This window comes from Hydrogenophaga sp. 2FB, assembly GCF_005503365.1.
Taxonomy (GTDB): Bacteria; Pseudomonadota; Gammaproteobacteria; order Burkholderiales; family Burkholderiaceae_C; genus Hydrogenophaga.
The window spans coordinates 1-85959 of record NZ_SCML01000026.1 but is presented as its reverse complement, the minus strand read 5'-3'; the positions used below and the strand labels follow the sequence as shown (position 1 = coordinate 85959).

73 protein-coding genes, 1 tRNA gene and 4 pseudogenes are annotated in these 85959 nt (G+C 66.9%); 38 read left to right on the top strand and 40 right to left on the bottom strand.

From position 1 onward, the window contains the following. Nucleotides 1-136 precede the first annotated feature (136 nt). A pseudogene (locus FFS09_RS16590) lies at nucleotides 137-331 on the top strand (transposase domain-containing protein); the annotation flags it as partial. A 630-nt stretch (nucleotides 332-961) separates the two neighbouring features. Next, nucleotides 962-1231 (top strand): annotated as a pseudogene (locus FFS09_RS16585) (integrase core domain-containing protein); the annotation flags it as partial. 89 nt (nucleotides 1232-1320) lie between these two features. On the opposite strand, the pseudogene FFS09_RS31695 reads toward FFS09_RS16585, so the two are convergent. Next, nucleotides 1321-1517: pseudogene (locus FFS09_RS31695) on the bottom strand (IS3 family transposase); the annotation flags it as partial. A gap of 386 nt (nucleotides 1518-1903) precedes the next feature. On the opposite strand from FFS09_RS31695, the pseudogene FFS09_RS16575 reads away from it, so the two are divergent. Further along, nucleotides 1904-2512, top strand: a pseudogene (locus tag FFS09_RS16575) (glutathione S-transferase); the annotation flags it as partial. Here FFS09_RS16575 and FFS09_RS16570 read toward each other — a convergent pair. Beyond that, nucleotides 2513-4681, bottom strand: a complete 2169-nt coding sequence (locus tag FFS09_RS16570; protein WP_137920004.1) for a TonB-dependent receptor family protein — start codon at nucleotides 4679-4681, stop codon at nucleotides 2513-2515. Continuing rightward, nucleotides 4659-6791 (bottom strand): PQQ-dependent dehydrogenase, methanol/ethanol family, encoded by a 2133-nt coding sequence (locus FFS09_RS16565; RefSeq protein WP_137920003.1) that lies wholly within the window; start codon nucleotides 6789-6791, stop codon nucleotides 4659-4661. Before FFS09_RS16565 ends, FFS09_RS16570 begins: the two co-directional genes overlap by 23 nt. A 228-nt stretch (nucleotides 6792-7019) precedes the next feature. On the opposite strand from FFS09_RS16565, the gene FFS09_RS16560 reads away from it, so the two are divergent. The 5 genes from FFS09_RS16560 (at nucleotide 7020) to FFS09_RS16540 (ending at nucleotide 13064) form a co-directional block, all read left to right on the top strand. Beyond that, entirely contained in the window at nucleotides 7020-8252 is a 1233-nt protein-coding gene (locus FFS09_RS16560; RefSeq protein ID WP_137920002.1) for a helix-turn-helix domain-containing protein, read from the top strand. A 287-nt stretch (nucleotides 8253-8539) separates the two neighbouring features. Further along, entirely contained in the window at nucleotides 8540-10753 is a 2214-nt protein-coding gene (locus FFS09_RS16555) for a TonB-dependent siderophore receptor (protein ID WP_137920001.1), read from the top strand. Then, nucleotides 10750-11052: an iron uptake protein gene (locus tag FFS09_RS16550; RefSeq protein WP_137920000.1), complete on the top strand. Its 303-nt coding sequence runs from the start codon at nucleotides 10750-10752 to the stop codon at nucleotides 11050-11052. Before FFS09_RS16555 ends, FFS09_RS16550 begins: the two co-directional genes overlap by 4 nt. A 10-nt stretch (nucleotides 11053-11062) precedes the next feature. Continuing rightward, nucleotides 11063-12760, top strand: a complete 1698-nt coding sequence (locus tag FFS09_RS16545; protein WP_137919999.1) for a PepSY-associated TM helix domain-containing protein — start codon at nucleotides 11063-11065, stop codon at nucleotides 12758-12760. After that, nucleotides 12753-13064 carry a DUF3325 domain-containing protein gene (locus FFS09_RS16540; RefSeq protein ID WP_252374396.1) on the top strand — a complete coding sequence of 104 codons (312 nt, stop codon included), beginning with the start codon at nucleotides 12753-12755 and terminating at the stop codon, nucleotides 13062-13064. Before FFS09_RS16545 ends, FFS09_RS16540 begins: the two co-directional genes overlap by 8 nt. Here the strand turns inward: FFS09_RS16540 and FFS09_RS16535 are convergent. The 7 genes from FFS09_RS16535 to FFS09_RS16505 form a co-directional block, all read right to left on the bottom strand. Further along, on the bottom strand, nucleotides 13061-13804 hold the full coding sequence (locus FFS09_RS16535) for a lysophospholipid acyltransferase family protein (RefSeq protein WP_137919997.1): 744 nt from the start codon (nucleotides 13802-13804) through the stop codon (nucleotides 13061-13063). The genes FFS09_RS16540 and FFS09_RS16535 overlap by 4 nt on opposite strands. Further along, entirely contained in the window at nucleotides 13801-15132 is a 1332-nt protein-coding gene (locus FFS09_RS16530) for a dihydroorotase (protein WP_137919996.1), read from the bottom strand. The genes FFS09_RS16535 and FFS09_RS16530 overlap by 4 nt, the downstream gene beginning before the upstream one ends. Next, the gene (gene hisC, locus FFS09_RS16525) at nucleotides 15129-16295 is read right to left on the bottom strand and encodes a histidinol-phosphate transaminase (RefSeq protein WP_137919995.1); all 1167 of its coding nucleotides are present in this window, start codon (nucleotides 16293-16295) and stop codon (nucleotides 15129-15131) included. Before hisC ends, FFS09_RS16530 begins: the two co-directional genes overlap by 4 nt. Continuing rightward, nucleotides 16292-17251 (bottom strand): aspartate carbamoyltransferase catalytic subunit, encoded by a 960-nt coding sequence (locus FFS09_RS16520; RefSeq protein WP_137919994.1) that lies wholly within the window; start codon nucleotides 17249-17251, stop codon nucleotides 16292-16294. The genes hisC and FFS09_RS16520 overlap by 4 nt, the downstream gene beginning before the upstream one ends. A 2-nt stretch (nucleotides 17252-17253) precedes the next feature. After that, on the bottom strand, nucleotides 17254-17778 hold the full coding sequence (gene pyrR, locus FFS09_RS16515; protein WP_502703737.1) for a bifunctional pyr operon transcriptional regulator/uracil phosphoribosyltransferase PyrR: 525 nt from the start codon (nucleotides 17776-17778) through the stop codon (nucleotides 17254-17256). Next, nucleotides 17775-18149 (bottom strand): Holliday junction resolvase RuvX, encoded by a 375-nt coding sequence (gene ruvX, locus FFS09_RS16510; RefSeq protein WP_252374402.1) that lies wholly within the window; start codon nucleotides 18147-18149, stop codon nucleotides 17775-17777. The genes pyrR and ruvX overlap by 4 nt, the downstream gene beginning before the upstream one ends. Before the next feature lie 140 nt (nucleotides 18150-18289). Further along, nucleotides 18290-18880 carry a YqgE/AlgH family protein gene (locus tag FFS09_RS16505; protein ID WP_137919992.1) on the bottom strand — a complete coding sequence of 197 codons (591 nt, stop codon included), beginning with the start codon at nucleotides 18878-18880 and terminating at the stop codon, nucleotides 18290-18292. Between the two features lie 63 nt (nucleotides 18881-18943). Between FFS09_RS16505 and FFS09_RS16500 the strand changes: the two genes are divergently transcribed. Next, complete coding sequence (locus FFS09_RS16500; protein ID WP_137919991.1) at nucleotides 18944-20437, top strand: cryptochrome/photolyase family protein; 1494 nt, start codon at nucleotides 18944-18946, stop codon at nucleotides 20435-20437. A gap of 66 nt (nucleotides 20438-20503) precedes the next feature. On the opposite strand, the gene FFS09_RS16495 is transcribed toward FFS09_RS16500, so the two are convergent. From FFS09_RS16495 to FFS09_RS16470, 6 genes are all read right to left on the bottom strand, one after another. Further along, a complete protein-coding gene (locus tag FFS09_RS16495) occupies nucleotides 20504-26545 on the bottom strand; it encodes a hybrid sensor histidine kinase/response regulator (RefSeq protein ID WP_137919990.1) in 6042 nt (2013 codons plus the stop codon). 44 nt (nucleotides 26546-26589) lie between these two features. After that, the gene (locus tag FFS09_RS16490; protein WP_137919989.1) at nucleotides 26590-28842 is read right to left on the bottom strand and encodes a methyl-accepting chemotaxis protein; all 2253 of its coding nucleotides are present in this window, start codon (nucleotides 28840-28842) and stop codon (nucleotides 26590-26592) included. 64 nt (nucleotides 28843-28906) lie between these two features. Then, on the bottom strand, nucleotides 28907-29446 hold the full coding sequence (locus FFS09_RS16485; RefSeq protein ID WP_137919988.1) for a chemotaxis protein CheW: 540 nt from the start codon (nucleotides 29444-29446) through the stop codon (nucleotides 28907-28909). A 29-nt stretch (nucleotides 29447-29475) separates the two neighbouring features. Further along, the gene (locus FFS09_RS16480) at nucleotides 29476-29841 is read right to left on the bottom strand and encodes a response regulator (RefSeq protein WP_137919987.1); all 366 of its coding nucleotides are present in this window, start codon (nucleotides 29839-29841) and stop codon (nucleotides 29476-29478) included. Continuing rightward, nucleotides 29841-30236 (bottom strand): response regulator, encoded by a 396-nt coding sequence (locus FFS09_RS16475; RefSeq protein WP_137919986.1) that lies wholly within the window; start codon nucleotides 30234-30236, stop codon nucleotides 29841-29843. Before FFS09_RS16475 ends, FFS09_RS16480 begins: the two co-directional genes overlap by 1 nt. Before the next feature lie 94 nt (nucleotides 30237-30330). After that, a complete protein-coding gene (locus FFS09_RS16470) occupies nucleotides 30331-30504 on the bottom strand; it encodes a rubredoxin (protein ID WP_137919985.1) in 174 nt (57 codons plus the stop codon). Between the two features lie 163 nt (nucleotides 30505-30667). Between FFS09_RS16470 and thiD the strand changes: the two genes are divergently transcribed. Further along, nucleotides 30668-31609, top strand: coding sequence for a bifunctional hydroxymethylpyrimidine kinase/phosphomethylpyrimidine kinase (gene thiD / locus FFS09_RS16465; RefSeq protein WP_137919984.1), 942 nt, complete (start codon nucleotides 30668-30670; stop codon nucleotides 31607-31609). A 13-nt stretch (nucleotides 31610-31622) separates the two neighbouring features. Beyond that, complete coding sequence (gene hemL, locus FFS09_RS16460; protein WP_137919983.1) at nucleotides 31623-32930, top strand: glutamate-1-semialdehyde 2,1-aminomutase; 1308 nt, start codon at nucleotides 31623-31625, stop codon at nucleotides 32928-32930. A 68-nt stretch (nucleotides 32931-32998) separates the two neighbouring features. Here hemL and purH read toward each other — a convergent pair whose 3' ends face one another. From purH to dusB, 3 genes are read right to left on the bottom strand one after another with little or no spacing between them, the layout of a single operon-like run. Further along, nucleotides 32999-34585: a bifunctional phosphoribosylaminoimidazolecarboxamide formyltransferase/IMP cyclohydrolase gene (gene purH, locus FFS09_RS16455; RefSeq protein WP_137919982.1), complete on the bottom strand. Its 1587-nt coding sequence runs from the start codon at nucleotides 34583-34585 to the stop codon at nucleotides 32999-33001. 26 nt (nucleotides 34586-34611) lie between these two features. Beyond that, entirely contained in the window at nucleotides 34612-34851 is a 240-nt protein-coding gene (locus tag FFS09_RS16450; RefSeq protein WP_137919981.1) for a helix-turn-helix domain-containing protein, read from the bottom strand. Continuing rightward, nucleotides 34848-35885 carry a tRNA dihydrouridine synthase DusB gene (gene dusB / locus FFS09_RS16445; RefSeq protein WP_137919980.1) on the bottom strand — a complete coding sequence of 346 codons (1038 nt, stop codon included), beginning with the start codon at nucleotides 35883-35885 and terminating at the stop codon, nucleotides 34848-34850. Before dusB ends, FFS09_RS16450 begins: the two co-directional genes overlap by 4 nt. Before the next feature lie 174 nt (nucleotides 35886-36059). On the opposite strand from dusB, the gene FFS09_RS16440 reads away from it, so the two are divergent. Both FFS09_RS16440 and FFS09_RS16435 read left to right on the top strand, forming a co-directional pair. Beyond that, nucleotides 36060-36542: a YqaA family protein gene (locus FFS09_RS16440; protein WP_137919979.1), complete on the top strand. Its 483-nt coding sequence runs from the start codon at nucleotides 36060-36062 to the stop codon at nucleotides 36540-36542. Next, the gene (locus FFS09_RS16435) at nucleotides 36539-37717 is read left to right on the top strand and encodes an MFS transporter (protein WP_137919978.1); all 1179 of its coding nucleotides are present in this window, start codon (nucleotides 36539-36541) and stop codon (nucleotides 37715-37717) included. The genes FFS09_RS16440 and FFS09_RS16435 overlap by 4 nt, the downstream gene beginning before the upstream one ends. Here the strand turns inward: FFS09_RS16435 and FFS09_RS16430 are convergent. The 5 genes from FFS09_RS16430 to phnA form a co-directional block, all read right to left on the bottom strand. After that, nucleotides 37690-38463, bottom strand: a complete 774-nt coding sequence (locus FFS09_RS16430; RefSeq protein ID WP_137919977.1) for an RNA pseudouridine synthase — start codon at nucleotides 38461-38463, stop codon at nucleotides 37690-37692. The genes FFS09_RS16435 and FFS09_RS16430 overlap by 28 nt on opposite strands. 4 nt (nucleotides 38464-38467) lie before the next feature. After that, complete coding sequence (gene ychF / locus FFS09_RS16425) at nucleotides 38468-39559, bottom strand: redox-regulated ATPase YchF (protein ID WP_137919976.1); 1092 nt, start codon at nucleotides 39557-39559, stop codon at nucleotides 38468-38470. Between the two features lie 232 nt (nucleotides 39560-39791). Beyond that, nucleotides 39792-41474 (bottom strand): Na/Pi cotransporter family protein, encoded by a 1683-nt coding sequence (locus tag FFS09_RS16420; RefSeq protein ID WP_137919975.1) that lies wholly within the window; start codon nucleotides 41472-41474, stop codon nucleotides 39792-39794. Between the two features lie 19 nt (nucleotides 41475-41493). After that, entirely contained in the window at nucleotides 41494-42414 is a 921-nt protein-coding gene (locus FFS09_RS16415; RefSeq protein WP_252374395.1) for a Bug family tripartite tricarboxylate transporter substrate binding protein, read from the bottom strand. A 93-nt stretch (nucleotides 42415-42507) separates the two neighbouring features. Further along, a complete protein-coding gene (gene phnA, locus FFS09_RS16410; protein ID WP_137919973.1) occupies nucleotides 42508-43731 on the bottom strand; it encodes a phosphonoacetate hydrolase in 1224 nt (407 codons plus the stop codon). 81 nt (nucleotides 43732-43812) lie between these two features. On the opposite strand from phnA, the gene FFS09_RS16405 reads away from it, so the two are divergent. Further along, complete coding sequence (locus tag FFS09_RS16405) at nucleotides 43813-44721, top strand: LysR substrate-binding domain-containing protein (RefSeq protein WP_137919972.1); 909 nt, start codon at nucleotides 43813-43815, stop codon at nucleotides 44719-44721. Here FFS09_RS16405 and FFS09_RS16400 read toward each other — a convergent pair. After that, nucleotides 44718-45446, bottom strand: a complete 729-nt coding sequence (locus tag FFS09_RS16400) for a sulfite exporter TauE/SafE family protein (RefSeq protein WP_137919971.1) — start codon at nucleotides 45444-45446, stop codon at nucleotides 44718-44720. The two genes, FFS09_RS16405 and FFS09_RS16400, sit on opposite strands and share 4 nt — an antisense overlap. Nucleotides 45447-45616: 170 nt before the next feature. Here FFS09_RS16400 and FFS09_RS16395 point away from each other — a divergent pair, with 170 nt between their 5' ends. Genes FFS09_RS16395 through FFS09_RS16385 form a run of 3 tightly spaced genes read left to right on the top strand, consistent with a single transcriptional unit; the run spans nucleotide 45617 to nucleotide 49061 of the window. Next, nucleotides 45617-46087, top strand: a complete 471-nt coding sequence (locus tag FFS09_RS16395; protein ID WP_137919970.1) for a (2Fe-2S)-binding protein — start codon at nucleotides 45617-45619, stop codon at nucleotides 46085-46087. Next, entirely contained in the window at nucleotides 46084-48150 is a 2067-nt protein-coding gene (locus tag FFS09_RS16390; RefSeq protein WP_137919969.1) for a xanthine dehydrogenase family protein molybdopterin-binding subunit, read from the top strand. The genes FFS09_RS16395 and FFS09_RS16390 overlap by 4 nt, the downstream gene beginning before the upstream one ends. Next, nucleotides 48147-49061 (top strand): helix-turn-helix transcriptional regulator, encoded by a 915-nt coding sequence (locus tag FFS09_RS16385; RefSeq protein WP_137919968.1) that lies wholly within the window; start codon nucleotides 48147-48149, stop codon nucleotides 49059-49061. The genes FFS09_RS16390 and FFS09_RS16385 overlap by 4 nt, the downstream gene beginning before the upstream one ends. On the opposite strand, the gene FFS09_RS16380 is transcribed toward FFS09_RS16385, so the two are convergent. Continuing rightward, complete coding sequence (locus FFS09_RS16380) at nucleotides 49058-49960, bottom strand: MOSC domain-containing protein (protein ID WP_137919967.1); 903 nt, start codon at nucleotides 49958-49960, stop codon at nucleotides 49058-49060. The two genes, FFS09_RS16385 and FFS09_RS16380, sit on opposite strands and share 4 nt — an antisense overlap. A 79-nt stretch (nucleotides 49961-50039) precedes the next feature. Between FFS09_RS16380 and FFS09_RS31415 the strand changes: the two genes are divergently transcribed. The 3 genes from FFS09_RS31415 to FFS09_RS16365 are packed head-to-tail and all read left to right on the top strand — an operon-like array spanning nucleotide 50040 to nucleotide 53783. After that, entirely contained in the window at nucleotides 50040-51209 is a 1170-nt protein-coding gene (locus FFS09_RS31415) for an FAD-dependent monooxygenase (protein WP_137919966.1), read from the top strand. A 34-nt stretch (nucleotides 51210-51243) separates the two neighbouring features. Then, complete coding sequence (locus FFS09_RS16370) at nucleotides 51244-51957, top strand: DsbC family protein (RefSeq protein ID WP_137919965.1); 714 nt, start codon at nucleotides 51244-51246, stop codon at nucleotides 51955-51957. Beyond that, nucleotides 51954-53783 (top strand): M61 family metallopeptidase, encoded by a 1830-nt coding sequence (locus FFS09_RS16365; protein WP_502703736.1) that lies wholly within the window; start codon nucleotides 51954-51956, stop codon nucleotides 53781-53783. The genes FFS09_RS16370 and FFS09_RS16365 overlap by 4 nt, the downstream gene beginning before the upstream one ends. A 99-nt stretch (nucleotides 53784-53882) precedes the next feature. On the opposite strand, the gene paaK is transcribed toward FFS09_RS16365, so the two are convergent. Genes paaK through FFS09_RS16350 form a run of 3 tightly spaced genes read right to left on the bottom strand, consistent with a single transcriptional unit; the run spans nucleotide 53883 to nucleotide 56403 of the window. Then, on the bottom strand, nucleotides 53883-55172 hold the full coding sequence (gene paaK / locus FFS09_RS16360) for a phenylacetate--CoA ligase PaaK (protein ID WP_137919964.1): 1290 nt from the start codon (nucleotides 55170-55172) through the stop codon (nucleotides 53883-53885). Further along, the gene (paaI, locus tag FFS09_RS16355) at nucleotides 55169-55609 is read right to left on the bottom strand and encodes a hydroxyphenylacetyl-CoA thioesterase PaaI (protein WP_137919963.1); all 441 of its coding nucleotides are present in this window, start codon (nucleotides 55607-55609) and stop codon (nucleotides 55169-55171) included. The genes paaK and paaI overlap by 4 nt, the downstream gene beginning before the upstream one ends. Further along, nucleotides 55609-56403: an enoyl-CoA hydratase-related protein gene (locus FFS09_RS16350; RefSeq protein ID WP_137919962.1), complete on the bottom strand. Its 795-nt coding sequence runs from the start codon at nucleotides 56401-56403 to the stop codon at nucleotides 55609-55611. The genes paaI and FFS09_RS16350 overlap by 1 nt, the downstream gene beginning before the upstream one ends. A 141-nt stretch (nucleotides 56404-56544) precedes the next feature. On the opposite strand from FFS09_RS16350, the gene FFS09_RS16345 reads away from it, so the two are divergent. From FFS09_RS16345 to mdoH, 11 genes are all read left to right on the top strand, one after another. Continuing rightward, a complete protein-coding gene (locus FFS09_RS16345; RefSeq protein WP_137919961.1) occupies nucleotides 56545-57333 on the top strand; it encodes an enoyl-CoA hydratase in 789 nt (262 codons plus the stop codon). 39 nt (nucleotides 57334-57372) lie between these two features. Further along, nucleotides 57373-57449: transfer RNA gene (locus FFS09_RS16340), tRNA-Met, on the top strand. 59 nt (nucleotides 57450-57508) lie between these two features. Continuing rightward, the gene (locus FFS09_RS16335) at nucleotides 57509-58069 is read left to right on the top strand and encodes a YaeQ family protein (protein ID WP_137919960.1); all 561 of its coding nucleotides are present in this window, start codon (nucleotides 57509-57511) and stop codon (nucleotides 58067-58069) included. 20 nt (nucleotides 58070-58089) lie between these two features. Then, on the top strand, nucleotides 58090-58734 hold the full coding sequence (locus FFS09_RS16330) for a class I SAM-dependent methyltransferase (protein WP_137919959.1): 645 nt from the start codon (nucleotides 58090-58092) through the stop codon (nucleotides 58732-58734). Nucleotides 58735-58798: 64 nt separating this feature from the next. Next, nucleotides 58799-59200, top strand: a complete 402-nt coding sequence (locus FFS09_RS16325) for a hypothetical protein (protein ID WP_212745114.1) — start codon at nucleotides 58799-58801, stop codon at nucleotides 59198-59200. A 93-nt stretch (nucleotides 59201-59293) separates the two neighbouring features. After that, nucleotides 59294-60652 (top strand): tRNA (N6-isopentenyl adenosine(37)-C2)-methylthiotransferase MiaB, encoded by a 1359-nt coding sequence (miaB, locus tag FFS09_RS16320; protein ID WP_137919958.1) that lies wholly within the window; start codon nucleotides 59294-59296, stop codon nucleotides 60650-60652. Between the two features lie 6 nt (nucleotides 60653-60658). Next, the gene (locus tag FFS09_RS16315) at nucleotides 60659-62077 is read left to right on the top strand and encodes a sensor histidine kinase (RefSeq protein WP_137919957.1); all 1419 of its coding nucleotides are present in this window, start codon (nucleotides 60659-60661) and stop codon (nucleotides 62075-62077) included. After that, nucleotides 62067-62735, top strand: a complete 669-nt coding sequence (locus FFS09_RS16310; RefSeq protein ID WP_137919956.1) for a hypothetical protein — start codon at nucleotides 62067-62069, stop codon at nucleotides 62733-62735. The genes FFS09_RS16315 and FFS09_RS16310 overlap by 11 nt, the downstream gene beginning before the upstream one ends. Then, nucleotides 62732-64111 (top strand): sigma 54-interacting transcriptional regulator, encoded by a 1380-nt coding sequence (locus tag FFS09_RS16305; protein WP_137919955.1) that lies wholly within the window; start codon nucleotides 62732-62734, stop codon nucleotides 64109-64111. The genes FFS09_RS16310 and FFS09_RS16305 overlap by 4 nt, the downstream gene beginning before the upstream one ends. Nucleotides 64112-64302: 191 nt before the next feature. Beyond that, nucleotides 64303-65874: a glucan biosynthesis protein G gene (locus FFS09_RS16300; RefSeq protein ID WP_137919954.1), complete on the top strand. Its 1572-nt coding sequence runs from the start codon at nucleotides 64303-64305 to the stop codon at nucleotides 65872-65874. A gap of 59 nt (nucleotides 65875-65933) precedes the next feature. After that, complete coding sequence (mdoH, locus tag FFS09_RS16295; protein ID WP_252374398.1) at nucleotides 65934-67892, top strand: glucans biosynthesis glucosyltransferase MdoH; 1959 nt, start codon at nucleotides 65934-65936, stop codon at nucleotides 67890-67892. An 82-nt stretch (nucleotides 67893-67974) separates the two neighbouring features. Here the strand turns inward: mdoH and FFS09_RS16290 are convergent, their stop codons facing one another. The 6 genes from FFS09_RS16290 to FFS09_RS16265 all read right to left on the bottom strand — a co-directional run bounded on the left by FFS09_RS16290 (nucleotide 67975) and on the right by FFS09_RS16265 (nucleotide 74015). After that, nucleotides 67975-68931: an MBL fold metallo-hydrolase gene (locus tag FFS09_RS16290; RefSeq protein ID WP_137919952.1), complete on the bottom strand. Its 957-nt coding sequence runs from the start codon at nucleotides 68929-68931 to the stop codon at nucleotides 67975-67977. A 62-nt stretch (nucleotides 68932-68993) separates the two neighbouring features. After that, nucleotides 68994-69920, bottom strand: a complete 927-nt coding sequence (locus tag FFS09_RS16285) for an EamA family transporter (protein WP_137919951.1) — start codon at nucleotides 69918-69920, stop codon at nucleotides 68994-68996. Beyond that, nucleotides 69917-70933: an SDR family oxidoreductase gene (locus tag FFS09_RS16280; RefSeq protein WP_137919950.1), complete on the bottom strand. Its 1017-nt coding sequence runs from the start codon at nucleotides 70931-70933 to the stop codon at nucleotides 69917-69919. The genes FFS09_RS16285 and FFS09_RS16280 overlap by 4 nt, the downstream gene beginning before the upstream one ends. Beyond that, a complete protein-coding gene (locus FFS09_RS16275; RefSeq protein WP_137919949.1) occupies nucleotides 70930-71865 on the bottom strand; it encodes a bile acid:sodium symporter family protein in 936 nt (311 codons plus the stop codon). Before FFS09_RS16275 ends, FFS09_RS16280 begins: the two co-directional genes overlap by 4 nt. A gap of 27 nt (nucleotides 71866-71892) precedes the next feature. Then, nucleotides 71893-73206 carry a flavin-containing monooxygenase gene (locus tag FFS09_RS16270; protein WP_137919948.1) on the bottom strand — a complete coding sequence of 438 codons (1314 nt, stop codon included), beginning with the start codon at nucleotides 73204-73206 and terminating at the stop codon, nucleotides 71893-71895. Further along, on the bottom strand, nucleotides 73203-74015 hold the full coding sequence (locus FFS09_RS16265) for an SDR family oxidoreductase (protein WP_137919947.1): 813 nt from the start codon (nucleotides 74013-74015) through the stop codon (nucleotides 73203-73205). The genes FFS09_RS16270 and FFS09_RS16265 overlap by 4 nt, the downstream gene beginning before the upstream one ends. Nucleotides 74016-74106: 91 nt before the next feature. On the opposite strand from FFS09_RS16265, the gene FFS09_RS16260 reads away from it, so the two are divergent. Continuing rightward, entirely contained in the window at nucleotides 74107-74868 is a 762-nt protein-coding gene (locus FFS09_RS16260) for an IclR family transcriptional regulator (RefSeq protein WP_137919946.1), read from the top strand. A 9-nt stretch (nucleotides 74869-74877) separates the two neighbouring features. Here FFS09_RS16260 and FFS09_RS16255 read toward each other — a convergent pair whose 3' ends face one another. From FFS09_RS16255 to FFS09_RS16245, 3 genes are all read right to left on the bottom strand, one after another. Beyond that, nucleotides 74878-75678 (bottom strand): amidohydrolase family protein, encoded by an 801-nt coding sequence (locus FFS09_RS16255; RefSeq protein ID WP_252374394.1) that lies wholly within the window; start codon nucleotides 75676-75678, stop codon nucleotides 74878-74880. A 42-nt stretch (nucleotides 75679-75720) separates the two neighbouring features. Then, nucleotides 75721-76710: a Bug family tripartite tricarboxylate transporter substrate binding protein gene (locus tag FFS09_RS16250; protein WP_171020060.1), complete on the bottom strand. Its 990-nt coding sequence runs from the start codon at nucleotides 76708-76710 to the stop codon at nucleotides 75721-75723. 108 nt (nucleotides 76711-76818) lie between these two features. After that, nucleotides 76819-77724, bottom strand: a complete 906-nt coding sequence (locus FFS09_RS16245; RefSeq protein WP_137919944.1) for a LysR family transcriptional regulator — start codon at nucleotides 77722-77724, stop codon at nucleotides 76819-76821. Between the two features lie 111 nt (nucleotides 77725-77835). On the opposite strand from FFS09_RS16245, the gene FFS09_RS16240 reads away from it, so the two are divergent. Together FFS09_RS16240 and FFS09_RS16235 are read left to right on the top strand one after the other, a co-directional pair. Beyond that, nucleotides 77836-78822 (top strand): tripartite tricarboxylate transporter substrate binding protein, encoded by a 987-nt coding sequence (locus tag FFS09_RS16240; protein ID WP_137919943.1) that lies wholly within the window; start codon nucleotides 77836-77838, stop codon nucleotides 78820-78822. Between the two features lie 11 nt (nucleotides 78823-78833). Beyond that, nucleotides 78834-79715 (top strand): amidohydrolase family protein, encoded by an 882-nt coding sequence (locus FFS09_RS16235; protein WP_137919942.1) that lies wholly within the window; start codon nucleotides 78834-78836, stop codon nucleotides 79713-79715. 7 nt (nucleotides 79716-79722) lie between these two features. Here the strand turns inward: FFS09_RS16235 and FFS09_RS16230 are convergent, their stop codons facing one another. Further along, nucleotides 79723-80340: a pyridoxamine 5'-phosphate oxidase family protein gene (locus FFS09_RS16230; RefSeq protein WP_137919941.1), complete on the bottom strand. Its 618-nt coding sequence runs from the start codon at nucleotides 80338-80340 to the stop codon at nucleotides 79723-79725. Nucleotides 80341-80344: 4 nt separating this feature from the next. Next, nucleotides 80345-81721 carry a signal recognition particle protein gene (ffh, locus tag FFS09_RS16225; protein WP_137919940.1) on the bottom strand — a complete coding sequence of 459 codons (1377 nt, stop codon included), beginning with the start codon at nucleotides 81719-81721 and terminating at the stop codon, nucleotides 80345-80347. 156 nt (nucleotides 81722-81877) lie between these two features. Between ffh and FFS09_RS16220 the strand changes: the two genes are divergently transcribed. From FFS09_RS16220 to FFS09_RS16205, 4 genes are all read left to right on the top strand, one after another. After that, a complete protein-coding gene (locus FFS09_RS16220) occupies nucleotides 81878-82681 on the top strand; it encodes a cytochrome C assembly family protein (protein WP_137919939.1) in 804 nt (267 codons plus the stop codon). Nucleotides 82682-82685: 4 nt separating this feature from the next. Beyond that, entirely contained in the window at nucleotides 82686-82922 is a 237-nt protein-coding gene (locus tag FFS09_RS16215; protein ID WP_137919938.1) for a PP0621 family protein, read from the top strand. Nucleotide 82923: 1 nt separating this feature from the next. Next, nucleotides 82924-84732 (top strand): sensor histidine kinase, encoded by a 1809-nt coding sequence (locus tag FFS09_RS16210; protein ID WP_137919937.1) that lies wholly within the window; start codon nucleotides 82924-82926, stop codon nucleotides 84730-84732. 4 nt (nucleotides 84733-84736) lie between these two features. Next, a partial coding sequence (locus tag FFS09_RS16205; RefSeq protein ID WP_137919936.1) for a sigma-54-dependent transcriptional regulator occupies nucleotides 84737-85959 on the top strand: 1223 nt, incomplete at its 3' end.

The following is an 85959-nucleotide window of genomic DNA, read 5'->3' as shown; positions in this document are numbered from 1 at the left end:
GCAAGCGCTGTGATTATGCGAAGCAGTGTCGGTGCCCTGCGGCGATCCTGCCCAGGGTGCCGATTCCACAGCGTCGTGCCGACTTCGCATAAAAGTGGAGTTCGCCTTATTTCGGTCATGCGAAGCTTCGCATGACCGCAAGGCTTGGCTATTCTGTGGCAGCGAACTGGCCGGCCAGCGGGCCGCCGTCGTGATGAGTCTGGTGCAGTCGGCCAAGTTGCAAGGACACGATCCGTGGGTCTACCTCAAAGACGTGCTGGAGCGCTTGCAAACACATCCCCACCACCGGATTGATGAGCTGCTGCCGCATCGCTGGGTACAGCCTTTCTGACCACTGCGTTGTCTTGCCTCCACCGTCAAGATGGGATCGCTGGACGCTTACGTCTATTGGGCTTGGGCCATACTCATCAGGCAAGAGAGGCGGCGACGCCAGCGGCGATCGGCCACGGTCCAATGACGTCACCATGCTGCATTGAAGCACCTCTGCCGAGGCGGAACGGATCTAGTGATTCAAACTTCAGCGCAAGTCAAGGGTTGTAAGACGCTCACCCTCAATCGTTAGCGTGTGTCGTCGGTACTCCTGCGCGGGTGGGCGTCCTTCTACTATTTACTGGAGTAAACGCATCGAAGCGCCGTGTCCTCGCCACACACTGGCATGCAATGTCTGCAGCACACTCGAGAGCTGCCTCTCAGGTCCTCGCCTTGCGAGGTCCTGAATGACCGCAGCGTGGCAAGGAGCCCGCGAGCATCGCTGTATCCCATCGTCGGCTGTCGCTGCCAAGCCGAAGAAGAGGCTACGCGGGCTGCTTAAGACTGGTTACCTACATACAGCTCTGATTGTTGTATGACCGCTTCTGTCGACACTGGTCATCCAACTGATGGTGGCCAAGAGACCCCTACACGTCCAAGATCTGTACCTTGGTGGAGCAGCCAGAAGGACGACTGAGGTCCATTGGCAATCTACACCAGCGACGACTTCCAACAGTTGCTCAAGGCACAAGGCATCACCTGCAGCATGAGCCGTCGTGGTGAATGCTGGGACAACGCCGCGATGGAGAGCTTCTTCTCATCCATGAAGACCGAGAGGCTCAGCCGCAAGGTCTACCGGACGAGGGAAGAAGCCAGGTCCGATGTGTTCGATTACATCGAGCGCTTCTACAACCCGGTGCGCAAACACTCAAAGCTAGACTTCCTCAGCCCAGTTGACTTTGAGCAAGGCTTAATGGGCTAAGCAAACCGTCCGGGAAACTGGGGGAAGCCCACTTTGACCCGCTAACACTCATGGAACAGTCAGCCTGCATGCAAACTACTCACGTAGCACTTGGCCTCTTCCCTCGTCCGGTAGACCTTGCGGCTGAGCCTACCCGTCTTCAAAAATGAGAAGAAACTCTCCTTGCGGCTAGGTCTCAGCATACACCCCGACGGCTCATGCTGCAGGTGATGCCATGTGCCTTGAGCAACTGCTGGAAGTCGTCGCGGATGTACTGACTTCCCTGGTCTGAGTGATGCTTCAGCGAGCTGGGTTTGCTGGCCTTGAATTCGAGTTGCAGATGGTTGGGCGCGACGTGGTTTTCAAACCTGCTGCCTGCATCGCCAGATAGCCTGCGCCGCTTGTGGCGAGCTTGTAGCTTAGCCAGATCCATCAGCCGGATGATCCGGTTCACCCGCATCTCCCGCCCAGCGCTCGAAGATCGTGTCAGACGCGTGGACTGCCGTAGGTGCGGTCGCGAGCCCGAAGCTCTCTCGTATGGGGGGGGGGTGAGCCGGGCGCCGTCTTCGCTGCGTTGGCTCAGCCAAAAGTATACGAAGTATTCATCTGGGCATACTTACAATTTTCTTCCGAATACCAGATGAAAGAACCTCTATTTTGCAAAGTATTCCCGGATAGGGGGCAAGAGGTGGGTACAACAAGGTCAAGCTCGCGCTGCTGGAAAAAGGCGTGCCGTTCGAGGAAGAACTGGCCTGGATCGGCGAGACCGACAAGGCCTGCAGCCCCCTGGGCAAGGTGCCTTACCTGAAGACGGACACCGGCGCGATGTCGGAATCGACCGTGATCCTGGACTACCTGGAATCGGCCTACCCGCAGCACCCGCTGATTCCGGCCGACCCGTTCGCCGCGGCCAAGGTGCGCGAGCTGGTGCGCTACATCGAGCTGCACCTGGAACTCGTGGCGCGCAACCTCTACCCCGAGGCGTTCTTCGGCGGCAAGGTGAGCGACGCGGCCAAGGAAAAGATCGGCCCACAACTGGAGAAGAACGTGGCCGCGTTCGCGAAGCTGGCGGTGTTCTCGCCCTACCTCGCGGGCGACACCTTCACCCTGGCCGACTGCGCCGGCATCGTGCACCTGCCCATCGTGAGCGGCGCGACCAAGATCATCTACGGCCGCGATTTTCTGGCGGACCTGCCGGTGCGCGACTACCTCAAGAAGATGGGCGAGCGCCCCGCGGTGCAGAAGGTCAATGCCGACCGTAAGTCGAACACCGAAGAAATGCTGAAGCGAACCAAGGCCTGATCAGCGGAACTTGCGCACCAGCTCCACGCCCACCGCCACCGAGCGCCCGGCGCCCGGTTCGAAGAAGCGGTTGTTGCCTTCGTTGACGATCACCGAGCCGGCATAGACGCGGTCGGTGAAGTTGTCCACGCGCACGAACTCGCGCCATGTCCAGTCGCCCCGGTTCTGCTCGAAGCGCACGCCGAGGTTGAACACGGTGCTGGCGGGCGTGAAGTCGGTGTTGCGGTCGTTCACCGCCATGCGGCCGGTGTGCAGCGCTTCGAGCGTGAACACGCTGTTGGCCCAGCCCGGCTCCCACGCCAGTTGCACGTAGGCCTGCTGCCGCGCCAGCCCGGGCAGTCGGCTGCCCGCCGCCACCGGCACATTGGGCACGGCGCAGGGTGTGACGGTGCAGGTGACGAAACCATCGCGGTAGCGCGCGTCCATCCAGGTGAAGGCGGGCGTGAGGGTGAACTTGCCCCACTGCATCAAGCCGGCCAGCTCGAAGCCCTGGCGGCGCGTGCGCCCGGCGTTCTGAAACGTCGAACGCCCACCGGTGTTGGAGAGCACCACGATTTCGTCTTGCGTGCGGGTCTCGAACAGCGTGGCGCTCCAGGTACCCCACGCCTGCTTGCCGCGCAGACCGGTTTCGGCGCTGAGGCTGCGCGACGCGTTCACCGCGGTGTTGAGGCCGGTCAGGCCCGAGGGACGGTAGGCCACCTCGTTGAGCGTGGGCGTCTCAAACCCGCGGCCCACGCTGGCGAAGGCCTGCAGTTGCGGGGTTATCTCGCGCCGGATGCCGAGCACGGGGCTCCAGCCGTCGAACTTCACCGCGCCGCTGTCGTCCGGATTGCCCGCCGCGATGAATCGGTCGCTCGACTTGAAGCGCACGCTGGAGTGCCGCAGGCCCGCCAGCAGCGTGGTGGTGCTCGTGCGCCACTCGGCTTGCAGGTACGGGTCCAGGGTGCTGGCGCGGTTGGTTTCGTCGCGCCGCAGGCGGCCTTGCACGCCCAGCATGGCGCCCACGAAGTTCTCGTAACCCAGGCGGTCTTCGGTCTGCCGGTCGGATGCGAGGCCCGCGGCCACCGTGAGCCGACCACTGTCGTAACTGCGGTCCAGCCTCCAGCGCGCGTTCCAGCCCCAGTAGTCGCGGTCCAGATCGATCACGCCCCCTGCACTGCCGGCGGGGATCTGTGCCCCGGTGGGAATGGCCTGGAACTGGCGCACCGCGCGCTGCCCGCCATAGCCCATCAGTTCGATGCGGTGGCCGTTGCCCAGCGCCTGTTCCCAGGCGAGGCCGATCTGCGTTTGCGAGACGCTCTTGCGCGTGTTGAACTGCGTGGCCGCCGCCGTGGTCTGGCGCGGGTCGGCATCGAACTCGGCGCGCGTGAGGCCCAGCGGGTCCTGTGCCTGGCTGCTTTGGCGGTTGAGCACGAGCACCGTGCGCCCGCCGTCGTGCGCGCGGCTGAGCTTCAGGTTGCCGGTGCTGCGCGAGGCGGCCGACTGCGTGCGTTCACCGTCGGTGGCGAACTTGCCCGCGTCGAGCGTGTACGACCAGCCGGGTTGCTCGGCCGTGCCGGTCTGCCCGCTGAGCTGCGTGGAAAAACGCCACAGGCCGTTCTCACCGGCCACCACACCGGTGCGCCACTCGGTGGGGCGCTGGCCGTCTTGTGTGTAGAGCGCGATCACCCCGCCGGCCGAAGCGCCGTAGAGCGCGGAGAACGGCCCGCGGATGACCTCGATGCGGTCCGCGCTGCCGATCGGGAAGTTCGCCGCCTGGCCCTGCCCGTCGGGCGCGCTGGCGGGAATGCCGTCGACATACAGGCGCACGCCACGCACGCCGAACGGCGCGCGCGCGCCGTAGCCGCGCATGGAGATCTGCAGGTCTTGCGCGTAGTTCTGCCGGTTGCGCACCACCAGCCCGGGCACGCGGCCCAGGCCTTCGGAGAGGTTGATCTGCAACTGGCCGGCGCGCAATTCCTCGCCATCGACCACTTCGACCGAACCCGGCGCGAGCCAGCGGTCCTGCCAGGCCGAGCTGCCGGTGATCACGACCGGCGCGAGCGCGCCCGCCACATCGCGGTCACGCGCCGCGCCCCCCGTCTGGGCAAACCCGGGCACCGCCAGCGCAAGGCTGGCGAGTGCACCAAGGGCAACGCGGGCGTGGCTAGTTCTTCGGCCGAATGGCATCGGCCGTGCCCTGGATGAACGCTTTGATTTTCTGGACATCATCGGGGCTGAGTTTGCCAGTGAAATCGGGCATGCCACGCGCCGAGGCCGGGCCATTGAAGACGAACTTGTCGAGGTTCTCGATGAAGGCCGAATCCATGTAGCCCAGATTGGGAATGTTGCCGCCGCGGTCCACGCCCGGCACGCCGTGGCAGAACACGCAGTTGCTCACGTACAGCGCGGTGCCAGCGGGCACGTGCGCCGGGTCGTACTTCACACCGGCCACGAGCTTGCCGAGCTGGTAGTTCACGAAGGCCGGCGGCTGCGCCTTGCCACCCACGGCGAAGGTGTAGACCGTGCCTGGGCCCTGACGGTCGGTGGCGCGCTGGGCCAGGCCGTACACGCCGCCCCAGCCCACCGCGATCGACACGTACTGCTTGCCGTCGACCAGGTAGGTGGACGGCGCTGCGATCACGCCGGTGCCGGTGGGCGTCTCCCACAACTTCTCGCCGCTGGTGGCGTTGTAGGCGATGAAGCGCCCATCGGCCGTGCCCTGGAACACCAGGTTGCCGGCGGTGGTGAGCGTGCCGCCGTTCCAGGGCGAGATCTGCTCCTGCGTCCACGCGGCTTTCTGCTGCACCGGGTCCCAGGCCACGAGGCGGCCGTACGGCTTGCTGCTGGGCGGCTCCACGTTGGCAAAGGTGGCGAGGTTCCAGCCCATGTTCGAGTGCGGTTCGCCCGGGCGTTCGGCGTTGAACTTCCAGTCCTTGTTGTCCATGAGCGTGAGCGGCACGCCCTGCACCGGCATGTAGACCAGGCCGGTGGCGGGGTTGTACGACATGGAGTGCCAGTTGCGCGCGCCGAACGCGCTGGGGATGATTTCGCGCGGGCGGTCCGCCGTGCGCGCGGCCGGTGTTTCAATGGGGCGGCCGTTCTTGTCATAGCCGGTGGCCCAGTTCACATCCACAAAATTCTTCGCCGAGATGAACTTGCCGTTCTTGCGGTCGATGACGAAGAAGAAGCCGTTCTTCGGCGCGTGCAGGATCACCTTGCGCGGCTGGTTGTTGACCTTGATGTCGGCCAGGATCATCGGCTGCGTGGAAGTGAAGTCCCAGTTGTCGCCGGGCGTTTCCTGGTAGTGCCACACGTACTTGCCGGTGTCGGGGTTGAGCGCGACGATGGACGCGAGGTAGAGGTTGTCACCACCAGCCGGGCTGCGCTTGCTGCGCGCCCAGGGCGAGCCGTTGCCGGTGCCGATGTACATGAGGTTGAGTTCGGGGTCGAAGGCCATGGCGTCCCACGCCGTGCCGCCGCCACCGGCTTCCCACCACTTGCCCGCGGGGTCCCAGGTCTTGGCGGCCTTGGCCATGGAGGCGTCCTCGAACGGCTTGCTCGGGTCGCCCGGCACGGTGAACCAGCGCCACTTCTGGTCGCCGGTGTTCGCGTCATACGCGGTGATATAGCCGCGCACCCCATATTCGGCGCCGCCGTTGCCGATGATCACCTTGCCCTTGAACACGCGCGGCGCGCCGGTGATGGTGTAGCTGAACTTGCGATCGACGATGGTGTCCTTCTCCCACACCTTGTTGCCGGTGGCCGCGTCGAGCGCGATCAGCCGGCCGTCGTAGGCCGCCACGAACACCTTGCCCTCGTGCAGCGCGACGCCGCGGTTGACCACGTCGCAGCAGCCTTTGTAGCCGGCTTCGCGCGCCACCTTGGGGTCGAAGGTCCAGATGCGTTTGCCGGTGCGCACGTCCACCGCGTGCACCACGCTCCAGGAGGCGGTGACGTACATGATGCCGTCGACCACCAGCGGCGTGGACTCGACACCGCGCGAGGATTCGAGGTTGTACGACCAGACCAGGCCGAGGTCTTTCACGTTGGCGGTGGTGATCTGGTTCAGCTTCGAATGGCGCGTCTCGGCGTAGTCCAGGCCATAGCTCGGCCAGTCCGCCGTCTGCTTCTGGTTGCCCTTCATGTACGCGGCGTTGACCTTGCCGACAGCGGCCTTGATGTGTTCCGGCGAGCCCTTGGCCGGCGCCTGCGCGAGCGCGGCGCCGCAGAGCATCAGCGCTGTGAACAGGCCGGCGGCCGCGCGGCGCCTGGCTGAAGCGTGGGGTGACGGTGTCATGTTGTCTCCTTGTGCGGCCTGCGAGGCGCAGGGCTGTGGTGGGGCTGCCGGGCGGGCATGTGCGGCCCAGCGTCGCCATCTTCCGCCTCCCCCTTTTCCGATTCATCCTCGGGATTTCCCTGTGCCCGATGTGTTCCGGCGTGGAACACCTGGCCGCCGGTTCGGGAGAGGGCTTACCCGCATGCCACCCGCGCCGCCGGGTCCGATACTGTTGGAGGAGACCCGCACATGCCCCACGCACAACAACATGGGCAGGCGAACACGCCGCGCCAGCTGTTTTTCCAGACCGCCGAACAGCGCACCGCGCTGGCGCGGCAGTTGTTCTTTGACGAAGGTACGCGCCCCTCGGGCCTGATCGGCGAGGCGGTGATCCAGTCCTGGCTGCGCTGCGCCTCGGCGCACCACCGGCCCAGCGAGGTGGTGGCTTTCGAACAGGTCACGCGCAGCCGCGCCCACGCCAGCCTGAACCGCAACCGGCAGTTGCTGGAGGCGGGCCACCTCGAACTGCACAACATGGAAGCCGCGCTCGCGGGCACCGACTGCCGCGTGCTGCTGACCGACGCGCAGGGCGTGGTGATCCACGCCACCGAACTGCCCCAGGTGAGCCACCAGCCCCTGCTCAAGACCGCGTCGCGCGTGGGCGTGAACATCGCCGAAAGCCACATCGGCACGAACGCGCCCGGCGTCGTGGTGCGCACGGGCGAGGCCTGCACTGTCACCGGCGCCGAACACTTCTTTCAGTGCCTGCAGACCATCCACTGCGCGGCCGCGCCGATCCGCGACATCCACGGCCAGCTGGCGGGCGTGCTGGACGTGTCGATCGAGGCTGGGCGCTTCCAGTTCGACGCCGCATCGGTGGTCGGCATGTACGCCACCACGATCGAAAACCACCTGCTGCAGCTGCAATCGGTCGAGCACCTCGTGCTGCACTTCCAGGCCAGCCCCACCCTGCTCGGCACGCCGATGGAGGCGCTTGCCGGCATCGACAGCCATGGCCGCGTGCTCTGGCTCAATGGCGTGGGCCGCCGCCTCACCGGCTGCCAGATGGAAGGCCGGCCCACCGTGGGCGAGGTGTTCGGCGCACCGCTGGAACACCTTCTGGCCTTGCCGCGCCAGGCGCATGCGCACACGCTGCACTTGCCCAATGGCCTGGGCGTGTGGATGAAGGGCACCCTCACCGCCAGCGATGGCGCGGACTTCAGGCACGCGGTGGCCCTGTCCGTTCCACCACCGACGGTGCCGGTGGTGGAGCCGGCAGCGCCCACGCCCGAACCCGACGTGGAACAGGTCAGCGCGCACGCCACGCTGCTCGACCACAAGCAGCGCCTGATCGAAACCACGCTGGCGGCGTGCGGCGGCAACATCGCCAAGGCCGCCCGGGCCTTGGGGGTGTCGCGCGGCATGCTGTACCGGCGGTTGCAGAAGACCCGGGAGCCAGTGCCTTGCGCCAGCGGCGATTGAAAAATCGGGCGCCGGCCCGCTCGGCGCAAATGAGAATTATTCTTATACAATGCAACGGACTGTCCGCTTGCCGGCAGACCGTCAGCCAGCTGATCGAGCGCGCGCGTTCCTAGCCAGCCACCCCATTCGACAACCCATGTGGCGTGGCTGTTTGCCCCCTTTCGATCGGCGGCTCGCCTTCAATGACGAAGGTGTGCGGTCGGATTCGTGCACGATGGTAGCGATCCATTCCGCAGGGAGGGGGTCGCGCTGACGTGGTCAGGGGCGCATCAAGCGCTCTCGTAACCATGTACCAGCACCAACTCCCGTTCGACCGATCCCGACATTTCCTCCCTTCAGCCCGCCATCTGCGCTCGCCCGCGGCCATCGCCGTGGCCGGTCTGATGCTCTCCATCGCCCCGCTGGCGCTGGCTCAATCCACGCCTCCCGCTGACGCCACCCCCACGCTCGACACGGTGCGCGTGACCGCGCCGCGCGAGGAAGAGCGCGCGTTGGGTCCCGTGCGTGGCTACGTCGCCAAGCGCAGCGCCACCGCCACCAAGACGGACACGGCACTGAACGAGACGCCGCAGTCGATCACCGTGATCACGGCCGAACAGATCCGCGACCAGGGCTCGCCCAACCTGCAGGAAGCGCTGCGTTACGCGGCGGGCGTGCGCAACGAGCTCTACGGCATCGACAACCGCGCCGACTGGTTCTCGCTGCGCGGCAGCGAGGAATCGACCGTGCTCTACAACGGCCTGCGCGAACCGCTCACGGGCTACTACGGCGTGATGCGCGTGGAGCCCTACAACTACGAGCGCATCGAGGTGTTGCGCGGTCCCTCGTCGATCATCGCGGGGCAGAACGACCCGGGCGGCGTGGTCAACCTCGTGCCCAAGCGACCGCTGGCCGAGGCCCAGCGGGAGGTGGGCATTCGCGTGGGCAACGACGCGCTGCGCGAGGTGCACGCCGACCTCACCGGCCCGCTCAACGCCGACGGCTCGCTGCTGTACCGGCTGGTCGCGGTGGAGAAGGACAGCGACACGCAGATCCGTTTCGCCAAGGAGAAGCGCACCTTGTTCGCCCCCTCGCTCACCTGGAAGCCGAACGCGCAGGACAGCTTCACCGTCTACGCCGAGCACCAGAAGGACAACAGCCAGAACACCAACGCGTTCCTGCCGCTGGCCGGCACGCTGCTGCCCGCGCCCAATGGCCCGATCCCGCGCAACCTGTTCGCCGGCGAGCCCGACTGGGACACCTATGGCGGCACGCGCAACCGCGTGGGCTACTCGATGGACATCGCCCTGGGTGACCAGTGGCGCCTGAGCCACCAGCTGCGCCACGACCGCGTGGACGGGCTCATGGAGTCGATGTACATGGACTGGTGGTCCGGCTTCCTCGACGCGGCCGGCAACCCCGACCCGAACGGCCAGTACCTCGGGCGGCCCTGGTACATCTCCAAAGACCGCATGCGCCTGACCACCGGCGAGGTGCTGCTCAAGCGCGACTGGGACCTGGGCGGCGTGAAGCACCGCGTGGTGGCCGGCTTCGACGCCACCGACATGAAGTCCAGCCGGACCGCGGCCGAAGACGCGGGCACGCCGCTCAACGTCTACAACCCGGTCTACGGCAGCTTCCCGCGCCCCTCGCTGGGCAACGCCACGCCGACCGAGACGCACATCAAGCGCCAGGGCTTGTTGCTGCAGGACCAGATCAAGTTCCAGAACGGCCTGAGCGTGCGCCTGGGCGCGCGGCGCGACCAGGTGCGCAACACCGTGGTGGGTGGCGAGACCACACGCGACGCGGCCACCAGCCTCAATGTCGGCGTGGTCTACGAGGTGCTGCCGGGCCTCTCGCCCTACGTGAGCTACTCGGAGTCGTTCACCCCGATCGGAGGCACCGACTTCGCCAACCGCGCCTTCAAGCCCAAGCGCGGCGAGCAGGTCGAGGTGGGCGTGAAGTGGGCGTCCAAACGCCTGCCGGTGCAGGCCACCGCTTCGGTGTTCTCGCTCAAGGAGAAGAACCGTTTGGGCGCGGACCCCGAGCACATCGGCTTCAACAAGCAGATCGGCGATTCGCGCGTGAAGGGCGTGGAGTTGGAAGGCCAGGCCCGCATGGGCGCCTGGCAGTTTCTCGCCAGCACCACCTACACCGACGCGCGCGCCAGCGCCACGGCCTATGGCGGCGCGCTCGATCCCACCCAGCAGCTCGAAGGCATTCCCAAGCACATGAGCTCGGTCTGGGCGGTGCACGACTTCCGCCACTTCGGCCTGCCGGGCCTGTCCATCGGCGCGGGCGCGCGCTACATCGGCCGCATCGGCGACGGCACGGGCTCGGTGTTCGTGCCGTCGGTGACCCTGATGGACGCGATGGCCGCGTACGAAACCGGGCCCTGGCGCTTCGCGCTCAACGTCAACAACCTGGCCGACAAGGACTACATCGCTGTCTGCCTGGCGCGCGGCGATTGCTGGTTCGGGGGCCGACGCAAGGTGGTGCTGACCGCCGACTACCGCTGGTGAACACCACAACACCCCCGCCCTCCACCGCCCACGTGCTGGGCCGCATCGCGGCCAGCCTGCTGGGCGGGTACGCCTTCACCTGGGGCATCACCACCCTGGGCATCACCGGACTGGTGGCGCTCGGCGTGGACTACCACGAGGCGCACACCGTGCTGATGCTGCTGGCCTTCCTGTTCTTCCTGGGCGCCTTTCTCTGGGCCTTCGCGGCGCGCAGCCTGGCGCGCGTGTGGCTCGTGCTGGCGGGCGGCGGCCTGGCCATGACGGCGGCCGCATGGGCCTTGCAGAACCGCTTGATCTGAGGAACCCACGATGTTGTCCAACTTCCGCCTTTCCATGACCTGGTTGCACACCTGGTTCGGCCTCGTGCTGGGCTTCGTGCTCATGGTCGTGTTCTTCTTCGGTTCGCTCTCGGTGTTCGACCGCGAGTTCGACCGCTGGGCGATTCCCGAGACGCGCTTCGAGCCGCAGCCCATGCCCTCGTTCGACCGCGTGCTGCTGCCCATCCTGCAGCGTGTGCAGCCGGACGAGGTGGACTACGCGGCGAACATGCCATTGCTGCACGACCCGAAGCCAGGCCCGATGACGCCGCGTCTGGAACTGCCGGCCGACGAGTTCTGGGCCTACACCACGCACCGCGACCCGGTGCTGGCCATGGGCGTGGGCTTTCGCGTGCCGCAGCCGAAAGACCCGCAGGACCACAACCACATCCACGGCGACACCACCATCGACCCTCGCAACGGCCAGGCACTGCGCGAAGGGCAGCAGAAGATCGGCAGCGAGTTCTTCTACCCGTTGCACTACAGCCTGCACCTGGAGTGGAAGCTGATCGGCTACTGGATCGTGGCGCTGGCCGCGCTGACCATGCTCGCCGCGCTGGTCACCGGCCTGGTGATGCACCGCAAGGTGTTTCGCGAGCTGTTCACCTTCCGGCCGCACAAGCACACGCGGCGCAGCCTGCTCGACCTGCACAACCTCACCGGGGTGGTGGCGCTGCCGTTCCATTTCTTCTTCGCCTTCACGGGGCTGGTCATCTTCGCGCAGTTCTACTACCTGCCGGTGTCGCAGACCCTGCTGCGCCCGCTGGCGCAAGCGCACGAGGTGGCCGAGGCGGCCGCCACCGGCCTGCCGCACGAGCGTGCGGGCGTGGCCGCTGCCCTGGCCTCGGTGGACGCGATGGTGCTCGAAGCCCAGCGCCGCTGGGACGCGCGCGGCATGCCCGGCCAGGTGGGCTTCCTGCAGGTGCACCACGTGGGCGATGCCAACAGCTACGTGAGCATCTACCGCGCCGGCAGCGACCGCGTCGCACTGGTGGGCCAGGCGGTGCACTTCAAGGGCTCCACCGGCGAAGTGCTGCGCGAAGAGCCGGCACCCACCGTGCCGCACGGCATCGAGGAGTTCCTCACGGGCCTGCACCTGCAACACTTCGAGCACTGGCTGTTGCGCTGGCTTTATGTGTTCGGCGGCCTGCTGGGCTGCGCCTGCATCGCCACCGGCTTCCTGTTCTTCGTCGAAAAGCGCAAGCGCCAACACGCGCAGCAGGGCCGCATGGGCAGCCGCGTGGTCGACGCACTGGCGGTGAGCACCGTCACCGGCATGCTGATCGCCTCTGCGGCCATCCTCGCCGCCAACCGCGTGCTGCCGGCGGAGCTCGCCAGCAAGGGCGAATGGGAGCGATTGGTCTTCTGGGGTGCCTGGGCACTGGCCGCCGCGCATGCGTTCTGGCGCAGCGCACCGGTGGCGCAAGGTGCGGCCTCGCCCGCGTGGCGCGAACAGTGCTGGGGCTTCGCGGCGCTCGCGCTGCTGGCGGTGTTGCTCAACTGGGCGAGCACCGGTGACCACCTGGGCAAGACCTTGTTCACCTACTGGCCCGTGGCCGGCGTGGACCTGGCGCTGATCGCCGCGGCCGGCCTGGCGTTGACCACGGCCAGGCGCCTGACGCGCCGCCAGCGCGCGACGGCATCAGCGCCACCGGCATCGAATGCACCCGAGGAGGCCGCCCGTGTTTGAGGCTGTTCTGCTCTCACTGGCCGCGCTGTCGGCCTTCGCCGGCATGGCCTGGCTGGCGCTCTCGATGGAGGCGCACTGGCAGCAGGTGGCGGGCACGATGCGGGCACTGCCGCGGGCGCGGCGCAACGGCCTGCGCCTGGCCGGCGCGCTGGGCCTGCTGGCCTCGCTCGCACTCAGCCTGACGGCCGACCACGCCAGCATGGCCGCACTGGTCTGGGTGATGCTGCTCGCCCTGTCGGCCTTCGCGGTGGCGATGCTGCTCTCATGGCGCCCGCAGGTGCTGCGGGAGTTGTTGCGCCCTTAGTCGGCCGTCTTGCGCAGGCGATCCACGTCGTTGCGCAAATCGTGGGCCCAGGCGCGACGATCGCGCCCCTCGGACCACTGCGGCTCACCATAGCGCACCACCGCCCGCAGGTGATCGGCGCTCAAGGTGGACCAGATCGACCCCATCAAGGTCGTCTCGCCCACGAACAGCGGCCCGGGGTGCGGTTCGCCGGTCTGGCTGTTCACGAAGCGCAAGCCCACCGGCAGCGCCGGCGCCTTGGCCGAGATCGCGGCCTGCAGCAGGTTGGCATGGAAAGGCAACAGCTCGCGGCCGTCGCCCGTGGTGCCTTCGGGAAACACCGAGAGGATGTCACCCAGCTCCAGCCGCTCGGCCATGTGGTGCACCATGCGCATGGCGTCGCGCCGACTGGTGCGTTCGATGTAGAGCGTGCCCGCGCCGGTGATGAGCCTGCCGAACAGTGGCCAGTGCTCGGCGTCGGCCTTGGACACGAAGCGGCTGGGACGCGCGGCGTTCATCACCAGGATATCGAGCCACGACATGTGGTTGGCCACCTGCAGCATCGGCCCCTGCTCGGGCGGCGTGCCCCGCACCTCCAGCTCCACGCCCAGGATCACCAGCATGCGGCGTGTCCATTCGCGCACCAGCAGCTGGGTTTGTGGCGGCGTGAGGCGCCCGAACTCGGTGCGGATGATCCACACGCCGCGCACCACGTGCCACGTGGCCCGCAGGGCACGCGAGAGCGTGCGCAGCAGTTTCACGCGTGGGCGACCCGTTCGTGGGTGGCGTCTGCCGCGTGGTAAGCCACCTGCCCGGCGACCAGCGTGGCGCGCACGCGCGCCGGCAGTTCGTGGCCACCGAAAGGCGTGTGCTTGCCCTGGCTGCGCAGCGCATCGGGCTGCACCGTCCAGCTGGCGTTGGGGTCGAACACGCAGAGGTCGGCCACGCCGCCCACGGCGATGCGGCCCACGCTCGCTTGCAGCGTGCCCAGGCTCGCGCCCAGCACCGCCTGCGGGCCGCAGGTGAGCACTTGCAACGCCTGCATCAGGCCCAGGCCGTCCTGCTGCGCCCAGGTGCAGGCCAACCCCAGCAGCAGCTCGACGGCGGTGGCACCGGGCTCGGCTTCGGCGAACGGCAAGGTCTTGGCATCGCTGTCGACCGGGTTGTGGTCCGACACCAGCGCGTCGATGGTGCCGTCGGCCAGGCCCACGCGCAGCGCGTCGCGGTCGCGTTGCTGGCGCACGGGGGGCTGCAGGCGCAGGCGGCTGTCGTAGTAGCCAATGTCCACGTCGGTCAGGTGCAGGTTGTGCACGCTCACGTCGCAGCTCACGGGCAGGCCTTCGGCCTTGGCCTGGCGCACCAGCGCCAGACCCGCCGCGCTGCTGATGCGGCACAGGTGCACACGCGCCTTGCCCTGCGCGCCGCGCATGAGCTCGAACAAGGTGTGCAGCGCAATGGTTTCGGCCGCCGCCGGAATGCCGGCGAGGCCCAGGCGCGTCGCCAGCGGACCGCTGGCGGCCACACCTTTGCCGAGCCAGAAATCTTGCGGGCGCAACCACACGGTGTAGCCAAAGGTGGCGGCGTATTGCAGCGCGCGTTGCAGCACCTGCACGTTGACGATGGGCACCTCGGCCTGGCCGAAACCGATGCAGCCGGACTCGGTGAGTTCGGCCATTTCGGTCAGCACCTCGCCCTGCAGGTTGCGCGTGAGCGCGCCTAGCGGGAACACGCGCGCGAGGTGCAGTTTTTCGGCGCGGAACTTGAGCATGTCGACCAGGCCGGGCTCGTCGAGCACCGGGTCGGTGTCGGGCGGGCAGACCAGCGAGGTCACGCCACCGGCCACGGCCGCGGCCATCTCGCTCTCCAACATGCCGGTGTGTTCCTGGCCCGGTTCGCGCAGGCGCACGGCCAGGTCCACCAGGCCGGGTGCGACCACGCAGCCGGCGGCGTCGAGGGTGCGGTTGGCGTGGAAGTCGGCGGCCACGTTGCCGATGGCGATGATGCGGCCGGCGGCGATCGCCACGTCGGCGATCTCGTCAAGCCCGGTGGCCGGGTCCATCACACGGCCGTTCTGGATCAGGATCTTCATGCGGATGCCACCTTGTTGTCAGACTGAACGGGCGCGAGCAGATCGCTCAGCGCATCCACCAGGGCTTCGCACTCCGGCTGCGAGCCGACGGTGATGCGCAGGTGCTCGGCGATGCGCGCCTGGTTGAAATGGCGCACCAGGATCTTGCGCTCGCGCAAGGCCTGCTGCAGTTGAGACGCGCTGCGCTGCGGATGCCGCGCCAGCAGAAAGTTGGCGCTGGACGGCAGGCATTCGAAACCGAGCGCCGCCAGCCGAGCGGCCAGCCATTCGCGGCTGTTGACGATGCGCTGGGTGATCTCGTGGAAGTGCGCCTGGTCTTCCAGAGCGGCCTGTGCACCGACCTGTGCAACGCGGTCCAGCGGGTAAGAGTTGAAGCTGTCCTTGACGGTGTTCAGCGCGCGGATGAGGTCCGCATGGCCCAGCGCAAAACCCACGCGAAGACCGGCCAGCGCGCGCGATTTGGACAGCGTCTGGATCACCAGCAGTTGCGGGAATTCATCGATCAGCGTGGCGGCGCTCTCGGCGCCGAAGTCCACGTAGGCTTCGTCCACCACCACCACGGATGCGGTGTTGCGCTCCAGCAGCCAGCGCAGCTCGCTCAGGGGCAGCGCAATGCCGGTGGGCGCGTTCGGGTTGGGCAGCACGATGCCGCCATTGGGCTGCAGGTAGTCGGCCACGCGCACGCGAAAGCTGTCGTCGAGCGGCACCTGCTGGCACGTGATGCCGTACAGCCCGCAGTACACCGGGTAGAACGAGTAGCTGATGTCGGGCACGAGCACCGGCTTGCCATGGCGCAGCAGCCCCATGAAGGCATGCGCCAGCACCTCGTCCGAACCATTGCCGACGAAGACCTGGTCGACCTGCAAGCCCTGTTGGGCCGCGATGGTCTGTCGCAGCGCGAGCGCTTGCGGGTCGGGGTAGAGGCGCAGGCGCTCGTCCACCGCCTCGGCCATGCGCCGCAGGGCCAGCGGCGACGGCGGGTACGGGTTCTCGTTGGTGTTGAGCTTGATCCAGCCCCCGCCCTGCGGTTGTTCGCCGGGCGTGTAGGCGCGCAGGCCCCGAAGCGCCGGGCTCCAGAATCGATCGGCCTCGCTCACTGGAGTTGCTTCGCCCTGCAGGCTGCGGTGCGAGCTTGCTTGGGAACGGCCCGGCGCGGCGCTCATGCCTCGTTGCCCGCCACGATGCCCATCACCGCCATGCGCACGGCGATGCCGTAGGTGACCTGCGGCAGGATCACGCTCTGCGGCCCGTCCACCACGGCGGAGTCGATCTCCACACCGCGGTTGATCGGGCCGGGGTGCATCACGATGGCGTCGGGCTTGGCCCAGCGCAGGCGCTCGGTCGTGAGGCCGAAACTCTTGAAATACTCCTGGCTTGAGGGCAGCAGCGCGCCGCTCATGCGTTCGTTCTGCAGGCGCAGCGTGATCACCACGTCGCAGTCCTTGATGCCCTCTTCCAGCGTGTGGCACACGCGCACGCCCATGTGCGAGAGGTCGCTCGGCACCAGCGTGCGCGGGCCGACCACGCGCACGTCGGGGCAGCCGAGCGTGGTGAGCGCGTGGATGTCGGAGCGCGCCACGCGCGAGTGCAGCACGTCACCCACGATGGCCACCGAGAGGTTGGTGAAATCCTTCTTGTAGTGGCGGATGGTGTACATGTCGAGCAAGCCCTGCGTGGGGTGCGCGTGGCGACCGTCACCGGCGTTGACCACGTGCACGTGCGGCGCGACGTGCTGCGAGATCAGGTACGGCGCGCCCGACTCGCTGTGCCGCACCACGAAGATGTCGGCTGCCATGGCGCTCAGGTTGGCGATGGTGTCGAGCAGCGACTCGCCCTTGGCGGTGGAGCTGCGCGCGATGTCGAGGTTGATCACGTCGGCCGAGAGGCGCGTGGCCGCGATCTCGAAGGTGGTGCGCGTGCGCGTGCTGTTCTCGAAGAACAGGTTGAACACGCTCTTGCCGCGCAGCAACGGCACTTTCTTCACCTCGCGGTTGCTCACGCTCGTGAAGTTGGCGGCGGTGTCCAGGATCTGCGTGAGGATCTCGCGCGAGAGGCCTTCGGTGGAGAGCAGGTGAATCAGTTCACCGTTCTTGTTGAGCTGGGGGTTCTTGCGTTGCACGTTCAGGCTTCCTTGGTTTCCAGCACGAAGCTCAGTCGGCCGCTGTCGTCGCGCGCGAGTTCGAGCGAGCGTTTGGCCGGCACGTCCAGGCGCGCGGCACACAGGTTGGGCTCGATCGGCAGTTCGCGCCCGCCCCGGTCCACCAGCACCGCCAGGCGCACGCTGGCCGGGCGGCCGTAGTCGAAAAGTTCGTTGATCACGGCGCGCAGCGTACGGCCGGTGTAGAGCACGTCGTCGATCAGCAGCACGTGCGCGCCGTTCACGTCGAACGGCAGCACGGTTTGCGCGCTGGACGCGAGGCCACGCTGCGCGAAGTCGTCGCGGTGCATGCTCGACGAAATCACGCCCGCCGCGCCGGGCAGGCCCAGGTCGCGCTGCAGGCGCTCGGCCAGCCAGGCACCACCGGAGGTGATGCCGGCCAACATCACCGGTTCGGGCGACGACGCGAGAAGTTGTTTCACCCCACGCGCCAGCTCCCCATACAGAGCCTCGGCATCGGGCAGATCGGAAGACGACAACGACGTCAAGGCAAGCTCCTCAAAAACTGTTCCAGGATGATGCACGCCGATGCGGCATCGGCGTCTTTGGCACCGAGGCTGTGGGCCTCGGTGGTGCTGTAGCGTTCGTCCACCTCGAACACTGGCAGACCATGGCGCCCGCGCAGCTGGCGCGCGAACTTCAGCGCGCGCGCGGTGTTTTCATGCGGGGTGCCGTCCGGGTGACAGGGCACGCCGACCACCAGTGCGTCGGGTTGCCATTCCTGCAGGCGCTGCGCGATCTGCACGAAGCGCGCGTCGCCTTCGGCGGCGATGGTGGTTTGGGGTGTGGCGGTGCGCGTGAGGCGGTTGCCAACGGCCACGCCGGTGCGCTTCAGGCCGTAGTCGAACGCCAGAAACATCTGGCAATGCGCTGGCACCTCAGGATCCACACCACGTGGCAACGGAGAAGGCGGGACCGCCGCCGGGCCGCCCCCAAGGCGGGCCCAACCCCCTTGGGGGGCAGCGACCCGCGAAGCGGTGGAGCGTGGGGGCTCCATCCTTATGCATGCCCCGCGTCGGGCGAGAGCATCCAGGGCTGCAAGCCGCCCAACAGGCTCATGGCCCGCTCGTAGCGCTCCTCCACCGGTGCGTCAAAGATGAGATTGGGGTCGGCTTCCACCGTGAGCCAGCTGTTTTCGGTGATTTCCGATTCGAGCTGCCCCTGTCCCCAGGACGCATAACCGAGCGATACGAAAACCCGGCGTGGGCCCGCGCCCGACGCCATGGCCTCGAGCACATCCTTGGAAGTGGTCATTTCCAGCCCGCCGGGGATGGACAAGGTCGAGGCGTACACCGACTCGCCCTCGCCCGACACGGCTTCGTGCAGCACGAAGCCCCGCTCGGTCTGCACCGGCCCGCCCTGAAAGACGGGCAGTTTGGCGAGGTCGTCGCGGCCCATGCGCAGGTCGACCTTCTCGAAAAGACGGGGCAACAGGATGTCGCTGGGCTTGTTGATCACCAACCCGAGCGCACCGCGCTCGCTGTGTTCGCACATGAATACCACGCTGCGGCCAAAAAGCTCGTCGCTGAGGCCGGGCATCGCAATCAGAAAGTGATTGGTCAGATTGATGGGGGCAAAATCAGCAGACATGGCGCGATTTTAAGCCGCCTACCCTACCGGGCATCGCCCGGCGGGGGCAACACCACCGCGACCATGAACAGCTATGCCAAAGGCCTGATGTGGTTCCGCCGCGACCTGCGCGCCGAGGACAACGCGGCGCTGTACCACGCCCTCAAGGTGTGCCGGCAGGTCTGGTGCGTGTTCGTGTTCGACACCGACATCCTCGACGACCTGCGCGAGCGCGGCCTGCGGGCGGACCGGCGCGTGGAGTTCATCCGTGCGTCCCTGATGGAGCTCCACGAACGCCTGCGCGCGCTGGGGCGCGAGCACGGCGTGGACGGCGCGGGTTTGATCGTGCTGCACGGCTCCGCGCTCAAGGCGGTGCCGGCGCTGGCGCAGAAACTGGGTGTGCAGGCGGTGTTTGCCAACCACGACGACGAGCCGGCCGCACTGGCGCGCGACGCCAAGGTGTTTGGAGACCTGGCGCACGCCGGCATCCTGCTGCACAGCCACAAGGACCACGTGGTCTTCGAGCGGCGCGAGGTGCTCACCCAAGCCGGTCATGCGTTCGGCGTGTTCACGCCGTACAAGAACGCCTGGCTCAAGGCGCTCACGCCGTTCCACCTCAAGGCGTATCCGGTGGCCCCCCATGCGGGTGCGCTGGCCAACGTGCCCGCCGCGCACGCGGCGCCCGTGCCCGGCCTGTCAGACCTCGGCTTCGAACCCACCAACCTGGCGCAGCTCGCCCTGCCCACGGGAGCGAGTGGCGCGCACCAGTTGTTCGAGGATTTCGTCGAGCGCATCGACCGCTACGGCGAAGCGCGGAATTTTCCGGCCGTGAAAGGGCCGAGCTACCTGAGCACGCACCTGCGCTTTGGCACCATCTCCATCCGGCAGGTCGCCTCGGTGGCCTACCAGATGCACCTGCAGGGCATGGTCGGCGCCAGCACCTGGCTGTCGGAACTGGTGTGGCGCGACTTCTACCATCAGGTGCTGGCCAACTTCCCGCACGTGGTGGAGAAGGCCTTCAAGCCCGAGTACGACGCCATCAAGTTCGAGCACGGCAAACACGCCAAGGACCTGTTTGCGGCCTGGTGCGAGGGCCGCACCGGCTACCCGCTGGTGGACGCGGCGATGGCGCAGATCAACCAGACCGGCTACATGCACAACCGCCTGCGCATGGTGGTGGCCAGTTTTCTGGTGAAAGACCTCGGCATCCACTGGCAATGGGGCGAGCGCTACTTCGCGGACCACCTGATCGACTACGACCTCGCGGCCAACAATGGCGGCTGGCAGTGGGCCAGTTCCAGCGGCTGCGACGCGCAACCGTGGTTCCGCATCTTCAACCCGGTCACGCAAAGCGAAAAGTTCGACCCGGAGGCCAAGTTCATCCGCCGCTACCTGCCTCGGATCGCCGCGCTGCCCGATGCCGCGATTCACGCGCCCTGGCGGGCCAACGACATCGAACTGGCGGCCGCCGGCGTGGTGCTGGGCGACACGTACCCGCATCCCGTCGTGGATCACGCCGTGGCGCGTGAACGCACGCTGCTGCGGTACGCGGTGGTGAAGAATCCGAGGAAACGGTAGGGGCAGACCCGATCCGGGATCACAACCCATCGACAGCGACGCGGGTCGCCATCGTTGGGCGGTGCATCAGGCCTCGATGGCGGCTGCGGCGGCCTTGGCGTAGTGACCGATCAGAGCCAGCAACTCGTCTTCCGAGTAGGGCTTGCCCAGGTAGTGGTCCACACCCAGCTCGCGTGCGTGCTCGCGGTGTTTCTCCGCAATGCGCGAGGTGATCATGATCACCGGCAAGTCGGACAACCGTGGATCGTTGCGGATGTTGCGCACCAGATCGAAACCGTCCATGCGCGGCATCTCGATGTCGGACAACACCACCGTCGGCCGTTCCGACAGCAGCTTCTCCAGCGCCTGCAATCCGTCGGCCGCGAGCGTCACGCGGTAGCCTTCCCGTTGCAGCAAGCGCTGCGTCACGCGGCGCACGGTGATCGAGTCGTCGACCACCAGCACCAATGGCACCGCATTCACTTCCAGCGCGGACTGCACATCGCCAGCCACAGTTTGAACGGGTGCCACACGCTGTTGGCCCGCCAACCAGGTGGGCACCAGCGCGCCGTACACCGCGGCCAGCGCCACGGGGTTGTAGATCAGCGCGACGGCGCCCGAAGCCAGCATCGACATCCCGGCCAGACCTGGCAGCCGCGAGAGCTGTGGCCCAAGGTTTTTCACCACGACTTCCTGGTTGCCCAGCACTTCGTCCACATGCATGGCCACACGCTGGGCCGCGCTTCGGAAGATCACAACCGGATGCGTCTTGCCCTGACCTTCGTTCGAGTGCGCGGAAGACTGCAGCAGTGCACCGGCCCAATAGAACGGCACGTCTTCCCCGGCCACGTTGAGGTGGCCACTGGCATACGCCTTGGTCAGGTCGTCAGTGCTCAGACGCCGCACCACCTCCACCAGGTTGGAAGGCACCCCCATCGTGAACGAACCGGCGCGCAGCATCACCACTTGCGTGACGGCGGTGGTCAGCGGCAGCACCAGCTTGAAGCTGCTGCCCTTGCCGGCCTGCGTGGCGGTTTCGATCCGACCACCCAGCGCCACCACGTCGTTGCGCACCACGTCCATGCCAATGCCACGACCCGCGAGTTCCGACACTTCTCGCGCCGTGCTCAGCCCGGCCTCGAAGACCAGCTGCGCGGCCTCTTCATCGCTCAGATGCACGCCGGGTTGCGTCAATCCTTGCGCAAGCGCTTTCTCACGCAAACGCACCAGGTCCAGGCCACCACCATCGTCGGTGAACACGATAGACACGTCGTTCAGCTCATGACCCAGCACGATTTCGATCTGACCTTCCGCGGGCTTGCCCAGTGCCAGACGCTTGTCCGGCGCTTCAATGCCATGGACCACACTGTTGCGCAACAAATGCTCGAAGGCACCGGTCATGCGGTCCAGCACGCCACGGTCCATTTCGATGGTCCCGGTGATGTCCAGGCGCACCTGTTTGCCCGTTTCCTTGGACACCTGCCGCACCACGCGGTACAGGCGCTCGGAAATACCTTCGAACTCCACCATGCGCGTGCGCAGCAAATCGCGCTGCAGCTCACGTGTCTGGCGCGCTTGGGCGACCAAGCTGTCCTCGGTGGATTCCACCGCGCGTTGCAGGTTGCGCTGCACAGTGGCCACGTCGTTGACCGACTCGGCCATCATGCGCGTGAGCTCCTGCACCCGCGTGAAACGGTCGAATTCGAGCGGATCGAACGACTGATCGGCGTCGCGGGCCTGCGCCAAGCGCGATTGCATCTGGGTTTCGGCCTGCAGCTCGATATCGCGCAGTTGGCCACGCAGACGGTCCAGGTTGCCTGTGAGGTCCTTGAGCGAACCGCGCAAGGTCACGAGTTCGGACTCCATGCGCGCACGCGTGATCATCACCTCACCGGTCTGGTTGACCAGGCGATCGAGCAGCTCGGGGCGCACACGCACCGCAGCGCCGGCGCGCGCAAAAGCGGCCGAGGGCACGGCCGGCATGCGCACGCTCGCCAAACTGCCCTCAGCAACCGTGGGTGCGATTTCGGCGGAGGAAGATGGCACCGCGTCCGCTGCTTGCGACGGCAGTTCTCCAGCGCCCGGCGGCACGTGCTCGGGTGCGACTTGCACGATGTCTTCCACCCGCCCATCGGCATTTCGCAGTTGTTCGAAACGGGCGGTGATCGCGTCGAACTCGACTTGCAGCGGTTCGATATCCGTGCTGCGTTGCACGTCAGTACCCAGGCGCTCGGCCGTCGTCTCCATGCGATGCGCCAACTCACCCAGTCGCAAGGCACCGGCAAGGCGAGCACTGCCCTTGAGCGTGTGCAGGTTGCGCAGCACCTCCGCACGGGCACTGGAATTCTCCGGGCGCGCAACCCATTGGCGCAGCGCGCTACCCAGCTGCGGCATCAGTTCCTGCGCTTCTTCGGCAAAAATAGGGAACAGGTCAACGTCGATCGTGTCGAACACGTCGATGTCGTCGTCAATGTCCTGCACCCGTTCGTGCACGCGTGTGGTGTCCGCGTGTGGCGGGGTGAAGGTAACCACATGCTCGACCGGTGCAGGCGCTTCGAAGCCCGTGAGAGAAAGAGCGGGCGAGACAACCTCATCGGGGGTTGCATCGGGCTCGGGCGTTGGCTCGAACGCCGGCGTCACCTCCGCCTGAACCACGTCTTCTTGAAGCTCTGCACCGCCCTCGCCTGCGACCGATTCTGGTTGTGGATCGTGCACCACGCGGTACAGCGCAGCCACCAGATCGGAATTGGCTTCCTTGAGAAAGCCAGCCGCGAACTGATGCAGCAAACGGCGAATGTCCTCGGATGCATCGACAAAAAGCTGCGCGTGCTGGGCCGCGGCAGGCTGGCCCAAACGCTGGCGCGAGCCAACCGACTCCAGAGCATGCTCAAGCCCGCGGGAAATCTCGGACAGGGATTCGAAACCCACCGTTGCAGAACTGCCTGCCAGCGAGTGCGCCAAGGCCTCAGCCTGATCGGGCACCTGCTCGTGGCGTTCCAGCGACCATTCGGTCAATACCGTATTCAATCGGCGCGACCATTCATCTGCCTCGTTGAGGTAGACGTTGTAGAGCTTCAAGGCGATGCGCAGCGGCCCGATGACACGGGTCTGCTCGTCATGCATGGCGTCGAATGCCGATTCCGCCACCAGTTCAGGTTCAGGTTCAGGTTCAGGTTCAGGTTCAGGTTCAGGTTCAGGTTCAGGTTCAGGTTCAGGTTCAGGTTCAGGTTCAGGTTCAGGTTCAGGTTCAGGTTCAGGTTCAGGCGTCGGCTCAGGCGCGTCGATGTCGTCGCCCACAACCGTCTTGGCTCCCGTTGGTGCGAGCTCAACAACTTCGACAAGCTCGGTCGCTTCGATCGGTGCGGTACTCGCGGCGACGGGTTCGTTCGACGACAACGCCTCAAGGCTACCGAAATCGATGTCGGCCAGCATGGCGGCCTGTTCCGGTGCCACGGTGTCGTCCAGCAACGGCTGCGGCGTGTCCGAGGGCACGGCGTCCATCTCAGAGGTCGTCGCGATACCGCTGTTGTCGACAACCGGTGCAGCATCGGCCACTTCATCCGACGCCGTTTCGACGACCGTCAGCTCTGTTGGCGCGTCTTGAAGCGCATGCGCTTCACTCGACACGGGTGCCTCGACCTCAGGCGCCACCTGCGCCAAGGGAAGGTATTGGCCATGGTCACGCAGCGCCTCGGCGCTGGCGCGGAAGGGCTGCGAGCGCCGCGATGTGGGGCCACGTGCAGAGATCTCGTCAACCCACCGCGCAAATTCGTTCATCGCCTCAGCGGCCAAGGTCAACAGCGGCTGGCTCGCGGGACGCTGTTCGGCCAACACGGTGTTGAGCAACTGCTCCATCGCCCAGGCGGCTTCACCAAACTCGTCCAGACCCACCATGCGCGAACTGCCCTTGAGCGTGTGAAAAGCACGCCGCAAAGTGGTGAGGTGTTCGAGATCGCTGGGTTGGGCCTGCAAATGCGACACCGCATCCAGGCCATTGCCAACAACCTCGCGGGCTTCCTCAAGAAAGATATCGAGCAGATCGTCTTCGTCGTTGTCTTCCTCGGTCGGAGCGACGGGCTCCACAACACGAGCGTTGTTGGACGTTTCCGACAAACCGACCAGCGCCTGCGCACCCACCGCCGCATGGTCATTGACGACAGCCTCGGCCGCCTCGCGGGCTGCGCGAGCCACCCCGGATTGTTCGGCCAGCGAGGCCTGATCGGCCAACGAGTCCAACTGCTCGCTCAGATCGACCAAGCTGAGGCCACCCTGAACACCCTCGACCACGCGCTGGACGCCTTCGCTGATGGCTTGCGCCTCGTCGCGCGACGGTTGGTGCAAGGGTTCCGCGCTCGCAACACGTCCCATCAGCGGGAGCAATTCGCCCTTCGCTTCGTCAAATACGAACAGCTTCTTCGCCAGTGCGGGCTGGTAGTTGAGCATGTCCACCAGAAAACTCATCGCACTGAGGTTGTTGCCCAGTTGCTGGAACGTGCCCGCTTCGCGGGCCATCGCTTCGTCGACTTCCGTGTCGAGGATTTGCTCGACCGTGGTGCGCATGCGCACAACCGTCTGCACCGCCTGTTCAAGCCCCAGCACGGAGAGCACGCCGCGCATCTGTGCCAGTTGGGACACCGCCAGATGCAAACCCGCCTTTTCCTGTGGGTTGCGGAAGAACTGGTCGAGCGATTTTTCGACCTCGCCCAAGGACACCTTGATCTCGCCGACCACACTGCCCATGGTCTGGCGGTCGCTCACCCGGCGATAGAGTTGCTCCATCCAGGCGTCCAGTGGCCGCGCCGGTTGCCCCGCCAACACGGCCTCAAGCCGTTCGGCCAAGGCCAGCGTGCGCTCGGTGAACTCGGGAGCACTGGGGTCGAAATCTTCGAAGGCGGCCTCAAGGTACAACGTGGTGGTGGCGACTTCCATGGCGAGCTCAGGGCGCACTGCACCGCTCGCTTCTTGCACGGCCTGATCGGCCGCCTTGATCAATGCCTGGGCCAGCACCGTACTGGCTGGATGCAGCTTGAGCAGAGAGTCCCCGATCAAGCTGAATTGGTCTACCACCTGTCGAGCACGGCTGTTATCCCCACCGGAGTACAGGGACCACGCCTCCTTGGCAGCATGAATTCGCTTGCGGGCTTGTGCGAGGATCGCCGGGTCATAGCGCCCCAGCGTGGCCTGCTGGTAGTCCACCGACGGCAGCTTGCCCAAACCAAACGCGGCACGCACCGCAGCCAGTTGAGGGGTTGTGGCTGCCGATACGCTGACGGGCTGCGCACAAAAGAACAGCAGGTCGTGCAGCAAGGTCTCTGACACCTGGGGCTTGCCCTGCGCCAGGTTGGCGAACTGCAGGAGGATGCGCGATGTGGCGCGCTTGACATAAACGTCCGCCGGCACCAAAAGATGCGCAACGGCCTCAAAGTAGCCTGCGGACACGCGCCAGAAAGTACGTGCGCGCGGATCTTCGGTGCCCGCCGACAACCCCGCACTGAGCTTCGCCAACTGGCTGGCCGCCGCCACACTTTGGGTTTTGACCACGAGCAACACCAGGCGATCGAACAGCGAACGGATCGCAGCATTGCATTGCAATGGAGTAACCCCAGGCGCAGCAGCCAGCTCCACCCCACGGTGTTCGAAAGTCCAGAGATCGGCGGGATGAGTGCGCTCCGCAGCAGCCAATTCCTGCACGTCACGGTATTGAGAGAACAGCGCCACCGGTTGCATCGGCTTGTTGTTCAGCACAGCTTCGAGGTATTCGATCAGCGCAAAACTGGCCCGCTCAACCTTGCTGGCCGCCTCTTCCGTGCAGGTGTTGGGCCGTTGCACGAAGCGCTGAACCGCCGCTTCCATCGCGCGCAGCACTTGCGCGGGCCCGCCCAGCCCCACCATCTCAAGAGCGCCCACGGCCTGGTGCAATTGTTGGCGCGCCAACCGCAGAGAGCCTGGGTCCACCGCCTCGAGATCGTTGTTACGCGATTGCTCGGTCTCTCGCACAAAACGTTTGACGGCCTTGTTGGCGCCATCCAGCGACTTGCGCAACTCCTCAAAGACCCACGCCAGCGGGCCAAGATCGGCAACCGGCGTATCCACGTTCAGGCTGTCGGTGTCGGTGACGGTGTCGAACATGTTCTTCCAGTGGGTTTACACAGACGGACAGGCACGGGCCGGTGTTACGCGATCTTGAATCGGGCCACCGACTGACGAAGTTCCTCGGCCATGGCAGAAAGCTCACGCACCTGCTGCGCGGTCGAGCGCGTACCTTCACCGGTCTGCTCCGTCACCGCGAAGATGTGTTGAATGTTGCCGGCCACCTCGTTGGCCGAATCGGCTTCCCGGGAGGTGGCGCTGGAGATCTGTTCGATCAGCTCGGCAAGTCGACGCGAAACGCGGTCAATCTCCGACAGCGCAGTACCTGCGTTGTCTGACAGCTTGGCTCCTTCGACCACGCCCTGCGTTGAACGCTCCATGGCGGCCACCGCATCCTGTGTGTCGGTTTGAATGGCCTTCACCAGCGCCGCGATCTGGCGCGTGGCGTCGGCGGAACGCTCGGCCAACCGTTGCACTTCTTCCGCCACCACCGAAAAGCCACGACCAGCTTCACCGGCGGATGCCGCTTGAATGGCGGCGTTGAGCGCCAGCACGTTGGTCTGTTCGGTAATGTCCGAAATCAGTTCCGTGATTTCACCAATCTCCTGCGACGATTCACCCAGTCGTTTGATGCGTTTGGACGTTTCCTGGATCTGGTCTCGGATCGCGTTCATGCCCCCGATGGTGTCCTGCACTGCCTGCAAACCGGATTCGGCGGCCTGCAGAGAAGCACGCGCCACCGTCGCTGATTCTTGCGCTTGACCGGACACCTCGTTGATGCGCTGCGCCATGTCCAACACCGACTGGCCGGTTTCGCGAATTTCGCGCAACTGCTCTGTGGAAGCGGCCAACAGTTCGGTAGACGTGTTTTCCACCGCGGACGTCGTTTGCGCCACACGCGTTGCCGTGGCCTGCACGTTGCCCACCAGCGAGCGCAGTTCCTCAACCGTGTAGTTCACCGAGTCGGCGATGGCGCCGGTGATGTCCTCCGTCACCGTGGCCTCCTGGGTCAGATCGCCTTCGGCCACTGTCTGGAGTTCGTTCATCAACCGGAGAATGGCGGCCTGGTTCGCATCGTTGACACGTTTGGCATCCTGTTCCTGGGCCTCCGCGTTGAGCCGCTGAGATTCAGCCGTCAACTGACGTTGGCGACTGTCTTGCAACTGCACATAGGCCAAGCCTGCCGCGCACAGCAGAGCGAACACGGCGGAGAACAACAGCGCCAGAAACTCTCCACCGCCCAGGCCGGAACGTGACGACAGGTCGCTTTGCAGTTTTTCCAGACCAAGGCGCAGCGGTTCGCTATCGGCGATGATGCCGGTCTGTGCTTCACGAGCAGCCACCAGCCCCTGCAAATTGCCCAGAATCGCGCTGGATTCGACACGGGTGGCCTCGTACAGCTTCAGCAGAGCACTCAGGCGATCACGAATCTGCGGGTCACGCGCTGGCGCAAGGCGCAATTCCTCGCTGCCGTTAAGCAAACCTTCGGAGATTTCCTTGAACGTGTTCAAGTCCTTACCCAACAAGAACACCGCCTCGGGGCTCACCCCCTCCATGGTCAGGAATTCGTTGGCCGATTTGCCGATGCGCTGCGTCAACATCACGAGTTGGCCTGCCGCGGAGATTTCAGCGGGAGGGGCATTCTGCTGGAGCTTCAACGAGGAAATGGTTTCGGCGACTTCCAGCAAATCCGACGACTGGCGGTTGATGGTGCGCAAGGCATTGCCCACCTGGGTCAGGATGCTCTGCTGGGCCAGCACTGCCGAAGCATTGCGTTCAGCCAGATCGATCTTGGGCAAGAGCTCATCCAGCTGGCCGGCGTAGTCATCGCCCAGTGCGCGGAGCGACAACTCCGTGTCGCCTTGCTTCAAACCCCGCAACGTTCGAGCCATCACGTCCGAACTGTCTTTCACTTCGGGAAACGCGGCCGGACTGCCAATCAGCGCCTGAGAAACACTCTTTGCCAAACGTTGAGACTGCATCAGCGCCTGACCACTGGCCGCCACCTGTTGCCCGACTTTTTCGGTTTGACTCAGGACAAAGAAGGTCACTGCGCCCAGCACCACCAGACCGGCGGCGAGCAACACGGCCAACGTGCGCTGGTGCTGATCTGCACGACGCCGCCCCAGCAAGGGCAGCGACACAATTCCGGCCTGCTCGGCACCGTCTTCGCGGTCGTCCACCATCGCATTGCCCGCGCCGCCATCCGCGGCGGGATTGAGCTTCAGCCTGGCGGCGGCGAGTTCGGCCACTTCTTGGTCGGTTGCGTTGGAGAGGTCGGGTTCGTCTCCGGCATTCTTTTTGAAGAATCCCTGGAATCGATCAAGCATGGCCATGTAATAACCTTCCAACTGAAAACAGAATGACAAAAGGACCTCGTGGGGTCCGCGGGCTCAACCGTCAGGCTGCAATCGCCAGAAATTCAGGCTCAGCCACGAGCGATTGCAAATCCAACTCTTGCCACACCTGGCCTTGCAGGTCCACCAGCGTGCGGGTGAAATAAGAGGGGGCGTCCACAGGATTGGCACCGGCGGAGGCAAACATCGAGAGGTTGCGCAAGCCCAACAAACGATCGATCCAGATCACCGCATTGACGCTCAACGCGGCATGCAAACTGATCAGGCGCGATTCGGAAGTAATTCGGTCAACGGAGGACGTCGCAGCCCATGCGGCGGTGGATTCCACCAGACACGCCAGATCGATCACACCGTGCAGACCACCGCGCAAGCCGGCAACGCCGGCATACCAGGGCTTGGTGTACGGCACGCGCTGCACCGGAGACCAGGGGAAAATCTCACCCGATTGCACCAAGGGGAGAAGGTAGCGCCGGCCATTGGCTTCTACCGCAAGCCAGGTCGCCGTGACGGCCTCCGTCTTGGCGGCCGTCAAACGCTGCGCCAATCGTTCCTGGAGCTCCTTGAGTGATTGACGCTTGGCCATGCTCGGTGGGTTGGGTTCGTGTACTGCGTTTATCCCAGCGCGCGAATTTTTGACAGGAGTTCTTCCGCGTCCACCGGCTTGGTGACGTAATCACGAGCACCTTGGCGCATACCCCAAACTCGGTCGGTCTCCAGGTTCTTGCTTGTGCACATGATGATGGGGATGCTCGAAAACTGAGGGTCGCGCGTGATGGCACGCGTCAACTGGAATCCATTCTGACCGGGCATCACGACGTCCATGAGGATCAAGTCGGGCTTTTCCTCACCAAGCCGACGAAAGGCCTCGTCCGAATTCTCGGCGGTGCCAACGATGTAGCCGTTTTTGCTCAAAAGATCGGACAAAACCATCAGCTCGGTTTTCGAATCGTCAACGACGAGAATTTTGCGGATGGGCATCACACGGCTCCAGTGAGGTTGGCGCCAAACTGCTGCACGGCATGCAGAAGCTGGTCTTTGGTGAAGGGTTTGGTGAGGTAGTCCTGTGAGCCCACCATACGGCCACGGGCTTTGTCGAAAACGCCATCCTTGGATGACAGCATGACCACAGGAATATTCGCAAATCGGGCGTTGCGCTTGATGATCGCGCAGGTCTGGTAGCCATCGAGTCGTGGCATGAGGATGTCGCAAAACACCAGATCAGGCTGATAGTCGTTGATCTTGGCAAGCGCATCGAACCCGTCATCTGCCAGAAGCACTTCGTGCCCGCCCTGCTTGAGGAAGATCTCGGCGCTGCGGCGAATGGTATTGCTGTCATCGACCACCAGGACTTTGAGTGCAGGCGTTGTGCTCACGGTTCACTTGCTCCAGAAGGTAGGCGGGCCAGGGATGCAAAATTTGCGAGAGCGGGGGGCGGATTCGCAACGAGACCAGATGCACCTGTTCAGATCAGATCTGCACCATCTCGAAGTCTTCCTTGCGGGCGCCGCACTCGGGGCAGGTCCAGTTCATCGGCACTTCGGCCCAGGGCGTTCCTGCTGCGACGCCATGATCAGGAGCACCCTCGGCTTCGTCGTAAATCCAGCCGCAAATCAGGCACATCCAAGTCTTGGGTTCGCTCATAGTTATAGGGGGCATTGTCTTAGAATGCAACCATTGTATCGAGCCCTCTGTGCCACGCTGCGCCGCTCCGCAAGCCAGTGGCACCGGCTGTCGACACCGCCACACTCGCGCGTCCACCCTCGTTCAAGCGACCGTTGCGCCACCCCTTTCTCCATCGACCTCCATGCCCGATACACCCGAATCCTCCGTGCGCACCCCGGTCGAAAGTCCTGGCGAAAACTCTCTTCCCTGCGTGATGACCTTCAACGCCAGCGACCCCAGTGGCGCGGGCGGGTTGAGCGCGGACATCACGGCCATGTCGAGTGCCTCGGCCCATGTGCTGGCGGTCGTGACGGGGGCTTATGTGCGCGATACGTCGGACATTCACGATCACATCGCGTTCGACGAAGAGGCGGTGGCCGATCAGGCCCGATGCGCGCTCGAAGACATGCCGGTGTTGGCCTTCAAGGTCGGCTTCGTGGGCAGCCCTGAAAACCTGAGCGCCATCGCGGAGATCACCACCGACTATTCCGATGTGCCGGTGATCACCTACATGCCGGACTTGTCGTGGTGGGACGAACTGGCGATCGAGACTTACCTGGACGCGTGCGTCGAGTTGCTGCTGCCGCAGACCACCGTGCTGGTTGGCAACCACAGCACCCTGTCTCGCTGGCTGCTGCCCGAGTGGGAAGGGGACCGCCCCCCAAGCCCGCGCGAGGTGGCGCGCGCCGCGGCCGTGCACGGCGTGCCCTACACGTTGGTCACCGGCTTCAATGCCGCCGACCAGTACCTGGAAAGCCACCTGACCACACCCGAAACGGTGCTCGCCACAGCCCGCTACGAGCGCTTCGAAGCCACTTTCTCTGGTGCGGGCGACACGCTGTCCGCCGCCCTGTGTGCCCTGATCGCAGGCGGCAGCGACCTGCAGTCGGCCTGCGCCGAGGCGCTGACCTATCTGGACCAGTGCCTGGATGCCGGCTTCCAGCCTGGCATGGGCCACGCCGTGCCCGATCGGCTTTTCTGGGCGCACGACGAGGACGATGGCGAAGATGCGCCGCTGACCGAAACGGCGACCGACAGCACGCTCGACGCAGACGATTTCCCTCTGGACACCACACGACACTGACGCTCAGCGCCCCATGACCACGACCGACCGCAACCAGCAACTCTTCGACCGCGCCAAGGCGCTGATTCCCGGCGGCGTGAACTCGCCCGTTCGCGCATTCCGTGCCGTGGGCGGCACGCCCCGTTTCGTGCAGCGCGCGCAAGGGGCTTACTTCTGGGATGCCAATGGCAAGCGTTACATCGACTACATCGGATCCTGGGGTCCGATGATCCTGGGCCATGGCCATCCGGCCGTGGTGGAAGCGGTGCAGAAAGCCGTGCTCGAAGGTTTCTCGTACGGCGCACCGACCGAGCGTGAAGTGGAGCTGGCCGAGGCCATCATCGAACTCGTGCCCAGCATCGACATGGTGCGGCTGGTCAGCTCGGGCACCGAGGCGGGCATGAGCACGATCCGCCTGGCGCGCGGCGCCACCGGGCGCAAGAAGATCATCAAGTTCGAGGGCTGCTACCACGGCCATGCGGACGCGCTGCTGGTGAAGGCGGGTTCGGGACTGGCCACGTTCGGCAACCCGACCAGCGCCGGCGTGCCACCCGAGGTGGTGCAGCACACGCTGGTGCTGGAGTACAACAACATCGAACAGCTGGAAGCCGCGTTCGCCGAGCATGGCGCCGACGTCGCCTGCCTGATCATCGAACCGATCGCGGGCAACATGAACTTCGTGCGCGCCGGCGTGCCTTTCATGAAGCGCTGCCGCGAGCTGTGCACGCAGCACGGCGCACTGCTCGCCTTTGACGAGGTGATGACGGGTTTCCGCGTGGCGCTCGGCAGCGCGCAGAGCGTGTACGCGAAACTCATCCCGGGCTTCGAGCCCGACATGACGGTGATGGGCAAGGTGATTGGCGGCGGCATGCCGCTGGCCGCGTTCGGCGCCAAGCGCGCGGTGATGGAGCAACTGGCCCCGCTGGGTGGTGTGTACCAGGCCGGCACCCTGTCGGGCAATCCCGTGGCCACGGCCTGCGGCCTGGCGACCTTGCGCGAAATCAGGAAGCCGGGGTTCTACGAGGCGCTCTCGGCCACCACGCGTTCGCTTGTTGACGGCCTGAAGTCTGCCGCCGCGGCCGAGGGCGTGCCCCTCAGCGGCGATAGCGAAGGCGGCATGTTCGGTTTCTTCCTGTTTGACGAGTTGCCGCAGAACTACGCCAAGGTGATGACCACCGATGGTCCGCGCTTCAACACGCTGTTCCATGGTCTGCTCGATCGCGGCGTCTATATCGCCCCGGCCTTGTACGAGGCCGGGTTCGTGAGCGCGGCGCACACGGCGAACGACATCGAAGAAACGGTTGCTGCGGCGCGTGAAATCTTCAAGCAGTTGGGTCGCTGAACGCGCATCTCGACCGCAAAGAAAAATGGCCGGTGAATCACCGGCCATTTTTCATGGGGCAGCGCCGTTCAGTGCCGGAAGTGGCGAACGCCCGAAGTCACCATCACCACACCACGCTCGTCGGCCGCGTCGATGACTTCCTGATCGCGCATCGAGCCACCGGGCTGGATCACGCAGGTCGCACCCGCGTCGACCACCACGTCCAACCCATCGCGGAACGGGAAGAAGGCATCGCTGGCGACGGCGGTGCCTTGCAGCGTCAGCTTGGCGTGACCGGCCTTGATGCTGGCGATGCGCGCCGAGTCCAGGCGGCTCATCTGACCGGCGCCCACGCCCATGGTCATGCCGTCCTTGCAGAACACGATGGCGTTGGACTTCACGTACTTCGCCACTTTCCAGGCGAACAGCAGGTCTTCAATCTGCTGTTCGGTCGGCTGCAGCTTGCTCACGACTTTCAGATCGGCGCGCTGGAGCACGTGGTTGTCGGCGGTCTGCATCAACAGCCCGGACCCCACGCGTTTGACGTCCATGAAGTTGAGGCCTTGGTCCCATGGCGTGGGGCCCCCGGGCGGCAGGTCGATCTGCAGCACGCGCACATTGGCCTTGGCCTTGAACACCTCCAGCGCTTCGGCCGTGTAGCCCGGCGCCATCAGCACTTCAACGAACTGTTTGCTGATCGCCAGCGCGCCCGCGCCATCGAGCGTTCGGTTGAGCGCGATGATGCCGCCGAAGGCGCTGGTGGGATCGGTCTGGAAGGCCTTGCTGTAGGCCTCGAGCGGGTCCTTGCCCACGGCCACGCCGCAAGGGTTGGCGTGCTTGACGATCACGCACGCAGGCGCATCGAAGCTCTTGACGCATTCCCACGCCGCATCGGCGTCGGCGATGTTGTTGTAGCTCAGCTCCTTGCCTTGCAACTGCTTCCCGCTCACCAGCGAACCGGGCGCTGGGTACAGGTCGCGGTAGAAGGCTGCGCTCTGGTGGGGGTTCTCACCGTAGCGCAGGTCTTGCAGCTTGACGAAGCGGCCGTTGCTCTGCGCGGCAAACATCGTGCGCTGCGGCACGCTCGCGCCCTCTTCGAAGGTGATGCTCGAGAGGTAGTCGCTGATGGCGGCGTCGTAGTTGCTGATGCGGTTGAACGCGGCCACCGACAGCGCAAAACGCGTCTTGTCGGAGAGTTTGCCGCTGGTCTTGAGTTCGTCGATCACACCGGCGTACTGGGCTGCGTCGGTCAACACCGCCACGTCTTTCCAGTTCTTCGCCGCGCTGCGCACCATGGCAGGGCCGCCGATGTCGATGTTCTCGATCGCGTCTTCCAGCGTGCAGCCGGCCTTGGCCACCGTGGCTTCGAAGGGGTAGAGGTTGACGATCAGCAGGTCGATGGTGTCGATGCCGTGGGTCTTGAGAGCGGCCACGTGCTCGGGCAGATCGCGGCGCGCAAGCAGGCCGCCGTGCACCTTGGGATGCAGCGTCTTCACGCGGCCGTCGAGCATCTCGGGAAAGCCCGTGACTTCGGCCACTTCGGTGACGGGCAGGCCTTTGTCGGCCAGCAGCTTGGCGGTGCCGCCGGTGGAGATGAGTGCCACGCCGAGGCCGTGCAGGGCTTGAGCGAGTTCGACGATGCCGGTCTTGTCGGAGACAGAAATGAGTGCGCGCATGAGAAGGTCTTGAGGAGGTTTTGAATTCAATCGATGAGCTTGTGTTCGAGCAATTTCTTGCGCAAGGTGTTGCGGTTCAACCCCAACCACTGCGCGGCGCGCGACTGGTTGTTCTGCGCCTGCTCCATCACGACTTCGAGCAAGGGCTTTTCCACCGCCTTGACGAGCATGTCGTGCAGGTTGGCCGGATCGGTGCCATCGAGGTCGCGGAAAAAGTCTTCCATGCTGGCACGCACACAGTCGTGCAAGGTGTTCTGTTGTTTCATGCGGCCAGTTCCCAGGGTTCGCTTGTTGTTGTTGCGTTTGTCATATCGGTGGACCACTCGTCCAGGCTGTCGCTCACGCAGCGCAATTGCGCTTCCACCGTGGTGATGGCGTTCACGCGCGAGCGGAACAGCGCGGCGGCGCCGGGCGGCAGTGGCAGCGATTGCGCGTACCAGCCCAGGTGTTTGCGCGCGCTGCGCACGCCGGTGTCTTCGCCGTACAGGTCGTAGTGGTCGTGCAGGTGGTCGAGCAGCCAGGCCCGGACTTCGCTCAGCGCGGGCGGTGGCAGGTGCTCACCCGTGGCCAGGAAATGGGCGACTTCCCGGAAGATCCAGGGGCGTCCCTGCGCCGCGCGGCCGATCATGATCGCGTCTGCACCCGTGGCCTTCAGCACGTCGCGCGCCTGCTCGGGACTGTTGATGTCGCCATTGGCCACCACGGGAATGCGCACGCGGCTCTTGATGTGGGCGACGGTGTCGTGTTCGGCCTGGCCTTTGTAGCCTTGTTCGCGCGTGCGGCCGTGCACGGTGAGCATCTGCACGCCAGCCGCTTCCGCGGCCAGCGCCAGCGCGGGTGCGTTGCGCACCTGGGCGCACCAGCCGGTGCGCATCTTGAGCGTGACCGGCACCCGGTGCGGTTCACACGCCGCCACCACGGCTTGCACGATCTCGATGGCCAGGGCCTCGTCCTGCATCAGCGCCGAGCCGGCCCATTTGTTGCACACCTTCTTGGCCGGGCAGCCCATGTTGATGTCGATGATCTGCGCACCGCGGTCGATGTTGTAGCGCGCGGCGTCGGCCATCATCTGCGCGTCGGTGCCCGCGATCTGCACCGAGATGGGCGCGGCTTCGCCTTCGTGGTTGGCGCGGCGCGAGGTCTTCAGGCTGTCGCGCAGGTCGGGCCGCGAGGTCACCATCTCGCTCACCGCGTAGCCCGCCCCGAGGCGCTTGCACAGTTTGCGAAATGGCCGGTCCGTCACACCCGCCATGGGCGCGACAAACAGGGCATTGGGCAAGGTGAAGGCCCCGAGTTGCATGGCGGTGGGAGAATGGGTGTCGAGCGGTTGATGGCCGCGCCACCGATGGCGGTGGGGGCGAAGGAACGCGATTGTATCTGCCTGTTTTTTCAGCAGGCAATATGCCCGGCCCTTTTTTCAACCGTCTGTCCATCTTCTCTCGCGTCGGCGCGGGCCGACCCCCTTTCATTCCACATGCACCCCTGGCTCACCCACCTGATGCAATTGCTCGCTTTGCCCGAATTCGGGTTGAGCACGGTGTTCGTGGTGGCGTTTGTGTCGGCCACGCTGCTGCCCCTGGGATCGGAGCCCGCGGTGTTCGGCCTCATCAAGCTCAGCCCCGAGCTGTTCTGGCCGACCATCCTGGTGGCCACGGCGGGCAACACCTTGGGCGGTGCGGTGAGCTGGCTCATGGGCCTGGGCACACACAAGGCGGTCGACCGCGCGCGTGGCACCCACGTCGACCTGCGGGCACTGAAATGGCTGGAGCGCTTTGGCCCCAAAGCCTGCCTGATGTCCTGGCTGCCGGTGGTGGGCGACCCGCTGTGCGCCGTGGCGGGCTGGATGAAGTTCCCCTTCTGGCCCTGCCTGCTGTACATGGCGATCGGCAAGTTCGCCCGCTACCTCACCATGACGGCGGCGCTACTGTGGTTCTTCCCCGGCGCCCTGCACCCATGAAGCCCCACGATCAAGGACTGCCGCGCTCGCTCTGGGCGCTGATGGTCGGCAACTTCGTGATCGGCACCGGCGTGATGGTGGTGCCCGGCACGCTCAACGACATCAGTGTGTCCCTGGGTGTGTCGATCCCCCAGGCCGGCCAGCTCATCACCGCCGCGGCCATCCTGATGGGCGTGGGCGCGCCAGTGTTCGCCGGCCTGGTCGCGGGTTGGGACCGCCGGCGCCTGCTCGCGCTTTCGCTGGTCTGGTACGGCGTGCTCACCGCCGCCTGCGCATGGGCGCCCCACTACGAGGTCTTGCTGCCGCTGCGCGTGCTGGCCGTCGTTTCACCCGCGATCTTCACGCCGCAGGCCGCGGCCAGCGTGGGCCTGCTGGTCGGCCCGGCGCAGCGGGGACGCGCCATCACCTTCGTCTTCCTGGGTTGGTCGGTGGCGTCGGTGATGGGCATGCCGTTGGCGGCGTGGATCAGCGGCGAACTGGGCTGGCGCTGGGCCTTCGGGCTGGTGGCCCTGATGTCGTTCCTCAGCGGCGCCTGGGTGTGGCGCGAGATGCCCGACGGCATCCGGCCGGCGGCGCTGTCGCGCGCATCCTGGGGTCGCACTTTGGGTTCGGGGTCGCTGATGGTCGCGGTCGCCGTGACGCTGCTCTCGGCCTTCGGGCAGTTCACGCTGTTCGCCTATTTCGCGCCGTATGTCGCGCAGGTCATTGGCGGGGGTGGCACCGCCCTGTCGCTGATGCTGCTGTGGTTTGGCGTTTTTGGTCTGGTGGGCAACGTCGCCGTGACGCGCTACATCGACCGCATCGGCGCCGCCAACGCGGTGTTGATCACGCTGGGCTGCATGGCCCTGAGCCTGCTCCTGTGGCCGCTGGGGCGCCATGGCTTCTGGGCCCAGGCGTTCGTGGTCATCCCCTGGGCGCTGGGCTGTTTCTCCAGCAACTCGGCCCAACAGGCCCGGGTGGTGCACATGTCACCCGAGTTGGCCTCGGCCACGGTGGCGCTCAACTCGTCGGCCATCTACGGCGGGCAGGCCCTGGGTGCGGCACTCGGTGGCGTGATGATCGCCCAGGGCGGCATGCTGCGGCTGCACGAGGTGGGATTTGTGGTCCTGCTGGCCGCGATGGCCGTGAGCGTGTGGGCGGCGCGGCTTCAGAAGCGCTCGTGGGGCAGCAAGTAGCGCCACTCGCCCACCGGCAGCCCGGCCAAGGAAATGCGGCCCAGCCGCAGGCGGCGCAAGGCCGTGAGGTTCAGACCGGCGCGTTCGCACAGGTGCGCCACCTGGCCGGGTTGGTTGCCCTTGATGGCCAGGCGCAAGCGCAGCTCGCTCTGCCAACTGGCGCGCGCGGAAGGCACGGCCCAGCCGTCAAAGAACAGGGCCTTGCCCAAGGACTTGAGCACGGCGTCGCGCCGGGCATCGTCTTCCAGTTCGGGATCGGCCGCCACGTCGGCCAGCCACTCGTGCTCCAGTTGCCCCGCGTCGTCGGTCATCTTGCGGGCCACGCTCGGGTTTTGCGTGAACACCATGAGGCCGCTGGCCTTGGTGCCCAGCGGCGCCACCGGCAACAGCTTGTGCAGGTGCGCCTTGAGCGGGCGCACGCCCGAGCGGTCGCCTTTGAAGCGGTTGGCGTTGGTGAACCACTTGGCGGCCAAGGCGTCCGGCAGCAGCGGCTCGTCGGGCAGCACCCGGTTGGCCGGTTTGTGCCAGATCAGCGTTATCGACGCCAGCGGCTCCAGCTTGGCCTTCGGGTCCAGCAGCACCGTCTGGTCGTCGCGCACCCGTTCCATGGGCTCTTCCACGACCACGCCGTCCACCCGCACCCAGCCACCGGCGATGTAGTTTTCGGCGTCGCTGCGCGAACACGGCAGCTGCGCCGCCAGGCGTTTGGCCAGGCGTTGGGGTTCGGGCCGGCCGGATTCGCTCATCGGGTCAGCTGCTGAACAGGAAGTTCATCACGTCGCCGTCCTTGACGACGTAGTCCTTGCCTTCGGCGCGCATCTTGCCCGCGTCCTTCGCGCCCTGCTCGCCCTTAAAGGCGATGTAGTCGTCGAAGCCGATGGTCTGGGCGCGGATGTAGCCTTTTTCGAAGTCGGTGTGGATCACACCGGCAGCTTGCGGGCCGGTGTCGCCGACATGGATGGTCCAGGCGCGCACTTCCTTCACGCCAGCGGTGAAGTAGGTCTGCAGGCCGAGCAGTTGGTAGGCTGCGCGGATCAGGCGGTTCAGGCCCGGCTCGTCCTGCCCCAGTTCCTTGAGGAATTCGAGGCGGTCGGCGTCGTCCATCTCGGAGAGTTCGGCCTCGATCTTGGCGCAGATGGCGACCACGGGCGCGTTCTGCTTCGCTGCGAATTCCTTCAGGCGGTCCAGCAGCGGGTTGTTCTCGAAGCCGTCTTCCGACACGTTGGCCACGAACATCGCGGGCTTGGCGGTGATCAGGAAGAACTGCTTGAGCTGGGCCTGCTCTTCCTTGCTGAAATCGATGGTGCGCACGGGCTGGGTGTCGTTGAGCGCGGCCTGGCACTTCTCCAGAATGGCCACCTGCTTGATCGATTCCTTGTCGCCCGAACGCGCGGTCTTGTTCACGCGGTGCAGCGCCTTCTCCACCGCGGCCAGGTCGGCCAGGCAGAGCTCGGTCTGGATGACTTCGATGTCGGCAATCGGGTCGATCTTGTTGGCCACGTGGATGACGTTGTCGTCTTCGAAGCAGCGCACCACGTTGACGATGGCGTCGGTCTCGCGGATGTGCGCGAGGAACTTGTTGCCCAGGCCTTCACCGGTGCTGGCACCGGCCACCAGGCCGGCGATGTCCACAAACTCCACGATGGCCGGCACGACGCGCTCGGGCTCCACGATCTGGGCCAGTTGCTGCAGGCGCGGATCGGGCACCTCCACCACGCCGGTGTTGGGCTCGATGGTGCAGAACGGGTAGTTCTCGGCCGCGATGCCGGCCTTGGTCAGCGCGTTGAAAAGGGTGGACTTGCCGACGTTGGGCAGGCCCACGATGCCGCATTGGAGGCTCATGGAAATTCCTTGTAAATCAACCCCCTCTGCACCATTGGGCCCACACCGGTGTGGTGGAGGTGCCCGAATTGCGCTCGCGGCAGATGGCCAGCAATTGAGCGAACCGGGATGGCGACACCGCGATTCTTCGAGGACGTGGTCCTCTTTTTTGCCTGGGGGAAACGGGAGCCAATTGTACTGACCGGCGAATGTCGGCCTCGCCAGGCCATCCGCGCGCAGGCCCAAGGCGCGCTCAGGCGGCAATCTCGGCGCGCGACCGTCCTGCTAACAGCCCCTCGCTCATCCGCAGCCGGTTCGGCGCCAACGCACCCGCGGAATCCAGGATCGGATAGGCGATCGAACAGATGTGCGAATTGATCCGCTTCAGGTCGCTGATGAGGTCGATGTGCAGCGAGCTGGTCTCGATGCTCTGCACCGTGTTGTCCGTCAACCGCACGAGGTGGCTGGTGGCGTAAGCACGCTCCAGGTCGCGGAACCGCGCCTTTTCCTCCAGCAGCTTCTGCGCGTCGCGCACGTTGCCGTTGAGGAACACGCTCATGCCCAGGCGCAGGTTGTCGATGAGCCGGGCGTGCAGCTCGCAGATCTCGGCCATGCCGGCGTCCGAAAAATGGCGGCCCATCTTGATCTTCTTGTCCTCGATGTCCAGCAGCACACGCTCGACGATGTCGCCGATCTGCTCCATGTTGATGGTGAAGCTGATGATGTCGGTCCAGCGCCGGCTTTCCTCCTCGGCCAGCGCCTCGCGCGAGATCTTCGTCAGGTAGTACTTGATGGCCGAGTACAGCTCGTCCACCGAGTCGTCGAGCTTGCGCAGTTCCTCGGCCAGGCGCAGGTCGTCGCTCTTGATCACGGCCAGCATGCCGACCATCATGGTCTCGACCACATCGGCCTGGTGCAACGCCTCGCGCGCCGCGCAGGAGATCGCCAGCGAGGGTGTGGCCAGCGCGGAAGGGTCCAGGTGGTGCGGACGGCCGGCCACCAGGTTCTTCTCGGGCTTGGGCAGCAGCCGCTCGACCCAGCGCGCCACAACCTGCGTGAGGCCGATGAACAGGATGGCCACGGCGATGTTGAAGCTCAGGTGGAACAGCACCACCAGCGTTGCCGGGTCGGCCACATAGGGCCGCACGCTGCGCAACCACAGCCCCGCCAGCGGCGCGGCCAGCAGCACGCCCAGCACCTTGAAGATAAGGTTGCCCAGCGGCACCTGGCGCACGTCGATGGCCGAGCGCGCCGTGGTCACCACGGCCAGCAAGCCGCTGCCCAGGTTGGCACCCAGCACCAGGCCCAGGGCCATTTCCGGCGGCACCACGCCGGACGCGGCGAGGGTGGCCGTCAGCAGGACGATGGCCAGGCTGGAATAGGCCATCAGAGCCAGTGCCGCACCCACCGTGATCTCCAGCAGCAGGTCGCTGTTGATGGAAAAGAGCAAGGCCTTGACCACGGGCGACTGGGTCAGCACCGCGGTCGATGCCGACACCAGGCGCAGCGCCAGCAACATCAGCCCCAGTCCGATCAGCACCCGGCCGACGCGCCCGGCGGCGCTTTGTTGGCGCGAAATGAACATGACCACGCCCGCCAGAATGAGCAGCGGCGATAGCCAGGACAGGTCAAACGAGAACACCACCGTCATCAGACTGGTGCCGATGTCGGCGCCCAGCATCACGGCGAGGGCCAACGGCAGGGTCAGCAGACCCTGTCCGACGAAGGACGAGGCGATGAGCGCGGTGGCCGTGCTCGACTGCACCAGCGCCGTGACGCCCAGACCGGAGATGGCGGCGGTGTAGCGGTTGCTGATGCTGCGCGCCAGGATGTGCCGCAGGTTCGCGCCGAACACCCGCAGGATGCCGGTGCGAACAAGATGGGTGGACCAGACGAGCAGTGCAATCGCTGCCAGGAGATTCAACAGATGATGCATGGTGGCAGCGATCGCAAACTCAGTCGACCTTCGCTCCCGACGCGCGCACCACCTTGCCCCAGGTCTGGAGCTCGTCGTTCATGAAGCGCTTGAAATCGGCGCCGCCACCGCTGCCGGGCTCCGCGCCATCGCTGGCCAGCGCGGTGGCAACGGCCGGGCTGCCGATGGCGGCTTGCGTCGCCTGCGTGAGACGATCGATCACCGATTTCGGTGTGCCGGCGGGCGCGAGAAGACCCGCCCATGACGTCACCGAAAAGTCCTTCAGGCCGGCTTCCTGCATCGTCGGCAGGTCGGGTGACGCGGTGGAACGCCGGTCGGACGTCACGGCCAGGCCTTTGAGCTTGCCGCCGCGGGCGTAACCGATGGCGCTTGGAATGGTTTCGAAGCCGAACTGCGCCTCGTTGGCCATCAACGCCAGCATGGCCGGGCCACCCCCTTTGTAAGGGATGTGCTGGACGTCCACACCGGCAGTGCCCTTGAAGATTTCCCCAGCCAGATGCGCCGGCGAGCCATTGCCCGACGAAGCGTAAAACGTCCCCGGATTGGCCTTTGCATGGGCGATGAGTTCGGGCACCGAGTTGATGCGCAACTGCGGCGGTACGACGAGCAGCAACGGGTATTTGGCCACCAGTGCGATCGGCTCGAACGACTTGATCGGGTCGAACTTGAGCTTGTACAAGTGCGGATTGATCGCCTGGCTGCTGAGTGTCGCCATGAAGACGGTGTATCCATCCGCAGGCGAAGTCGCCACAAGCTCCGCGGCCAGGTTGCCGGCGGCGCCGGGCCGGTTGTCCACGATCACCGACTGGCCCAGGATGTCGGTCATGCGCATGGCGAGCACGCGGGCGAGCTTGTCGGTCGACCCGCCGGCGGCGAACCCTACGACGATCCGGACCGGTTTGGCCGGGTACGGCTGCGCGGCGGCGGATCCCGCTGCCAAGAGCCCAACGCACACCAAAACACCTCTTAGCTTCCAGCTCTTCATGGGGACTGTCTCCTTTATTGAAATGTGAATCGAAACGGTTGCCAGTGCCTAGGCAGCGTGGTTCAGCGCCAGGTCCATCACGTCAAAGTTCCGCAGCCGCCGTTGCGGCACGTCCCTCAGAACGCGGTTGAAGAGAAGGGGTACGCGTTGCTCCGACAGCCCGCCGTGCGAGCGCAGAGGAACGGTCAGTCCCGACAAGTCGTGTTGGGTGCTGGAGGTGCCCAGAACGGACAGCCTGTGGCTCAGCACCACCAGGTCCCCGATGCGATCGGGCGGCAGTTCAAATTGGGCGGCGGCGGTGGCACGGTCCAGCACGTGTTCCACCTCGGGAATCTGCAGCAGCCGTGCCGTGACCGCGGGGATGTCCGCCGGGGTTGACACATAGACCGTGGCGTACGAACCCAGGGCACCGTGGTGCACCACATACGGGTCGGTGATCGGCAGCAGCACCCGCGCCTGGCCCAGGCCGGCGGTGCTGTCCAGAACGTCCTGCAGGAACACGATGTTCGGCTTGCCCAAGGCATCGCTCTTGGCGTTCATGCCGTGGTCCGCGGTGATGCCGATCACGGCACCGAGATCGTCCAGCTCCTGCAGGTAGCGGTCCATCATGGCGTAGAAGCTGTTCGCGCCTTCGGTACCGGGTGCGAACTTGTGCTGCACGTAGTCGGTGGTCGACAGGTACATGAGGTCTGGCCGTTCGGTGCGCAGCAGCATCACGCCGGCCGCGAACACGAACTCCGAGAGGTCCGCGCTGTACACCGACGGCAAGGGCAGACCGACCTTCACCAGCACGTCCTCGATGCCGTTGTCCGCCAGGGTGGTCTGGTCGGCCTTTTCCGCGGAGAAGCAGATGCCCTTGAGCTCGTGGCCCAGCAGGCTGCGCAGTTTGTCCTTGGCCGTGACCACCGCCACCTTCCCGCCCGCCTTCGCAAACTGCGCCAGGATGGTCGGCGCGCGGAGGTAGCGCGCATCGTTCATCAGCACCTCGGCGTTCTGCTCCGGGTCGAAGAAATAGTTGCCGCAGATGCCGTGCACGCTGGGGGGCGCGCCGGTGACGATGGACAGGTTGTTCGGGTTGGTGAAGGACGGCATCACGCAGTCGCCCGACAGCACGGAGCCGCCCTGGGCCAGCCTGGCAAAAAAGGGCGCTCGTCCCGCCTGGATGGCCTGGTTGATGTACTCCTGCTCGCAGCCGTCGATACAGACGATGACGGTCGGCTTGCCGGAGGTGTTGTAGGAGCGCTTGTTGACGGTGATGTGTGCGGTGTTCATGGGATCAAAGCTTATTCAGATAAATAATCTGACACCATCGACAAATAATCGACCTCGCGTGATAAAAACTCACTCATCACCATGCCCCACCAGCTCCCGCCCCTGAACGCCTTGCGCATCTTCGAAGTGACGGCACGCGCCGGCAGCTACACCGAGGCCGCGAAGGAACTGAACCTGACCCATGGCGCCGTGAGCCGTCAGATCCAGCTGCTGGAGCAGTCGCTGGGACAACCCCTGTTCCGCAAGGAGGGGCAACGCATGGTGGCGACCGGGCACGCCAAAGCCTTCGCACGCGAGATCAGCGCGGCGTTCGACCACATCAGCGACGCCTCACGGCGCTACGGCAAGAACGCCGCCAGCAAAGTCATCCGCATCAACGCGCCCGCCACGCTGGCGATGCGCTGGCTGATACCGCAGCTGGCGGAATTTCGCGCGCGCCACCCGGCGACGGAGGTGCGCATTTCCACCGCGTTCAGCAACGATCCCGTGCTCAAGGGCAGCTTCGATGTGGCGATTCGCCGCGCGCCGGGCGACCAGACGCAGTTCGAGGTGGCGCCGCTGTTCACCGAGAGCACCACCGTCATCGCCAGCGCGCAGTTGCTCAAGGGCCGCGCCTTGAAGGCGCCGCGGCAGTTGGAGAAGGCCGTGCTGCTCTCCACCGAATCGCGACCGGGCGACTGGGAAAACTGGCTCAGCGCGGCCGGCTGCGCGGATTTGCGCCCGATGCAGATCCTGCGCTTCGACCACTTCTTCGTGACGCTGCAGGCCGTGGTCGACGGCATGGGGTTCGGTATCGGCACCTTCCCGACGCTGGCGACCGACGTGGAACTTGGTCGGCTGGTCACGCCCTTCCCTCAATGGCAGGTGCAGGGCAGCGCCTACTTTGTGCTGGTGCCGCGGGACTCCGACAAACCCAAGCATCTGCGCGAATTTCTCGCGTGGCTGCATGCGGCGGGCGCACGCGCCGAGCAGCAGACGGTGGTCGCCTAATGGCCGGTCACGGCGGCCCAGATCATGGTGCCGCCCGCCACCAGCAACAGGCCATCCATGAGCAGCCTGAACCGCTCGGGATCCAGTCGGCGCACGTGGCGCTTCGCGATGAACGCGCCGGCCATCAACGACGTCCCGATGATCAAGCCCTTGACCACGGACGCCCAGGGCAGCGCTCCCAGGCTGCCAAACATCCACGTTTTGGCGGCATAGACGGCCAGTGAGCCCATCGCCTCGGTCCCGAGGTAAGCGCCTTTGACCAGGCCATAGGCGAGAAAAAACGGCGCGTTGATGGGGCCGGTGCTGACAACGATGCCGGTCAGGAAGCCAATGGCCGCACCCACCAGCGCCAGGTGCCAGAGCCGCAGCCTCAGGGCGTGGCGGGCCATCCACCGGCGCAGCGGAATCATGGCGACGAAGAAACCGCCGATCACCGCTTCCACGGTGCGGCCCGGCAAGACCAGCAGCGTCGCCGCGCCGAGCGCCGCGGCCGGCATGCCGGTGGCGCTGTAGACGCCCACCGCGCGCCAGTCCACCTCGCGCCACCAGGCGAGCACACGCGAGGCATTCGCCATCATGGACGCCACCGCCATGATGGGCACGGCCTCGCGCGGGCCGAACACCAGCACGAGCGCGGGCATCAGCATGATGGACGTGCCAAAGCCGACCACGCCACCGACGGTGCCGGCCACCAGCCCGAGCAGAAGTACCAGCGTGAAATCCATAGGTGTCTCAAAAGTGGCGGACTCGGTCCGCCGATCGCTCACGGCCGCGCAGCATCCTATCCGTGTTTGTGCCCGGGTCTCGCGGCCCTCCCGCGCGTGGCGCGAATCTTCAAGACCTGCGCGCCAGCCACGGCGACAGTGCGCCATCGTCAACCGATCGGAGCACCGCCATGCACCTCCTCGTGAACCGCCAGCGCGTCCCCATTCCACCCGAATGGCACAACGAAACCCTGCTCGCCGTGCTGCGCGAGCACCTCGGCCTCGTCGGAACCAAGTTCGGCTGCGGCGCCGGCCAGTGCGGCGCCTGCACCGTGCTGCTGAACGGCCAGGCGCAGCGCAGTTGCCTGTTGCCGGTGGGCGCGGTGCAGGACCAATCGGTGGAAACCATCGAGGGCCTGGCCGACGCCAAGGGCAGGCTGCACCCCGTGCAGCAGGCCTGGCTGGACGAGCGCGTGCCGCAGTGCGGCTACTGCCAGGCGGGCCAGATCATGGCCACCGTGGCCCTGCTGCGGCAGGACCCCGCGCCCAGCCCGGCGCGCGTCGACGAAGCGCTGTCGGGCAACCTCTGCCGCTGCGGCACGCAGCAGCGCATCCGTGCCGGCGTGCAACGCGCGGTGGTGTTGCAGGGGCGGCCGTCGTGAAGCGGCGCGGATTCCTCCAGGCCGGTGGCGTGCTCAGCGTGGCCGTCCTCGCCGGCTGTTCGCTGCCGGTGATTCCCAAGCGGCCTGTCGCGCAATACGAGGACGCGCTGGGCTGGATCCGCCACCGCAATGGCCACTACGAGCTGCTGCTGCCGCGCGTGGAAATGGGCCAGAACATCGGCACCGCACTCAAGCAGGTGGCGTGCGACGAGCTGGGCATCGAATGGCGGCAACTCACGCTGCGCCTGCCACACACCGGCGAGATGGCGCGGGTGCGCGCCACCGTGGGCAGCGAATCGGTGAAGGACTTCGCCGTGCCGCTGGCCCAGGCCTGCGCCACCTTGCGCGATGCACTCGCCGCAGGCCACACCGACGGCGAGCGCGTGGCCACGCCCCGGCCACTGGCCGAGCTGCGCGCCTTCCAGTCCGGCGCCCGCCATGTGGGGCGGCCGGCGCCGCTGGAGCAAGGGCATGCCATCGTCACCGGTGCGCCGGTCTACGTGGCCGACGTGCGCCAGCCCGGCATGCTGTTCGGCCGCGTGCTGCGCGCGCCGGTGTCGCCCGAGTTGCATTCGCGCCTGTCCTCGTTGAACGAAGCCGCCGCGCGGCAGGTGCCGGGCTGGGTGGCGGTGGTGCGCGACGAGCGTCTTCAGCAGGGCGAGAGCGAAGGCATCGGCATCGTCGCGCGCACGCCGGGCGCGCTGGAACGGATCGAGGCGGCGCTGGATGCGCGCTGGGTGTGGCAAGGCGGGTTCGACCAGACGGACATCGACCGCGCGGTGGATGTGGACCGCCACCTCGCCGGTGACGGGTTCCGCTACACGGTGCACGACGACACCATCGACCGAAACGGCGATTGGGATGTGGACCTGCGCATCGACATCCCGCTGGCGGCGCACGCGCCGATCCAGCCGCGCGCGGCGGTGGCGGCGTTCGATGCCGAAGGCCGGCTGGACCTGTGGGTGGGGTCGCAGGACGTGTACTACCAGCGCGACGTGGTCTGCAAACGCCTCGGGCTCGACGAAGACCGCGTGCGGGTGCACGGCAGCCGCGTGGGCGGTGCGTTCGGCGGCAAGACGATCTGCACCGTCGAACTCGAAGCCGCCGTGCTGGCGCAAGCCGTGCAGCAACCGGTGAAGCTGCAGTGGACGCGCGCGCAGGAATTCCGCCAGGGCTTCCACCGCCCGCCCTCGAGCCACCGCATCCGCGTGCGCCTGCGCGATGGCCGGCTCGACCAGTGGTGGCATGTGTTCGCGAGCAGCCACATCCTGTTCACCAACGCGGGGCTGCCGGTCTGGATGCAGCGCCTCACCGACTTCGTGACCGACGCCGGCGTGGCGCGCGGCGCGTTGTTGCCCTACCGCTGCACGCACAAGCGCGCCGAATTCGCACTGAACCGCCTGCCCGTGTTCACCGGCCCCTGGCGCGGGCTGGGCGCGGGTCCCAACGGCCTGGCGATGGAATCGGCCATCGACGAATGCGCGCGCCGCGCGGGCGCGGACCCGGTGGCGTTTCGCCTGCAACACGCCGAAGACCCACGCCTGGCCCGCGTGCTGCGCGCGGCCGTGGACCACGCCGGTGCGCTGCCCGTCGCCACACCGTCCTTGCGGCGCGGGCGCGGCGTGGCTTGCGGCATCTACAAACAGGTGAGCTACGCCGCCGTCGTGGCCGAGGTGGAGGTCAACGCCAAGGGGGGGTTGCGCGTAACACGCCTGGTCTGCGCGCACGACTGCGGCACCGTGATCAACCCCGACCAGGTGCGCGCGCAGTGCGAAGGCAACCTGGTGTGGGGCCTGGGCATGGCGCTGAGCGACCGGCTGGACGCGGCCGACGCGCGCATCGGCCCCACCCGTTTTGCCGAAGCGCCGATACCATGGCTGCACCAGATTCCGCCGCTGGACGTGGTGCTGGTGGAAGCAGGCGGTGCGCCCGGCGGGGCCGGCGAGACCGCCATCGTGGCCACGGCGGCGGCCATCGCCAACGCCGTGCGCGACGCCACCGGTGTGCGCATCCAGCGGTTTCCCGTCGACCCCACCCTGCTCGCCCAACCGCCGATCACATGAACGACTTCGCCTCCGAAGCCATGCTGCGCCTGGTGCGCGCCGGCCTGCAGCGCCAGGGCCTGGCGGTGGACGGCCCCGCGCCGGTGCGCCAGGCACACGTGCCGCTGGCGGACAAACGCGCCTGGCTGGCGCGCTTGTGGCAAGCCCATGGGCTGGACGTGATCGTGCGCCTGGGCGAAGCGGTACACGGCATGGACGACGAGCCCTTGCTGCTGGCCCTCTCGCTCGCGCGCGACCCGGCCGACCTGCTGCAACGCTGGCAACGCCTGGAGCGCTTCGTGCACTCGCGCCACCGCGTGCGCGTGACCCAACCCGAACCGGGGTGGCTGCGCATCCAGCACGTGTCGCTCGACCCGGAACAAGCGCCCACACCCGCCGAGGACCTGTTGGTGTTCGGGTTTCTGGTGGCGCTGTGTGAGCGGCAGAAGGCGCCGGGTTTGCAGGCCCGGCCGGCTGGCGTGCCCGGTTGGCGCCGCGACCGATGCACCTGGACCGATGGCGCGTGGCCAGACGATGTGTCGACCTGGGAACTGCGTTGGCAAGCCCCGGCAACCAGGGCGGCCACCGAGACCGCGCACACCGACCCCGACCGCTGGATCGCCCAACTGCAAACCCAACTCGCCGCCGACCCCGGGCGTGGTTGGACGGTGGAGACCCTGGCGCGGGAAACGGCGTGCTCATCGCGCACGCTGCAGCGCCGGCTGGCGCAACAGGGTCAGAGCTTCACGCAGTTGCTGTCGTCCGCGCGCCTCATCGGCGCGGCCCGGCTGTTGACCGCGGGCGCCATGCCCACGGCCGAAGTGGGCTATGTGTGTGGCTTCGCCGACCAGGCGCACTTCACGCGGCAGTTCAAGCGGCACACCGCGATGACGCCGGTGCTGTACCGCAATACCTTCGCGTCGCCGACCTAGAACGACCAGTCGGCACTGACGGACTGCCCCACGCGCAGCATCTGTCCATCGCCTTCGATCACGACGGCGTTCATGCCGAACGTGATGCCACCGTTCACGCGCGGGTCCTGGCGGTAGGTCTGCAAGGTGTCGTTCACCTCGGGACTGGAGAGCGCCGTGGCGGGGTCGATGTTGGGAATGGGGCAGCGCGCGCACGGCTTCACCGGTTCGATCACGGCCACCGCGCTGTCGTCCGTGGTGATGTGCATCGCACCGATGCGGTCTTCGTCGTGCGCTTCCACCCCATCGAGCACGAGGTTGGGCCGGAAGCGCTCCATCACCACCGGCGAATGACCGCCCGCGCTCAACCGCGCGTTCAGATCGGCCAGCGACGCGGTGCTGGTCACCAGCAGGCTGAAGCCGTCGGCGAACTGCGTGACCGCTTCGCGACCGCCCGTCCATTTCAGGCTGCTCACACGCCGCACCTCGGGGTCGAAGCGCGCCAGGCGCAACCGCTTCAAGCCGGCGGGCGCATCGGGTCCGAGGAAATCGCTGAACCATTGCGCGGCCACGTCGCCCATGTCGCAGGCCATCACCTCGTCGTCCCACACGCGCACCTTCAGGGGCCCTTCGGCGGCGTCCAGCGCCAGGTGCAGCGCCAGCATGCCGGGGGCGCGCACCACCAGCTGGCCCATCCTGAACGCGGTCTGGACCAGCGCCATGCGCGGGAGTTCGCGTTGCGACACGAAATCGCCCTTCGCATCGACCACCATCCAGGCGCGGTCGTACAGCAGGCCGGTGTCGGTGAGCTCGGCCTCGCGCAGGCGAATGCCGGCACAGGACTTGATCGGGTACACCCAGAGCTCGGCGATGGTGGCCTGCACGTCGGAGGGGGCGGTGGGGCGGCTGTCTGTGCTCATGGAGGGGCTAAGTCGGTGACGGGAGCCGGGGTATCGCCCCGCGAAGGCCCGGATTGTGCCCTGCTCCTAAAATCCCCGCATGAACTTCCCCGCTCCCCGCTCCGGCTCCGGCCGGCGTTTTGACGTCGCCATCCGCGGGGCTGGCGTGGTGGGCCAGACCCTGGCCCTGCTGCTGGCCAAAGACCGGCTGCGCGTGGCCCTGGTCGGCACGCCGCGCGGCCCGCAAGACACGCCCGACGTGCGTGCCTACGCGCTCAACGCCGCCTCCCGCGATCTGTTGCGCACGGTGCGCGCCTGGCCCGAGGTCGACCCGCAAGACCCCCGCACACCACCGATCACCGCGGTCAGCGCCATGCAGGTCTGGGGCGACAACGGCGGCGAGCTGCAGTTCTCGGCCGACGAACAAGGCGCCGACGCGCTCACCTGGATCGTCGACGTGCCCGCGCTGGAGCAGCGGCTGAACGATGCGATCGGCTTTCAGAGCGGCATTGAGCGCATGAGCGAAGCCCCCGCCGCCGCGCTCACCGTGGTGTGCGAAGGCAAACGCAGCCGCACGCGCGACGAGCTCGGGCTGGATTTCGACGTGCGGCCTTACCCGCACAAAGCCGTGGCGGCCCGCCTGCACTGCGAACAACCGCATGGCGGCATCGCCCGCCAGTGGTTCTCCAACGGCGAGGTGATGGCGCTGCTGCCGCTGGGCGGCGCCTTCGGGAACTCCGTGGCGCTGGTGTGGTCTGTCCCTGCACAGCAGGCCGATGCCTGGCTGCAAGCCGACCCGACCACCTTCACCCAGGCCGTGCAAACACGGTGCGCGCAGGCCCTGGGCCACATGCACATGGAAAGCCCCCCTCAAGCCTGGCCTCTCGAACTCTCCCGCGCGCAGCGCTGGATCACGCGCACGGCGCAAGGCGGGGTGGCGCTGGCGGGCGACGCGGCGCACACCATGCACCCGCTCGCCGGACAGGGCCTCAACGTCGGCCTGGCCGATGCGGCCGAACTCGCGCGCGTGTTGCAAACGCGCGAGTACTGGCGCGACCTGGGCGACCTGAAACTGCTGCGCCGCTACGAGCGCGCGCGCGCCGCCGACGTCGGCGCCATGGGCTGGGTGACCGACGGCCTGTTCGGCCTGTTCTCGCACGGCGACACACGCGTGCAAGCCTTGCGCAACTGGGGTCTCTCCGGCTTCGACCGCATCGGCCCGCTCAAACACTGGATCGCGAAGCAGGCCATGGGCCATCCGAGCGTCTGAACCACTCTCTGTCACACACCACAAGACCCCCACGATGAAATTCTTCAAATCCTTTCTGATCGCCGCGCTGGCCGCCGTGTCCATGGCCGCCCTGGCCCAGGAAGCCACCATCCGCAAGAACCTCGCCGAGCGCCTGCCGAACCTGCCGGCCATCGACGAAGTCAGCAAGACGCCCATGCCCGGCGTGTTCGAAGTGCGCGTCAACCAGAGCGAGATTTTCTACACCGACGCCGAAGGCAACTACCTGATCCAGGGCTCGATGATCGACACCAAGGCCCGCGTCGACCTGACCGAAAAGCGCCTGGACAAACTCACCGCCATCGCCTTCAAGGACCTGCCGCTCAAAGACGCCTTCACCGTCGTGCGCGGCAACGGCAAACGCAAGATGGCCATGTTCACCGACCCCAACTGCGGCTATTGCAAGCGCTTCGAGCGCGACCTGATGAAGATCGACAACGTGACGGTGTACATGTTCCTGTACCCGATCCTGAGCGCCGACTCGGCCGAAAAATCGCGCCACATCTGGTGCGCCAAAGACAAGGCCAAGACCTACGCCGACTGGATGGTGCGCGACGTGACACCGCCCACGGCCACCTGCGACGCGGCGGCCGTCGCGCGCAACTTCGAGTTCGGCAAGAAGGCGCGCATCACCGGCACGCCGACCCTTATCTTCGCCAACGGCACGCGCGTGCCCGGTGCGATCGGCGCCGAGCAGGTCGAAAAGCAACTCGCGGAAGCCAAGCCTTGAGCGCCAAGGCCTCGCGCAAAAGCAGCCGGCCTGCGCGCCCGGGTGTGCGCTACACCGTGGCGGTGTCGAGCGCGCACGCCCACCTGTTTGCGGTCACGCTGCAGATCGACGAGCCGGCGAAAAACCAGCGTCTGAGCCTGCCGGTGTGGATACCGGGCAGCTACCTGGTGCGTGAGTTCTCGCAGCACCTGTTGCAACCCAGCGCCTGGCAAAACGGCGAGCCCATCGCCATCAAGCAGCTCGACAAACACCGCTGGCAAGCCCAGGCCGAGGCGGGTCAACCGCTGGAATTGCGCTACGAGGTGTATGCCTTCGACGCTTCCGTGCGCACCGCCTTCCTCGACGCCGAACGCGGCTTCTTCAACGCCACCAGCCTGTGCCTGCAGGTGCTCGGCCAGGAAGACCAGCCGCATGGGCTGGAGATCGTGGCGGGCAAGGCCACGCAAGGCTGGGAAGTCGCCACCGGTCTCACGCCCAGCGACACCGATGCCCAAGGCTTCGGCCACTACCTCGCCCAGCACTACGACGAACTCGCCGACTGCCCGGTGGAGATGGGCCGTTTCTGGAGCGCGAGCTTCACGGCGGGTGGCGTGGAACACCGCTTCGTCGTCGCGGGCGCGGGCGCGTGGATGGACGGCGATCGCCTGATCGAAGACACACGCAAGATCTGCGAGACGCAGATCGCGTTCTGGCATGGCACGCAGCCGCCGCCCTTCTCGCGCTACGTGTTCATGCTCTACGCCAGCGCCGACGGTTATGGCGGCCTGGAACACCGCAACTCCACCGCGCTGATCTGCCAACGCGCCGACCTGCCGCGCCCCGCCGCCCCCGGCGAGAAGCACGCCGCGCTGAAGGCCACCGACGGCTACACCACGCTGCTGGGCCTCATCAGCCACGAGTACTTCCACACCTGGAACGTCAAACGCCTGCGTCCCGCCGAGTTCGCGCGCTACGACTACAACCACGAGAACTACACCGAGCTGCTCTGGTTCTTCGAAGGCTTCACCAGCTACTACGACGACCTGATGCTGCGCCGCGCCGGCCTGATCGACGACGCGACCTACCTGAAGCTCGTGGCCAAGACCATCAACCAGGTACAGCAGACGCCGGGCCGCCTGGTGCAGACCGTCGCCCAGGCCAGTTTCGATGCGTGGGTGAAGTACTACCGCATGAACGAGAACACGCCCAACGCCACGGTGAGCTACTACACCAAGGGCTCGCTGGTGGCGCTGTGCCTGGACCTGACGCTGCGCGCCGAAGGCCACAGCACGCTGGACGCGGTGATGCGCGAACTCTGGCAGCGCACCGACGGCGGCCCGATGCGCGAAGCCGACCTGCTGCGCGCGCTCAAGCGCCTGGGCCAGCGCAGCTACGAAGGCGAGATAGGGGCTTGGGTCCACAGCACGGACGAACTGCCGCTGTCGTCGGTGCTGCAAGGCCAGGGCGCGAAGTACTCGCACGACAAGGCCCCGCTGGCGCAGCAACTGGGTGTGCGCGTGAGCGAAGCCGACGGCGCCCTGGTGCTCAAGACCGTGTTGCGCGGCGGCGCGGCCGAGGCCGCGGGCCTGGCCGCGAACGACGAATGGCTGGGGGTGGAATTCGCACCCGCGAAACGCGGTGACGCGCCCGAAGCCTGGCGCATCCACAAGCTCGACGAATTGCCCGCGCTGCGCGCACGGCGCGCCGAACTCACCGCCGTGGTCGCCCGCGACAAGCGCCTGCTGCGCCTGCCCTTGAAATGGCCGACCGAGTCGCACGCCGTGATGCTGGCGGTGAGCGATGCGGCCAAACTGGACACCTGGTTAAGCGACACCCGGCACGCCTGAGACCACACCCTCCAGGGCAGCCGCGGAACCGGCTTTGCCGGGCCGCTGGCTGCGCCCCCTTGAGGGGGTCACGCGAAGCGTGGCGGGGGTGCTGTCACCTCACCGCTTGTCGATCACGCGCTTGGCCTTGCCCTGGCTGCGCTCCACGCCCCCTTCGGGCTTGAGCTCCACCAACACGCTGCTGCCCACGAACACCTTGATCTCGTGCTGCAGCAGGCGCGCGGCGGCCTGGGCGGTTTCGCTCTCGGGCGCCAGGCCCGCGCGCGTTTCCACCACCACGGTGAGATCGTCCATCGGCCCCTGCCGCGTCAACACGCACTGGTAGTGCGCGCTCAATTCGGCGCGTTTGAGGATCAGTTCCTCGATCTGCGTCGGGAACACGTTGACGCCGCGCACGATCATCATGTCGTCGCTGCGGCCGGTGATCTTTTCCATGCGGCGCATGGTGCGCGCCGTACCCGGCAAGAGCCGCGTGAGGTCGCGCGTGCGGTAGCGGATGATCGGCAGCGCTTCCTTTGTGAGGCTGGTGAACACCAGCTCGCCCAGTTCGCCATCGGGCACCGGCTCGCCGGTCTCGGGGTGAATGATCTCGGGGTAGAAGTGGTCTTCCCAGACCGTCGGGCCGTCCTTGGTTTCCACGCACTCGTTGGCCACGCCCGGGCCCATCACCTCGGACAGGCCGTAGATGTCCACCGCGTCGATCCCCATGCGCTGCTCGATCGCCAGGCGCATGTCGTTGGTCCAGGGCTCCGCGCCGAAGATGCCCAGGCGCAGACTGCTCTCGCGCGGATCCAGCCCCACGCGATCGAATTCGTCGGCGATGGCCAGCATGTAGCTCGGCGTGACCATGATGATGTCGGGCCGGAAGTCGTGGATCAACTGCACCTGGCGCTCGGTCTGCCCACCGCCGAAGGGCACCACCGTCAGGCCCAGTTTCTCGGCGCCGTAGTGCGCGCCCAGGCCACCGGTGAACAGGCCATAGCCATAACTCACGTGCACCAGATCGCCCGGCCGCGCGCCGCTGGCGCGGATGCTGCGCGCCATCACGGTGGCCCAGGTGTCGATGTCTTTGAGCGTGTAGCCCACCACCGTCGGCTTGCCCGTGGTGCCGCTGCTGGCGTGGATGCGCGCGCAGCGTTCGCGCGACACGGCGAACATGCCGAACGGGTAGCTGTCGCGCAAATCCTTCTTGGTGGTGAACGGAAACTTCGCCAGATCGGCCAGGCTGCGGCAGTCGTCCGGGTGCACGCCCGCCGCGTCGAACTTCGCGCGGTACACCGGCGAGTTCTGGTACGCGTGGCGCAGCGTGCCCTGCAGGCGCTTGAGTTGCAGCGCGCGCAGTTCGTCGATGCTGGCTTTCTCGATCGGCTCCAGGGCAAAGTGGCTCATGTCTTGTCCTCCTCGGGAAACACCGTGCCGGCGATCACCGCGCTCTTGCCGCGGAACACCGCGACCACCTCGCCACGCTGGTTGCTCACCCGCATGTCGTAGATGCCATGGCGGCCCGACAGCGTCTGCTCCATGCCCTCGCAGGTGAGCACGTCACCTGCGTGCGCGGGCCGCAGGAATTCGATGCTGCAGCCCGCGGCCACGGCGTTGCGGTTGTGGCTGTTGCAGGCGAACGCGAAGGTCGAATCGGCCAGGGTGAAGATGAAACCGCCGTGGCAGATCTGGTGGCCATTGAGGTGCAGCGCCTGCACCGCCATGCGCATCACCGCGCGCCCGGGTTCGCAGGCCAGCAGCTCCATACCCATGGTGTCCTTGCTCGCGGTGTCCACCGCGAACATCGTTTCGCCCACCTTGCGGGCACGCGCTTGCGGCGTCATCACTCGCCTTTGAATTGCGCCGGGCGCTTCTGCAGAAACGCCATCACGCCTTCGATGTAGTCGTGCGTGTGGCCGAGCGCCATCTGGGTGTCGCGTTCCACGTCCAGCTGTTCGTCGAGCGTGTGCTTGCCGGCGTCGCGCAGCAGGGCGCGCGTGGCCACCAGCGCCTTCGTGGGCATGGTGGCCAGGCGCTGCGCCAGCGCCAGCGAAGCGCCCAGGCAATCGTCGGACACGTCCCAGATCAGGCCCCACTCCTTGGCCTGCGCGGCGGGCAGTTTGTCGCCCGTCATGGCCAGCGCCATGGCGCGCGCCAGGCCCAGGCGCTCGACCAGAAACCAGCTGCCGCCGGCATCGGGAATCAGCCCGATCTTGCTGAACGCCTGGATGAAGCTCGCGCCGGTGGCGGCGATGGTGATGTCGCAGGTCATTGCCAGCGACGCTCCCGCGCCGGCCGCCACGCCATTGACCGCCGCGATGGTCGGCATGCGCAGGCTTTGCAGGCGACGTGCCGTGGGGTTGAACGCCTCATCGATCACCGGCCCCGGGTTGGCGCGCGCGACCAGATCCGGACCGGGTTTGAAATCGAACTCGGCGAGGTCGGCGCCCGCGCAGAAGCCGCGCCCCGCGCCGGTGATGACCAGGGCCCGCACCGAAGGGTTGGCCTCGGCCACGTCCAGTGCGGCCCAGAGCTCGCGGTGCATCTGGCGCGTGAAACTGTTCAGGGCATCGGGGCGGTTCAGCGTGACCAGGGCCACGGCCCCTCGCTCTTCGTACACAACGGTGGCTGCGCTCATGTCGTCTTGTCTCCTGTTTTTCGATGGGTGTGGGCCGCAATTTACCATTCACCAACCAGGCGGTCGGCCAATGGTTACCCGGGGTTGCGGGTCGATATAGTGGTGGGCTTTCATTCCAACCTTATTGCCGCAGGAGACAACATGTCCGTCCCGACCTCCCCCGAATGCATCACCGTGCGCACCGAAGGCCGCGTGGGCATCGTCACGCTCAGCCGCCCCAAGCAGCTCAACGCGCTCAACAACCAGCTGATGGACGAGCTGGGCGCCGCGCTCAAGGCCTTCGACGCGGACGACGAGATCGGCTGCATGATCGTCACCGGCAGTGAGAAGGCCTTTGCCGCGGGCGCGGACATCGGCGCCATGGCCACCTACACCTTCGCCGACGTCTACAAGGGCGACTACATCACGCGCAACTGGGAAACCATCCGCTCGATCCGCAAGCCGGTGATCGCGGCGGTGAGCGGTTTCGCGCTGGGCGGTGGCTGCGAACTGGCCATGATGTGCGACTTCATCATCGCCGCCGACAACGCCAAGTTCGGCCAGCCCGAGATCAAGCTCGGCATCATCCCCGGCGCGGGCGGCACGCAGCGCCTGCCGCGCGCGGTGGGCAAGTCCAAGACCATGGACATGGTGCTCACCAGCCGCATGATGGACGCCACCGAAGCCGAGCGCTCGGGCCTCGTGAGCCGCGTGGTGCCGCTGGACAAGCTGATGGACGAAGCCCTGGGCGCGGCCCTCATCATCTGCGGCCTCTCGCTGCCCAGCGTGATGGCCGCCAAGGAAGCGGTGAACCGCTCGTTCGAAGGCTCGCTGTCCGACGGCGTGATGTTCGAGCGCCGCCTGTTCCACGCGCTGTTCGCCACCGCCGACCAGAAGGAAGGCATGGATGCGTTTGTGAACAAGCGCAAACCGGCTTTCACGCACAGCTGAACGGCCTGAAAAAAGCTGGCTATAATTCTGGGCTTCGTTGGCGATATAGCTCAGTTGGTTAGAGCGCAGCATTCATAATGCTGATGTCGGTGGTTCAAGTCCACCTATCGCCACCAACAATTCCAAAAAGCGGGTTCCGGCAACGGAGCCCGCTTTTTTCATTTCCGGTCCCTTCATGGCCATCAAGTCCACCATCTTCAAGGCGCATCTGCAGATCGCCGACATCGACCACGGCTATTACGCCGACCACGCACTCACCCTGGCCCGCCACCCCAGCGAGACCGACGAGCGCATGATGGTCCGCCTGGTGGCGCTGGCCTTGAACGCCCACGAGCTGCAGGACACCTGCCATGGCGATGGCACGCTGGCCTTTGGTGCCGGCCTGTCGGACCCGGACGATCCCGACGTGTCGCTCACCGATTTCACCGGCCGCAAGCGCCTGTGGATCGAGGTCGGCCAGCCCGAAGACAAGCCGCTGTCCAAAGCCTGCAGCAAGGCCGACGCGGTGGTGGTCTATGCCTTCGGCAGCGCCGCCGACGTGTGGTGGCGTGGCATCGAAAACAAACTCACCCGGCTCGACCGCCTGCAAGCCTGGCGCCTGCCCACCGAAGTCGCGCCCGCGCTGGCCCAGCTCGCCGAGCGCAGCATGCAACTGCAGGCCACGGTGCAGGAAGGCGAGCTCACGCTCTCCAGCGAACGCGGCAGCGTGCACATCGAGCCGCTGCGCTGGAAGTAAGCCGCACGCACCTTCGCGCCATGCGCTGCCCTGTCTGCGAAGGCCTTGACGGCCGGGCGTTCCAGGTCGTCGGCGACCTCGCCTACGGCCGCTGCGACCGCTGCGAAGCCACCTTCCTCCTGCCCGAACACCGGCCCTCCCCCGAGGCCGAGCGCGCCGAATACGCCTTGCACCAGAACACCGCGGACGACGCGGGCTACCGCGGATTTCTGCAACGCGTGGCGACACCGCTGCTGCAACGCCTGCCGCCCCACCAGCATGGGCTGGACTTCGGCTGCGGCCCCGGCCCGGTGCTGGCCGGGATGCTGCGCGAGGCCGGCCACACGGTGGCGCTGTACGACCCCTTCTTCCACCCCGACCCCGCCACGCTTGCCGCCACGTACGACTTCATCACCTGCACCGAGGTGGCCGAGCATTTCCACGACCCCGCCGCCGAGTTCCGCCGCCTGCACGCGCTGCTGCGCCCCGGCGGCTGGCTGGCGCTGATGACGCGCTTTCAGACCGACGACGCGCGCTTCGCCCAATGGCACTACCGGCGCGACCCGACCCACGTGGTGTTCTACCGCGAGGCCACGCTGCGCTGGCTGGCGCGCCACCATGGCTGGCACGCGGAAGCGCCGTGCGCCAACGTGGTGCTGATGCACAAGCCGGCCCTGCCCGCGTGAGACAATCCACCCCTCGCGCGCGCCACCGCGCCGAGCCCCTTCCCACAGCCTCTGGACACATACCATGAACCGCTGCATCCCCGTCGCCGCCCTCTGCCTGGGCCTCCTCACCGCCGCTGCCGCGCACGCGCAAGCCGTGCAGCGCAACTTTCCCGCCAAGGCCCTGCGCGGCACGCTGGTGGTGGCGCAGCCGCCGCTGGTGGCCATGGACGACCAGCCCACGCGCCTCTCGCCGGGCGCGCGCATTCTCGACATCCACAACAACCTGGTTCGCTCGGCATCGCTGATCAACCAGGAACTCGTGGTGAACTACACCACCGACCAGCGCGGCCAGGTCCACCAGGTGTGGATCCTGACCGAGGCCGAGGCCAAGGAAAAACGTCCGGGCCTCGGCACGGAGCGCAACTACACGTTCGAGTCGCTGCAGACCTCGCCCGCGCGCACGCGGGCCAGCGCGAACAACTGAACCATTTCGCGCCCGCCGCGGCCCACGGGTCGTGGCCGCGCATTGATGCCCGCCCCCGCGCGCGCGGCGTCCTTGTCCCCACTGGAATTCCCCATGACCACCAAAAAAGTCTTCATCAAAACCTTCGGCTGCCAGATGAACGAGTACGACTCGGACAAGATGGCCGACGTGATGGGCGCCGCGCAAGGCTACGTGCCCACGCAGGACGTGGAAGAAGCCGACCTGATCCTCTTCAACACCTGTTCGGTGCGCGAGAAGGCGCAGGAGAAGGTGTTCAGCGACCTCGGCCGCGTCAAGCACCTCAAGGAAAAGGGCGTGCTCATTGGCGTGGGCGGCTGCGTCGCCAGCCAGGAAGGCGCCGAGATCATCAAGCGCGCGCCGTATGTGGACGTGGTGTTCGGCCCGCAGACGCTGCACCGCCTGCCCGAGCTGCTGAACCAGCGCAAGCGCCAGGCGATGCCGCAGGTCGACATCAGCTTTCCCGAAATCGAGAAGTTCGACCACCTGCCACCGGCGAAGGTGGAGGGCGCGTCGGCCTTCGTGTCGATCATGGAAGGCTGCTCCAAGTACTGCAGCTACTGCGTGGTGCCCTACACGCGCGGCGAAGAAGTGAGCCGCCCGTTTGACGACGTGCTGGTGGAGGTCGCCGGCCTGGCCGACCAGGGCGTGAAGGAAGTGACGCTGCTCGGCCAGAACGTGAACGCCTACCGTGGCGCGATGGGCGACACCGCCGAGATCGCCGACTTCGCGCTGCTGCTCGAGTACGTGGCCGAAATCCCCGGCATCGAGCGCATCCGCTTCACGACCAGCCACCCCAACGAATTCACGCCGCGCCTGATCGAGGCCTACGGCAAGATCCCGCAACTGGTGAACCACCTGCACCTGCCGGTGCAGCACGGCAGCGACCGCATCCTGATGGCGATGAAGCGCGGCTACACCGCCATGGAATACAAGAGCACCGTGCGCAAACTGCGCGCGATCCGCCCCGAGCTGGCCATGAGCAGCGACTTCATCGTCGGCTTCCCCGGCGAGACCGACGACGACTTCAACAAGATGATGAAGCTCATCCACGACGTCGGCTTCGACGCCAGCTTCAGCTTCATCTTCAGCCCGCGCCCGGGCACGCCGGCGGCCAACCTCGCCGACGACACGCCGCACGCGGTCAAGCTCCAGCGGCTGCAGCACCTGCAGGCCGTGATCGAAGACAACGTGAAGCGCATCAGCGCGAGCCGCGAAGGCACCGTGCAGCGCATCCTGGTGGAAGGCCGTTCGCGCCGTCCCGGGCAGGATGGCGCGGTCGAACTCATGGGCCGCACCGAGTGCAACCGCATCGTCAACTTCGACGGCGGGCCCCAGGCCGATCGCCTCATCGGCCAGATGCTCGACGTGCGCATCACCGAAGCGCGGCCGCACTCGCTGCGCGGCGCGGTGCTGGTGCCCCAGGAAGCGTAAAGCCGCGTGAAACCCCTGCGTTTCTCCTTCCAGCAGTTGCTGCTGGTCGCCTTCCTGTTGATCGGGGCGTTGCTGGGCCTGGCCGCCGTGCGCACGCTGTTCTCGCTCGAAACCCTGATGGCGCAAAGCCGCGACAGTGCGGCACAGGCGATCGCGCTGTCCACCGCCGCGCAGTCGCTCTCCGAACGCAGCCTGACCATGGAGCGCGCCGCGCGCCAATCGCTCGTGCTGCGCGACGTCCAGCTGCGCCGGCGTTTCGACGAGGCCTCGGGCAACGCGCGCGACATCCTGCGCCGGCTCGAAGACAACGAACTGCCGCCCGAGTACGCCACCAACTGGCGCGAGCGGCTCGACGCCATCACCCTGTTGCTCGACGGCCCACCCGAAACGGCGCTGGACCGCGAACGCGAAGTGGCGCAGGCATTCCGCGAAATCGACGGCCACAGCGCCTCGATCGCGCAGAAGGTGCAGTCCATCATCACCGGCCGCAACGAAGCCCTGCAGGCGCGCTTCGAAACCAGCCGGCAGGAACTCACCGAGCAGGTGGTGGGCTCGATCGGCATCGCCGCCATCCTGGCGCTGGCCTTTGGCGTCTGGCTGGCGCGGCCCTTCAAGCGGCTGGAGAAGGCCATTCAGGGCCTGGGCGAGAACCGGCTCGATGTGCCGATCGACATCCACGGCCCCTCGGACGTGCGCCGCGTGAGCCAGCAACTCGATTGGCTGCGCCTGCGCCTGACCGAACTCGACGCCGACAAGGCGCGTTTCCTGCGCCACGTCTCGCACGAACTCAAGACACCCCTGGCCTCGCTGCACGAAGGCGTGGCGGTGCTGGGCGACGGCGTGGCCGGCCCGCTCAACACCAGCCAGGCCGAGGTGGTGACCATCCTGCAGCACAACACCCAGTTGCTGCAGCACCAGATCGAGGCGCTGCTGCGCTTCAACGCAGCGGCGTTCGAGGCGCGCCAGCTCAAGCGCGAGCGCACCGAACTGATCGCCTTGCTCGAAGACCAGGTCGACATCCAGCGCCTGCAGTGGCAGGCCCAGGCCCTGACGGTGCGGGTGGACGGCGCGCCCGTGACGATGCCGCTGGACCGCGAGAAGATCGCGTCCGCCGTGGGCAACCTCCTGTCCAACGCGATCCGTTTCTCGCCGCACGGCGGCCAGATCCACCTCGTGCTGCTGGACCTGCCGGGGCGCGTCTGCATCGACATCGTCGACCAGGGACCGGGCGTGGCCGAGGCCGACCGCGAGCGCATCTTCGAACCCTTCTTCCGCGGTGAACGCCAACCCACCGGCACCGTGCGCGGCACCGGTATCGGCCTGTCCATCGTGCACGAGTACATTCTTGCCCACGGGGGTCGCATCACGCTGCTGCCCCAGCGCCAGGGCGCCCACTTCCGCATCGAACTGCCCCATGCCAACTGACCTGTCACCACCACCCAGCCGCCTGACGCGCGCCGGTTGCTGCACCCTTGTTTCCGTGCTCGCCTTCTGGCTGGCCGCGTGCAGCGCGGCGCCCGCCGCGCCCAGCACCACCGGGTCCGAGGGCGCCTCCATCCCGACCACCCGCCCGCCGGTTGCCGCGCCCACCGTCACGCCCCTGCAGGCCGCACCGGCCCAACCCCCGGTGGTGCTCAGCGCCGAAACACCCCCCGCGCCCGACGTGGTCGCGGCCCTGCTGAGCTACGCCGACCGCCTGCAAGCGCTCAGCCCGACCGACCTGGCGGCCGAGATCGTGGTGCAGGGCGACCCGGGCAATGCGCCGCTGCGCCAGATGCAGCTGGCGCTGGCGCTCATCCATTTGCGCCAGCCCGCGGAAACCGCGCGCGCCCTCGGCCTCTTGCAGCGCGTGATCAACCACGTCGGCGCCGAGAGCCTGCCGCTCAAGCCGCTGGCGCGCCTGCTGGCCAACCGCCTGATGGACCAGCGCAAGCTGGAAGACAGCGCGGAGCGCCAGGCCCAGCAGCTGCGAGAGAGCCAGCGCCGCATCGACCAGCTCAACGAGCGCCTGGAAGCCATGCGCGCGATCGAGCGCAGTCTCACCACCCGGCCGCCCGTCACCCCGCGCCCCACCCCACCATGAGCGACCACACCGCCACGCCGCGCGCCCGCCTGCTCGTCGTCGACGACGACGCGGACATGCTGCGCCTGTTGGCGATGCGGCTGGGCTCCGCGGGCTACCAGGTCACCTCGGTCGGTTCGGCCGAAGCCGCGCTGGCGCAACTCGACATCGAGCGGCCGCAGCTCGTGCTCTCCGACGTGCGCCTGCCCGGGCGCGACGGCCTGGCACTGTTCGACGAGATCCGCGCGCGCCACCCCTCGCTGCCGGTGATCCTGCTCACCGCGCACGGCACCATCCCCGACGCGGTCGAGGCCACGGCGCGCGGCGTCTTCACCTACCTCACCAAGCCCTACGACGCCAAGGAACTGCTCGAGAAGATCGCGCAGGCGCTGGCCCTGGGCGCGCCCGCGCACCAGAACACCCACGTCGACGAGGCCTGGCGCAGCGAGATCGTGAGCCGCTCCAACCGCATGGCCGACCTGCTGGCCGAGGCGCGCATGGTGGCGCAGTCCGACGCCAGCGTGCTGCTGCGCGGCGACTCGGGCACCGGCAAGGAAATGCTGGCGCGCGCCATCCACAGGGCCAGCGCACGCGCCAACCGGCCGTTCATCGCGGTGAACTGCGGCGCGATTCCGGAAGCGCTGCTCGAATCCGAGCTCTTCGGCCACATGAAGGGCGCCTTCACCGACGCCGTGGCCAACCACAAGGGCCTGTTCCAGGCCGCCGATGGCGGCACGCTGCTGCTCGACGAAATCGGGGACATGCCGCCGGCCTTGCAGGTGAAGCTGTTGCGCGTGCTGCAGGAGCGCGCGGTGCGCCCGCTCGGATCGAGCCAGTCGATGCCGGTGGACGTGCGCATCATCTCGGCCACCCACCGCGACCTGGAAGACGCGATGGCCGCCGCGCAGTTCCGCGAGGACCTGTACTACCGCCTCAACGTCGTCACGCTCACCCTGCCCACGCTGGCCGAGCGGCGCGAAGACATCGCCCTGCTGGCCAACCACTTCCTCGCCAAGCTGGCCGCCAAGTACGGCAAGCGCAGCTCGGGCTTTGCGCCCGAAGCGCTCAAGGCGCTGACGATGGCCCCCTGGCCGGGCAATGTGCGCCAGCTCTACAACGTGGTCGAACAGGTCTGCGCGCTGTCGGCCACGCCGCTGGTCTCGCTGGCGCTGGTGCAGCGCGCCTTGCGCACGCCGTCGGTGGAGGTGCTGAGCTTTGCCGACGCCAAGCAGCGCTTCGAGCGCGAGTACCTGGTGGATCTGCTCAAGATGACCGACGGCAACGTGGCCGACGCGGCCCGTCTGGCGCAGCGCAACCGCACGGAGTTCTACCGCCTGCTGCAGAAGCACGCGCTCACGCCCGGTCTGTTCAAGAGCGACGCTGTCGCCGATGAGTGACAGCGTCAAGCTGTTGTTTTGATTAGGGTTTTCCAGAACACCGGCCAGTCCTGTCGCTGTTTGGCGACAAAAACAGGGGGTTCCACCCCCTCCTCAGCCCACTAGGTCCCGGAAACACATCTGGATACCTGAAAAGGCGTTGATTCAAAAGGATTTTTTCGTGTTGGCACAGGGTTTGCCCTTATACCGGCATGCCCATCACGAACCGACCGTTTTTCAGCCTCCAGCGCCTGCGCGCCTGGACCGTGCTGGGCGCGCTGACGGGAGCCCTTTGCGGGGCGTCGGCCCAGTCGCACCGCATGGACTGGGACGCGCTGACCCAACGCGCGCAGACCCTCGCCCAGGAACCCTTTCGGGCAAACAGCGACAAGCTGCCCGACACGCTCGCCAACATCACCTACGACCAGCTGCGCGACATCCGGTTCAACACCGACCAGTCGTTGTGGCGCTCGTCCAACCTGCCCTTTGAAGCCCAGTTCTTCCACCTCGGCCTGTACCAGACCGAGCCGGTGCGCATCCACGAACTGTTGCCCGATGGCCGGGTGAACCACCTGCCTTACCGCCGCGCGGATTTCAACGTCGGCAAGAACACGTTTGACACCAGCGCCTGGGGCGACCTCGGCCACGCGGGCTTTCGCCTGCACTACCCGCTCAACGGCCAGGCCTACAAGGACGAACTGGCGGTGTTCCAGGGTGCGAGCTACTTCCGCGCGCTGGGCGCGGGGCAGGGCTACGGCCTGTCGGCACGCGGCCTGGCGATCGACACCGTGGGTGGCAGCGGCGAAGAATTCCCGCGCTTCAGCGAGTTCTGGCTGCAGCGGCCCGCCGCCGACGCCCAGGAAGTCACCGTGTTCGCGCTGCTCGAATCGCCGCGCGCCACCGGCGCCTACCGCTTCGTGATCCGCCCGGGCCAGCAGACCACCACCACCGTCAGCGCCCGTGTGTTCCTGCGCGCCGGCGCCGGCCCGGTGAACACCCTGGGCATGGCGCCGCTCACCAGCATGTTCCTCTCGGGCGAGAACCAGGCCCTGCCGAGCGACTTCCGCCCCGAGGTGCACGACTCCGACGGCCTGATGATCGCCAGCGGCAGCGGCGAATGGCTGTGGCGCCCGTTGCAGCGTCCGAAGGCGGTCACGGTCAGCTCCTTCACGCTGCAGAACCCGCGCGGCTTCGGCCTGATGCAGCGCGACCGCAGCTTCGCCAACTACGAAGACGTGGAAGCGCGCTACGAGCGCCGCCCGAGCGCCTGGATCAAACCCCTGGGCGACTGGGGCAATGGCCGCGTGGAGCTGGTGCAATTGCCCACGCCCGACGAGACGCACGACAACATCGTCGCCTACTGGGTGCCCGCGCAACTGCCCGCCGCTGGCCAGCCGCTGGAACTGAGCTACGAACTGGCCTGGCAGGGCGATGCGCAACAGCGCCCGCCCGCGAGCTGGGTCACCCAGACGCGCCGCGGCTATGGCTACTCCAAGCTCTCCGCCGCCGAACAGGCCAGCCAGCCGCAGTACGTGATCGACTTCGCCGGCCCCGCGCTCGACGCGCTGCCCGCCAACGCGCCGGTGAAGGCGGTGATCACCGCCGACGCCAACGGCCGCGTGCTGCAAACCCTGGCCTACCCCAACCCCGCCACGCGCACCTGGCGCGTGACCGTGCGTGTGGCACGCGTCGACCCGGCACAACCGGTCGAACTGCGCGCCTTTCTGCAACACAACAACGACACAGTGAGCGAAACATGGACACATCTGTTGCTACCCGAATGAGCGCCGAACCGGCTCTCGCCCCAGCCAACGCACCGCTGGCGCTGCACGGCAGTGCGTCCATGCCGTCCACCAGACCCTCGCTGCGCGAAGAACGCCACCCCAATGCGGCGACGGCCCCACCGATCAACCGCGGCTCCATGGTGCCGCGCCCCTGGCGCGGTTTCTGGAACAGCATCGGCACCGCCATCCTGAGCACGGCCAGCCGCGCCATGCCCCCGCGCACGGCGTCCACCGAAGTCGCCGCGCCGGCCGCCGCCTGGGAGAAAGCCGCCAACCGCCGCCGCGCCGTGTTCGCCCTGCTCACGGTGTTGAGCACCGCCTTCGCCACCAGCCTGTTCGCCGACGCGCAACCGGTGCACGAAAACCCCTGGCTGCAATACGGCCAGCTCGCGCTGTTCGGCCTGCTCTCGGCCTGGGTGGTCACCGGTTTCGTGACCGCGCTCATGGGCTTCTGGGTCTCGCTGTTCGGTGACAAGCACACGCTGCGCGCCGCCGACGTGCGCGAGCACGCCATGAACCCCGAGGCGCGCACGGCGATCATCATGCCGATCTGCAACGAAGACGTGGCCACCGTGTTCGCCGGTCTGCGCGCCACCTGCGAGTCGCTCGCGGCCACCGGCCATGCGCAGCAGTTCGACGTGTTCGTGCTCTCCGACAGCTACAACCCCGCCATCGCCAAGGCCGAGCGCACCGCCTGGGAAGACCTGCGCGCCGCGCTCGCCGCCCAGCCCGACCTGCCGCAGATCGAGGTGTACTACCGCCTGCGCACCCGCCGCAGCCACCGCAAGGCCGGCAACGTGGCCGACTTCTGCCGCCGCTGGGGCAAGGACTACCGCTACATGGTCGTGCTCGACGCCGACAGCGTCATGAGCGGCAGCTGCCTGGTGTCCATGGTCAAGCTGATGGAAGCCAACCCGAAAGCCGGCATCATCCAGACCGCCACCCAGGCCATCGGCCACGCCACGCTGCACGCGCGCGCGCAGCAGTTCGGCTCGCGCGTGACCGGCCGTCTGTTCACGCTGGGCATGCAGTTCTGGCAGCTCGGCGAGTCGCACTACTGGGGCCACAACGCCATCATCCGCGTCGAGCCCTTCATGCAGCACTGCGCGCTGGCCCCCATCAAGGGCACGGGCGGCATGTCCGGCGGCATCATGTCGCACGACTTCGTGGAAGCCGCGCTGATGCGCCGCGCCGGCTACCACGTGTGGCTGGTCTCCGACCTCACCGGCAGCTACGAACAGCAGCCGCCCGACCTGCTGAGCGAACTGCAGCGCGACCGCCGTTGGTGCCAGGGCAACCTGCAGAACTCGCGCCTGATGGCCGAGCCCGGCATCCACCGCGTGCACCGCACCATGTTCGCCATTGGCGCCATGTCCTACCTGTCGGCCCCGCTGTGGCTGGCCTTCATGAGCATCGGCACCGCGCTGTGGACCGCCCACACCGGCGAAATCCCGACCTGGCAGGCCGTGCCCGAGGAGCTGCGCGCGCTGTGGATGTGGACGCTGACCATGTTGTTCATGCCGCGCGTGCTGGGTCTGGTGGCCGTGTTCATGAAGGGCGAGCAGAAGTCCTTCGGCGGCACCGTGGGCCTGCTCGGCAGCTCGGCGGTGGAAACGCTGCTGGCCGTGATGCAGGCGCCCATCCGCATGCTGGCGCACTCGCTGTTCGTGCTGGTGGCCATCACCGGTCTCAAGCTCGAATGGAAGTCGCCCCCGCGCGAAGCAAACGGCGTGAGCTGGAGCGATGCCGTGTCGCGTCTGGCGCCCATGACGGCCGTGATCGGCCTGCTGGCCCTGGGTGTGGCCGTGATCAACGCCAACGCGCTGATCTGGCTCGCCCCGGTCGCCCTGCCCCTGCTGCTGGCCGTGCCGCTCACCGTGGCCACCAGCCACGTGGAGCTGGGCGCCTGGATGCGTTCGCGCGGCGTGCTGCTGATTCCCGAAGAATCGTGGTCGCCCGCCGTGCTGCGCCGCGCCTGGCGCCATGCCAGCCGCTTCGCGCTGCCGCACGCCGCCTGAAATTCCCTGCTGTCACACAGGCAAAAAAACGCGCCGCATTTGCGGCGCGTTTTTTTTCGCCTGGCGCTTTCGGCTTGGGCTCTCAACGCAAGACGCTGTAGTTCGCCGGCACGAAGCGGTAGCCCTTGCCGTCGCGGCGCAGATGGCCGATGCCCGGGAACGAGAGGTGCGACGCCGCCACCCAGTAGCCGTTCTTCGCGGCATCGGCGTACGCCTTCTGGCGCTGCGCGGCGGCGGCCTTGCTGTCGGTGTCGAAGGCGATGGTGACGGCCGGGTTGGCGAACTGCACCGCCGCCACGTGCATCAGGTCGCCCCACAACACCAGCTTCTGGCCCTTGCTCTCCACCACGTAGGTGCTGTGGCCGGGCGTGTGGCCCGGTGAGGCCAGGGCCTTGATGCCGGGCACGATGTCGGTGTTGCCCTTGAACGGTTTGAACTGCCCCGCCGCCTGGTAGGGCTTGAGCGCGGCCATCGCGCCCTGGAAGAAGCCCTTGGCGTCGGCCGGGGCCTTGTCCATGCTGGACTGGCTGAGCCAGTGGTCGGCGTCGTACTGGTCGGCATGCACGGTGGCGTTGGGGAACGCGCGCTGGTCACCGGTCACAAGGCCGCCGACGTGGTCGGGGTGCATGTGCGTGATGACCACCGCATCCACCTGCTCGGGCTGGTAGCCGGCGGCCTTGAGGTTGCCCACCAGCTTGCCCAGCGTGGGGCCGAACAGGCCGGCCGCGCCGGTGTCCACCAGCACCAGCTTGTCGCCGGTGTTGATCAGGTAGGCGTTGACCGAGGTTTCGAGCGGCGCTTTCAGGAACGACTGGTTCAGCGCCGTCGTGACCTTGCCGGGCTGGGTGTTGGTGAGCAGTTTGTCGACCGGGAGATCCACCGTGCCGTCGGACAGCGCGGTGATTTCGAAGTCGCCCAGCATCATGCGGTAATAGCCCGGCGCCGACGTCTTGACCATGGGGGCCCCGGCGTGCGCCCAGGTGGTCAGGGCCAGGGCGGATGCGCCGAGCGCGGTTTTCAGCCAGCGTGTGGATGTCATCGAAGCACTCCCAGGAAGTTGAGGGAGCGTCAGGATACGACTTCGCCGGCTTCGGCGCTTGCTCAAACCCGCACCGGTTTGCGCCGCGCCCGCTGCGCCTGCCACCAGCCGCCCAGCTGGTTCACCACCAGGCCCATCAGCACCGCCCCTGCGCCCAGCCATTGCTGCGGCAGCGGCCATTCGCCAAAGAATGTCCAGGCCGACCACAACCCCACCACCGGCACCAGCAGCGAAAACGGCGTGACGCGCCCGGCGGGGTGGCGCTTGAGCAGGCGCGTCCACAGGGTGTAGGCCAGGAGCGTGGCAAACCAGGCCAGGAACACCACGGACAGCACCGCCGGCCAGCCGATGCGGGCGAGTTGGTGGGCCACGGTCCGCGGTCCGTCCATCCACAGCGCCAGCGCGATGAAGGGCACGATCGGCACCACGCTGCTCCAGACGATGAAGGGGAACGGGTCGTAGTCGGCCACGCGGTTGGCCAGGCGCGCGACGATGTTGGAGACCGCCCACATGAACCCCGCCGAGAGCGTGAGCACGAAGCCGGCCAGCGTCATCTGCCCGGGGCCTTCACCGTGCGCGGTTGCGATCAGCAACAGCCCGCCCAGCGCCACCAACAGCCCGAGCCATTGCGTGCCGCGGGCGCGCTCGCCCAGCAGGGGTGCGGCCAGCAGCAGCGTGAAGAAGGCCTGGGTCTGCATCACCACCGAGGCCATGCCCGCGGTCATGCCGAGCTGGAGGCCGAGGAACAGGAAACCGAATTGGCCCAGGCCCTGCGCCAGGCCGTAGGCCACGAGGAAACGCCAGGGCAGACGCGGCCATTTCACGAACAGCAGGAAAGGCAGCGACGCGGCGGCAAAGCGCAACGCGCCGAGCAGCATGGGGCCGATGCCTTGCAACCCGACCTTCATGACCACGAAGTTCAGACCCCAGATGACCACCACGGCCAGGGCGCGCAGCAGGTCGCCACGGGACAAGGGCAATGCGTTCATGACATCACCCTCACCGGTCGTCCATTCGTGTTGCGCGCGGCCACGAATGCCTCAAACGCCTCGGCGCTGGTCTTGCGTGGCGTGTAGCCAAAGCGCTCCTTGAGCGCGGTGTTGAGCAGCACCGGGCGGTAGCGCAGGAAGTCGAGCTGCTCCGGGCCGTAGCGGCTGATGCCCAGCGCCGAGCCCGCGTGCAACAGCGTGCGCAACACACCCGCGGGCAGCACACGCTCTTTTTTGTTCAGGCGCGCGGCGATCTCGTGGAGGGTGAGCGCGCCGTCGCCCGCGAGGTTGTAGCAACCGGGCACGCCCTGCCCGTTCAGAGCGTGCAGGATGGCGCCGGTCACGTCTTCGTCCCAGACGAAGACGAACGGGCTGTCGCTGCCCGCGATGCTCAGGATGCGCGGCTTCTCGAACAGCGCGGTGATCTGGTTGTCGACCCGCTCGCCCAGGATGGTGCCGATGCGCAGCACGGTCTGGCGCAGTTCGGGGTGGTTCGTGCGCGCACGCGCCAGCATTTCTTCCACCAGGCGCTTGTGGTGCGCATAGGCAAACACCTCGTTGCCACGCAGCGGGTGGTCTTCGGTCAGCCAGGCCGGGTTGTCGGCGTGGTAACCGTAGGCCGCGCCGCTGGACGACACCACCAGGTGCTGCACGCTATGCGCCAGGCAGGCGCGGATGACGTTGCGCGTGCCACCCACGTCGACCGCGTACTCGAACGCGCGGTTCGAGCCCTTGCCCGGGGTGACGATGGAAGCCAGGTGCACCACGGTGTCGATGGCGTGCATCGCCACGGTGTCGGCCAACGCGGGCGCGCGCACGTCCTGCTGCACATAGACCACGCCCGGCAGGCGGCGCTCGGGTGGCACCTCGCGCACGTCCACCGCCACCACATGCTGGTGGGTGCCTGGGTCGCGCGCCAGGGTTGCGATCAGGCTGCGGCCCAGAAAGCCGTCCGCGCCCGTGACGAGGATGCGCCGTGCGACCGGCGCCTTGTTGTATGCGGAGAAACTCATGCCTTCGATTCTGCCGCCACCTCGGGCATGCCCCCTTGCAAGGGACGGCGCGACCACCAGCCCGCGAGGATCAGGCCGGCGATGATGTCCCAGAAGCCCCACACGCCCGCCACCACGGCCATGCCACCCAGGCCGCCGAAGAAGCTGAAGATGATGACCAGGCCCAGGCCAGCGTTGCGGATGCCGACCTCGATGGACAGCGCGCGGCGGTCGTAGTCCGACAGGCCCGCGGCGCGCGCGATGGCGTAACCCGTGCCGAACGCCAGCGCGTCGTGGATCACCACCGCGAGCAGCACCAGGCCCACGTAGTCGAGGAAGTAGCGCCAGTTGCCCGCGATCGCGCCGACGATGAAGGCGATGAGCGCGAGGAAGCTGATGATGCGCAGCGGTTTCTTGAAGCGCGCGGTCCAGTTCGGGAAACGGTGCGAGCACCACAGGCCGAGCACGAAGGGAATGCCGATGATCAGCAGGATGTGGCCGACCATTTCCAGCGGGTCGAGCGCGATGGTCTTGAGCAGCGGCGCGGCCGTGGGGTGGATGCCTCCCCAGAACGCGAAGTTCAACGGCATGGCGACGATGGCGATGGCGTTGGACACCGCCGTCATCGACACGCTGAGCGCCACGTTGCCGTTGGCGCGGTGGGTGAGGATGTTGCTCACGTTGCCCGGTGGGCAGCAGGCCACCAGGATCATGCCCAGCGCAATGCTCGGGCCCGGTTGCAGCAACAGCGTGAGCACGAAGGTGATGGCCGGCAGCGCGATGAACTGCGCGACGATGCCGACCGTGAACGCCAGCGGCATGCGCGCCACGCGGCGGAAGTCGTCGATGCGCGTGTCCAGCGCGATGCCGAACATGAGGAAGGCCAGCACGGCATTGAGCACGGCCAGCGAGGCGGGGTTGAAGTTCAGGCGGATTTCGTCGACGGGCAGCATGCGTGTCTCCTGTTGTTGTTGTCGGCCTCAGCCCTGCGCGGCGGCGGCCTGGCGCACCGCGTGGCGGTAGGCGTCCTTGTTCACGTAGTAGGCCATGCGTTCGAGCTGCAGGTATTTGTAGCCGCCCGAAAGGTCGGGCGGCGGCCCGGCCTTCGCGGCCTTGAGCGCGGCGGCGCTGGCCTTGCCTTCGTCCAGTCCTTTGAAATAGCGCGCCACCAGCTCGGCCTGCTCGTAGCGGCCCTGCCAGCCCAGGCCGCTGGCCTCGACCATGCCGAGCACCGCCAGGCGGTCGAAGCGCGGCGCAAAGATGTTGAGGTACAGCGACGGCGCCATGCCCTTCCAGTTGAGCAGGGCGTGGTCGAGGAAAGGGTAGTGCAGCTTGTAGCCGGTGGCGGCAAGCACCAGGTCGTAGTCGTGCGCCGTGCCGTCCTTGAAGTGCACCGTCTTGCCCTCGAAGCGCGCGATGTCCGCGCGCACGCCCACGTCGCCATGGCCGATGTGGTACAGGATGAGCGAGTTCACGACAGGGTGCGACTCGTACATCTTGTAGGCCGGCTTGGGGAAGCCGAAGCGCACCGGGTCGCCGGTGAACCACTTCAGAATCGTGCTGTCGATCCTCTGCTTGAGCCACGGCGGCAGCGTGATCTTGCCGCCGATCGAATCGGCCGGTTTGCCGAACACGTACTTGGGCACGAAGTAATAACCGCGCCGCACCGAGATGTCCACGCTGCGCGCCTGGTGCACCGCGTCGACCGCGATGTCGCAACCCGAATTGCCCGCGCCGACGATGAGTACGCGCTTGTCGCGGAACTGGTCGGCGCTCTTGTAGGCCGAGGTGTGCAGCAGCTCGCCGGTGAAGTGGCCTTCGAAGCGCGGCATGTTGGGCTCGGCGAGTGTGCCGTTGGCCACCACCACGCCCTTGTATTGCGCTGTGCTCTGTTGGCCGCCCCCGTCCAAGGTGGTCACGCGCCACAGCGTGTCGGGCGCGTCGCTCACCGGCTCGACCTTCAGCACGCGCGTGCCGAAGCGGTAGTGCTCGCGCAGGTTGAAGTGGTCGGCGAATGCGCTGAAGTAGTCCAGCAGCTCGCGGTGGCTCGGGTAATCGGCCACGCGCTCGGGCATGGGGAATTCGCTGAATTCCGTCATGCGCTTGCTGGAGATCAGATGCGCCGACGGGTACACGGTGGAGCGCGGGTTGTGGATATTCCACAAACCACCGACGTCGGTGTGGGCCTCGAAGCCCTGGAAGGCAATGCCGTGCTTCTGCAGGCAGCGCGCGCCCGCGAGCCCCGAGGGGCCGGCGCCGATGAGGGCGATCTGTTGTTCGGTGGGTGTCGTCATTTCTTCAAGCCTGGAATATCCGTCGCGCCCGGTTCACCCGCGCGCGGTTTGCGCGGTTGGCCGAGCAGGATGCGGTCGTGCAAACGCGCGGGCAGCAGGCTCAGCGTTCGCGAAAGCCAGCCGATGCGCCTGGGCAGCACGATGTGTTCGGTTCCCGCCGCCACACCGGCCAGCAGGCGCCGCGCGGCCTCGTCGGGTTCGAGCAGGCCGGGCATGGCGAAGCGGTTGCCGGCGGTGAGCGCGGTGCGCAGGTAACCGGGGCTGATGGTGTGCACGCGCAATGCCGTGGGGCGCAATTCGGCGCGCAGGCTTTGCAGGTAAGCGATCAAGCCGGCCTTGCTCGCGCAGTACGCGCCGTTGCCCGGCATGCCGCGCCAGCCCGCCACACTGGCCACGCCCACCAGCGCGCCGCGTTGGCCGCTGTGTCGCATGGGGTCCAGAAAGGGTTGGAAGGTGGTGGCCACGCCGAGCAGGTTGATCTCGAGCATGCGGCGCATCACGGCAAGGTCCGTCGCCTGCGCGGTGTCGAAGCCGCCGGCCACACCGGCGTTGGCGATCACCAGGTCGGGCGTGCCGAAGCGGTCCATCCAGTCGGCAGCCATGGCCTGCACCGCGGCGGCGTCGGACACGTCGGGCTGGTAGACCGCGCAACGGTCCGGCGCCAACGAAGCGAGCGCGTCCAGCGCGGGGCGCTGCAAACCCACCAGCGCCACGCGCGCGCCACCGGCGATGAGCGCGCGCGCCAGCGCCTGGCCCAGGCCACCGCAGGCGCCGGTCACCACGGCGTTGTGAAAGTTCGGCGTCGTCAAACCACCTGTCTCCTCAAGATTGAGTCCGCAATGTAGGCGCGCCTAGAATTCGTCTCGAAATAATTTGCAGATTCGTCTCATTTTCCGAGATATGGACACAAAAACCGACAACAGCCCCGGTCTGCGGCTCATGGAACTGCTGGAGCTTCTCACGCGCCACGCGCAGCCGCTGGCCTTGCCGGAAGTGGTCGGTTTGAGCGGCTGGCCCAAGCCCACGGTGCACCGCATGTTGGCGCAACTGGAACAAGGTGGCTGGCTCGTGCGCGAGCCCGATGGCCGGCGCTACGCCATGGCACCGCGCCTGCTGCGGCTGGCGGAAAACGCGTTGAGCAACAGCACCCAGCAGGGCGTGCGCCACGCGGTGTTGCGCCAGTTGGTGACCGAGGTCGGCGAGAGCTGCAACCTCACGGCGATGTCGGGCGCGGAGGTGGTCTACCTCGATCGCGTGGAGTCGGCGTTTCCATTGCGCATGGAATTGCGCCCGGGCACGCGCGTGCCGGCGCACTGCTCGGCCAGCGGCAAGCTGTTCCTGGCCTGGATGGGCGCGCGCCCGCGCCGGGCCTTGCTCGACGGCCTGGCACTCACCCGCTACACCGCGAACACGCTGACGCAGCGCAGCGCGCTCGAAGCCGAGCTGAAAGCCATCCGCCGCGACGGCCACGCGGTGGACGCCGAAGAGTTCGTCGATGGCCTGGTGTGCGTCGCGGTGCCGGTGTTCGCGCCCAGCCAGCGCACGGTGCGCTGCGCACTGGCCTTGCAGGCACCGGCCGCGCGCATGACGTTGGCACAGGCCCGCGCGCAGTTGCCACGTCTGGAAGCGGCGGCGCTGGCGCTGGCGCGCACGCTGGGTTGAACCGCGTGTTTATTGTCCGAAGTACAGCGCGAACGCGTTCGCGCCACCGATGCGGGTGCGCACCGCCGCGTCCGGCACCACCTCGGTCAACCAGTCGATGGTGCTCTGGTAGGTGGTGGATTCCGCGCCCACGAACGGGCAATCGCTGGCCCAGACCATGTGGTCGTACCCGACCTGGCGGCACAGTTCGCGCGCCTGCTCCGTCGCCTGTGGACCGAGCCGGTAGGCGCCCGAGAGCTTCACCCAGGTGCGTCCTTTTTCCACCGAGCGCACCATGGCCTTGAAGCCTTCGCTGTGGATGCCCTCCACCGGATCGGGGCGACCGATGTGGTCGATGACGATCTTCACACCCGAGCGCTCCAGCAAGGGCAGCACCCGCGGGATGCGCGGCCCATCCAGGTGCAGGTGCACATGCCAGTCCAGCTCGGCCAGCCGGTACAGGAACTTGCGGTACGCCCAGCTGTCGAGATCGGGCAGGTCCTGCAGGCTGATGAAGGGCAGCCGCACGCCGACGATGCCATCGCGCGCCATCTGCTCGAGCTGGTAGCGGTCGGTCTTCTCCGGGTCCAGGATCACCGTGCCGCGCCAACGCGGGCGCGAACGCAGCGTTTCGATCACGTAGTCGTTGCAATCGCCCCAGGGGCTCGCGGCGGCGATCACGCAACACTGAACGCCGTGGGCGTCCAGCGTGGACTGCAGTTGCTCCGCGGTGAATTCGTAGTCGGGGCTGTGGCGCGGATCGGGGATCAGGGGCATGTTGCGGCGAAACACATGCACGTGCGAGTCGACGCAGGGGGCGGCGGAAGTCAAATCAAAGGTCCTTGAGACGGCATTGAGAGAAGGGCCTGAACGTCAGGACACCTTGATGTTGGCGCGGGCAATCACCTGGCCCCACTTGGCCGCGTCGCGCCGGAAGATGTCGGCCAGTTCGGCGGGCGTGCTGGACTTGGCTTCGGTGCCGAGATCGGTCAGGCGCTTGCGCACATCGGGCATGGCCATCACCGCCTGCACGTGCGCGTTGAGCAGCGCGACCACGCTGGCCGGCGTGCCGGCGGTGGCGTAGAGCGCGTTCCAGCCGGTGACCTCGTATCCCGCGAGCCCGCTTTCCTTCACGGTGGGCACGTTCGGCAGCCAGGCAGTTCGCTTCGCGTCGGTGCCGGCGATCACGCGCACCTGGCCCGCGTCGACCGGGCCCTTGAGCGCGGCATACGACTCGAAGGCCACATCGATGTCGCCGCGCAGCACACCGGTGAGCACCTCGGGCGTGCTCTTGTAGGGCACGACGGTCGCGTCGATTTTGGCCACCGACTTGAACAGCTCGGCCGACAGGTTCTGCGTGCTGCCGGGGTTGATGCTGCCCAGCATCAGTTGGCGCTGACGGGCCGCGGCCAGCATGGAGCGCACATCGGTCAACGGCCCGTCCTTGCGGGTGACGAGGATCAGGTCGAACAAGGCGAGCGTGGAGATCGGCGTGAAGTCCTTCTCGGGGTCGTAGTCAAGCTTGAAGAGCGATTTGCCGATGGCCGTGCCGTTGGCAAAGAGGATCAACGTGTGCCCGTCGCGCGGCGCGTTGAGTGCGGCCTGCGCCGCCACCACGCCACCCGCGCCGGGGCGGTTCTCGATCACCCAGGCGTGACCGCCCATGCGCTCGCTCATCTTCTGTGCCACCAGCCGCAGCGAAATGTCCGCGAGGCCGCCCGGGCCAAACGGCACGATGACGCGGATGGGTTGGCTGGGATAAGTCGGCTGGGCGTGCAGGCCGCCGACGCTGGTGGTCAACGCGGTGGCAGCGCAGCCGAGCAGGAAATCGCGGCGGCGCGCGGGCAATGGGAAGGCGGTCATGGCGGGTCTCCTTGGAATGGAGACCAGTCTAGGACGCGCCCTCGCCCGCCACAAATGAATTGTTCTTGAACATCCATGCGCCAGATTCATCTGGCACGGCCACCCCGCTCAGACCGCGTGGATGCGCTCGCGGATCGACGCCACGATGTGGTCGCGCACGAACATTTCCTGCTCGCTCAACACGGCATCGCGCCGCATCACCACGGCCAGCGTGCGCGTGACCGTCGGTTGCTCCAGCGGCACTGCGCGCACGCCGGGGCCGACGTTCGAAGCCAGCAAGGGCACCACGGTCAGGCCCAGCCCGCCGCGCACCATCTCGACCGCCATTGCGGTGTGCTGGGCTTCCAGGCGCCAGCGCAATTGCTCGCGCAAGGGGCCCAGCGATTCGTCGATCGTCACGCTGTTGCCCGAGGTCATGCTGATACGGATCAGCGCTTCGTCGCGCAGCTCGCTCCAGCGCACGGTCGCTTGTTGCGCCAGCGCATGTCCTTCGGGACAGAGCAGCACGAACGGCTCTTCGCCGATGCGCTCGGTGATGAAGTCACCACCGGTCATGTTGGTGCGCATCACACTGACGCCAAACGCCGCGATGCGCGACTCCACCAGTTCAAGGATTTCATGCACCGCGCTGTCGAACACACGCACCGGCGTGTCGGGCCAGCGCGCCTGGCAGGCGCGCAACACGTCCACCATCGCACCCGTGGCCAGCGTCGGCAGGCAGGCGAGCACCAGCCAGTTGTGGGCATGCTGTCCATGTTTGCGAACCGCTTCGCAGGACACGCCGAGTTCTTGCACCGCACTGCGCGCGCGGGGCAGCAGCGCGCGGCCCGCGTCGGTCAGCGAGACCTCGCGCGTGGTCCGGGCAATGAGGCGTACACCGAGGGTTTCCTCCAGTTTGCGCAGGCGGTGGCTGACGGCCGTTTGCGACAGGTTGAGCTGCGCGGCCGCCAGATGAAAGCTGCCGGTTTCGATGATGGCCAGAAAGGCCTGGATGCCGAGGAAATCAATCTGCATGGAAAGACCAATGAATGGCGTACATCAGGGGATGCAAACAAATCATTTGTGGGTGGTGCGCGCCGATGGTGTACTGCGCTCCCTGACGATGACCCCTGTGTTGGAGACCCTATGTTCCCCTCTTCTTTACGCATCCCACGCAGCGCCTTGGTGGCGCTGATCAGCATGGCGGCATGGGCCTTTGCCATGCCTGCGCAAGCGGCTTATCCGGACCGCCCGGTGCGGCTCATTGTGCCATTCTCCGCAGGTGGAACCGTGGACTTCGTGGCCCGTCTGGTGGCCGCGCAACTCGGCCAGCAGCTCTCCGCATCGGTGGTGGTGGAGAACGTGCCGGGGGCCGGCGGCACCCTCGCGACCACACGCGTGGCCAAGTCGGCGGCCGACGGCTACACGCTGCTGTTCACCACACCGAACCACACCATCAACCCGTCGTTGATTCCCAAGCTCCCGTTCGACACCGAGAAAGACCTCGCACCCGTCTCGCTCATCGCGGAGATCCCCGAGCTGCTGGTGGCGCACAGCGCCCAGCCCTTCAACACCATGGCCGAGTTCGTGGCCTACGCCAAGGCGAACCCCGGCAAGTTGAACTACGCCTCGGCCGGCAATGGCACGCTGCCCCACGTCACCATGGAACTCTTGCTGCAGCGCATGGCGCTGCAGATCGATCACGTGCCCTACCGCGGCGCGGCACCCGCGCTCAACGACCTGTTGAGCGGCGTGGCGGCGGTGAAGATGGACACCATCGCGACGTCTTCGCAACACATCAAGGGCGGGCGCATCAAACCGCTGGCGATCGCCAGCCTGAAGCGCTCACCGCTGATGCCCGACGTCCCGACCGTGGCCGAGTCCGGCGTGCCGGGTTACCAGGGCATCCTGTGGATGGGCATCCTCGCGCCGGCGGGCACCGACCCGGCGGTGATCTCGTCGCTGCACAAGGCCATCGCCGCTTTCGCGCGCGTCCCCGCGTTCCAGCAGCAGTTGAAGGCCGACGGCGTGGACCTCGTGGCCAGCGACCCGCCCACTTTCGGCAAGTTGATCCACACCGAACTGAAGCAGTGGGCCGAGGTGGTGCGCAAGTCCAACATCAAAGCCGATTGACGCCCGAACCCATGACCACGCCCCCGTTGACCCAACCGCCGGACCGTGCGCCGCGCAAGCCCGCCACCCCCTGCCCACCCGGCGCGATCGACTGCCACATCCACCTGTTCGGCCCGGCGGCGCAGCACCCGTTCCACCCGGACAGCAAGTACGTCTCCGAAGACGCCCTGCCCGAGATGCACATGCACCTGCAGGACACACTGGGGCTGGAGGGCGCGGTGGTGGTCAGCGGCGCCGGCTACGGCATGAACCCGAACCACCTGGCCGCGATGCTCGCGCTGCACCCGGGCCGCTTCAAAGGCGTGGCGTTGCTGCCCGAAGACGTGACGCCCGCTGAACTCCAACGCCTGGATGCGCTGGGCGTGCGCGGCGCGCGTTTCGTGAGCCCCGGTCACCGGGGCGCTCTACCCCGTTTGTCCCCACGGATCGCGGCCATGGTGGCCGAGCTGGGATGGCACGTGCAGTTCTATCCGAGTGCAGACGACCTGGTGGACTTCGCCGACACCTTGCAAGCCTTGCCCAACGACGCGGTGGTGCTGGACCATTTCGCGGCGATCCCGGCAGCGGGCGGCGTGGACCAACCGGCGTTCCAGCGCTTGCTGCGGCTGCTGGACACCGGGAAATTCTGGGTGAAGCTCTCGGGGCCGATGCGCTGCACGCCGGGCGACATGCCCTATGCCGATGTCACGCCGCTGGCGCGGGCTCTGGTGGCCGCCGCACCCGAGCGCCTGGTCTGGGGCACCGATTGGCCACACGTCAACATGAACGGGCGCGCCATGCCCAACGACGGCGATCTGTTCGACCTGCTGACCGAATGGGTGCCCGACGCAGCGGTGCGCCGGCGCATCCTGGTGGACAACCCGCGCGTCCTGTACGGACCGTTTGGTTCCTGATCCGACGTCAGTACAGCGTGTTGCGCTGGCGCTCGGGCAGGGCCAGGTCGTAGGCCTTGCCGTCGATGCCGTTGTGCGTGAGGGCCGCGAGCATCTCGCCGGCGGTGGGCACGGCTACGGGTTCGCGCGCGTCCCAGAGGCCCGACCGCTTCATCGCACGGGCGCACTGAAAGAACACCGTCTCCACCGAGATGACGATCACGCAGCGCGGCGGCTTGCCGTCCATGGCGAGGCGCTGCAGCAGAGCCGGATCCACCGAGATGCGTGCCTTGCCGTTCACGCGCACCGTCTCGCCCACGCCGGGCACGAAGAACAGCAAGGCCACGCGCGGATCGCCGAGGATGTTCTTCAGGCTGTCGATGCGGTTGTTGCCGGCGCGCTCGGGCAGCAGCAGCGTGTGCTCGTCCTGAATGGTCACGAGCCCGGGCGGGTCGCCACGCGGCGAAGCATCGAGACCATCGGGCCCGACCGTGGCCAGCACGGCGAACGGCGAAGCCTCGATCCAGCGTTGGTAGACCGGGTGCAGTCGGTCCACCTCCTTGCGCAGCGACGCCTCGCCCACCGCTCCGAACAGCGATTGCAGCGACGCGAGGTCGGTGACGGTGTGGGCGTCGGCGGCGCTCATGGCGTCAGCGGCCCATGCCGGGCGGCAGCTTGGGCATGCCCTTCATGCCCCCCATGCGCTTCATCATCTTCATCATGCCGCCGCCCTGCATCTTCTTCATCATGCCCTGCATCTGCTCGAACTCCTTGAGCAGGCGGTTGACTTCCTGAACCTGCACGCCGGCGCCGGCGGCAATGCGGCGCTTGCGCGTGGCCTTGATGATCTCGGGCTTGGTGCGCTCCTTGAGCGTCATGCTGCAGATGATGCCTTCCTTGCGCTTGACGTCCTTCTCGGCACGGCCCATGTCGACCTGGCCGGCCTTCGCGGCCATGGCAGCGGGTAGCTTGTCCATCAGGCTGGAGAGGCCGCCCATCTGCTTCATCTGGCGGATCTGCTCAAGGAAGTCATTGAGGTCGAAGCCACCGCCGCTCTTGACCTTGGCCGCGAGCTTCTGCGCCGCCGCCATGTCCACACCCGCGGTGACCTGTTCGACCAGCGCCAGGATGTCGCCCATGCCGAGCACGCGCTGCGCGTGGCGGTCGGCGTCGAACACCTCCAGGCCGTCGATCTTTTCCGACACACCGGCGAACTTGATCGGCGCGCCGGTGATCTGCCGCACCGACAGCGCCGCGCCGCCGCGCGAATCACCGTCGAGCTTGGTGAGGATGATGCCGGTCAGTGGCAACGCGTCCTTGAACGCCTTGGCGGTGTTGATCGCGTCCTGCCCCTGCATCGCGTCGACGACGAACAGCGTTTCCACCGGTTTGAGTACGGCGTGCAGTTCCTGGATCTCGCGCATCAGCGCCTCGTCGATCGCCAGGCGGCCGGCGGTGTCGACCAGCAGCACGTCGAAGTGGTGCTTGCGCGCGTAATCGATGGCAGCGCGCGCGATGTCCACCGGTTTCTGGTCGGGCGTGCTCGGGAACCACTCGGCCCCGGCCTGCGCGGTCACGGTCTTCAGCTGCTCGATGGCCGCCGGGCGGTACACGTCGCCGGACACCGTGAGCACCTTCTTCTTGCGCTTCTCGATCAGGTGCTTGGCCAGCTTGGCGGTGGTGGTGGTTTTACCGGCACCCTGCAGACCGGCCATGAGGATCACCGCGGGCGGCTGCGCCGCGAGGTTGATGTCGGCCACGCCGTCGCCCATGGTCGCGGCCAGCTCGCGGTTGACGATCGCCACTAGCGCCTGCCCCGGCGTGAGCGAGCCCACCACCTCCTGGCCCAGCGCCTTGTCCTTCACGCGCGCGATGAAATCGCGCACCACCGGCAGCGCGACGTCGGCCTCCAGCAAGGCCATGCGCACCTCGCGCAGCATGTCGGTGACATTGCTCTCGGTGATGCGGGCCTGGCCGCGCATTTCCTTGACGATGCGTGAGAGTCGATCTGAAAGGGCTGAGGCCATGTTACGCTCGGGTAGGGGGAGAAGGGGGCAAAGGGGCCGCGTCGGGCGGTCGGTGAAGGCGGCGCAGCGGCGGTATCGCGCCGGGCAAGGCCGTTAAACTGTGTGGATGATTTTAGCTGCGCCCTTCCTTTCCATGCTTGGCGCGCTGCCCTGGTGATGAGCCTGCTGCCCACACTCGCATCCCCCAACCTGTCCGCCGCCGTGCTCTCCGCCGGCGCGGCGCTGATCTACGCCTTGCTCGCCGTGGCCCACGCCCGCATGTCGGCGCCGCAGAGCCGCGGCCTGCTCGGCCTGGCGTGGCTGCTGCACCTGGCCGTGCTGGTGCTCGGGCTGTTCGAACAGCCCGCGCGCTTCGGCTTCGCGCCGGCGTTGTCCGTCACGGGCTGGCTGGTGCTCACCGTCTACCTGATCGAAAGCCGCCTGTACCCGCAGATGCGCGCGCGCTGGACGCTCGCCATCCTGGGCATGTGGGTGGTGCTGCTCGCCCTGGCGTTCCCGGGCACGCCGTACCCGGCCCTGCATTCCGCGCTCATGCCCCTGCACTGGGCCTTGGGCATCGCCTCCTACGGCCTGATCGCCGCGGCTGTCGTGCACGCCTGGCTGATGCAGCGCGCGGAAAAAGCCATCCGCCTGGGCCACGCCAACGAAGCTGCCATGCCGCTGCTCACGCTGGAGCGGCTCACCTTCCGCTTTGTCGCCGCCGGCTTCGCCCTGCTCAGCGCCACGCTGCTGGCCGGCTGGTATTTCTCCGAAACGCTCAACCACCGCTGGGTCTGGGACCACAAGACCACCTTCTCGGTGCTGTCCTGGCTCACCATGGGCGTGCTGCTCTGGGGCCGCTGGCGCCTGGGCTGGCGTGGCCGCGTCGCCGTGCGCACGCTCTACGTGGCCGCGGGCTTCCTGCTGCTGGGCTACGCCGGCTCGCGCTTCGTCATCGAAGTCCTGTTGCAACGCGGTTGAACCCATGAAATACCTGCTCGTTCTGGCTGTGGTGATGGTGGCCTTCTATATATGGCGCAACAACCGCCTGGAAGACCACCGCTCCAACGCGGCGCGCAAGGCCCCACCCCCGAAAAGCAACGTGCCCACCATCATGGTCGCGTGCCGGCAGTGCGGCACGCACCTGCCCGAGAACGAGGCGGTTCAGGGCAACCAGGGCGTCTACTGCAGCGCCGAGCACCGGCGCCTGCTGGAAGGCTGACATGGCCGCCAGCGACATCTCTTCACAGTTCGCCGCGTCCTGGTACGCCGGCTTCGAAGGCAGCAACCACCAGGAGCGTGAGCAACGCATGCGCGCTTTTGTGCGGCTGTGGCGCGCCTTCATGCAGGCGCGGGTGCTCATCGCCGTGGTGCTGCTGGCCTTGCAACTGTTCGTGGTCGTCACCCGCTCGGGCGGAGCCCAGTGGCTGGTGGTGATCTGCGCGTTCCACCTCTGCGCCACGCTGCTGATGCTGTTCCTCTGGCGCCCGGTGGAACAAGGTCAGCCGCTGCACATCCAGTGGCTGCTGACCATCGGCGTGGACGTGGTCGTGTTCGCCCTGCTGCAGTCGTTCCAGACCGGTGGCATCAACTTCACCGCCCTGTTCGCCCTGCCGGTGCTGCTGGCGGCCATCCTCGGGCCGCTGACACTCGCGCTGGGCACCGCCGCCAGCGTCACGCTGTACCTGCTGGGCGAAGCGGCCCTGAATGGCCCCTTGCTCGGCGATGCGGCGACCGCGCGCTTCCTTCAGGCCAGTCTGACCGGCACCGGCTTCTTCCTGGTGGCCGTGCTCGCCAACCAACTGGCCATCCGCCTCGCCCGCGAAGAGATCCTGGCCGCCACCAGCCGTGCCGCGGCGCGCACGCAAGCGCAGGTGAACGAACTGGTGATCGACAACCTGACCATCGGTGTGCTGGTGGTGGACCCGCACGGCGTGGTGCGCAACGCCAACCCGGCGGCCAAAACCATGCTGCTCGGCCATGCGTCGCCCCAGGCCGTCAAGCTGCTGCTCTCGGCGCGCAGCAGCTGGCACCACCTGTCCCACCTGGTGCACGAGACCTTCGCGCAGGGTGAGGCCCTGGAAATGGAAACCACCATCGACAACGAAGACCGCCCCGTTCAGCGCCTGCATGCCCGCACCCGGCTGACGGCGCAAAACGGCCGGCGCGCAGGTCTGTGCGTGTTGTTCCTCGAAGACTTGCGCGAGATCGAAGCGCGTGTGCGCACCGAGAAACTCGCCTCCATGGGCCGCATGTCGGCCGCGGTGGCGCACGAAATCCGCAACCCGCTCTCGGCCATTTCGCAGGCCAACGCGCTGCTCGACGAAGAAGTGCAGGCGCCCGCCCAGAAACGCCTGACGCGCATGATCGATCAGAACGCGCAACGGCTCGCGCGCATCGTCGACGACATCCTCAACGTGGCCCGCGCCCAGCCCAGCCAGAGCTCAGGGGCCTCGCCCGCGCTGCCGATCGACTCCGCGGTGCGCCAGATCACCCGCGAATGGGCACGCCAGAAGCAGGCCGAGCGCAGCCTGGGCGTGCACGTGCACGCACCCGCCGCCCACATCGGCTTCGACCCCGAACACCTGCGCCGCCTGCTGATCAACCTGCTGGACAACGCTCAGCGCCACGCCAGCGGCAAACCGGCGTCGATCCGCATCGTCACCCAGCCCAGCGGCAGTGAACACGTCCGTCTTTCGGTGTGGAGCGATGGCGAGGCACTGGAAGCCAGTGTGATGCGCCACCTGTTCGAGCCCTTCTTCTCGTCCGAGAGCCGATCCAGCGGCCTGGGCCTCTACATCTGCCGCGAACTGTGCGAGCGGTATGGTGCGCAAATCGCCTACCGCCGCACGCGCCTCGATCAGCAGGAAGGCAACGAGTTCTACGTCCTGATTCCCGCCACCAACGCCGCGCAGGCACCCAACCGCGAACCCCTGCAGGAAAGCCTGCAGTACCCGGGCGACTCGGTGGGTCCGCGAGGGATGCAACCCGACCACCCGCTGTCCGGCGACGCACCCTTGACCACCCGCTGATCCGATGCCCACCCCCTCCCAAGCCGCATCCGTGCTGGTCGTCGACGACGAGCCCGACCTGCGCACCTTGTACGAGCTGACCTTGCTGCGCGAAGGCCATGCGGTGGTGGCCGCGCCCGACCTCGCCCAGGCGCGCGAGTGGCTCGCCCAACAGCGCTTCGACGTGCTGATCTCCGACATGCGCCTGCCCGACGGTCTGGGCCTGGAGCTGTTGCGCGAGCTCGCAGAAGCACAGCGCGAAGAAAAGTGCATCGTGATCACGGCCCACGGCTCGGCCGAGAACGCGGTCGAATCGCTCAAGGCCGGCGCCTTCGACTACCTCACCAAGCCGGTGGACCTCAAGCAACTGCGCAGCGCGGTAACGGCGGCCCTGCAAAGCCAGCGGCTGCCACGCCAGGCCAACGGCAGCAATGGTGGTGCACCGGCCGCGTCCAGCGCAACCACCCACAACAGCAACGGTCCGACCGACCCCGCACGCAAGCAACCGGCCGGCGCCAGTGGCGCGCAGTCGCTGCGGCGCATCGTGGGCAGCGCGCCCAGCATCGCGCAGATCAAGGCGCGCATCGAAAAAGTCGCGTCCAGCATGGCGCCAGTGCTCATCCTCGGCGAGTCCGGCACCGGCAAGGAACTCGTGGCGCGCGCGGTGCACGACTGCAGCCACCGCAGCGCGGCACCCTTCGTGGCGGTCAACTGCGGCGCCATTCCGGAAAACCTGATCGAGGCCGAATTCTTTGGCGCGCGCAAAGGCGCCTACACCGGCGCCACCGCGGACCGCGAAGGCTATTTCCAGGCAGCGCGTGGCGGCACCCTGTTCCTCGACGAAATCGGCGACCTGCCCCTGGCCATGCAGGCCAAGCTGCTGCGCGTGATCCAGGAGCGCCGCGTGCGCGCGCTGGGCGGCGTGCAGGAAGAGCCGGTCGACGTGCGGCTCGTCAGCGCCACCCACCGCGACCTCAACGCCCTGGTGCAGTCGGGCCAGTTCCGCCAGGACCTGTTTTACCGGCTCAACGTGATCGGGCTGCGCACACCGTCGCTGCGCGAACGCCGGGAAGACCTGCCCAGCCTGGTGAGCGCGCTGCTCGCGCGCCTGTGCGCCGAATCGGGGCACAGCGTGCCGGCCATGTCGCCCAGGGCCATGGCATGGCTGCAGTCGCGCGACTTGCCCGGCAACGTGCGCGAACTTGAAAACCTGCTGCAACGCGCGCTCGCGCTGAGCAGCGGCGAGGC

What these genes read in the sequence shown, in the direction of transcription:
- FFS09_RS16570 (WP_137920004.1), bottom strand. Translation starts at nt 4,681, where the DNA reads ATGCCATTCGGCCGAAGAACTAGCCACGCCCGCGTTGCCCTTGGTGCA.
- FFS09_RS16565 (WP_137920003.1), bottom strand. Translation starts at nt 6,791, where the DNA reads ATGACACCGTCACCCCACGCTTCAGCCAGGCGCCGCGCGGCCGCCGGC.
- FFS09_RS16560 (WP_137920002.1), top strand. Translation starts at nt 7,020, where the DNA reads ATGCCCCACGCACAACAACATGGGCAGGCGAACACGCCGCGCCAGCTG.
- FFS09_RS16555 (WP_137920001.1), top strand. Translation starts at nt 8,540, where the DNA reads ATGTACCAGCACCAACTCCCGTTCGACCGATCCCGACATTTCCTCCCT.
- FFS09_RS16545 (WP_137919999.1), top strand. Translation starts at nt 11,063, where the DNA reads ATGTTGTCCAACTTCCGCCTTTCCATGACCTGGTTGCACACCTGGTTC.
- FFS09_RS16530 (WP_137919996.1), bottom strand. Translation starts at nt 15,132, where the DNA reads ATGAAGATCCTGATCCAGAACGGCCGTGTGATGGACCCGGCCACCGGG.
- hisC (WP_137919995.1), bottom strand. Translation starts at nt 16,295, where the DNA reads ATGAGCGCCGCGCCGGGCCGTTCCCAAGCAAGCTCGCACCGCAGCCTG.
- ruvX (WP_252374402.1), bottom strand. Translation starts at nt 18,149, where the DNA reads ATGTTTCTGGCGTTCGACTACGGCCTGAAGCGCACCGGCGTGGCCGTT.
- FFS09_RS16505 (WP_137919992.1), bottom strand. Translation starts at nt 18,880, where the DNA reads ATGTCTGCTGATTTTGCCCCCATCAATCTGACCAATCACTTTCTGATT.
- FFS09_RS16500 (WP_137919991.1), top strand. Translation starts at nt 18,944, where the DNA reads ATGAACAGCTATGCCAAAGGCCTGATGTGGTTCCGCCGCGACCTGCGC.
- FFS09_RS16495 (WP_137919990.1), bottom strand. Translation starts at nt 26,545, where the DNA reads ATGTTCGACACCGTCACCGACACCGACAGCCTGAACGTGGATACGCCG.
- FFS09_RS16490 (WP_137919989.1), bottom strand. Translation starts at nt 28,842, where the DNA reads ATGGCCATGCTTGATCGATTCCAGGGATTCTTCAAAAAGAATGCCGGA.
- FFS09_RS16485 (WP_137919988.1), bottom strand. Translation starts at nt 29,446, where the DNA reads ATGGCCAAGCGTCAATCACTCAAGGAGCTCCAGGAACGATTGGCGCAG.
- FFS09_RS16480 (WP_137919987.1), bottom strand. Translation starts at nt 29,841, where the DNA reads ATGCCCATCCGCAAAATTCTCGTCGTTGACGATTCGAAAACCGAGCTG.
- FFS09_RS16470 (WP_137919985.1), bottom strand. Translation starts at nt 30,504, where the DNA reads ATGAGCGAACCCAAGACTTGGATGTGCCTGATTTGCGGCTGGATTTAC.
- thiD (WP_137919984.1), top strand. Translation starts at nt 30,668, where the DNA reads ATGCCCGATACACCCGAATCCTCCGTGCGCACCCCGGTCGAAAGTCCT.
- hemL (WP_137919983.1), top strand. Translation starts at nt 31,623, where the DNA reads ATGACCACGACCGACCGCAACCAGCAACTCTTCGACCGCGCCAAGGCG.
- purH (WP_137919982.1), bottom strand. Translation starts at nt 34,585, where the DNA reads ATGCGCGCACTCATTTCTGTCTCCGACAAGACCGGCATCGTCGAACTC.
- FFS09_RS16450 (WP_137919981.1), bottom strand. Translation starts at nt 34,851, where the DNA reads ATGAAACAACAGAACACCTTGCACGACTGTGTGCGTGCCAGCATGGAA.
- dusB (WP_137919980.1), bottom strand. Translation starts at nt 35,885, where the DNA reads ATGCAACTCGGGGCCTTCACCTTGCCCAATGCCCTGTTTGTCGCGCCC.
- FFS09_RS16440 (WP_137919979.1), top strand. Translation starts at nt 36,060, where the DNA reads ATGCACCCCTGGCTCACCCACCTGATGCAATTGCTCGCTTTGCCCGAA.
- FFS09_RS16435 (WP_137919978.1), top strand. Translation starts at nt 36,539, where the DNA reads ATGAAGCCCCACGATCAAGGACTGCCGCGCTCGCTCTGGGCGCTGATG.
- FFS09_RS16430 (WP_137919977.1), bottom strand. Translation starts at nt 38,463, where the DNA reads ATGAGCGAATCCGGCCGGCCCGAACCCCAACGCCTGGCCAAACGCCTG.
- ychF (WP_137919976.1), bottom strand. Translation starts at nt 39,559, where the DNA reads ATGAGCCTCCAATGCGGCATCGTGGGCCTGCCCAACGTCGGCAAGTCC.
- FFS09_RS16420 (WP_137919975.1), bottom strand. Translation starts at nt 41,474, where the DNA reads ATGCATCATCTGTTGAATCTCCTGGCAGCGATTGCACTGCTCGTCTGG.
- phnA (WP_137919973.1), bottom strand. Translation starts at nt 43,731, where the DNA reads ATGAACACCGCACACATCACCGTCAACAAGCGCTCCTACAACACCTCC.
- FFS09_RS16405 (WP_137919972.1), top strand. Translation starts at nt 43,813, where the DNA reads ATGCCCCACCAGCTCCCGCCCCTGAACGCCTTGCGCATCTTCGAAGTG.
- FFS09_RS16400 (WP_137919971.1), bottom strand. Translation starts at nt 45,446, where the DNA reads ATGGATTTCACGCTGGTACTTCTGCTCGGGCTGGTGGCCGGCACCGTC.
- FFS09_RS16395 (WP_137919970.1), top strand. Translation starts at nt 45,617, where the DNA reads ATGCACCTCCTCGTGAACCGCCAGCGCGTCCCCATTCCACCCGAATGG.
- FFS09_RS16385 (WP_137919968.1), top strand. Translation starts at nt 48,147, where the DNA reads ATGAACGACTTCGCCTCCGAAGCCATGCTGCGCCTGGTGCGCGCCGGC.
- FFS09_RS16380 (WP_137919967.1), bottom strand. Translation starts at nt 49,960, where the DNA reads ATGAGCACAGACAGCCGCCCCACCGCCCCCTCCGACGTGCAGGCCACC.
- FFS09_RS31415 (WP_137919966.1), top strand. Translation starts at nt 50,040, where the DNA reads ATGAACTTCCCCGCTCCCCGCTCCGGCTCCGGCCGGCGTTTTGACGTC.
- FFS09_RS16370 (WP_137919965.1), top strand. Translation starts at nt 51,244, where the DNA reads ATGAAATTCTTCAAATCCTTTCTGATCGCCGCGCTGGCCGCCGTGTCC.
- paaK (WP_137919964.1), bottom strand. Translation starts at nt 55,172, where the DNA reads ATGAGCCACTTTGCCCTGGAGCCGATCGAGAAAGCCAGCATCGACGAA.
- paaI (WP_137919963.1), bottom strand. Translation starts at nt 55,609, where the DNA reads ATGACGCCGCAAGCGCGTGCCCGCAAGGTGGGCGAAACGATGTTCGCG.
- FFS09_RS16350 (WP_137919962.1), bottom strand. Translation starts at nt 56,403, where the DNA reads ATGAGCGCAGCCACCGTTGTGTACGAAGAGCGAGGGGCCGTGGCCCTG.
- FFS09_RS16345 (WP_137919961.1), top strand. Translation starts at nt 56,545, where the DNA reads ATGTCCGTCCCGACCTCCCCCGAATGCATCACCGTGCGCACCGAAGGC.
- FFS09_RS16335 (WP_137919960.1), top strand. Translation starts at nt 57,509, where the DNA reads ATGGCCATCAAGTCCACCATCTTCAAGGCGCATCTGCAGATCGCCGAC.
- FFS09_RS16330 (WP_137919959.1), top strand. Translation starts at nt 58,090, where the DNA reads ATGCGCTGCCCTGTCTGCGAAGGCCTTGACGGCCGGGCGTTCCAGGTC.
- FFS09_RS16325 (WP_212745114.1), top strand. Translation starts at nt 58,799, where the DNA reads ATGAACCGCTGCATCCCCGTCGCCGCCCTCTGCCTGGGCCTCCTCACC.
- miaB (WP_137919958.1), top strand. Translation starts at nt 59,294, where the DNA reads ATGACCACCAAAAAAGTCTTCATCAAAACCTTCGGCTGCCAGATGAAC.
- FFS09_RS16310 (WP_137919956.1), top strand. Translation starts at nt 62,067, where the DNA reads ATGCCAACTGACCTGTCACCACCACCCAGCCGCCTGACGCGCGCCGGT.
- FFS09_RS16305 (WP_137919955.1), top strand. Translation starts at nt 62,732, where the DNA reads ATGAGCGACCACACCGCCACGCCGCGCGCCCGCCTGCTCGTCGTCGAC.
- FFS09_RS16300 (WP_137919954.1), top strand. Translation starts at nt 64,303, where the DNA reads ATGCCCATCACGAACCGACCGTTTTTCAGCCTCCAGCGCCTGCGCGCC.
- mdoH (WP_252374398.1), top strand. Translation starts at nt 65,934, where the DNA reads ATGCCGTCCACCAGACCCTCGCTGCGCGAAGAACGCCACCCCAATGCG.
- FFS09_RS16290 (WP_137919952.1), bottom strand. Translation starts at nt 68,931, where the DNA reads ATGACATCCACACGCTGGCTGAAAACCGCGCTCGGCGCATCCGCCCTG.
- FFS09_RS16285 (WP_137919951.1), bottom strand. Translation starts at nt 69,920, where the DNA reads ATGAACGCATTGCCCTTGTCCCGTGGCGACCTGCTGCGCGCCCTGGCC.
- FFS09_RS16280 (WP_137919950.1), bottom strand. Translation starts at nt 70,933, where the DNA reads ATGAGTTTCTCCGCATACAACAAGGCGCCGGTCGCACGGCGCATCCTC.
- FFS09_RS16275 (WP_137919949.1), bottom strand. Translation starts at nt 71,865, where the DNA reads ATGCTGCCCGTCGACGAAATCCGCCTGAACTTCAACCCCGCCTCGCTG.
- FFS09_RS16270 (WP_137919948.1), bottom strand. Translation starts at nt 73,206, where the DNA reads ATGACGACACCCACCGAACAACAGATCGCCCTCATCGGCGCCGGCCCC.
- FFS09_RS16260 (WP_137919946.1), top strand. Translation starts at nt 74,107, where the DNA reads ATGGACACAAAAACCGACAACAGCCCCGGTCTGCGGCTCATGGAACTG.
- FFS09_RS16250 (WP_171020060.1), bottom strand. Translation starts at nt 76,710, where the DNA reads ATGACCGCCTTCCCATTGCCCGCGCGCCGCCGCGATTTCCTGCTCGGC.
- FFS09_RS16245 (WP_137919944.1), bottom strand. Translation starts at nt 77,724, where the DNA reads ATGCAGATTGATTTCCTCGGCATCCAGGCCTTTCTGGCCATCATCGAA.
- FFS09_RS16240 (WP_137919943.1), top strand. Translation starts at nt 77,836, where the DNA reads ATGTTCCCCTCTTCTTTACGCATCCCACGCAGCGCCTTGGTGGCGCTG.
- FFS09_RS16235 (WP_137919942.1), top strand. Translation starts at nt 78,834, where the DNA reads ATGACCACGCCCCCGTTGACCCAACCGCCGGACCGTGCGCCGCGCAAG.
- FFS09_RS16230 (WP_137919941.1), bottom strand. Translation starts at nt 80,340, where the DNA reads ATGAGCGCCGCCGACGCCCACACCGTCACCGACCTCGCGTCGCTGCAA.
- ffh (WP_137919940.1), bottom strand. Translation starts at nt 81,721, where the DNA reads ATGGCCTCAGCCCTTTCAGATCGACTCTCACGCATCGTCAAGGAAATG.
- FFS09_RS16220 (WP_137919939.1), top strand. Translation starts at nt 81,878, where the DNA reads ATGAGCCTGCTGCCCACACTCGCATCCCCCAACCTGTCCGCCGCCGTG.
- FFS09_RS16215 (WP_137919938.1), top strand. Translation starts at nt 82,686, where the DNA reads ATGAAATACCTGCTCGTTCTGGCTGTGGTGATGGTGGCCTTCTATATA.
- FFS09_RS16210 (WP_137919937.1), top strand. Translation starts at nt 82,924, where the DNA reads ATGGCCGCCAGCGACATCTCTTCACAGTTCGCCGCGTCCTGGTACGCC.